At 69.1% G+C, this 104,847-nt stretch carries 95 protein-coding genes; 54 read left to right on the top strand and 41 right to left on the bottom strand.

Annotated elements, in window-relative coordinates; all coding sequences use genetic code 11:
• On the top strand, window positions 1-1,058 hold a 1,058-nt coding region (locus D7Y15_RS03620), incomplete at its 5' end, for a saccharopine dehydrogenase (protein WP_120579036.1).
• Between the two features lie 68 nt (window positions 1,059-1,126).
• A complete protein-coding gene (locus tag D7Y15_RS03615) occupies window positions 1,127-1,732 on the top strand; it encodes a TetR/AcrR family transcriptional regulator (protein ID WP_233597239.1) in 606 nt (201 codons plus the stop codon).
• On the opposite strand, the gene D7Y15_RS03610 is transcribed toward D7Y15_RS03615, so the two are convergent.
• The 4 genes from D7Y15_RS03610 to D7Y15_RS03595 all read right to left on the bottom strand — a co-directional run bounded on the left by D7Y15_RS03610 (window position 1,712) and on the right by D7Y15_RS03595 (window position 5,106).
• The gene (locus tag D7Y15_RS03610; RefSeq protein ID WP_120579034.1) at window positions 1,712-2,488 is read right to left on the bottom strand and encodes an SDR family NAD(P)-dependent oxidoreductase; all 777 of its coding nucleotides are present in this window, start codon (window positions 2,486-2,488) and stop codon (window positions 1,712-1,714) included. The two genes, D7Y15_RS03615 and D7Y15_RS03610, sit on opposite strands and share 21 nt — an antisense overlap.
• Window positions 2,488-3,159, bottom strand: coding sequence for an SDR family oxidoreductase (locus D7Y15_RS03605; RefSeq protein WP_120579033.1), 672 nt, complete (start codon window positions 3,157-3,159; stop codon window positions 2,488-2,490). The genes D7Y15_RS03610 and D7Y15_RS03605 overlap by 1 nt, the downstream gene beginning before the upstream one ends.
• Window positions 3,160-3,261: 102 nt before the next feature.
• A complete protein-coding gene (locus D7Y15_RS03600) occupies window positions 3,262-4,512 on the bottom strand; it encodes a cytochrome c (RefSeq protein WP_121751701.1) in 1,251 nt (416 codons plus the stop codon).
• Window positions 4,513-4,521: 9 nt separating this feature from the next.
• Window positions 4,522-5,106, bottom strand: a complete 585-nt coding sequence (locus D7Y15_RS03595) for a hypothetical protein (protein WP_120579031.1) — start codon at window positions 5,104-5,106, stop codon at window positions 4,522-4,524.
• A gap of 278 nt (window positions 5,107-5,384) precedes the next feature.
• Between D7Y15_RS03595 and D7Y15_RS03590 the strand changes: the two genes are divergently transcribed.
• Both D7Y15_RS03590 and D7Y15_RS03585 read left to right on the top strand, forming a co-directional pair.
• A complete protein-coding gene (locus D7Y15_RS03590) occupies window positions 5,385-6,989 on the top strand; it encodes an alpha/beta-hydrolase family protein (RefSeq protein WP_233597238.1) in 1,605 nt (534 codons plus the stop codon).
• A 227-nt stretch (window positions 6,990-7,216) separates the two neighbouring features.
• Window positions 7,217-8,581 carry a cytochrome B6 gene (locus D7Y15_RS03585; protein WP_233597237.1) on the top strand — a complete coding sequence of 455 codons (1,365 nt, stop codon included), beginning with the start codon at window positions 7,217-7,219 and terminating at the stop codon, window positions 8,579-8,581.
• 65 nt (window positions 8,582-8,646) lie between these two features.
• Here the strand turns inward: D7Y15_RS03585 and D7Y15_RS03580 are convergent, their stop codons facing one another.
• Together D7Y15_RS03580 and D7Y15_RS03575 are read right to left on the bottom strand one after the other, a co-directional pair.
• Window positions 8,647-12,159, bottom strand: coding sequence for a hypothetical protein (locus tag D7Y15_RS03580; RefSeq protein ID WP_121751700.1), 3,513 nt, complete (start codon window positions 12,157-12,159; stop codon window positions 8,647-8,649).
• 44 nt (window positions 12,160-12,203) lie between these two features.
• Window positions 12,204-13,703 (bottom strand): DUF1570 domain-containing protein, encoded by a 1,500-nt coding sequence (locus D7Y15_RS03575; protein ID WP_120579027.1) that lies wholly within the window; start codon window positions 13,701-13,703, stop codon window positions 12,204-12,206.
• A gap of 324 nt (window positions 13,704-14,027) precedes the next feature.
• On the opposite strand from D7Y15_RS03575, the gene D7Y15_RS03570 reads away from it, so the two are divergent.
• Window positions 14,028-16,106: a sodium-translocating pyrophosphatase gene (locus tag D7Y15_RS03570; RefSeq protein WP_120579026.1), complete on the top strand. Its 2,079-nt coding sequence runs from the start codon at window positions 14,028-14,030 to the stop codon at window positions 16,104-16,106.
• Window positions 16,107-16,276: 170 nt separating this feature from the next.
• Complete coding sequence (locus D7Y15_RS03565; protein WP_120579025.1) at window positions 16,277-16,474, top strand: hypothetical protein; 198 nt, start codon at window positions 16,277-16,279, stop codon at window positions 16,472-16,474.
• 55 nt (window positions 16,475-16,529) lie between these two features.
• On the opposite strand, the gene D7Y15_RS03560 is transcribed toward D7Y15_RS03565, so the two are convergent.
• Together D7Y15_RS03560 and D7Y15_RS03555 are read right to left on the bottom strand one after the other, a co-directional pair.
• A complete protein-coding gene (locus tag D7Y15_RS03560; RefSeq protein ID WP_121751699.1) occupies window positions 16,530-18,059 on the bottom strand; it encodes a M28 family metallopeptidase in 1,530 nt (509 codons plus the stop codon).
• A gap of 61 nt (window positions 18,060-18,120) precedes the next feature.
• Window positions 18,121-19,137 (bottom strand): alcohol dehydrogenase, encoded by a 1,017-nt coding sequence (locus tag D7Y15_RS03555; protein ID WP_120579023.1) that lies wholly within the window; start codon window positions 19,135-19,137, stop codon window positions 18,121-18,123.
• Between the two features lie 140 nt (window positions 19,138-19,277).
• Between D7Y15_RS03555 and D7Y15_RS03550 the strand changes: the two genes are divergently transcribed.
• Window positions 19,278-20,207 carry an NAD(P)-dependent oxidoreductase gene (locus tag D7Y15_RS03550; RefSeq protein WP_368667303.1) on the top strand — a complete coding sequence of 310 codons (930 nt, stop codon included), beginning with the start codon at window positions 19,278-19,280 and terminating at the stop codon, window positions 20,205-20,207.
• Here D7Y15_RS03550 and D7Y15_RS03545 read toward each other — a convergent pair.
• The 3 genes from D7Y15_RS03545 to D7Y15_RS03535 form a co-directional block, all read right to left on the bottom strand.
• Window positions 20,204-20,986 carry a fatty acid desaturase gene (locus D7Y15_RS03545; RefSeq protein ID WP_121751697.1) on the bottom strand — a complete coding sequence of 261 codons (783 nt, stop codon included), beginning with the start codon at window positions 20,984-20,986 and terminating at the stop codon, window positions 20,204-20,206. The two genes, D7Y15_RS03550 and D7Y15_RS03545, sit on opposite strands and share 4 nt — an antisense overlap.
• Window positions 20,987-21,177: 191 nt before the next feature.
• Entirely contained in the window at window positions 21,178-22,056 is an 879-nt protein-coding gene (locus D7Y15_RS03540) for a flagellar motor protein MotB (RefSeq protein ID WP_121751696.1), read from the bottom strand.
• A gap of 145 nt (window positions 22,057-22,201) precedes the next feature.
• Window positions 22,202-23,380: a right-handed parallel beta-helix repeat-containing protein gene (locus tag D7Y15_RS03535; protein WP_121751695.1), complete on the bottom strand. Its 1,179-nt coding sequence runs from the start codon at window positions 23,378-23,380 to the stop codon at window positions 22,202-22,204.
• Window positions 23,381-23,672: 292 nt separating this feature from the next.
• Between D7Y15_RS03535 and D7Y15_RS03530 the strand changes: the two genes are divergently transcribed.
• The 3 genes from D7Y15_RS03530 to D7Y15_RS03520 are packed head-to-tail and all read left to right on the top strand — an operon-like array spanning window position 23,673 to window position 28,127.
• On the top strand, window positions 23,673-25,517 hold the full coding sequence (locus D7Y15_RS03530) for a hypothetical protein (RefSeq protein WP_199745874.1): 1,845 nt from the start codon (window positions 23,673-23,675) through the stop codon (window positions 25,515-25,517).
• 1 nt (window position 25,518) lies between these two features.
• The gene (locus D7Y15_RS03525) at window positions 25,519-26,523 is read left to right on the top strand and encodes a hypothetical protein (RefSeq protein WP_121751694.1); all 1,005 of its coding nucleotides are present in this window, start codon (window positions 25,519-25,521) and stop codon (window positions 26,521-26,523) included.
• Between the two features lie 11 nt (window positions 26,524-26,534).
• Entirely contained in the window at window positions 26,535-28,127 is a 1,593-nt protein-coding gene (locus D7Y15_RS03520) for a DUF1501 domain-containing protein (RefSeq protein ID WP_121751693.1), read from the top strand.
• A 1-nt stretch (window position 28,128) separates the two neighbouring features.
• On the opposite strand, the gene D7Y15_RS03515 is transcribed toward D7Y15_RS03520, so the two are convergent.
• Window positions 28,129-29,172 (bottom strand): NAD(P)-dependent alcohol dehydrogenase, encoded by a 1,044-nt coding sequence (locus tag D7Y15_RS03515; RefSeq protein ID WP_120576525.1) that lies wholly within the window; start codon window positions 29,170-29,172, stop codon window positions 28,129-28,131.
• 146 nt (window positions 29,173-29,318) lie between these two features.
• On the opposite strand from D7Y15_RS03515, the gene D7Y15_RS03510 reads away from it, so the two are divergent.
• The gene (locus tag D7Y15_RS03510) at window positions 29,319-30,224 is read left to right on the top strand and encodes a LysR family transcriptional regulator (protein ID WP_120576526.1); all 906 of its coding nucleotides are present in this window, start codon (window positions 29,319-29,321) and stop codon (window positions 30,222-30,224) included.
• Between the two features lie 7 nt (window positions 30,225-30,231).
• Here the strand turns inward: D7Y15_RS03510 and D7Y15_RS03505 are convergent, their stop codons facing one another.
• Complete coding sequence (locus tag D7Y15_RS03505; protein WP_121751692.1) at window positions 30,232-31,221, bottom strand: aldo/keto reductase; 990 nt, start codon at window positions 31,219-31,221, stop codon at window positions 30,232-30,234.
• A 295-nt stretch (window positions 31,222-31,516) separates the two neighbouring features.
• Between D7Y15_RS03505 and D7Y15_RS03500 the strand changes: the two genes are divergently transcribed.
• A complete protein-coding gene (locus tag D7Y15_RS03500; protein ID WP_121751691.1) occupies window positions 31,517-31,813 on the top strand; it encodes a hypothetical protein in 297 nt (98 codons plus the stop codon).
• A 46-nt stretch (window positions 31,814-31,859) separates the two neighbouring features.
• Here D7Y15_RS03500 and D7Y15_RS03495 read toward each other — a convergent pair whose 3' ends face one another.
• The 5 genes from D7Y15_RS03495 to D7Y15_RS44030 form a co-directional block, all read right to left on the bottom strand.
• Complete coding sequence (locus tag D7Y15_RS03495; protein WP_121751690.1) at window positions 31,860-32,543, bottom strand: tyrosine-protein phosphatase; 684 nt, start codon at window positions 32,541-32,543, stop codon at window positions 31,860-31,862.
• Between the two features lie 66 nt (window positions 32,544-32,609).
• Window positions 32,610-34,154 carry a kelch repeat-containing protein gene (locus tag D7Y15_RS03490; protein WP_121751689.1) on the bottom strand — a complete coding sequence of 515 codons (1,545 nt, stop codon included), beginning with the start codon at window positions 34,152-34,154 and terminating at the stop codon, window positions 32,610-32,612.
• A gap of 137 nt (window positions 34,155-34,291) precedes the next feature.
• Window positions 34,292-34,912 (bottom strand): DUF1877 family protein, encoded by a 621-nt coding sequence (locus D7Y15_RS03485; protein ID WP_121751688.1) that lies wholly within the window; start codon window positions 34,910-34,912, stop codon window positions 34,292-34,294.
• Between the two features lie 37 nt (window positions 34,913-34,949).
• The gene (locus D7Y15_RS03480; RefSeq protein ID WP_121751687.1) at window positions 34,950-35,288 is read right to left on the bottom strand and encodes a hypothetical protein; all 339 of its coding nucleotides are present in this window, start codon (window positions 35,286-35,288) and stop codon (window positions 34,950-34,952) included.
• A gap of 108 nt (window positions 35,289-35,396) precedes the next feature.
• Window positions 35,397-35,837, bottom strand: coding sequence for a hypothetical protein (locus D7Y15_RS44030; protein ID WP_126932988.1), 441 nt, complete (start codon window positions 35,835-35,837; stop codon window positions 35,397-35,399).
• Window positions 35,838-35,973: 136 nt separating this feature from the next.
• Here D7Y15_RS44030 and D7Y15_RS03470 point away from each other — a divergent pair, with 136 nt between their 5' ends.
• The gene (locus tag D7Y15_RS03470) at window positions 35,974-37,020 is read left to right on the top strand and encodes an alpha/beta hydrolase (RefSeq protein ID WP_120576534.1); all 1,047 of its coding nucleotides are present in this window, start codon (window positions 35,974-35,976) and stop codon (window positions 37,018-37,020) included.
• Here the strand turns inward: D7Y15_RS03470 and D7Y15_RS03465 are convergent, their stop codons facing one another.
• Together D7Y15_RS03465 and D7Y15_RS03460 are read right to left on the bottom strand one after the other, a co-directional pair.
• The gene (locus tag D7Y15_RS03465; protein WP_121751685.1) at window positions 37,021-37,443 is read right to left on the bottom strand and encodes a DUF4326 domain-containing protein; all 423 of its coding nucleotides are present in this window, start codon (window positions 37,441-37,443) and stop codon (window positions 37,021-37,023) included. It abuts the gene before it with no gap.
• A gap of 71 nt (window positions 37,444-37,514) precedes the next feature.
• Window positions 37,515-37,904: a hypothetical protein gene (locus tag D7Y15_RS03460; protein WP_120576536.1), complete on the bottom strand. Its 390-nt coding sequence runs from the start codon at window positions 37,902-37,904 to the stop codon at window positions 37,515-37,517.
• Window positions 37,905-38,123: 219 nt separating this feature from the next.
• Here D7Y15_RS03460 and D7Y15_RS03455 point away from each other — a divergent pair, with 219 nt between their 5' ends.
• From D7Y15_RS03455 to D7Y15_RS03440, 4 genes are all read left to right on the top strand, one after another.
• Window positions 38,124-39,389 carry a CCA tRNA nucleotidyltransferase gene (locus D7Y15_RS03455; protein WP_121751684.1) on the top strand — a complete coding sequence of 422 codons (1,266 nt, stop codon included), beginning with the start codon at window positions 38,124-38,126 and terminating at the stop codon, window positions 39,387-39,389.
• Window positions 39,390-39,483: 94 nt separating this feature from the next.
• Window positions 39,484-40,530: a tRNA 2-thiouridine(34) synthase MnmA gene (mnmA, locus tag D7Y15_RS03450; protein WP_120566164.1), complete on the top strand. Its 1,047-nt coding sequence runs from the start codon at window positions 39,484-39,486 to the stop codon at window positions 40,528-40,530.
• Between the two features lie 186 nt (window positions 40,531-40,716).
• On the top strand, window positions 40,717-41,628 hold the full coding sequence (locus D7Y15_RS03445) for an SPOR domain-containing protein (RefSeq protein ID WP_121751683.1): 912 nt from the start codon (window positions 40,717-40,719) through the stop codon (window positions 41,626-41,628).
• Window positions 41,629-41,633: 5 nt separating this feature from the next.
• A complete protein-coding gene (locus D7Y15_RS03440; protein ID WP_223738386.1) occupies window positions 41,634-42,020 on the top strand; it encodes a cupin domain-containing protein in 387 nt (128 codons plus the stop codon).
• A gap of 57 nt (window positions 42,021-42,077) precedes the next feature.
• On the opposite strand, the gene D7Y15_RS03435 is transcribed toward D7Y15_RS03440, so the two are convergent.
• Window positions 42,078-42,677, bottom strand: coding sequence for a hypothetical protein (locus D7Y15_RS03435; RefSeq protein ID WP_121751682.1), 600 nt, complete (start codon window positions 42,675-42,677; stop codon window positions 42,078-42,080).
• A 93-nt stretch (window positions 42,678-42,770) separates the two neighbouring features.
• Here D7Y15_RS03435 and D7Y15_RS03430 point away from each other — a divergent pair, with 93 nt between their 5' ends.
• From D7Y15_RS03430 to D7Y15_RS03390, 9 genes are all read left to right on the top strand, one after another.
• Complete coding sequence (locus tag D7Y15_RS03430) at window positions 42,771-42,953, top strand: ribbon-helix-helix domain-containing protein (RefSeq protein ID WP_120576540.1); 183 nt, start codon at window positions 42,771-42,773, stop codon at window positions 42,951-42,953.
• Window positions 42,954-42,977: 24 nt separating this feature from the next.
• Window positions 42,978-43,937 (top strand): UDP-glucuronic acid decarboxylase family protein, encoded by a 960-nt coding sequence (locus D7Y15_RS03425; RefSeq protein ID WP_121751681.1) that lies wholly within the window; start codon window positions 42,978-42,980, stop codon window positions 43,935-43,937.
• 71 nt (window positions 43,938-44,008) lie between these two features.
• Entirely contained in the window at window positions 44,009-44,953 is a 945-nt protein-coding gene (locus tag D7Y15_RS03420; protein ID WP_120576541.1) for an NAD-dependent epimerase/dehydratase family protein, read from the top strand.
• Window positions 44,954-45,119: 166 nt separating this feature from the next.
• Window positions 45,120-46,931 (top strand): translation elongation factor 4, encoded by a 1,812-nt coding sequence (lepA, locus tag D7Y15_RS03415; protein WP_120576542.1) that lies wholly within the window; start codon window positions 45,120-45,122, stop codon window positions 46,929-46,931.
• Window positions 46,932-46,936: 5 nt separating this feature from the next.
• Entirely contained in the window at window positions 46,937-48,184 is a 1,248-nt protein-coding gene (gene lepB / locus D7Y15_RS03410; protein ID WP_120576543.1) for a signal peptidase I, read from the top strand.
• Between the two features lie 76 nt (window positions 48,185-48,260).
• Complete coding sequence (locus tag D7Y15_RS03405) at window positions 48,261-49,154, top strand: aspartate carbamoyltransferase catalytic subunit (protein WP_120576544.1); 894 nt, start codon at window positions 48,261-48,263, stop codon at window positions 49,152-49,154.
• Window positions 49,151-50,452 (top strand): dihydroorotase, encoded by a 1,302-nt coding sequence (locus D7Y15_RS03400; RefSeq protein ID WP_172812891.1) that lies wholly within the window; start codon window positions 49,151-49,153, stop codon window positions 50,450-50,452. Before D7Y15_RS03405 ends, D7Y15_RS03400 begins: the two co-directional genes overlap by 4 nt.
• Window positions 50,452-51,579: a glutamine-hydrolyzing carbamoyl-phosphate synthase small subunit gene (carA, locus tag D7Y15_RS03395; RefSeq protein WP_120576545.1), complete on the top strand. Its 1,128-nt coding sequence runs from the start codon at window positions 50,452-50,454 to the stop codon at window positions 51,577-51,579. The genes D7Y15_RS03400 and carA overlap by 1 nt, the downstream gene beginning before the upstream one ends.
• A gap of 19 nt (window positions 51,580-51,598) precedes the next feature.
• On the top strand, window positions 51,599-52,264 hold the full coding sequence (locus D7Y15_RS03390) for a hypothetical protein (RefSeq protein ID WP_120576546.1): 666 nt from the start codon (window positions 51,599-51,601) through the stop codon (window positions 52,262-52,264).
• Between the two features lie 34 nt (window positions 52,265-52,298).
• Here the strand turns inward: D7Y15_RS03390 and pyk are convergent, their stop codons facing one another.
• The 3 genes from pyk to D7Y15_RS03375 form a co-directional block, all read right to left on the bottom strand.
• Window positions 52,299-53,699: a pyruvate kinase gene (pyk, locus tag D7Y15_RS03385; protein WP_121751680.1), complete on the bottom strand. Its 1,401-nt coding sequence runs from the start codon at window positions 53,697-53,699 to the stop codon at window positions 52,299-52,301.
• A 216-nt stretch (window positions 53,700-53,915) separates the two neighbouring features.
• Complete coding sequence (locus D7Y15_RS03380; protein WP_169820390.1) at window positions 53,916-54,710, bottom strand: bifunctional nuclease family protein; 795 nt, start codon at window positions 54,708-54,710, stop codon at window positions 53,916-53,918.
• A 129-nt stretch (window positions 54,711-54,839) separates the two neighbouring features.
• Window positions 54,840-55,205, bottom strand: coding sequence for a hypothetical protein (locus D7Y15_RS03375; RefSeq protein ID WP_172810996.1), 366 nt, complete (start codon window positions 55,203-55,205; stop codon window positions 54,840-54,842).
• Window positions 55,206-55,300: 95 nt separating this feature from the next.
• Between D7Y15_RS03375 and D7Y15_RS03370 the strand changes: the two genes are divergently transcribed.
• Window positions 55,301-57,121, top strand: a complete 1,821-nt coding sequence (locus D7Y15_RS03370; protein WP_169820391.1) for a long-chain fatty acid--CoA ligase — start codon at window positions 55,301-55,303, stop codon at window positions 57,119-57,121.
• 80 nt (window positions 57,122-57,201) lie between these two features.
• Here the strand turns inward: D7Y15_RS03370 and D7Y15_RS03365 are convergent, their stop codons facing one another.
• The 8 genes from D7Y15_RS03365 to aroF all read right to left on the bottom strand — a co-directional run bounded on the left by D7Y15_RS03365 (window position 57,202) and on the right by aroF (window position 65,380).
• Window positions 57,202-58,509, bottom strand: a complete 1,308-nt coding sequence (locus D7Y15_RS03365) for a citrate synthase (RefSeq protein WP_120576549.1) — start codon at window positions 58,507-58,509, stop codon at window positions 57,202-57,204.
• A gap of 86 nt (window positions 58,510-58,595) precedes the next feature.
• On the bottom strand, window positions 58,596-59,891 hold the full coding sequence (locus D7Y15_RS03360) for a 3-phosphoshikimate 1-carboxyvinyltransferase (RefSeq protein ID WP_121751703.1): 1,296 nt from the start codon (window positions 59,889-59,891) through the stop codon (window positions 58,596-58,598).
• On the bottom strand, window positions 59,888-60,958 hold the full coding sequence (locus D7Y15_RS03355) for a 3-dehydroquinate synthase family protein (protein WP_121751679.1): 1,071 nt from the start codon (window positions 60,956-60,958) through the stop codon (window positions 59,888-59,890). Before D7Y15_RS03355 ends, D7Y15_RS03360 begins: the two co-directional genes overlap by 4 nt.
• The gene (aroC, locus tag D7Y15_RS03350; RefSeq protein ID WP_120576551.1) at window positions 60,955-61,974 is read right to left on the bottom strand and encodes a chorismate synthase; all 1,020 of its coding nucleotides are present in this window, start codon (window positions 61,972-61,974) and stop codon (window positions 60,955-60,957) included. Before aroC ends, D7Y15_RS03355 begins: the two co-directional genes overlap by 4 nt.
• A complete protein-coding gene (locus tag D7Y15_RS03345) occupies window positions 61,971-63,221 on the bottom strand; it encodes a shikimate dehydrogenase (RefSeq protein WP_121751678.1) in 1,251 nt (416 codons plus the stop codon). The genes aroC and D7Y15_RS03345 overlap by 4 nt, the downstream gene beginning before the upstream one ends.
• Window positions 63,218-63,739 (bottom strand): shikimate kinase, encoded by a 522-nt coding sequence (locus D7Y15_RS03340; protein ID WP_255430327.1) that lies wholly within the window; start codon window positions 63,737-63,739, stop codon window positions 63,218-63,220. The genes D7Y15_RS03345 and D7Y15_RS03340 overlap by 4 nt, the downstream gene beginning before the upstream one ends.
• 58 nt (window positions 63,740-63,797) lie before the next feature.
• Window positions 63,798-64,487 (bottom strand): bifunctional demethylmenaquinone methyltransferase/2-methoxy-6-polyprenyl-1,4-benzoquinol methylase UbiE, encoded by a 690-nt coding sequence (gene ubiE, locus D7Y15_RS03335; RefSeq protein WP_121751676.1) that lies wholly within the window; start codon window positions 64,485-64,487, stop codon window positions 63,798-63,800.
• Window positions 64,484-65,380: a 3-deoxy-7-phosphoheptulonate synthase gene (aroF, locus tag D7Y15_RS03330; RefSeq protein WP_120576555.1), complete on the bottom strand. Its 897-nt coding sequence runs from the start codon at window positions 65,378-65,380 to the stop codon at window positions 64,484-64,486. Before aroF ends, ubiE begins: the two co-directional genes overlap by 4 nt.
• Window positions 65,381-65,527: 147 nt before the next feature.
• Here aroF and D7Y15_RS03325 point away from each other — a divergent pair, with 147 nt between their 5' ends.
• From D7Y15_RS03325 to D7Y15_RS03295, 7 genes are all read left to right on the top strand, one after another.
• Entirely contained in the window at window positions 65,528-66,823 is a 1,296-nt protein-coding gene (locus D7Y15_RS03325) for an isochorismate synthase MenF (protein WP_121751675.1), read from the top strand.
• Window positions 66,820-68,592, top strand: a complete 1,773-nt coding sequence (gene menD, locus D7Y15_RS03320; RefSeq protein WP_233596968.1) for a 2-succinyl-5-enolpyruvyl-6-hydroxy-3-cyclohexene-1-carboxylic-acid synthase — start codon at window positions 66,820-66,822, stop codon at window positions 68,590-68,592. The genes D7Y15_RS03325 and menD overlap by 4 nt, the downstream gene beginning before the upstream one ends.
• Window positions 68,583-69,434: a 2-succinyl-6-hydroxy-2,4-cyclohexadiene-1-carboxylate synthase gene (gene menH, locus D7Y15_RS03315; protein ID WP_120576695.1), complete on the top strand. Its 852-nt coding sequence runs from the start codon at window positions 68,583-68,585 to the stop codon at window positions 69,432-69,434. Before menD ends, menH begins: the two co-directional genes overlap by 10 nt.
• Window positions 69,431-70,351, top strand: coding sequence for a 1,4-dihydroxy-2-naphthoate polyprenyltransferase (locus D7Y15_RS03310; protein ID WP_120576696.1), 921 nt, complete (start codon window positions 69,431-69,433; stop codon window positions 70,349-70,351). The genes menH and D7Y15_RS03310 overlap by 4 nt, the downstream gene beginning before the upstream one ends.
• 9 nt (window positions 70,352-70,360) lie before the next feature.
• Window positions 70,361-71,515 carry an o-succinylbenzoate synthase gene (menC, locus tag D7Y15_RS03305; RefSeq protein WP_121751674.1) on the top strand — a complete coding sequence of 385 codons (1,155 nt, stop codon included), beginning with the start codon at window positions 70,361-70,363 and terminating at the stop codon, window positions 71,513-71,515.
• 63 nt (window positions 71,516-71,578) lie between these two features.
• Entirely contained in the window at window positions 71,579-73,042 is a 1,464-nt protein-coding gene (menE, locus tag D7Y15_RS03300; protein WP_121751673.1) for an o-succinylbenzoate--CoA ligase, read from the top strand.
• 105 nt (window positions 73,043-73,147) lie between these two features.
• Entirely contained in the window at window positions 73,148-74,473 is a 1,326-nt protein-coding gene (locus tag D7Y15_RS03295; RefSeq protein ID WP_121751672.1) for a cytochrome P450, read from the top strand.
• Window positions 74,474-74,542: 69 nt separating this feature from the next.
• Here D7Y15_RS03295 and D7Y15_RS03290 read toward each other — a convergent pair whose 3' ends face one another.
• Together D7Y15_RS03290 and D7Y15_RS03285 are read right to left on the bottom strand one after the other, a co-directional pair.
• Complete coding sequence (locus D7Y15_RS03290) at window positions 74,543-74,743, bottom strand: hypothetical protein (RefSeq protein WP_120576700.1); 201 nt, start codon at window positions 74,741-74,743, stop codon at window positions 74,543-74,545.
• 107 nt (window positions 74,744-74,850) lie between these two features.
• Complete coding sequence (locus D7Y15_RS03285) at window positions 74,851-75,645, bottom strand: class I SAM-dependent methyltransferase (RefSeq protein ID WP_126932977.1); 795 nt, start codon at window positions 75,643-75,645, stop codon at window positions 74,851-74,853.
• 456 nt (window positions 75,646-76,101) lie between these two features.
• On the opposite strand from D7Y15_RS03285, the gene D7Y15_RS03280 reads away from it, so the two are divergent.
• Complete coding sequence (locus tag D7Y15_RS03280; protein WP_121751671.1) at window positions 76,102-77,742, top strand: bifunctional 3-(3-hydroxy-phenyl)propionate/3-hydroxycinnamic acid hydroxylase; 1,641 nt, start codon at window positions 76,102-76,104, stop codon at window positions 77,740-77,742.
• A 6-nt stretch (window positions 77,743-77,748) separates the two neighbouring features.
• Here D7Y15_RS03280 and D7Y15_RS03275 read toward each other — a convergent pair whose 3' ends face one another.
• The gene (locus D7Y15_RS03275; protein WP_120576703.1) at window positions 77,749-78,492 is read right to left on the bottom strand and encodes a hypothetical protein; all 744 of its coding nucleotides are present in this window, start codon (window positions 78,490-78,492) and stop codon (window positions 77,749-77,751) included.
• Window positions 78,493-78,503: 11 nt separating this feature from the next.
• A complete protein-coding gene (locus D7Y15_RS03270; RefSeq protein WP_169820686.1) occupies window positions 78,504-80,651 on the bottom strand; it encodes a hypothetical protein in 2,148 nt (715 codons plus the stop codon).
• Window positions 80,652-81,053: 402 nt separating this feature from the next.
• Here D7Y15_RS03270 and D7Y15_RS03265 point away from each other — a divergent pair, with 402 nt between their 5' ends.
• The 18 genes from D7Y15_RS03265 to rsmI all read left to right on the top strand — a co-directional run bounded on the left by D7Y15_RS03265 (window position 81,054) and on the right by rsmI (window position 97,800).
• Window positions 81,054-81,605 carry an ATP-binding protein gene (locus D7Y15_RS03265; RefSeq protein WP_120576705.1) on the top strand — a complete coding sequence of 184 codons (552 nt, stop codon included), beginning with the start codon at window positions 81,054-81,056 and terminating at the stop codon, window positions 81,603-81,605.
• A 181-nt stretch (window positions 81,606-81,786) separates the two neighbouring features.
• Complete coding sequence (icd, locus tag D7Y15_RS03260) at window positions 81,787-83,082, top strand: NADP-dependent isocitrate dehydrogenase (RefSeq protein ID WP_121751670.1); 1,296 nt, start codon at window positions 81,787-81,789, stop codon at window positions 83,080-83,082.
• A gap of 30 nt (window positions 83,083-83,112) precedes the next feature.
• Entirely contained in the window at window positions 83,113-84,054 is a 942-nt protein-coding gene (mdh, locus tag D7Y15_RS03255; RefSeq protein WP_120576707.1) for a malate dehydrogenase, read from the top strand.
• A gap of 229 nt (window positions 84,055-84,283) precedes the next feature.
• Window positions 84,284-86,161, top strand: coding sequence for a succinate dehydrogenase flavoprotein subunit (sdhA, locus tag D7Y15_RS03250; protein WP_120576726.1), 1,878 nt, complete (start codon window positions 84,284-84,286; stop codon window positions 86,159-86,161).
• Between the two features lie 95 nt (window positions 86,162-86,256).
• Window positions 86,257-87,063: a succinate dehydrogenase iron-sulfur subunit gene (gene sdhB, locus D7Y15_RS03245; protein WP_120576708.1), complete on the top strand. Its 807-nt coding sequence runs from the start codon at window positions 86,257-86,259 to the stop codon at window positions 87,061-87,063.
• Between the two features lie 262 nt (window positions 87,064-87,325).
• On the top strand, window positions 87,326-88,486 hold the full coding sequence (gene sucC, locus D7Y15_RS03240) for an ADP-forming succinate--CoA ligase subunit beta (protein WP_120576709.1): 1,161 nt from the start codon (window positions 87,326-87,328) through the stop codon (window positions 88,484-88,486).
• A gap of 32 nt (window positions 88,487-88,518) precedes the next feature.
• Entirely contained in the window at window positions 88,519-89,415 is an 897-nt protein-coding gene (gene sucD, locus D7Y15_RS03235) for a succinate--CoA ligase subunit alpha (protein ID WP_120576710.1), read from the top strand.
• A gap of 42 nt (window positions 89,416-89,457) precedes the next feature.
• The gene (ndk, locus tag D7Y15_RS03230) at window positions 89,458-89,883 is read left to right on the top strand and encodes a nucleoside-diphosphate kinase (RefSeq protein ID WP_120576711.1); all 426 of its coding nucleotides are present in this window, start codon (window positions 89,458-89,460) and stop codon (window positions 89,881-89,883) included.
• Between the two features lie 150 nt (window positions 89,884-90,033).
• Window positions 90,034-90,849 carry a siderophore-interacting protein gene (locus tag D7Y15_RS03225; protein WP_121751669.1) on the top strand — a complete coding sequence of 272 codons (816 nt, stop codon included), beginning with the start codon at window positions 90,034-90,036 and terminating at the stop codon, window positions 90,847-90,849.
• A gap of 88 nt (window positions 90,850-90,937) precedes the next feature.
• Window positions 90,938-92,068, top strand: a complete 1,131-nt coding sequence (rlmN, locus tag D7Y15_RS03220; RefSeq protein WP_120576713.1) for a 23S rRNA (adenine(2503)-C(2))-methyltransferase RlmN — start codon at window positions 90,938-90,940, stop codon at window positions 92,066-92,068.
• Between the two features lie 102 nt (window positions 92,069-92,170).
• Window positions 92,171-92,431: a 30S ribosomal protein S16 gene (gene rpsP, locus D7Y15_RS03215; RefSeq protein ID WP_014397299.1), complete on the top strand. Its 261-nt coding sequence runs from the start codon at window positions 92,171-92,173 to the stop codon at window positions 92,429-92,431.
• Between the two features lie 23 nt (window positions 92,432-92,454).
• Window positions 92,455-92,739: a KH domain-containing protein gene (locus tag D7Y15_RS03210; protein ID WP_120576714.1), complete on the top strand. Its 285-nt coding sequence runs from the start codon at window positions 92,455-92,457 to the stop codon at window positions 92,737-92,739.
• Window positions 92,736-93,287, top strand: a complete 552-nt coding sequence (gene rimM, locus D7Y15_RS03205) for a ribosome maturation factor RimM (protein WP_121751668.1) — start codon at window positions 92,736-92,738, stop codon at window positions 93,285-93,287. The genes D7Y15_RS03210 and rimM overlap by 4 nt, the downstream gene beginning before the upstream one ends.
• Window positions 93,284-94,021 carry a tRNA (guanosine(37)-N1)-methyltransferase TrmD gene (trmD, locus tag D7Y15_RS03200; RefSeq protein ID WP_120576716.1) on the top strand — a complete coding sequence of 246 codons (738 nt, stop codon included), beginning with the start codon at window positions 93,284-93,286 and terminating at the stop codon, window positions 94,019-94,021. The genes rimM and trmD overlap by 4 nt, the downstream gene beginning before the upstream one ends.
• 119 nt (window positions 94,022-94,140) lie before the next feature.
• Window positions 94,141-94,539, top strand: coding sequence for a 50S ribosomal protein L19 (gene rplS / locus D7Y15_RS03195; protein WP_120576717.1), 399 nt, complete (start codon window positions 94,141-94,143; stop codon window positions 94,537-94,539).
• A 101-nt stretch (window positions 94,540-94,640) separates the two neighbouring features.
• Entirely contained in the window at window positions 94,641-96,551 is a 1,911-nt protein-coding gene (locus D7Y15_RS45540) for an ATP-binding protein (protein WP_233596970.1), read from the top strand.
• A 36-nt stretch (window positions 96,552-96,587) separates the two neighbouring features.
• On the top strand, window positions 96,588-96,953 hold the full coding sequence (locus D7Y15_RS03185) for a YraN family protein (RefSeq protein ID WP_121751667.1): 366 nt from the start codon (window positions 96,588-96,590) through the stop codon (window positions 96,951-96,953).
• Window positions 96,954-96,966: 13 nt separating this feature from the next.
• Window positions 96,967-97,800 carry a 16S rRNA (cytidine(1402)-2'-O)-methyltransferase gene (gene rsmI, locus D7Y15_RS03180; RefSeq protein ID WP_121751666.1) on the top strand — a complete coding sequence of 278 codons (834 nt, stop codon included), beginning with the start codon at window positions 96,967-96,969 and terminating at the stop codon, window positions 97,798-97,800.
• Window positions 97,801-97,830: 30 nt separating this feature from the next.
• Here rsmI and D7Y15_RS03175 read toward each other — a convergent pair whose 3' ends face one another.
• The 5 genes from D7Y15_RS03175 to D7Y15_RS03155 all read right to left on the bottom strand — a co-directional run bounded on the left by D7Y15_RS03175 (window position 97,831) and on the right by D7Y15_RS03155 (window position 103,176).
• Complete coding sequence (locus D7Y15_RS03175; protein ID WP_121751665.1) at window positions 97,831-99,117, bottom strand: hypothetical protein; 1,287 nt, start codon at window positions 99,115-99,117, stop codon at window positions 97,831-97,833.
• Between the two features lie 78 nt (window positions 99,118-99,195).
• Window positions 99,196-100,227 (bottom strand): M23 family metallopeptidase, encoded by a 1,032-nt coding sequence (locus tag D7Y15_RS03170; RefSeq protein WP_120576721.1) that lies wholly within the window; start codon window positions 100,225-100,227, stop codon window positions 99,196-99,198.
• A gap of 75 nt (window positions 100,228-100,302) precedes the next feature.
• Window positions 100,303-101,727, bottom strand: coding sequence for a sigma-54 dependent transcriptional regulator (locus D7Y15_RS03165; protein WP_120576722.1), 1,425 nt, complete (start codon window positions 101,725-101,727; stop codon window positions 100,303-100,305).
• Window positions 101,728-101,751: 24 nt separating this feature from the next.
• Window positions 101,752-102,624 (bottom strand): encapsulin nanocompartment shell protein EncA, encoded by an 873-nt coding sequence (gene encA / locus D7Y15_RS03160; protein ID WP_120576723.1) that lies wholly within the window; start codon window positions 102,622-102,624, stop codon window positions 101,752-101,754.
• A 63-nt stretch (window positions 102,625-102,687) separates the two neighbouring features.
• Window positions 102,688-103,176, bottom strand: a complete 489-nt coding sequence (locus tag D7Y15_RS03155; RefSeq protein ID WP_121751664.1) for a ferritin family protein — start codon at window positions 103,174-103,176, stop codon at window positions 102,688-102,690.
• A 105-nt stretch (window positions 103,177-103,281) separates the two neighbouring features.
• Between D7Y15_RS03155 and murJ the strand changes: the two genes are divergently transcribed.
• A partial coding sequence (gene murJ / locus D7Y15_RS03150; protein WP_233604813.1) for a murein biosynthesis integral membrane protein MurJ occupies window positions 103,282-104,847 on the top strand: 1,566 nt, incomplete at its 3' end.

Below are 104,847 nucleotides of genomic sequence, written 5' to 3'. Positions count from 1 at the left end.
GCTATGGGGTGGTGGGGGCGCAGCTCGCCTTGTTGCTGAGGGAGCGTCACCCGGACCTGCCGCTGCTCATCGCGGGGCGCCGGGATGCGCCCGCCAGGGAGCTGGCCGCGCGTCTGGGACGGGCCGAGGGCGTTGCTCTGGATGTCCGCTCGCCTCAGGCGTTGGCGGCGCTGGGCGGGAAGCCCCGGGCCGTGCTGTCCCTGGTCAATGACCCGGAGGACACGCTGCTGCTGGCGGCGTCGCGTGGCGGGGTGCCCGTGTTGGACATCACCCGGTGGACTTCCCGGCTGAAGGCCACGGTGCTGCGGCTCTCCGGTGCGACGCCGGGCGCGCCGGTGTTGCTCGGGTCCGCTTGGATGGCGGGGCTGGTTCCTCGCCTCGTGGCGACGGCGGCGCGGACGGTGGGGCGCCTGGAGCGTGTGGAGGTGGCCATCCGCTTCGCGCTCGCGGATCAGGCAGGGCCGGACTCGTTGGAGTACATGGACCGCCTGGGCCTATCCTTCGAGGTGACGGAGGACGGACAAGAGCGGCAGGTGCTTCCGCTGACGGACGGTCGGCGGGTGCGGTTCTCCGACGGACGCCACACCCGCGTCTTCCGGCTCGACACGCCCGAACAAGCGACGCTGCCCCGCGTGCTGGGCGCGCGGACGGTGACGACACGGCTGGGCTTCGACTCGGGCTTCGCGACGTGGACGCTCGTCGCGCTCCAGCGGCTGGGGATCCTCCGGCTGCTCCAGCACCCCCGCTGGACGCCTCTGCGACGGACGCTGCTCACCGGCAGCAACACGGGGGGCGAAGCCGCGTGGGTGGCGGATGTGGAGGGCGAGCGGGGGCACGTCCGCATCGAAGTCGTGGATCCCCTGGGACAGGCCCACCTCACCGCCGTCGGCGCGTTGCTGGGCGCTGAGCGGCTCCTGGGACTGGATGGAGCGCCGCCGCCACCCCCGGGCGTGTGGTTCCCGGAGCATGAGTCCCGGCCCGACGAGATGCTGGCCACCCTGCGAGCCTGCGGCGTCGAGGTCCGGATCGACGAGCGGCTGGCGCGCGAGGCGGCTTGATGGCCCGCCGCTCGAGCACGAAGGCTCCTGGGACACTCCCCTCGCCGAGCCCCCGGAAGGGAACCGCGGTGCATGCCAAGGGCACCGAGCGCGTGGAGCGCATCCTCGACGCGACCATGGAGGTCCTGGCCGGCGATGGCTACGCGGGACTCAGCTTGCGCGTCGTGGCCCAGCGCGCGGGCGTGAGCCTGGGGAATCTCCAGTACTACTTCCCCACCAAGCAGGACGTGGTGCGGGCACTGCTGGCGCGCTACCTGGAGCAGGCCCTCCAGCGGGTCCGCGAGCGGATGGCGGGTGGAGGCAGCGAACCGGCGCAGCGGCTCCGGCTCGCCGTGGACGCCATCCTGGAGGACCAGGACTCACCGCACGCCTGCCAGTTCTTCGCGGAGCTGTGGGCAATGGCCGCGAGGGACACCATGGTCGCCGACACCCTCACGGTCTTCTACGCCGGCTATCGCGCGGGCGTCGTGGAGCTGCTTCGGGAGCTGTCACCCGACCTCACCCCGGCACGCAGGGACCGGAGAGCGGCGCTGCTGGTCGCCCTCTTCGAAGGCCTGTCCCTCTTCCGGGGCGGCGGGAACCTGCGCGGCGCCTCGGTGCCGGGGCTGGAGCAGGAGCTGCGCGTGCTGCTGGAGCAGGTGTTGCTTCCAGGCTCAGAACGACGGCAGGTCTGACGCCAGATGGGATGACAGCCCACCGTCCATCACCAGGGCGCTCCCGTTGACGTAGCCGCCAGCGGGTCCCGCGAGGAACGCCACCAGGCCCGCCACCTCTTCGGGCGTTCCGAAGCGCTTCGCTGGGATTCGCTCCTGCAATCGCTGGCGTGAGGCAGGGGGTGCCTTCGCCAGCATGTCCGTCTCGATGTAGCCGGGACAGACCGCGTTGCAGGTGATGCCGTAGGCTCCCCACTCCGCGGCGATGGCCTTCGAATAACCCACGAGCGCGTGCTTCGTGGCCGCGTAGGTGGACGACTGGGCGCCACCGAAGAGGCCCATGATGGATGCGACGTTCACGATGCGCCCATGGCCTTCCGCCTTCATCCGCGGCAGCGCCCACTGACACAGGTTGCGCACGCCCTCCACGTTCACGCCGAACAGCAGATCCCACTCGGCGACGCTCACCTCGTCCGCGCGATGAAACGGCCCACCCAGGCCCGCGTTGTTCACGAGCACCCGGGGCACGCCCACCTTCGCTTCGAGCCGGCCGAGCGCTGACTCCACCTCGTCCCTGTTCGCGACGTCGCAGGCCAGCGGCCACGCGCGGCCCCCGGCCTGGAGCAGCTGGTTCTGGAGTTGCTCCAGCGCGGCGACATCGCGGGACACCAGGACCACCTCGAACCCGTTCCGGGACAGCAGGGTGGCGATGGCCGCTCCAATCCCCCGGCTGGCCCCGGTGACGACGGCGACAGGTGCCTTCGGCTGCGTCTCCATCAGAGGACCCCCTGCGGCGGGACGAGCCGCATCTCGTCGATCCGCACGTTCGGGGGCTTGATCGCGATCTCCCAGATGCACTGGGCCACGTCCTCCACGGCGAGCATGTCGGCCGGACTGAACTCCGGCCGCGACTTCCAGAAGGCGGTGTACACGGCGCCGAGCGACAGCAGGGTGGCGCGGATGCCGAACGACTTGCCCTCCTCGTTCAGGACGCCAGTCAATCCACGGACGCCATGCTTCGTCGCGGCGTAGGCCCCGTTCATGGGCAGCGTGAGGTGGTCGCTCACGGACCCGATGTGGATGATCCGCCCGCCGCCTCGGGGCTTCATTCGCCGGAAGGCCTCGCGCGCGCACAGGAACGTGCCCGTGAGGTTCACGTCCATCATCCGGTTCCAGTCATCGAGGGACGTCTCGTGGAGCGGCGTGAAGACTCCGACGCCCGCGCAGTTGACGAGGACCTCGATGGGGCCCGTCTCCGCCTCCGCCCGCTTGAACAGCGCCACCACGGAGTCCTCGCGCGTGACATCCACGTGCAGGCAGTCCGGCGTCTCCGTCGTCACGTCGCTCGCGGCGCACACCACGCGCAGGCCCTCCGCGCGCAGCTTGTGGACGACGGCGCGCCCGATGTCGCCCGTGCCTCCGATGACGATGACATTCCGAATGCTCAAGCGCCGTACCTCTCCCCCGGGTTCATCCCCATGGCCAGGGTAGTCCATGGAAAGCGAGCCAAGGGGGAATACTCAGAGGCGGGGTGCGAATCCGCTCTCGGGCTATTCGGGCGCGCCCTGTTCAATCCACGTGAAGATGAGATCGATCTCCTCTTCGGGAATGGGCGGCAGGCCCAGGGGCATGCCCAGCACTCCCGGCTGGAAGTGCCCGTCCAGCTCCCCCTGGCGTGCGAGCAGTGCGGCCACCAGCCGTGGCGTCCCGTCCTCCAGTCGATCCGGGAGCCCGCGAAACTGGCCGTCGCGTTGGATGCCCCGGACGATGCCGGCCCGCGTGGCCATGTCGAGCGAGACACCGTCGTAGCCGAACCCGCCCGTGTTCCCAGGCCCCTGATCTCCGGGCCGCCGCATGTCGGAGTGGCAGTGGAAGCAGAGATGCCGTGAGAGCTTTTGCGCCACCTCCGGATAGTGGACCTCGCGATCCAGCCTCCGGGGTTGGTAGCGGGGGACTGGCGCTGCATCCACCTTCGGCAGGGGCTCGCGCAGGAAGGCCGCCAGATCCTCGACCTGCTTGGGCGTGAACGAGAAGGTAGGCATCTCCGTGTCAGGGAGGATGCGGTGCGGATCCGTCAGCCAGTTCCGCAGCTGCGCCAGGGACATGCGGTCGCGAACGTGGCGAAGATCCGGGGCCCGCCTCCGAGCCGAGGGGCTGTTGAACTCCGGCGCGCCATAGCGCAGGGACACGAGCGGGAAGTCCCCCCGGTAGTGACAGCTCGCGCATGCGTGCTCCGCGTAGAGCGCCCGGCCCGCCTCCACCTCACCTCGCGCGAGTTCCGCCGACTCCGCCTCGGTCACCGCGAAGTAGTCCGCGAGCAGCTCCGCGTCCTTCGGGCCCACCTTCATCCGGGGCATGGTGGCGCCGTAGAGCGGCCTCACCACGTGCGGTGCCTGGAGCCAGGAGACGAGCCACTCGCGCTTGACCCGCTGGCTCAGCGAGCCGAGGTCCGGGGTCCTCACCAGGTGGGTGATGTGTCCCTTCCATCGCTCGACCTCCGCCTGCTTGTACCAGAGGTCCATTCGTCCGGCGCTGATGGCCTGGTGGCACGTGACGCAGTTCTCGCTCAGTTGCGCGGACACCGGTTCGAGCCCGGGGACGACGTGACAGCGATTGCACTGGAAATGCTCCACGGCCTCCCGTGGCGTCGCCGGTGAGTGCTTCGCGGGAGCCAGCACCCGCGTTGGCAGACGCAACGCCAGCACGTCCGCGTCACGGACGAGCACGTAGCCACCACCGGCCATGGCCACGACGAGCGCGACGCCGGCCAGGGTGCCGAGGGGAGGGGCGCGCAATGCCACGAGGATCGCTCAGTAATAGGAGGCGGGGGACCAGTAGCTGAGCCGCGTGTTGTGGCAGAGGAGCTCCGGGAAGATGAGGGACTCGCGGGCCATCCCCAACCCCAGCACCAGTACGGCCGACGTGAGCACCAGGCTCATGATGGCCTTGCGTCTTGTGCCACAAAACCGCCGCCGGCCCGGTCCATGGAAGTAGAGGGCTTGCAGGACGAAGAGCGCGATGGGGCTGGCCACCAGCACCACCAGGCCGGAAGGGCTGATCGCGCAATAGCCGAGAGCCTGATCACTGACGTCCATGAAGCTCCCGCCCACCCAGGCCGCTCCCAGCAACAGGACGAGGGCGACGCCGAAGACGAGGAAGAAGTTCCGGCGCGCGGCCGTTGGCCGGGGCTGTCCCTCCGCGGTCGGTCCCCAGACGTTGTGGATGAAGACGCGGTTCATGACCACCGCGCCCGCGCTCCAGAAGAACAGCTCCGCCAAAAAGGGCAGATGGAAGTCCCTCGCCGCGGTGTCCATCGCGTTGATGCAGGCGAGCGCACGCAGCGGCCACAGGAACAGGGCACCGACCAGGATGGGAGCGAGGGCGCGGGGAAGCATCTGGTGAGGCTATCAGGCACTTCGCCGCGAGTGCGAGTGGGCCCACCTGGCGGCTGAACCCATTGGCAGTCGCGGAGCCGGCACGGCGTGCGCACGCTGCCGGGGAGCGGTCATGGGGCCTACCCTTTGGAGTGCGTTCTGGAGAGCCGGCGCACCTGCGGGGAGTTCGAATGGAGCACTTCCTCACCCACGCCGAGCAACCTGTCGCAGCGAGCCATGCCAGACGTGCCAGCAGGGCCTGGCCTCGCTGGCTCCGCTACACCTTGCCGGGGGCCTGGGTGGCGCTCCTCTTCGCTTGTCTGGCTTTCACTCCGTCCCTGCTGCCGCGCAGCGGATCGTTCCAGGGCTTCGTCAGCGGCCTCAGCGCGGCCATCGGCTATGGGCTCGGGTGCCTGGGCGCCTGGCTCTGGCGGGAGTTCGCGGACCGCCCCGCGAGGGCGCCCCAACGGCGCGCATGGGATGCATTCTTCCTGACGGCCATCGTGGCGTTGGCTGCCTCGCTGCTACTGGGCTGGCACTGGCAACAGCGCCTCCGCGAGCTCATGGGCATGCCCTCGTCTGGCCGCGCGGGGTATCTGCTCGCCCCCTTCGTCGCGGCGGTCGTCTTCTTCGTGCTCATCGCCGTGGGACGTGGCCTGCGCGCCGTGACCCGCGCGCTGGCCACCCGACTCGCAAGACACATCGGTCCTCGCGCGGCCCGGGCGACGAGTGGACTGGCCGTCGTGGTGCTCACCGCGTTGGTGGCCAGCGGCGTGCTGTGGGACGGACTCATCTCCGCGGCGGACCGCACCCTGGCGGTGCAGGACACGATGACCGACGAGGGCGTGATTCCTCCCCGCACCGCGGTGCGCTCTGGAGGCGCGGGTTCACGCATTCCCTGGGAGTCCCTCGGACGGGAAGGGCGCAACTTCATCGGGCGAGGGCCTTCGGTCGAAGAGCTCTCCCGCTTCCATGGCGCGGCGGTGAAGGAACCCATTCGCGCGTACGCCGGCTTCGCCTCCGCGCCGGATGCGGAGGCCCGCGCGGCGCTCGCGGTCGATGACCTGGAGCGGGCCGGTGGCTTCGACCGCGCATACCTGCTGGTGGTGACGACCACGGGCAGTGGCTGGGTGGTGCCGGAGGCCGTGGACGCCTTCGAGTACATGACCGGCGGTGACTCCGCGATCGTCGCCATGCAGTACTCGCATCTGTGGTCGTGGCTCTCCGTTCTGGTGGATCAGGAACGGGCCCGGGAGTCAGGCCGTGCGCTCTTCGATGAAGTCTACGAACGCTGGTCCAGGCTTCCTCCCGGCCAGCGCCCGAAGCTGCTGGTGTTCGGAGAGAGCCTGGGCTCCTACGGCGGGGAGACGGCGTTCAGCGGCGAGCGGGACCTGGCCAACCGCACCGACGGGGTCCTCTTCGTGGGGCCGCCGAACTTCAACACCCTGTATCGCGCGTTCACCGACCACCGGGATCCGGGCAGCCCCGAGGTGGAGCCCATCTACCGGCAGGGCCGCATCGTCCGCTTCAGCCGCCGGCCGGGGACGGACATCCCGCCCGCGTCCGCGCCGTGGGGAGGGTCGCGCGTGCTGTACCTGCTGCATCCCTCCGACCCCATCATCTGGTGGAGTCCCCGGCTCCTGGTACAGCGGCCGGACTGGCTGCGCGAGCCGCGAGGCGATGACGTCCTGGGCCAGATGGTGTGGATCCCCTTCGTGACGTTCTGGCAGGTGACGGCGGACCTTCCCCTGGGCATGGAGGTGCCCGCCGGCCACGGCCACGTCTACACCGCCGAGCACGTGGACGGCTGGGCCGCGCTCCTGCGGCCCGAGGGCTGGAGCGCGGAACAGACGGCACGGCTGCGGGACCTCCTCCTTGCACGGGATGCCTCGAAGAACGACTGAGCGGCGATGCGCAATCGCCAGACTCAGCCCATTCACCCAGAACATCACATTCTTGCTCCAGTATGAGTATGAACTGGCCAACGGTTCGCGCCAATGCGCGGGCGGGTGCGAACACGAATCGAATAGCTTGACCGGGAGACAGGACGTCAGCCTGGATGAAGCAAGACAGAAGGAGCGCACGCATGGAACCGTCTCTATTCGGCCGTCCGCCTATCGCAATCGCTGTCATGGGGCTGATCCTGTTGGACTCTGGAGCCGCGCAGGCTCAGGAGATATCTCCGCGCGGCGCCACCAGTTACATGCCCGTCGACCAGACGGAGCCCTTCGCCCAGGTCATGGCCCGGATGAAGGCCGAGAAGCCGAAAGTCACAGCGCGCCACCAACAGCTCCTCAACCAACGCTACGATCTGGGGAACAAACCCGCGCCGGGCGTCACCATGAGCCGCGGTAAGCCCGTGCAGGAGGGCGTGCGGGTCAAGCTCCCCCCGGGAGTCACCTGGGCGAGCCTGGCCGCCATGCCTCCGGAAGTGGTTCGCGAGAAGGGGCTCTTCCCGGGTGGCTTCATGCCGCTGCCCCATCCGAATCAACCGGAAGGCGGCATGCTCTTCCCCAAGTTCCACATCGATGAAATCAAGCGGCAGGAGGCCCGGGACCTCACGCGGTTCGACCTGGACTTCGACCTGCCCGACCACCTGCTGCCAGAGTTCCCGCCCGCCATCTTCCTCACCACGCGGCCGGACCTGGGTGACGTGTCCCAGGGCAAGCTGGTCACGATCATGAACCATCAGGACCTGTTCAACGGCATCCTGAACCCCAAGCAGTTGGAAGGCTTGCGGTTGCTCGTCACGCCCTTTCCCCAGCAGCAGTTCAATCAGACCTCGGACCGCCGCTCGGAGCTCCCCAGCCGGGGCGTGACGTGCTTCGACTGTCATGTCAATGGCCACACCAATGGCTCCACCCACCTGGTGGGAGACATCCGTCCCCAGGCGTTCCGCCACCGCATCGAGACGCCGACGCTGCGCGGGGTGAACATCCAGCGCCTGTTTGGCTCGCAGCGCGCGCTCAAGACGGTGGAGGACTTCACCGAGTTCGAACAGCGCGCGGCCTACTTCGATGGCGACCCGGTCATCGCCACGAAGAAGGGCGTCAACATCCTCGAGCGCGGCAGCCAGGTGCACTTCATGGCGGAGTTCCAGGAGATCATGGACTTCCCACCGGCGCCCAAGCTGCGCTTCGACGGGAAGCTGGACCCCAAGAAGGCCACCGAGCCGGAGATGCGCGGCCAGAACCTCTTCTTCGGCAAAGCGCAGTGCTTCGTGTGTCACACGCCGCCGTATTACACAGACAACCTGATGCACAACCTGCAAGCGGAGCGCTTCTACAAGCCCCGGCTGGTGAACGGGATGGTGATGGGCGCGGATGGTCCCATCAAGACGTTCCCCCTACGAGGTATCAAGGAGAGCCCACCCTATCTCCACGATGGACGCCTCATGACGCTGGAGGACACCGTGGAGTTCTTCAACATCGTGCTGGAGACCAGGCTCAGTGAGCAGGAGAAGAAAGACCTGGTCGCCTTCATGCGCGTGCTCTGACGGCTGCGAGCACGGAAAGCGGCAGGCCTCGAGAAACGACTGAGAGGAGGAGGCCTGCCGCGCGCTCAGGGGGCGTTGAGCCAGTCGAAGTGGTGATCCAGCGTGAAGGTGCCGTCCGGCTGGTCCATGCGCACGAGCAGCCAGGGCGGCACGACCCCGCCCAGGACCGCCGGAACGTTCATCGGCTGGCGGCGTGGATCCTGGTAGCGGTTGACGCCGCCAGCGGTGAGGGCACCCATCCGCAAGCCCGGCAGCGGCGCGCTGGACGTGTGGCACGACTGACAGAAGGCGTTGCTGCTGGAGTCCGGGCGAGGCAGCGCGGCCTCCAGATGGGGCATGGCCATCATCGACGTACGCAGACAGCGCTCGCGCCACTGCTGCACGGAATGGGGATTCTTGTGCACACGGTCGATGCACAGGTGCTCGCCCGACTGGGCCGGGTAGTCCAGCGGCTCCACGTAGGACCCCAGCCGCAGCTGCTCACACAGGGCCCGGCCCGACGAGAGCGGGTATTGGACCGAACGTGAGCGCAGCGTCTCCAGCACCGGCGAATACACCTCCGGAGGGCGGTAGGTCAGGTCCACGGTCGTTCCCAGCGCCTGGTTGCACAGCAATTCCTCCACCCAGGGCCGCACGATATCCCCGGGGGAGAGCGCGTAGATGCGCAGCTCATCCACCCAGCCATGGAATGGCAGCCGCGTCTGACCCTGGACGAAGTTGGGGCCCGGGTCGCCAACCGTCATCCACGTCCAGCCGTTCATGGAGTTGTACATCGGGTCGAAGCCCACGTCGTAGGGCGCCACGGTCAGCGACGAGTGCGCCGTGCCGTTGATGTAGAACGTGAGCTTCCGCTGCCCGGCGAGGGTGTAGACCTTCATGCCGAAGTGGAAGTATTTGCCGGGCTGCACCAGCGAACCCAGGTTGACGGTGAACGTGGAGCCCGTCTGGCCGTTGTAGCCGGTGAGCTCGTGCCACGTGTTGGAGTCGCCGTCGACGGCCTGCACCAGGCCCACCCACGAGTTGTCGGAGAAGTAGAACAGCGTGCGAGGCACCGTGCGTGAGACGCCGCCGGGCCGGGGGACGAACGGCGGATCCATCCGGGAGTCCAGCCAGATGCCGAACAGCCAGTCGCGGCGCGAGCCGTCCACCGGGTAGCCCATGTCCATGAAGTCGTTGCGGCCATCCAGCCAGACGCCCTTGCCGCTGACGCCGCCCAGGGCCACCGGTTCGATGCGCGCGCCGCCTCGCAGCCGCACGGAGGCGGGGGGCTGCGGCCCATCCGTGCCGAACAGCGGGCTGCCCGTGGCCGCGTTCTGCGCCAGCGGATTGCGCATGAATTTGAAGTCCGCGATGTCGCCTCCGCGCACGTAGGCCCACGCGTTGCGGGTGGGCATGAAGCCATCCTGCGGGAAGGTCTCCGCGCGCAGCGGGCCTTCCGGAGACACGTCCATGCGCATGGCCGCGTTCATGTGCGTCACCACGAAGGCGCGCTTGTTGAGGTAGTCGTCGAAGGCCACCTCGGAGTTGCGCTGGGTGTTGGATTGGAAGTTCCACACCACGTCGAACGGGAGCGTGGGCCGCAAGGCATTGAAGGTGTTGAGCTGGTTCTCGAACGAGAACAGCTGCGAGCTGCCCTTGGGCGACAGGGACAGGTCCGCGCCCGCGTAGAGGCGCAGGGAATAGGTGCGCTGGTAGCGGTCCTCGCTGTTGCCTCCCAGGTCAGTGATGCTCATGCCGTTGTCCAGGATGACGGCCTTGCCGTGCGTCCAGGCCCCCAGCACGCTGATGGCCTGCGCCGGCGCGCGGTCCGGGTTGAATCGGGCCCGGTCCGCGTCGGACGCGGGCTCGCTCCACAGCTCATCGAGGTAGGAGACGGGCGCGGAGCGATCCTCCCTCGCCACCTTTCGCGCGTAGTAGCCGTCATGGGGGTTGTTCTTCGCCGCGAAGAACAGGTTCTTGCCTTCGCGGTCCAGCCATGCGTACGCGCCCTGGTTGCGCACGCCGAAGGGGATGGGGTTGCCCATCGTGTCGCGGAAGTTGCGCGGCTGGCCGTTGATGACCTGCGAGCGGGCCAGCTCGTAGCGGGTGTTCACCGCGGGGTCCATGGGCATCATGCTGATGGGCTTGAAGTGACTCCAGGTCGCGGCCTGGCAGATGGCGTCCGAGGACGCGTAGAAGAGGCCGCCCATGTTCAGGATGAGCATCCGGCCATCGCCGCTGGTCGCGGGCTCGAACATCGCCAGGTGCTTCTCATCCGGCCCGTTTCCGATGACGCCGTTCCAGGTGGAGCCATTGCCGATGACGGCGTCCTCGTCGTCCTCCACCTTCAGGTCACCCGCGAAGCTCTGCCGGTCGAAGAACTGGCACCACTTGGGTGCGGTGGCGGCGGTGTTGCGGACGTAGTAGGTGAAGCCGAAGATCTTCTTGGGGACGTAGCACTGGAAGCTGGCGTTCTGCGTGAACAGCCGGATCCAGTCGATGGTGTCCGGCGCCCCGGGGACGCTGTATGTGGAGCCGGTGCTCATGTCTCCCCAGTTGGAGTCGTGGACGTTGAACGGGCGGAACGGCGGCAGGTCCCAGGTGGGCAGGGACTTGGACTCGCCTTCGGGGTTGCGCGGGTAGACCCAGAGGCCCCAGTTCTGGACGCCGCCGCCCACGGAGTCACCCGCCGTCGCGAGCTTGGGATTGCGCACGAAGACGGTGAGCGCCGTCGAGCGCAGCTCCCAGCGCTTCCCGTCGGAGGCGACCATTCCGTAGACGAGGGAGATGTCGTAGCAGTCCCCGGAAACCCACGGCGACGTGGACTCGTAGCGGGCCCGGCACGCCAGCGGGTTGCGGCCGCGGCCCCCCGCGTTCAGCGACGACACGGAGTCCTCGCACAGCGTGCTGTGGAGCATGTCCGGAAAGTCATTGTTGTTCTTCGCCGCGAGCCGGCTGTAGCCGGGCATCGGGTTGAAGGCGACGAAGGGATGGAGCCCCGGCTGCCATGTGGGCTGCACGTAGCGGGTGCCCTTCTGGGCGAAGTCGTAGCGGAAGTCCGGGCCCAGCAGCTCCGGCCGGAAGGTGTAGAGCGTGGAGCCCTCGGCGCAGCCACGGCAGCCGCCGCGCACGAAGAGCCGTCCGTCGTTGCTGCCCCGGTTGAAGGGCATCACCTGGATGGCCTGGGACGCGTCCGCGGTCTCCGGCGTGCGCGGCGCGCTCCATCCGTTGTCGTATTCGAACGGAGGGAACGGCTGCATCACACCGGTGAGCGCCGAGGGGCGCACGGACAGCGGCGTGGTGCTGGCGTCGCGATAGGGGCGCCACGCCGCCGACAGCTCGCGGAAGATGCTGGGGCGCTGGGGGTTCTCCGCGTTGTAACAGTTGTCGATGCGGCTGTAGTCGTTGGAACACGCGGCGGTGCCCACGAAGGCCACTTCGCGGAACTGCGTCGGCGGGTCCAGCCGGGCTTCGGACGTGGCGAGCGACGAGGGTGGAGGCGGCTCCGCGGCAGGCAATGAATCACATGCCACGTTGATGCAGAGCAGGGCCAGGGCGCTGGCCCGCCAGGGAATTCGAGACGCGGGGTGAGGATGCATGAGACGCGGTGTAACTGTCTCACGCAGCCTTCCGTCAACTGGGGCTAATTCGACTGCGTCGACGACGCGGTCGAGGCGGGGACGCAGTTCGCCTCTTGGGTTGCGTAGATGCGCTTGAACGTCTGGCGAATCTCATCCGAGAACCCGTCGCGGAACATGTCGAGCGTACGCCGCCCCATGGCCACGGCCTCGTTGCAGCGCCCGGTCTGGAAGAGCAGCGCCGTCTGGGTGTTGAGGATGATCGGGTCGCCCGGCATCAGCCACAGCGCGCGCCGGGCCGGGGCGAGCCCCTTCTGGGGCTGCTCGGTGAGCACGTAGTACCAGGCCAGGCCGTTCTGGGCGGAGGGGCTGTCCGGCAGCAGCTTCGCGGCACGCTGGCGGGCCTGCTCCTGGGTGGCGGACATGTCGCCTTCGGCCTGCAGCGCCGTGGCGAGCAGGTCCCACGCGCGCCCATCCTCCGGATGCTGCTCCACCAGCACGCGCGCGAGCTTCAGCCGCTCGGCCTTGTCCAACGTCTCGGCCTGCATCCGCTGGGTCTCCACGTGGGTCGGGTCCTCCTTCAGCGCCTGCTCCAGCTCCAGGGCCGCCTTGCGCTGGCGCTCCTCCCGCGGCACGTCCCCGGGCGTCTGGGTAAAGAGGAGGGCCCGGATGACGTGCACGTCCGCGGGCTCCAGGGCGCGTGTCTGGGTTTGCGTGGGCACGGGCGGCAGGGGCTGGGTGGAGATGGCATAGCGCCCCAACCGCACGTAGTTGGCGAGCGCGGCCGGGTAGGAGGTGTCGCCCTGGAAGGCCGCCGCGAAGGCGCGCTGGGGGTCCTCGCCCCGGGCCAGCTGAGCCTGGAAGGCGCTGAAACGGTCGCCGTGCTCGTTGATGAGGTAGTGCACCCACAGCCACGACGAGGCGTAGTGAAGCTGGAGCTCCGCGGTGCTCTGGTTCGTCTTGCCATCCCACTGCCACAGCTCGTCCAGCGTGAGCCAGCCGTGCGCGCGCACGTACTGGAGCAGCGCCGGGCTGGCCCGGCCCAGCACCACGTTGCGGTCGCTGGGCCGGATGGTGATGGTCTGCAGGTAGGACGCCAGGCCTTCCGATACCCAGCGGGGCTGGCGGAGCAGGGCGTAGGCGCTCAGGTAGTGCGCCAGCTCGTGGGCCTGGGTCTCCTTGTCACCCGTCGTGTCCGCCAGCAGGTAGCCGCCGCCCCCCGTCATCACCATCCGGGGGCCATCGGGCGTCTGGCCGGCGAAGCCCGCGTAGCGCGCGTCCGTGAACTCCTCCAGGTCGCGGGGATTGCTGAGCACGATGACGTCCACCGTGCCCGGCGGGTCGAAGCCCGCGCCCCAGGCCAGGAGCAGCGCCCGCCGGAACTCCTCCAACTCCACCGCGCTCTTCGCCGCCGCCTGTTCCTCCAGGTTCGTGCGCACGCGGAAGTGCGTGCTGCGCACCTCGCGCCAGGGCCGTCCACCCTCGGCCGGACACAGGGCCCGGCTCGCCGTGCAGCCTGAAAACAACGTCAACGCCAACCCGAGGAGCCCCAAGCGAATGCCCATGGCCGCGGCTTCTGGCACACCCACCGGGTGAAAGGACAGGGCCCCCCGGCATTGCGAAGGGGCGCTCCGACCCCCACGGTGGCCCCTGGATTGCGATGAATCATCAGTGAATCCGGGTACTTCGATTCACTCGACGGGCCCCGGCGGTCCCCCTGGGGGCCCGGGGGGCCCTCCCGCGTCAAGGACCCTGGTGGGGGCGACTGCTCCGAGGAGGCTCCCCGCTTGGCCTGAAATCACGTATAGGCCTCCGCACATTTCGCGCGGCATGCGAGCGATCCGCAGGGTGAGCGGTCAGGGGCCCCCGGGACTGCTCTGGAGGAACGGATGGAGTTGTCGAGTCTCGAATCTGAATTCTGGGCGATCGCACCGAGCGTCATCGGCGCCGTCGGTCTGCTCTTCGCTGCGTTCTTCTACTTCCGCGTCAAGGGTCTCCCCGACGGTGACGCGACGATGAACCGCATCGCGGGCTACATCCGCGAAGGCGCGATGGCGTTCCTCGTCCGCGAATACAAGGTGCTCGCGGTCTACTGCGTGGTCGTCGCCATCGTCATCGGTCTGGCGCTGGGCCCGGTCGCCAGCGCGAGCTTCGTGGCGGGCGCGTTCCTGTCGCTGCTCGCGGGCTACATCGGCATGAAGGCCGCGACGTTCGCGAACGTGCGCACCGCGCAGGCCGCGCGCACCGGCTCCAAGCCCAACGCGCTGCTCGTCGCCCTGGATGGCGGCGCCGTGATGGGCCTCGCCGTCGCCGGCCTGGGCCTCATCGGCATGGGGGTCGTCTACTACGCGTTCCGCTCCAGCCCGGAGCTGTCCCCCGTCCTCCACTCGTTCGCCGTGGGCGCCAGCTCGATCGCGCTCTTCGCGCGCGTGGGCGGCGGCATCTACACCAAGGCCGCGGACGTGGGCTCCGACATCGCCGGCAAGGTCATTGAGAACATCCCCGAGGACGACCCGCGCAACCCCGGCGTCATCGCCGACAACGTGGGTGACAACGTGGGCGACGTGGCCGGCATGGGCGCGGACATCTACGAGTCCATGGTGGCCGCCATCGTCGCCGCCATGGCCATCGCGCTGACCGCCAACGCGACGGAGCTCTCCCGCCTCGTGGTGGACACGAACGCGACGGGCAACGCGAAGCTGGCCGGCGTCATCCTCCCGCTGGTGCTGTCCGCCATCGGCCTGGTGGTCAGCCTGCTGAGCATCTTCATCGCCCGCGCGCTCAAGCACATGAACCCCGCGCAGGTCCTGCGCAGCGCGCTGATCATGCCCCCGGTCATCCTGGTGGGCCTGTCGTTCGTGCTGATGAACGTGTTCGGCCTGTCCCAGAACATCACCATCGCGCTGGCGGCGGGTGCCTTCGGCGGCGCCATCATCGGCCTCGTCACGGACTACTACACGTCGTCCACGCCGGTGCAGCGCATCGCGGAGGCCTCCATCACGGGCGCGGGCACCAACCTCATCCGCGGCCTCGCTGTCGGCATGGAGAGCGTGGGCATCTCCATGGCCACCATCGCCCTGGTGGCCTACATCGCGGACCGCGCGCTCGGCCTGTACGGCATCGCGCTGTCGGCGGTGGGCATGCTGGGCGGTACGGCCGTCGTGATGACGGTGGACGCGTACGGCCCCATCTCCGACAACGCGGGCGGCATCTCCGAGATGTCCGGCCTGGGCCCGGAAGTGCGCGCCATCACCGACGAGCTGGACGCGGTGGGCAACACCACGGCCGCCATCGGCAAGGGCTTCGCCATCGGCTCCGCGACCCTCACGGTCATCGCGCTGTTCTCCGCGTTCAACCTGGAGGTCAACCACACGCGCGTCGCCAACGGCCTGGCGGAGATGAGCCTGGAGCTGACCAACCCGAACGTCATCGTGGGCATGCTGCTGGGCTCCATCCTCCCGTTCCTGGTGGGCGCTTCCACCATGCTCGCGGTGGGTCGCGCCGCCGGCGCCATCGTGGAGGAGATTGGCCGCCAGTTCCGTGAGATCCCCGGCCTGATGGAGCTCAAGGCCGAGCCGGAACCCAAGAAGATCGTCGACATCGCCACCCGGAGCGCGCTGCGCGAGATGATCTTCCCGGGCCTCATCGCCATCGTCGCCCCGCCGCTGGTGGGCTACCTGCTGGGCCCTGGCGCGCTGGCGGGCCTGCTGGCCGGTGCGCTCGTCGTCGGCGCCACCATGGCCCTCTACATGGCCAACGCGGGCGGTGCGTGGGACAACGCCAAGAAGTTCATCGAGAAGGGCAAGCTGCCGGGCCACGCCAAGGGCTCGGCCGTCCACAAGGCCGCCGTCGTCGGCGACATGGTGGGCGACCCCTTCAAGGACACCTCCGGCCCGGGCGTGGCCATCCTCATCAAGGTCATGAGCGTCGTGTCGCTGCTCGTGGCCTCGCTCATCGCGCTGCGCTGAGCTGAGCCGTCCCTGGGGTGCGGCCACCCGGCTTCGGGCGCCGCACCCTGGGTGTAGGAGACCAGACACCCGGCCAGGCAATGTCGGCCGCGTCAGAGGGCGGTGGGCGAGCGCGTGCTTACACTTCGTTGTGTGTGCCGCTCGCTGTTCTCCTGACGATGAGGTGTCCCATGGTCCTGGAGTTCTCCCAGCAGCAGATTCACCTGCTCGACGCCGTGCTGGCCGAAAGCGCCGATGCGCTGCGGGACGAGATCGTCCGCACCGACAAGCTCGAGCTGCGTGAGGAGCTGAAGAGCAGGCTCGACCAGCTCCTGGTCATCCAGCGGCAGGTGGAGGCCCGGATGCATCAGGATCAGCCGGCCCTCTGAGCCTGGCCGTCACGGTCTCCAGGTGAGCGGCCTGGGGCCCGGATGGCTGCCTGCTTCAGCGCGGTGCCGGGGCGGGCTTCCCTTCGAGGGGATGCCCCCGGGTTCCGGCGGTCCATTCCTCCCAGACGTTGAACGACTTCATCTGCTGGCCCAGGTCGGTGTCGCGCACGAGCGCCTCCACCTCCGCGCGGCTCTGCCGGGGCAGCTTCTCCTCCATGGTGGCGAAACCCCACGCGAGCGCGCCCACCACGGCCGCGTTGGCGCGCAGCGTGCGCGCGTCGCACTGTTCGAACTCGTCCGAGCGCGCGTGGTAGTTGGGCCCGTACGTGGCCGGCTCCTGGTTGGCGATGAGGTTCGCCACGCCGTGCATCATGAAGTCGAAGTTGTCGGTGCCCACCACCGGCACGTCCACCTGCGTGAAGGGTCCCAGGCCCGCCGCTGGCTTCAGGGCCTGATCCACCAGCGGGACCAGGGCGGGCCGGCCGTTCGTGTAGAAGCCGGTGATGCGCCCGCAGCCGATGTCCACCGACAGCGCCAGGGTGTGCCGATCCAACTCCGCCGCGTGCGTGCGCGCATAGCCGGCCGAGCCGTACATGCCCTGCTCCTCGCCGTTCCACAGCGCGAAGCGCAGGGTGCGCGCGGGCTTCAAGCCCAGGCGCTGCATCTGCCGGGCGAGATCGATCAGCATCGAGACGTTGGCGCCGTTGTCCAGCGCGCCGCCGCCCAGGTCCCAGCTGTCCAGGTGGGCCCCCAGCACGACGACCTCGTCGGGATGCGTGGTGCCGCGAATCTCTCCGATGACGTTGCGTGTCTCGTAGGGGCCGCCCGTTCGCAGGTCCAGCGCCGCGGTGAGGTTCAGCACCTTGCCGGTGCGCAAGAGCCGCAGCGCGCGCTTCGCGCCGTCGCGCTCCATCACCATCATGGGGCGGGTGTTCCTGGGGCCCACGGAGACGCTGTGCCGGTAGAGCTGGTTGCCCGGACGGCTGCCCATGTAGACGATGCCGGCCACGCCCGCGGCGAACGCGCGGGACTCGATGCCATCCGCCATGTCGTACTCACGGAAGAGCCCGTCGACGTCCTTGAGCTCGTCCGTCTCCACCAGCAGGAATGCGGCCCGTGCCTTCGTGCCCAGGCGCTTGAAGTCCGCCTCGGTGCCTCGGCCCACGTCCAACAGCGGCGCGGTGAGGCCTCCCTTGGGCGTGGCGGTGGAGAAGGGCATCGCGGCCACGCGTGGGGCGAAGCGCACGTCCTGGCCCTGCACGGACGCGGTGGCGGAGCGCTCCAGCCACAGCGCCGGCATGCGGAAGGGCTCCGCGCGCGCCGTCACGCCAGCGGCGCGGAAGCGCTCCAACGCCCATGACACGGAGCGCTGGTTGGCTTCGGAGCCCGTGGCCCTCCCGCCCACTTCATCCACCAGCGAGCGCAGGTCCTCGAGCATGGGCGTTGCCCCCAGCACGCTCCCCATGAGCAGCGCGGCCTCGCGCTCGCGCACGGAAGGCGGTGCCTCCTCGGCCCTGGAGGGAGCCGGGAGGGCCAGGGCGAGGGACAGCGCCGCGAGGCGGATGAATGGACGGGAAGGGGACATGCGGAGGGCACCGGGGAAGAGGATGGCGCAAGCATCCCCACCCCGGCCGCTCCCCGGCAAGTCAGCGCATCTTGAGCACCACCCGGAAGCGGGCCTTGTTGCTCATCATCCGCTCGTAGGCCTCCGCGGCGCGGTCCAGGGGGAACACCTCGTTGCGCGAGCGCACGCCCGCGAGCGCGCTGAAGGCCATGGCCTCCTGCGAGTCCTGGGGCACGCCGCTGGGCCAGCCCTGGATGCGCGTGCGCTTCGTGATCAGGGACAGGCTGTTGACGGGGATGGGCTCCGAGCCCGCGCCCAGCAGCAGCAGGGTGCCGTTGCGTCCCAGTCCTCCGACCAGCTCGCCCGCGAGGCTGCTGCTCGAAGCGGTCATCATGATGACGCGCGCGCCCCCCATCTTCTGGAGGGCCTCCGCGGCAGGGCCCTTCTCCGTGTCGATGTATTCGTGCGCGCCCAGCTCCATCGCCAGGGCCTTCTTGTCCGCGCCGCGAGAGATGGCGGCGGTGCGGTAGCCGAACTTGCTGGCGTATTGGACGGCCAGGTGGCCCAGCCCGCCAATGCCTTGCACCGCCACCAGGTCCCCCGGCCGCGCGCCCATGTTGCGCAGGGAGTTGTACGTGGTGACGCCCGCGCAGAGCAGGGGCGCGGCATCCTCGGAGCTCATCCCCTCCGGGACCCGGGCCAGCGCCTCCTGGGGCGCGACCAGATACTCCGCGTAGCCGCCGTCGTAGCTGATGCCGCAGATCTGCTGCTTCTCACAGGTGACGAAGTCGCCGCTGCGGCACGCAACGCACTGGCCGCAATGGCCCCCGTGCCAGCCCACGCCGACGTGCTGTCCTTCCTTCCAGGCCGTGACACCAGGGCCCACCCGTTCGATGCGGCCCACCACCTCGTGGCCCGGCACCCGGGGGTACTGGATGGGCATCCAGCCTTCCTTGGTGATGGCATCGCTGTGGCAGACGCCACACGCCTCCACCGCGATCCGGACCTGCCCGGGACCGGGCTCGGGGATCTCACGCTCGACAATCTCGAGCGGGCCTCCACCCTTCGGCACCTGCACTGCCTTCATCTTCCTGGCCATGGCGTCTCCTCGGGGGGAGGGATGGGGATGACGCGGTGCGGGCGCACCTGGAGTGAGGGAGGACGCCGGGTTGGTGAGCGGACAGAGAAGACCTGCCCTGGCCAGGCAGGTCGTTCAGCAAGCGTCCGGGTTGACGCGGAGTGCGCGCGCTTCGAGGCTGGGCGCCTCACAACAGGAGCGTGAAGATGACGTCCATCCATTCGACGAAGCTCGCGGTGATTGGCAGTGGTCTCATGGGCAGCGCGCTGGCGCGGGCCTTCGCCTCGGTGGGGCACGACGTCGCGGTGTGGAACCGGACGCCGGGCAAGGCCAGGGCCGTGGGCGGTGGCACCGTCGCGTTCGAGAACCTGGTGGAGGCCGTCACCGGGCGCTCGCTCGTGGTCGTCTCGCTGTCCAACTACGCGGCGTGGTCGGAGTTGGTTGCCTCGCCGGCCATCGCATCGGCACTCACTGGAACGACGCTGGTCCAGCTCACCAGCGGCTCACCGGCGGACGCTCGTGGAGGCCTGGAGTGGGCGAGGGCCCACGGCGTGGACTACCTGGATGCGGCGATCCTCGCCTATCCCGCGTTCGTGGCCACCGATTACGCGACGGTCTACTACGCCGGGTCGCGAGCGGTGTTCGAGCGGCACCAGGAGACCCTCCAGGCCATCGCCAAGAACTCCGTCTACGTCGACGAGAAGATCGGCTCCGCCGCGACGCTCGACTGCGCGATCCTGGAGGCCTACTACGGAGGCTCCCTGGCGGTCCTCCACGCCGCGGCGATGTGTCAGGCCGAGGGGCTGGATCCGAAGGCCTTCTTCGCCCAGAAGAACTCCTTCCTGGGCTTGATCTCCGTCACCGCGGACGCCGCGCAGGACATGATCGAACGCAACGACTTCACCGGCCAGCAGTGCAGCCTCAACACCCACGTCGCGGCCATCGAGCACATCGTCCGGCTGAGCACGGACGCCCGAATCAGCGACCGCTTCCCCCGGGAGTTGCTGGAGAACTACCGGCGGGCCCTGGGCGCGGGGCTGGGTGAGCAGGAATTGCCCGCCGTGTTCCGCACGCTGAAGGCGGTTCCCTAGAAGGTCCCACGCTTCTGCATTTCGGGAAGCGCCCCGTCCAGGCGCTTCGCCAGTTCCGGCAGCTTGATGGTGGGGACCGCAGGGAAGAGGTGGTGCTCCAGGTGATAGAACATGCTGAACGTGAGCAGGTTCTTCCAGCCGGTGCGCTGGGTTCTTGCCATCGTGGGGTCGTCCTGCGTGTCGTGATGCACGGTCCACACGGCGAAGAAGGCCATCAGGCACTCGCCAAGGACCATCACCCCGACGTGGTAGATGAGGAAGTGAAGCCGCAGGTGGAAGACGCCGATGACGAAGACGGCGATGGAGGCCAGCTCGAAGAGGACGTTCCAGCGGTACTTCGTGTCTCCCTTCTGGAGGGTCACCTTGTGGATCAGGAACATGTGGACGGGGCCGTACAGGATGGCGCCGTACCACGACATGCCCGCTGACTTTCCTTCGTAGTCACCCTCCGCCAGGGTGTACCGGTGATGTCTCAGGTGGTTGAACTTCACCGCGTGGAGTGAGGCCATCATCAGCACGCTGTTGAGATACAGCGTGAGCCACGTCAGGAATTTGTTCGTGCCCAGGGCGCGGTGGAAGCCGTTGTGCACCTGTCTCAGGCCCGTGAGGAAGTAGAAGGCGGAGAAGGGCAGGGCGAGCGCGTAGTGCTCGAAGTACGCCAGCAGCATCGAGAACACGAACCAGGGAATGGTCAGGTTGTTCTCAATCAGCAACTCCCGCGTCGAGAGCGTCCGCAGGTCCTTCCACTTCACGCTGCGCAGCAGTTCCAGATGTGCCATGTCGAGGGCGAAACCCGACGACGAGGGAACAGCGACAGCACCACGGCCAGGTGCTCGCGGCTGTTCTAACAAGCCCTGTTCCCCCTCAGCAGGACGCGGTCCTCCGGGGCATCAGCTGGCGGATTCACCGATAGAAGACAGGACAGGGGCAGGCAGGGCCCGCCACCTCTCCGAATAACGCCCGCGCGCCTCTACCGGCCGGACGAGGATTTCTTCCCGACGGCGGGCTTCGTGGCCGCAGCCTTCGCGGGAGCACCCTTCACGGGCGTCGCCTTCGAGGGGGCCGCTGCTTTCGCGATGGCGGTGTTTCTCTTCGCGGCCAGCTCCGGAATCAACAGCAACTCGATGCGGCGGTTGCGCGCACGGCCCTGCGGCGAGGCATTGGCCCCCAGGGGCCGCGTGTCGCCGTAGCCGGCCGCGAGCATGCGCTTCGCGGGCACGCCGCCCTTCTCCTGGAGGAAGCGGACCACGTTGACGGCGCGCGCGACGGACAGTTCCCAGTTGGTGGGGAACGTGGCCTGGAGCTTCTGCGTGGGGGGCGAGTCGTCGGTGTGGCCCGACACCTGGATGAGCTTGTCATCCACCTTGGACAGCACGCCGCCCAGGCGGGTGAGGACCTCCTGGCCGCGCGTGCTGATGCTCGCATCGCCTGAATCGAAGAGGACCTTGTCGACCAGGTCCACCTGGAGGCGGCCTCCGTCCTGGGACAGGCGGATGGCGCCCTCGGCGATCTCCTTCTTCAGCTTGTCCTGGAGGTCCTCGTAGGTGGCCTTGAGCCGGCTGAGCTCCGCTTCCTGCTCCTGCACCGTCTGGCTGAGCTGTTCCTTCTCCGTGTTGAGCTGATCCTTCTCCGTGGTCAGCTTCGTGTGTTCCGCCTCCAGCGCGGCCAGCTTCGACTCCAGCTGCTGCTTCGCGGCGTCTGCTTCGTTCGCCTTGGCAGTGGCAGCAGCCGCCTCCGCGTCCGCGCGGGTCGTGCTGCGATGCGACAGATAGAGCACCAGGCCCGCGAGCACCGCCACCAGCGCCGTCACCAGCCAGGGCACCCAGGCCCTTCCGCGTTCCTCTTCCATGTCGCGACCTCCGGGGTGGAATGAACGGAGGCCACGCTAGTGAAACGACCCGGGTGCGCCTCAAGGCGACCCGGGTGCGTGCAGGTGTCTGGAGGTTCATTGTTTCAGTCAGGGCAGCCGGAGTGCTCCGCCGCAGGCAGGGACGTCAGTACAGGGCGCAGACGATGCCCACGCAGTTGCCCGCGGTGTTGTTCCGCGCGACGTTTCCGCCGCCATCGAAGGCGGTGGGCGCGTAGATGCCGAAGCCCGCGTTGCCCAGGGCCACGTTGTTGAGCACCGTGGGCGCACTGGGCGGCTCGACCCGGAGTCCATCCCCGTCGTTGCTCAGGAACTGGTTGCCGCGGACGATGCCCGTGAGCGGGACGGGGACGGGCGCAGGGAGGTCGGACAGCGTCAGCCCGCCTCCGTTGTCATAGAACGTGTTGCCATCCACGTACACCGTCAGGGCCGCGGCTTGGAGACCCAGGCCATTGTTGACAGCCGTCGTGTTGATCATCGCGAGCCTGTTCGTTTCCCAGACCGGCCGGTCGGCGGGCGCGAACGCGGCGTTGTTCGCGATGAGTGAGTTCTCGAACCGCATCTCGCCGCAGGTGTAGGGGCCGCCCAGGTCGACCTGCGTCCTTCCCACGACGTCGTTCCACGCGATCGTGCTTGCCCTGAAGCGGAAGGAAGCACCGAAGCAGTAGCTGACCAACCCATTGGACGTGAAGGTGGAGTCGATCACGTCGATGTGATGGAAGTCCGCCACAATCGCGATCCCGTTGTCGGTGAAGATCGATGAGCGCACGTCGAACATTCCCGTGGACGCATCGAACACGCTGCCCAGTCCCCGGTCATTCCCGCTCAGACGACAGTGGGTGATGAGGAAGTTCGTTTGGGACTCGCTGTAGACGCCGTAACCATTGTCGAGGAGCGCGAGTTCGTGCAGTCGCAGGTTCTGCGTGGGCGAGCTGAAGGTGGTGACGATACCGTACCCAAAACCCTGAACCGTGCCATTGCGGATCATCCTGGCGTCGACGACCAGGATGCCACTTGAACCCCCGACCTCCGGGCCGGTGCGGCGGATGGTGTATCCGCCCAGGTCGAGGAGGATGTCCGCGCCATTGAGCCAGAGCGCGTAGGGCTCGGAGCCCGAGCAGTTGAGGTCATGCGTGAGGATCGTGCTTTCGGTGAGGGTGTCACCGCACTGGACGGCGTGACCGGACTTCAAGATCACCTTGGGTTCCACATCGGATGGAGTCGTGTCCCGGGCCAGGACGTCGGGCGCTCCCGTGAGCAAGGTGGCCACGGCCATGACCATGGCGAATCCGCGTGTCTTCTGCATGCTGCCTCCCCCGGGGCCGGAGACGTCCGGTCACTGGCGGAGAGGCTAGACACTGCGCCCACTGCGTCTTCCCTCCCAGAGGTGTCACCGCACCGCTGCGAGGGCGACAGGGTGAAGGCACCGCGGGGCGACGTGGATCTCCACGACGAAGTGGGGGGAACGGGCCTCACTGTGTGGGGGAGATCCATCGCCATGCATCGCGGTTCCCTTGGCCGCGCGCGCTCTCTTGGAGCGAGAGATGGAAGCCCCGCAGTGTCGGGCATCTGGCACACGCATTGCCTTGCGGCGGCGCATGACTTCGCGCGACGCGACGGCACCTGGCACCTGGCGACGCTCCACGGGATGGGCCCTGCTCCTCGTCCTCTGGACGGCCTGCACCGGTGTGGTGGGTGGGCCGTCCGACAATGACGTGGATCCGTCAGGCTCGACGGACGCAGGGTGTGAGGACCCTGCGCCCTCCGGTGACCCCGACGCGGGCGAGAAGAACGACATGCTCGCCCCCAGCCGGCTCTTGCGGCGGGCCTCGCTCGCGCTGCGCGGGACGCCCCCGACGGACGAGGAGTTCGCCGCGCTCGAGGCCGCGGGCGACGACGCCTCGCAGCGGGCCTTCGTGGAGCACTTCGTCGACACGACGCTCGGGCAGCCCGCGTTCTACCGGACGATGTTCGAGCAGGCGCGCGACTGGTTCAACATCCCGCTCGTGCCTCGCACCGCTGACGCGCCGGAGTACGGCGTGCAGCAGCAGCGGTCCATCCAGCGCTGCCCCGCGGGCACCGCGAAGGCCGGCGCCTGGAAGTACTTCCGGGGCGAAGACACCGCCTGCAGCGGGGTGAAGGCGGATGGCACGCCCGTGGAGGAGCTCGCCGTGGAGCCGTGGTGGGCGCCGGGCACCACGGTGACACTGGTGGGGGCCGCGGCCAACACCTCCGCCACGGGCACCGGATCCGTCAACGGCACCCCCGTGCCCCTTGTCTGCGCCACCGCCGGTCCGGTGGGCACCTGCGGCTGCGGCCCCAACGCCGTGCGCTGCCACGCCGACTTCCAGCAGTACGCCGGCTGGGAGGACTACCTGCACTACGCCGAGCACGGCCAGCGGCGGCTCGTGTCCGAGGAGCCCGCGCGCCTCTTCGCCCATCTCGCGTGGCACGACCGGCCGGTGACGGACCTCATCCTCGGCACGTACTCCGTCGCGCCCACCCGGCTGCAGGCCGCGTACGTGATGCAGGGCCTGGAGGGCGGCGCGACCGGGCTGCTCGACGACGACTCCTGGTGGCGGCCGTCGCGCTTCTTGGGGGAGCCGGTGGATCCGGAACACGCACCGGGGGATCCGCTCGCCTGGCGCGAGTATCAGATCCCCGCGCGCAATCCCTTCCTCCTCGCCGAGCGCGACTATCGTTACGACCCTCGCATCCAGGCGGATCCCTCGCGGGGCATTCCGGCCGCGGGCATGCTCACCAGCATCGGGTTCCTCGCGGGCTATCCGCGCGAGCGCGTGCGCGGTGCGCGGGCCCTGGAGACGTTGGCGTGCGAGGTCCTCTCTCCGCCCCTGGGACAGAAGTTCAACGAGTACCGCCGCGACCCGGGCACGGAAGGGCCCTGCCAGCACTGCCACCGCCGGCTCGACCCCGCGGCCATCCACTTCAAGCGCTTCGCGAAGCAGGGCTCGGCGTCCGAGGGCCATGGCGCGAAGTACCTGATGCCCGGCGTGGGCACCACCTGGCATTGGCCCATCCAGTGGCGCAAGGGCGTGTACCCCTACGGCGGAGATCCGTTCAGCCACTGGAACCGCTGGTACACGGCCGACACGCTGCTCACACCCATCACCGAGGCCCAGGAGCAGGTGAACCCCGAGGCCGTCTTCCTCGACTTCCTCCCTCCGGATCAGACGCTGCTGGGGCAGGTGGGGGACGGGACGGTGGGCCCGCTCGGCTTCGCCAAGCTCATCGTCGCGGCGGGGGCGTTCGATCGCTGCGTGGTGCGGCACCTCCATGCGCAGGTGCTGGGACGCGACATCGACCCGGCGCGGGAGGCGGGCTACCTGGACGCGCAGGTGGCGCGCTTCATCGCGCAAGGCCGCAAGGTCCGCCCGTTCGTCAAATCCCTCACGCAGTCCAACCTCTTCCAGCGGGGGCGCTGACATGAACCGCTTCGCACTCCTCCTGCTTGTGCTTCCCGTGGCGCTCGCGTGCGGCAGGGACGGCACCGCGTCCAATCCCACCACCCAGGCCCAGAACGCCTGCGGCACCCCAGCCAGCTCCGAAACCGTGCGCATCATGCAGGGCCTCAATCCGCACTGTGAGGGCTGCCACGCGCAGGGCGCGCGCGGGTACTTCGCTTCCACGGACGCGTTCCAGAGCCTCCTGGTCTCCGATGCCCGGCTGGTGAAGGCGGGCAGCCCGGATGACAGCGAGCTGATCCGCCTGCTGGAAGGCCGGGGCAATGCCGCCTTCAAGCAGATGCCCATCGGGGAGAAGTCCTACGCCCAGCTCGTCTCGGAAGGCACGGCGACGCTGACCGTGGCGGAGGTCCGCGCGTGGGTGCAGGGGCTCGCCGCGCAGCAGCGCGATGAGCGCCCCGACCCCGATGCGTCGCGCATCACCCGCATGAACGCGACCCAGGTGCAGCGGGCGCTGTACCAGCAGCTGGGACTCGGCCACGACGACTTCTTCAGCTCCGCGACGGAGTTCGGCATCCCGATGGCGGAGCAGCGCAGTGACGACCTCTACCCGCTGCAGCCGCCGGACGCCGTGCCGGCCCCGCGGCAGCAGCCCCCCGCCGAGCGCTTCTATGGGCTGGGCGGAGGCTCGGTGATGAACCAGACCTCGTCGGACCGGAGCGCCTCCCCCACGTTCGCGCTCACGCTGACGCAGGTGTCCCAGCGGTGGTGCCGTCTGGCGCTGGCCAAGACGGGCAACGTGGCGCTCTTCCCGGCGGGCACGCAGCGCACCGCGGACCCCGTGGAGGTGAAGGCCACGCTGCGCCGCTGGTCCCTGCACTTCCTGGGCGAGCGCTTCTCCGACGCGCAGGTGGACGCGCTCTACGCGGATGTCTTCGTGCCGCTCTCGACACCGACGGACACCGAGCCCGCCTGGGTGGGCGTGTGCTCGTACTTCATCCGTCACCCGCACTGGATCTTCTACTGAAGGGGCACCCCATGAAGCTCTCTCGCCGCAAGCTGTTCGAGCTGGCCCTCGGGGCCACGCAACTGGGACTCATGGCGCGCTTCGGGCTGTCCACGGCCTTGGCCGCGCCCGCTTCGGGACGCCCCACCAAGCTCCTGGGCATCTGGCTGGACGGAGGTCTGCACTGGGAGAGCTTCTTCTCCCCGCTGTCCCGCGCCGGCATCAACAAGTTCATTCCCCCCGCGCAGGGCGGCGTCATTCCCGTGGGCTACCTGCCGGAGCAGGTGGAGAACTTCGACCGCTCGCCGGTGGACCTGGATGCGCCCGGGCCGGTGCGCAGGCTGCGCGGGCCCATCTACTGGAACTGGGCGAACCCCGCCGACGCGCGGGGCACGAACCCTGTCGTGAACAACCAGCAGATCTACCGGCCGTGGGGCTATGCGTGGGCGGACCCCACGTACAAGCTCTATGAGAAGGCCGCGCTGCTCGTGGGCGCGGATCAGAACACGGCCGCGCACACGAGCGGCATCGTCGCCAGCATGTGCGGCGTGGCGGGCGCGAGCTTCCGAGCCCCGGCGGTGCAAGCCGTCATCGCGAACGCCATGGCTCAGCGCTTCCCGGACCGACCCATCCCCAACGTCAGCCTGGGCGGTCAACTTCCGAGCGCGTTGGGACTGCCCGCGCTGGCGAACCCGACGGTGCTGCGCTCCGCGGCGTCGGTGGAGCCGACGCTGTCCGACAAGCGCGACAGCGCCTGGAAGGGGCTCCGCGCCCGCAGCGATATGCCGGATGTGGCCTTCGACGGTTCGGCGCTTCCGGGGACGGTGCCTGTCACGGCGGTGGATGCGGCGCTCATGAAGGCGCTGCGCGCGGAGCGGGGCGTGTCCACGAGCGGCACGGACGCGATGCTCGAGGAGCTCTATGACACCTACAAGGGCGCGAGCCGGACGATCCGCCGCGACATCCTCTCCGTGCTGGGCAACACCCTGGCGTGGGAGAAGCTCAAGGCGGACCCGAGCTACCCGGTGGATTGGACGGCGTGCATCGGCTACGCGGATGCCTGCGGCACGGGTCCGTCGATGGGGTCCTATGACTTCGCCTTGCGGCTGCTGAAGTCCGACCTGGTCACGTCGGTGAACCTGCGGGCCACGAGCTTCAGCAACAACTCCTTCGACACCCACAGTGCGAACGGCGTGCAGATGCACACCAACCACCTGCGCATCGCGCTGGAGATGGTGGGTCGGCTGTGCATCGAGATGAGCCTCACCCCCAGCAGGTCCGACCCGTCCCGGTCGCTGCTGGATGAGACGCTCGTGTATGTCTACAGCGACTTCGGGCGGACGTTCCCGAAGCAGGGGAGCGATCACCATCCGGCGACCTGCGCGCTGCTCGTCGGCGGAGGCATCCAGGGCAACCAGATGCTCGGCGGGTACGACGAGTCGATGAACGGCTCGCCCATGGGGGCGCCGGTGGCGCTGGTGGAGGAGGACGGGAGCCGCGGCTCCCGTGCGCCGCGCTCGCAGGACATCGCGGCGACGGTGATGAACGCCTTCGGCCTGGAGCCGGGGAAGGACTTCTTCATCCCCGGCGGCTACGGCGTCTTCGACGGCGTCGTGAAGTCCTGAGCTACTTCAGCGTCGACGTGTCGATGACGAACCGGTACCGGACGTCGGAGGCGAGCACGCGCTCGTAGGCGTCGTTGATCTTGCTGGCGGGGATGACCTCGATGTCCGCGCCGATGTGGTGCTGGGCGCAGAAGTCCAACATCTCCTGCGTCTGGGGGATGCCGCCGATGAGCGACCCGGTGAACACGCGGCGGGGCATGAAGAGCGAGAACGCGTTGAGGGAGAGCGGCTCCGGAGGCGCGCCCACGCTGACCAGGGCGCCGTCCAGGGCCAGCAGGGACAGGTAGGCGTCCACGTCGATCTTCGCGCTCACCGTGTTCACGATGAGGTCGAACGTGCCCGCGAGCTTCTGGAACGTCTCCGGGTCCTTGGTGGCGTAGTAGTGGTGCGCGCCCAGCCGCAGGCCGTCTTCCTTCTTGCTCAGCGACTGCGACAGGACGGTCACCTCCGCGCCCATCGCGCGAGCGAGCTTCACGCCCATGTGCCCCAGGCCGCCCAGGCCCACGATGGCCACCTTCTTGCCCGGGCCCGCGCCCCAGCGGCGCAGCGGCGAGTACGTCGTGATGCCCGCGCACAGCAGCGGCGCGGCGGCGTCGAGCGGGATGCCCTCGGGAATCTTGAGGACGAAGTCCTCGGTCACGACGATGTGGGTGGAGTAGCCGCCCTGCGTGAGCTGGCCGTCCCGCCCGGTGGCGCCGTAGGTGCCGACCATGCCCTTGAGGCAGTGCTGCTCCTCTCCCTTGCGGCAGGACGAGCAGTCGCCGCACGAGTCCACCATGCAGCCCACGCCGACGCGGTCGCCGACGGCGTGCTTCTTCACCTCGGCGCCGACGCTGGCGACGATGCCGGCGATCTCATGGCCGGGGACCAGGGGGTAGGTCGCCGCGCCCCACTCGTCGCGGACGGTGTGGATGTCGGAGTGGCAGATGCCGCAGAACTTGATCTCGATGAGCACGTCGCGAGGGCCGAGCTCCCGGCGCTGGATGGCCAGGGGACCGAGCGGTGACTTCGCGGAGGTTGCGGCATAGGCGTGGGCGGTAGGCATGAGTCTTCTCTCCAGGAGCAATAGGGCCGGTGAGCCCCGTTCACGTGCGGAGAGAGATACGCGCCAGCCCCGTGCATGACTACGCGCGAGGAGCCAATAGGCTATTAACGCGTGCTTAACAGTGGCTTCGGATACGGTCCTCGCGAATGAATACGGCGCCCTTCACCCAGCTCCAGGTGTTCCTCGTCGTGGCGCGCCTGAGCAGCTTCAGCGGCGCGGCGCGCGAGCTGGGCGTCTCCACGGCGGCTGTGAGTCATTCGGTGCGGCAGCTGGAGGAGCAGCTGCGCGTGGTGCTGCTCACCCGCACGACTCGCAGCGTGGCGCTGACGGACGCGGGCCGGCGGCTCGTGGAGACCGCGGGACCCGCGATGGGGCAGGCGATCGCCGCGCTTGGGGAGGTGGCCGCGCGGCCGGGAGAGACGGTGGGCCGGGTCCGGCTGTCCGTGCCGCGGGCGGCGGTGCCCTACATCATCACCCCGGTGGTCCCCACCTTCCGCGCGCGTCACCCGCGCATCGAGGTGGAGGTCGTCATCGAGGAGCGCTTCGTGGACATCGTGGCGGAGGGCTACGACGCGGGTGTGCGGCTGAGCGAAGCCATCGAGCGCGACATGGTCCAGGTGCGCCTCACGGGAGAGTTCCGCTTCGTGGTGGTGGGCGCCCCCAGCTACCTCGAGCGCCACGGCACGCCCCAGCGCCCGGAGGATCTGCTGAAGCATGAGTGCATCACGTTCCGCATGCGCTCCACCGGGGCGCTCTACGCATGGGAGCTGGAGCGGGGCCGCAGGAACTGGCGCGTTCCGGTGCGAGGGGGCGTGGTCAGCAATGACAGTCACCTGACGTTGGACCTTGCGGAGCAGGGCCTGGGGCTGGCGTATGCCATGGAGCCCCTGGTGGCGGAGCGGCTCCGCACGCGACGGCTCGTGCGGGTGCTGGAGGCCTACGCGCCCACCGTGCCCGGCTTCTTCCTCTACTATCCCAGCCGTGCGCAGCGCTCCGCGCCGCTGCGACTCTTCGTCGAGGCGGCGCGCGAGCTGGCGCTCAAGGCCGTGTGAAAGCGAATCAGCGGCCGGTCAGCTTCTCCAGGGCCTCGGGATAGCGGGCTCCCTGCGCCGTGAGCTTCGCGGCGGCCTCCGTGAGCTCGCGGACCTCGTCCGCCGTCAGCTCCACCCGGGCCGCGCCCAGGTTCTCCTCCAGCCGGTGCGGCTTCGTGGTTCCCGGGATGGGGACCATCCACGGCTTCCGCGCCAGCACCCAGGCGAGCGCGAGCTGCGCCGGCGTCACCTTCTTCCGGGCCGCGACGCTGCCCAGCAGATCGACGAAGACCTGGTTCGCCGTGCGTGCCTCCGGCGTGAAGCGCGGAAGGATGTTGCGGAAGTCGTTCTTGTCGAGCTGGGAGGTGTCGGGCAGCTTGCCCGTCAGGAAGCCCTTGCCCAGCGGGCTGAACGGAACGAACCCGATGCCCAGCTCTTCGAGGGTCGGGAGGATCTCCTTCTCCGGTTCACGCCACCACAGGGAGTATTCGCTCTGGAGGGCTGTCACGGGCTGGACCGCGTGCGCGCGGCGGATCGTCTTCGCGCCCGCTTCGGACAGGCCGAAGTGCCGGACCTTGCCTGCCTGGATGAGTTCCTTCACAGCGCCCGCGACGTCCTCGATGGGCACGTCCGGGTCCACGCGGTGCTGGTAGAACAGATCGATCACGTCAGTCTTGAGCCGCTTGAGGGAGGCCTCGGCGACCTGCTTGATGTGCTCGGGCCGGCTGTCCAGGCCCCCCTGCTTGCCGTCGCTGCTCAGCTTGAAGCCGAACTTCGTGGCGATGACCACCTGAGCGCGAACCGGGGCGAGGGCCTCACCGACAAGCGCCTCGTTTGTCCAGGGGCCGTAGACCTCGGCGGTGTCGAAGAAGGTGACGCCCTGGTCCACGGCCGACCGGATGAGGGCAATCATCTCCGTCTTGTCCGCGGGCGGGCCGTAGCCATGGCTCATGCCCATGCAGCCGAGCCCGATGGCCGAGACCTCCAGGTTGCTGTTTCCGAGTCTGCGCTTCTGCATCGTGTTCTCTCCGTCGTGAAGTTCGTCGCACGAAGGAGATACGGCCCGGGCCCGGATGGGACTAGACGCACTGGGGGCAACGGCCTGTTAAACCCACGTTGAAAGTGAAGGGTGGGCATGGGCATCGTGGATTGCCACGATTGACTCGCGTCAGGCATGCCTCGCTGGTGGATGTAAGCGTTTGGTTGCCGACGGTCGTGGGCGTGGATGTCTGTTATGGGTGGCAGCGGTGGCGTCTGCTGACGGGCGTGCCTGCCTTTCGCGCGGGCACATTCCCCTCACAGCAGGAGTGCTGATGAACGCGCTGAGGAAGTCCCTGATGGCCGTGTCCGCCGTCCTCGCCGTGGCCCCCGCCGCCGCGTTTGCCTACCCCCCGCAGTGCATGGACATCTGCCTGGAGCGTTGTGCCGGGCCTTGTTTCGAGGGGACCTACCGCACCACCTGTGAGGAGTCGGGCTGGTGCTTCGCGCCCGCGCCTTCCGAGGAGACCGCGTCCGTCTCCTCGGAGCAGAGCCAGCGGTCCGAGGACGCCGCGCCGGTCTGCGACTCCGCCCATCCGGGCGTGGAGCAGACTCCGTCCGCGGAGAGCTGAGCAGTCCTGAGCATCCGCGGGGCCTGCCCTGTCCAGGCCTCGCGGTTCAGGCGCTTCCGGAGCGGAGCGCCGCGGACAACGCGTCGAGCGCACGTTCCTGCAAGGCGGAGAGCCGCACCCCGGGCCGAGCCTGCCGCACCCGAGCGAGTGCCGCCTTCGCATCCGGAGCATCCCCCCGCGCCACGAGGAGCGCGGCGGCGATCATCCCGGTGCGCCCATGTCCCTGCGCGCAATGGACGTAGAGAGACCCGGGGAGGGCGGCCAGCTCGCGAAGAACCGGGACCACGTGCTCCACGGGCAACGTCGATGCGTCCAGGATGGGCAGGGACACGTACCGGCCAGCGGCGCGGATGGCTTCCGGTTCGATGAACTCGGAGGTCAGGTCCAGCACGGCCGTGACACCCGAGGGCAACTCGCCGGGGAGCAATCGGCGTCCCACCAGGACCCCAGGCACCACTTCGTCAAAGGCTCGCTCCCGCGAGGAGCGCCGCGCCAGATGCCAGGTGCCCCACGTGAGCAGCAGATAGGGCAGGAGTGCGAACACGGCCCACGGCCGCATGCGTCCATCCGGCTGCTTCCCGAAGGCCTTCGCGCCTGGTCCGGCGTAGGCGAGCGCCACGACCGCGAAGCTCAGTGCGGGCCACAGCAGCAGCCAGCCGAAGCCCTGGAGCCGCTGCGCCAGGAAGGTGAGGAGAGCCGCCGCGGTGGTGAAGACGAACGTGTACTTCATGCGCGGCGCAGCGTAGCGGAAACCCGGGTGGCCTCCATGCGGCGGAGGCCGACCCGGAGGTGACGGCTACTGACTCACGACACAGCCCGGCTGCGCGATGGCACACCAGGAGGAGGCCTCGCTGACGCAGATGCTGTCCCAGGCCGTGGTGCAGCAGTACGGGTCGCGGTTGCACACCGAAAACGTGCAGGAGTTGCAGTCCTTGTTCAGCGACGAGCCCGTCGTACAGACGTTGTGGGTGCATGCAGCGGCGGTACAGACGTTGCTGCTGGAGCAGGCCTGTCCGGCGCCGCAGGCGCCGCAGGCGAGGGTGCCACCACAGCCGTCGGAGATGGTTCCGCAGGTCTTGCCCTGAGCCGCGCACGTCGTCGGGGTGCAGGCGGCGGTACAGACGTTGTTGCTGGAGCAGACCTGTCCGGCGCCACAGGTGCCGCAGGCGAGGGTGCCACCACAGCCGTCGGAGATGGTTCCGCAGGTCTTGCCCTGGGCCGCGCACGTCGTCGGGGTGCAGGTGGCGGAGGCGTCGAAGACCTCGATGCTCGCCACCGCCTGCATGTTGCCCTGGGCGTTGTAGGTCGTCCCTCCGAGGAACAGGACGCGGCCGTTCGGCAGCGCGACCGTGGGGTGGTCCACGCGGGACTGGGTCAGCGTTCCCACCGTGCTCCAGGTGCTGGTCGTGGGGGAGAACAGCTCCACCTGCATCGTGTTGTAGGAGCCACCGGCCATCAGGATGGTGCCATCCGGCCGAGTCACCGACGGCGCGGAGAAGTGCTGGACGGCCGTGGCGCCAGTGTTCGTCCAGGTGTTGGCGGCCGGGTCATACAGCTCCGCCGCGGTGGCATAGCCCGTCAGCAGCACCTTGCCACTGGAGAGCAGCTGCAGGGTGTGGCCATTGCGGCCCGTGTTCATCGACGCGACGGTGGTCCAGGTCCCCGTGGTGGGGCTCCAGATCTCCGCGTGGTTGCTGGAGGACGTCGTGCCATTGCTTCCACCCGCCACGAGCACGCGGCCGTCCGCGAGCCGCACCGCGGCCTGGCTCATCATCCCGGCGTTGAGCGAGCCCGTGGCCGCCCAGGTGTTCGTGGACGGCGTGTAGACATAGGTCGAGGTGACGATGCTCACGCCGCCCGCCACGAGCACGCGGCCGTCCGCGAGCAGCGTGGCGGTGTGGCCATAGCTGATGCGGGGCAGGGGAGCGGCGGCGCTCCAGGTGTTCGTGGTGGGGTCGTAGCGCTCGGCGGACGAGAGCACGCTCGAGTTGATGCCGCCCACGACCAGCACGGTGCCGTCCTGCAACAGCGTGGCGGTGTGAGCGCGGCGCGCGGTGAGCATCGACGGACCGCTGACGGAAGTGGCCGTCGCCGGGTCATACAGCTCCGTGGAGGAGTACGAGCCAGAAGGCGTCCCTCCGCCCGCGACCAGCACCTTGCCGTTGGCGAGCAGCGTGGCGGTGTGCTGGTAGCGAGCGGACAGCATCGAACCACCGGGCACGACGAGCGCGGACGACTGGGAGGACACGACGTCGTCCCCGGGGAGCTCACTCTCGGGACTGCACGCGAGACACAACAGCAGGGGGACGACGGCCAAGGACATCCAAGACGAGGTGCGCATGTGGGCTCCCGGGAAATGGGCCCGCGACCATGGCACGCGGTGTCTGGATTCCTTTCATGAAACATGAACACAAATCGGGTGTCTCAAGATACCCGGACTTGTCTCAGGAGACGGTAAAAGCCGGTCCTGAGCTGGAGTCAGTCCACGCAGACGAGGACGCCGTCTCCGTGTTTCGCGGCCGTGACGTAGAAGGCGCGGAAGCGGTCGAAGCGCTCGGTGAGCCACTGCCAGGCCTCGTCGATGGACTCCTCGTGCGGGCATTTGTAGACGCCCGCCTCGCTCATGCTTGCGAAGGTGAAGTGCTCGCGAAGGGCGTCGAACCGCACGGCCTCCAGCATCCGGGCGATCCGCTCCACCGCCTCCGGCCGCGTGTAGCGCAGGGGCACGCCCTGACCCGCCACCACGTGCGGGGCGATCTTCGCCTCGCCATGGATTGCGATTCCGGCCAGGGAGTCGTCCTCGGCTCCCGGCTCGTTCCGGCGGCGGTCGGAGAGGACGAAGTGCAGATGATCCCACCTCCGGTCGAGCTCCACGTGTTGCATCACCAGGTCCGGGCGGGTGCGCAACAGCTCTTTCACGGCCCCCAGGAGCTGGAGTTCGCCGGGATCCGGGCCGCCCGGTGCCAGCCGCTCCTCTCGGGGATCCTGGAGCAACCGGGTGACGGAGCACAGCCATTCGCCCACGCCGATGTTTTGCCGCGCCAGTTCCAGAAGCGGGGAACCGCTGGGAAGGGCCTGGTAGCTCGCATCGAGTCCCATGGGCCCCGTCCTAGCAGCTCCGACGCCAGCGCAGCAGCTAGCTCGCGCGGTTCACCTGTTCGGGGGTGACAGGCGGCACCGCTGCGAGCGCTGCCTCCGCGGCCCTCCGCGTATTGGCTTCCGTGGCGACCTGACACAACGCCACCTGCGCTTGAAGCTGGAGCGCGAAGGCCCGGCCCCGGCCGAACATGACGCCGATCAACGCCGCAACCAGACCGCCGATCAGGACGAAGAGGCCTTGCGCGTTCATCGCCTTCGTCACCACCACACCCACGATGAAGGCCATGAAGCCCCACGCGAAGATGATGCCGGCGGCCCGGTCGTACAGCGCCTGGGCATGTTTCGTGATGATGCTGGGATCGTAATGCACTGCCATGGTGGCTCCGCGGTCGGGGGATGAAGGGCCCGTGGATCAGGCCCGCGCGGCTCCATCCCATTGCGCGAAGCGCCCGGGCATCCCCCATGAGAGGAATGCCCGGCGGCATCAGGCCCGTGCTACTTCGGCACCCAGACCGCGACCCAGTCGATCTGCACGTTGCCGGCGGCGCTGTTGCTCGGAGGCGTGCCGCTCAGGTCGGTCTCCGTCTGGATGACCCAGTTGCCCTTGCGGCGCGTTCGGGATGCCGCTCTGCGCGCCGTCCAACGAGTACATCGTCGCCGCCCCGCTGACCGTGACGCGCCCGACGTACTGCCCATCCGGCGCTCCGGTGCGCGCCTCCCGCGTCAGCGTTCCCTGCCAGCCGGACCAACCGCGGGTGTTCGTCTCGAAGGACGTGTTGGTGATGACGGACGCCAGGTTCGACGTGGCCTGGACCGGAGCGTCGGCTTCAGGCTCCGGGTTGCATGCGGACGCCAGGGGGAGGGCCAGCAACAGCGCCAGGGCAGTGCGGAAGCGCGGCCTGCGAAGCACAGCGGACTCACTCATGACACTCTCCGTGGTAAACTAGAAATACCTGCATAGTTGTAAATAACAGATGCGGCGCATCGGACAGGCCCACCGTGTGCCTGCGTCTCCCACTCCTGTCGTGCATGGCCATTCTCGGCCCAGGAGGAGAGACGCCATGCCCACCGACACGAAGCAGCCTTCCGACTCCGGATTGGATCCCCACGCCCGTGCCTTCCTGGAGCAGCTGAAGAAGGCGGGCGGGCCCGCGCTCGAAACCCTGCCTCCCGCGGAGGCGCGCGCCGTGCTCCGGAGCGTGCAAGCAGGAAAGAGCGCGCGGAAGCCGGCCCGCATCGAGGACCGCTCCCTGCCGGTGGGCCCTGACGGACAGGTCTCCGTCCGCATCGTGCGGCCCGCGGACGCGTCGGAGACGCTCCCGGTGGTGCTCTACCTCCACGGCGGTGGCTGGGTGCTGGGCGACAAGGACACGCACGACCGGTTGATCCGTGAGTTGGCCGTGGGCGCGCGGTGCGCGGTCGTGTTCGTCAACTACACGCCTGCTCCGGAAGGGCAGTACCCCACGCAGATCGAACAGGCCTACGCCGCGCTGCAATGGGTCGCGAAGAACGGCGGCGAAGCGGACCTGGATGGACAGCGGATCGCCGTGGTGGGAGACAGCGCTGGCGGGACCCTGGCGGCGGCGCTCACGCTGGTGGCGAAGGAACGCGGCGGTCCGCGCATCCTGCAGCAGGTGCTGTTCTATCCCGTCACGGATGCCCGCTTCGACACGGGGTCCTACGCGCGCTACGCGGACGGCTACTTCCTCACCCGCAGCGGCATGCAGTGGTTCTGGGACAACTACGTACCGGATTCCACCGTCCGCACGGAGCCCACCGTCAGCCCCCTGCGCGCGACCGACGCGCAGCTGCGAGGCCTGCCCCCGGCGCTGATCCTCAATGGCGAGTGCGACGTGCTCCGCGACGAAGGCCAGGCCTACGCGCGCAGGCTCGTGGACGCGGGCGTCCCCGCGCTGGCCCTCCAGTACGATGGGATGATCCACGACTTCGTGATGCTGGATCCGCTGGCGGACTCACTCGCCGCGCGCAACGCCATCGCCCAGGCCTGCGTGACGCTGTCGGAAGCCCTGGGCACGCGGAGGCAGGTGGACGCGACGCTCACGTCCCAGCCCGCGCAGGTTCGCGAGCGGGAGAGCGCGCGTCACTGATCAATCCCCTGAGTCCAGCCATGCGGCCAACACATCCGCGTGGCACGGGCCCGGCTTGCACCAGCAGCCCAGCCGCTTGCCGCGCAACGTCCGCACGTCGCGCAGGAAGGCCGGGTCGTGCTTCGTGCGCAGCTCCAGGTACCAGCGGAAGGACTCGAACGCGTCCGGGCCGGGCGCCATGCGCCGCTGCGCCTCGTCGCGGATCCGCTCGGCTTCGTCCGCGGGCAGCTTCGCCAGCCACGGTTCGAAGTACGTGCGGATCATCGCCTTCCAGGTCTTCACACCCCCGGGCTTGAACGGGTTGCCGAAGCGGCCCGGCACGGGGTTGAGCGGCCCGGGCTTCGCCCAGGCGCGGAAGGCACGGCCCACGTACACCTCGCAGGCGTCGTGGACGTGCACCGCGGTGGTTCGGGATTCGGACATGGCGGGTGCATCGTTAACAGATGCACCCGTCAGACGCCGTGCGTGAAGCCCGGCCCGTCAGCAGGCAGGGGTCACCAGGGGTCGATGCCCTGCTTCTCGTGCGGCGTCGGCGTGTACGTGGACTTGAACCCCGAGGCCGCGGCGTTGAGCCCGGAGCCGAGCGCCTCCACCGCGCCCTGCTTGAACTGGCCCTTGCTGAAGCTCACGAAGGCGTCGCGGCCGAAGTTCAGCGCCTCGCGCTGGTGCGCGTTGACCTCGCTGCGCGCGCCCGTCTCCACCTTCTTGACGTTGTCGATGACGCTGTTCTTGGAGCGGTCGGAGATGCCGAAATTGCCCTTGTCGAGGATCTGGTTCACGCCGCTGACCGCGTGGCTGTAGTCGCTCGTCTTGCCCTGCGTCGTCTGATCAATCTGCAGGCGGGAGGGGTTCTTGAACGTGTGGTTGCTGGTGACCTTGAACATGGTTTGCCTCGCTGGGGGCGGCGGCCCGTTGGCCCCTGCCCGCGGTAGGTGATGCGTTGAAATGATTGTCGGGGCATGTGGGGTGGAGTTTCCTGAAGACTTTCATTTGCGCACGTATACGTCATTTGTCGTATGCCGGCCTCCGCGAAGGCCATCGCAGTGGCAAGGCCCGCCGGAAGACGGCAACGTACGCGCCCGTCTCCTCCCACCCTCGCGGACATGATCGCCAACCTCCACGACGCCGACATTCCGAAGCCCGTGCTCGAAGTCATCACCCGCCTGCGCGAGCTGGGCCACCCCACGTACCTGGTGGGCGGCTGCGTGCGGGACATGGTCCGCAAGGTCCACCCGAAGGACTTCGACGTCGCCACCAGCGCGCTGCCGGAAGAGGTCCAGCGCGCCTTCCGCAAGGTCATCCCCACCGGCATCCAGCACGGCACCGTCACCGTCGTCACCGGCGGCAACCACGTGGAGGTGACGACGTTCCGTTCGGAAGGGGACTATCTGGATGGCCGGCGCCCCAGCTCCGTGTCCTTCGAGCGGGACATCGTGAAGGACCTGTCGCGGCGCGACTTCACCATCAACGCCATGGCGTACAACCCGCTGGACCGCGAGCTGGTGGATCCGTTCGGCGGCCAGGTGGACCTGCCCGCGAAGTTGATCCGTTGCGTGGGCTCCGCGCAGGAGCGCTTCTCCGAGGACGGACTGCGCCCCCTGCGCGCCGTGCGCTTCGCCGCCGTGCTGGGCTTCACGCTGGACCCCGACACCCGCGACGCCATCCCTGCGACCCTGGCCGTGTTCCGCAAGGTCGCGCTGGAGCGCGTGCGCGAGGAGTTGCTCAAGCTGCTCCTGTCCCCTCGCGCGGAGATGGGGCTGCACTTGCTGGCGGACACGGGGCTGATGGAGGTCTTCCTTCCGGAGGTGGCCCACGCGGACGAGGAGGCCGCCCGGCTCGCCCGCGCCGCCGTGCAGGCCGCGCCGCTGGACGCGGACCTGCGCGTGGCCACGCTGCTCGCGGACATCGACACCGCGACGCAGGCCCGTGAGCTGTGTCTGCGTTTGAAGTTCCCCAACAAGTCCGCGGACCTCATCGGCATGCTCGTCGAGCACGCGAAGCTGGAGACGCGCGTGGACGACGCGGACCCCGCGCTGCGCCGGCTGCTCGCCCGCGTGGGCTTGGTATACCTGCCCGCGCTCCTCTCCGTGGCGAAGGCCCGCGTCCAGGTCCGGGCCCCGGAGCGCCTGCCCGCGGTGGAGGCGTTGGCCGGAAGGCTGGAGGCGCTGGCCGCCGCGAAGCCCCCGCTGTCCGCGAAGGAGCTGGCGCTCACCGGGGGCGACATCATGAAGACGCTGGGCATCGGCCCCTCGCCGAAGGTGGGCGAGGCGACCCGGTACCTTGTCGAATCCGTGCTCGATGACCCGTCGCTGAACACCGCGGACGCGCTCCGCTCCCTGCTCACGGCCTGGGCGGCGCGCGGTTCATGACACGGGGGCCTCTTCCCGGCCGGAGGGCAGGGGAGGGGGCCCGGAGCGCCTCCGGCCGTGCGTCGCGGCCTGGGGGCGTGTAGGAAGGAGCCCCATGCGAGTCGTCGTTGCGATGAGTGGCGGAGTGGATTCCTCGGCCGCCGCCGCCCTGCTCAAGGAGCAGGGCCACGAGGTCATCGGCATCACCCTGCGCGTCTGGTCCTACGAGGGCGCCGCGAAGTGTGGCAGCTGCTGCAGTCCGGACGACATCGACGATGCCCGCGCGGTGGCCCAGACGCTGGGCATCCCGTTCTACGTGGCCAACGCCGAGGAGATCTTCCAGGACCGGGTCGTCAACCCGTTCGTCCAGTCGTACCTGGGAGGCAAGACGCCCATCCCGTGCGTGAGCTGCAACCGCGACGTGAAGTTCAACTTCCTCCTCAAGCGCGCGCGCGCCCTGGGCGCCCGGCTCGCCACGGGCCACTACGCCCAGGTGGAGGAGGTGGACGGCCGCTTCCACCTGCGCCGCGCCGTGGACGCCGCCAAGGACCAGAGCTACTTCCTCTTCACCCTGGGCCAGGAGGAGCTGAAGGACGTCCTCTTCCCCGTGGGCCACCTCACCAAGCCGGAGGTGCGCGCCGTCGCCGAGCGCCACAACCTGCCCACCACCCACAAGCCGGAGAGCATGGAGATCTGCTTCGTGCCGGACGGCGACTACGCCGGGTTCGTGGAGAAGGTCGCCGGTCCCCAGCCGTCCGGCGAGGTCGTGGATCCGGAGGGCAAGGTGCTGGGCACGCACAACGGCATCCACCGCTTCACCGTGGGGCAGCGCAAGGGCCTCAACCTGGGCGGCGGCGAAGTGCGCTACGTGCAGCGCCTGGAGCCGGAGACGAACCGCGTCGTCGTGGGCCCCGCGGAGGGCACCGGCCGCGCGCAGTTCGGCCTGCTCCAGCCGCACTGGGTGGACGGTCCGCCTCCGCCCGAACAGGCCGTGGAGGTCCGGATCCGTCACCGCCACGCGGGCGCACCGGGACGGATCCACATCTCGCAGCACGGGCTGGTGTCCGTGAAGCTCGACGAGCCCGCGCGCGCCGTCACGCCGGGGCAGGCCGCGGTGGTCTACGACCGGGATCGCGTGCTCGGCGGCGGGTGGATCGTCTGAGCCGACCTGACGCGTCCTCCGTCATCCACTGATGCAGCCGGGGCCGGACTTCCGGCCTCGCGCGCGCCGCGTGTTCCACTGCCTCCGCGAATTTGACCCGCCTGGGGGTGGGGCGTAGCTTGCGCGCACGCTGTCGCTACAGGCCGTTACACGGGCCGTGAGCGCGCGATCGAGGTCTGCCCCGCCATGCGTGACGCCCATCGGATGAAGGAGAAGTTCGACGTCTCGCTGGACAACCGGCAGATCGTCAGCCTGTTGATCGCCGGCATCGTCGTGATGGGCGCCGTGTTCGTGCTGGGCGTGGTGGTGGGCAAGAAGCTCTCCGGCGACGCGCAGACGGCCGAGGCCCCGGACCTGCTCTCCGCGCTGGACGCCAACGCGCAGGTCCTCAACGACGCGCGCCAGGATCCGCCGCTCACCTTCCCGGACGAGCTCACCCGCAAGACGGGCTCTGAGCCCCTGCCGCCGATGCCCAAGCCCGCCGCGAAGCCGGAGGCCCCCAAGGTCGCCGCCGCCGCGAAGCCCGAGGTGAAGCCGGAGCCCAAGCCCGCGGCGAAGCCCGCCGCCCTGGCCCCCACGCCGGACCCCGACACGGGCGAGCTGCCCGCGATGGACGCCGCCGAGGAGGACGCCATCGCCAACGGCAAGCCGCTCGCGAAGCCGGAGCCCAAGGTCGAAGAGCCCGCCAAGGTCGCCGCCGCGAAGCCGGAGCCCAAGGTGGTGGAGCCGGTGAAGGGAAAGGTGGAGGAGACGCCGGTCGCCACCCGCACCGCCGCGCGTGACGGAGGCATGAAGGAGGCCATCGCCCGGGCCCAGGCGCTCCCCGCGGAGCCGCCGCGTCCGTCCGAGGCCGTGAAGGGTGGGGCGTTCACGCTCCAGCTCTCCGCCTTCCAGAGCCGCCAGGACGCCGACCGTTTCGCCGCGCGGTTGCGCGACAAGGGCTATGCCCCCTATATCCTGACGGCGGAGGTGCCCGGAAAGGGCACCTGGTACCGCGTCCGGATGGGCAGCTTCGCCAGCAAGGAAGCCGCGGGTCGGTACCTGACGGACTTCAAGCGCGAGACCCAGCTCGACGCGTACGTGGCCGGCACGAACTAGCGCTGCTGGGCAAGGAAGAGACGAAGCAAATGACGACGACGAAGCGGGTGGAGAAGCCCTGGGGCCACGAGCTCATCTGGGCCCACACGGAGCGCTACGTGGGCAAGCTCCTGCACGTGAAGGCCGGCCACAAGCTGAGCCTCCAGTTCCACAACGTGAAGGACGAGACCATCCACGTCCAGAGCGGCAAGCTCCTCTTCGTCGTGGACGAGGGCCAGGGCCTCATCGAGAAGGAGATGAACCCCGGTGAGAGCTACCACATCAAGCCGCTGACCAAGCACCGCATGGTCGCCATCACCGACTGCGACATCCTCGAGGTCAGCACCCCCGAGCTGAATGACGTGGTGCGCCTGGAGGACTCCTACGGGCGCACGGGCACCAGCGCCCCGTAGTCCCCGCTGTGAAGCCCGCTGGCGCGCCTTCACGGTGCGCCGGCCGGGCCTCCGACGTCACTCCTTGGACTTCGCCGCCGCGTTCGGATTGCGGGTCCACTGGTCCACGGTGCCGTCGCCGTCCAGGTCCTCGCCAATGCGATCCACCTGGCCGTTCTCCCAGTACTCCCAGTAGTCCACCCGGCCGTCGTGGTTCGCGTCGCGCTCCTTCCTCACGAGCGTGTCGTTCTCGTAGTACAGCCACGAGTCCGAGCGGCCGTCGCCGTCCAGGTCGCGCTCGCCCTTCGTGCGCTTGCCCTCGGCGTAGTGGTACGTGGCGTCCACCTTGCCGTCGTAGTCCAGGTCCATCACCTCGCGGACCTTCGCGCCCTGCGGATCCAGGTACTGGGTGACGTCCACGCGGCCGTCCCAGTTCAGGTCCAGCTCCTTGCGCACCAGCACGTCCTTGAGCCGGTACTCCCAGACGTCCGTGCGGCCGTCGCCGTTGGCGTCCAGCTCCGTGACGGTCTCCCCCGGGTCCTGTTTCCCCCGGACGCCCTCCGCCTCGGGACGCTTGTGCGATGCGTCAATGGGCTCCGAGGCCTTCTGGGAGGCGCAGCCCGCGAGCGCACCTACAGCCAGGAAGCCCAGGAAAATCAAACGGTTGCTAGAAGCCAAGATGCCTCCCGAGCAGGTGGGGCGCCATGTTCGCGCCGCTTCACTTCCGTGCTTTCGCAGGCCACGTCATTCCATATATTTTCACGTATCGCCATGGCCCGAAAGAAAGTCAGCACCACCATCTACATCACTCCGGAGCAGAACGAACTGCTCAAGGCGCTGAACCAGAAGTCGAAGGTGCCCGTGGCCGAGTACATCCGGCAGGGCATCGACCTGGTGCTGGAGAAGTACAAAGCGCAGCTGCCGGGCCAGGCAACCTTCGACGAACTCTCCTGACGAACGAGGCGTGACGTGACGAGCATGCGTGGCAAGCGGGCGGTGGTGTTGGGTGGGGCCGGATTCGTGGGCTCGCATCTGTGTGAGCGGCTGCTGGACGACGGCGCGGAGTCCGTCCTCGCGGTGGACAACCTCATCACGGGCAATGAGGCGAACGTCCGCACGCTCAAGCCGCGCGCGGGCTTCCAGTTCGTGAACCAGGACATCACCGAGGGCCTGGAGGTGGATGGGCCGGTGGACTTCGTCCTCAACCTGGCCTCGCCCGCGTCGCCCATCGACTACGCGAACCTCCCCATCGAAACGCTGCGCGTGGGCTCCATCGGCACGGAGAACGCGCTGAAGCTGGCGGAGAAGAAGAAGGCCGTGTTCCTCATGGCCTCCACGTCGGAAGTGTACGGCGACCCGCTGGTGCACCCCCAGAAGGAGGATTACTGGGGCAACGTGAATCCCATTGGCCCGCGCTCTGTGTACGACGAGGCCAAGCGCTACTCGGAGGCCATCAGCGCCGCGTACGAGCGCAGCCGCGGCGTGAACGTCCGCATCGTGCGCATCTTCAACACGTACGGCCCGCGCATGCGCCTCAACGACGGCCGCGTGGTGCCCGCCTTCGTGGGCCAGGCGCTCAAGGGCGAGGACTTCAGCGTCTTCGGGGACGGCAGCCAGACGCGCTCGTTCTGCTACGTGAAGGACCTGGTGGACGGCCTGGTGCGGCTCGCGCTGTCGGACGTCCGGGGCCCGGTGAACATCGGCAACCCGCGCGAGATGACCATCAAGCAGTTCGCGGAGGCCGTGCGCGAAGCGGCCGGTGGGGGTAGGCAGATCGTCTACCACCCGCTGCCCAAGGATGATCCGAAGCAGCGTCAGCCGGACATCACCCGCGCGCGCACGCTGCTGGGGTGGGAGCCCAAGGTGAAGTTGGAAGATGGTCTGCGGGACACCATCGCCTACTTCCGTGAGGTTGCCGCTCGCCCCTCTGGGACTTAGGTTGGCCGCGCGCGAGTGAACGCGAGGTAGTCGGCCCGGCCCTCGTGGCGGCCGGGCCTGGGGAGAACGGCGTGAAAGTCCTGGTAACGGGCGGCGCGGGCTTCATCGGCTCGCACGTGTGCGATGAGTTCCTGCGCAATGGCCACGAGGTCATCGCGCTGGACAACCTGTCGAGCGGCAAGAAGGAGAACCTGGATCCGCGCGTACGGCTGGCCGTGCACGACATCCGGAGCCCGGAAGCCGCGGAGCTCATCCGCACGGAGAAGCCCCAGGTGCTCTGTCACCTGGCCGCCCAGATGGACGTGCGCCGCAGCGTGGAGGACCCCGGCTTCGACGCGGACGTGAACATCCGCGGCATGACGAACCTGCTGGAGGCCGCGCGCCAGTCCGGCGTGAAGAAGGTCATCTTCAGCTCCACCGGCGGCGCCATCTACGGCGAGCAGGACTACTTCCCCGCCCGGGAAGACCACCCCCAGCGGCCGGTGTCGCCCTACGGCGTCTCCAAGGCGGCGGGCGAGCTGTACCTGGGCTACTACCGCGCGCAGTACGGCCTGCCGTACGTCGCCCTGCGGTACGCCAACGTGTACGGCCCCCGGCAGAACCCGCACGGCGAGGCCGGCGTGGTGGCCATCTTCAGCCAGCGCGTCATCGCGGGGCAGGGCTGCACCATCTACGGCGAGGGCAAGCAGACGCGTGACTTCGTCTTCGGTCCGGACGTGGCCCGCGCCAACTACCTGGCCTTCCAGAGCGACTACGTGGGCGCCGCGAACATCGGCACCGGCGTGGAGACGGACATCAACCGGCTCTACGAGCTCATCGCGGAGGCCGGCGGCAGCTCGCTGAAGGCCGCGCACGCGCCGGGCAAGCCGGGCGAGCAGCTGCGCTCCTGCATCGACGCGGCGCACGCGAAGAAGGTGCTGGGCTGGGAGCCGTCCGTGCAGCTGGCGGAGGGCCTGCGCCACACGCTCCAGTTCTTCCGTGACCAGGCCGCGGGTCCCGTCCGCGTCCGGGGCTGAGTCCGGGCCGTCGTCGCGCCGCTCAAGTCCCCCCGGCCTGGATGCCGGGGGGAATGCGGGGCGTCAGGCGGGTGGAGTGCCCGGCGGGCAGGTGTGCGCCGGTCGTGGATTTTCAGGCGGTTCGGTGTTACCTACGCCCGCTTCGCGACCGACGAGCGCCCTGACCATGCCGGCTGAAAACGCGCACATCCGCAACTTCTGCATCATCGCCCACATCGACCATGGAAAGTCGACGCTGGCCGACCGCCTCCTGGAGAAGACAGGCACGCTGACCAAGCGTGAGGCGCAGGCCCAGTTCCTCGACAACATGGACATCGAGCGAGAGCGGGGCATCACCATCAAGGCCCAGTCCGTGCGGATGACGTACACCGCCAAGGACGGCCAGAACTACGTCCTCAACCTCATCGACACGCCGGGACACGTGGACTTCGCCTACGAGGTGAGCCGCAGCCTCGCCGCGTGCGAGGGCGCGCTGCTCGTCGTGGACGCGACGCAGGGCGTGGAGGCGCAGACGCTCGCCAACGTCTACATGGCGTTGGAACACGAGCTGGAGATCATCCCGGTCATCAACAAGATCGACCTGCCCTCCGCGGACGTGGAGCGCACGCGCGGGGAGATTGAAGACGTCATCGGCATCGACGCGTCCGTCGCGGTGCCGGCCTCCGCGAAGGAGGGCATCGGCATCCACGACATCCTGGAGTCGGTGGTCAAGCGCGTGCCGCCGCCCACGGGTTCGCCGTCCGCGCCGCTCAAGGCGCTCATCTTCGACTCCTGGTACGACAACTACCGGGGCGTGGTGACGCTGGTGCGCGTGCTGGAAGGCACGCTGAAGCTGAAGCAGAAGATCAAGATGTTCAGCAACAACAAGGTCTTCGAGGTGCAGGAGCTGGGCGTGTTCAGCCCCTTCTCGCGCCCGGTGACGCAGCTCATGGCGGGCGAGGTGGGTGTCCTCGTCGCCAACGTGAAGGAGCTGCAGGACGCGAAGGTCGGCGACACCGTGACGGAGGAGGCGCGGCCCACCGAGCAGCCCTTCCCGGGCTTCAAGGAAGTCAAGCCGATGGTGTTCTCCGGCATCTTCCCGGTGGACTCGTCCGACTACGAGAACCTGCGCGACGCGCTGGCGAAGCTCACGCTCAATGACTCCGCCTTCACCTACGAGCCGGAGTCGTCCACGGCGCTGGGGTTCGGCTTCCGCTGCGGCTACCTGGGCCTGCTCCACATGGAGATCGTCCAGGAGCGCCTGGAGCGCGAGTACAACCTCAACCTGATCACCACGGCGCCGTCGGTGGTCTACCGCATCACCACCACCAAGGATGAAGTGCTCCTGGTGGACAACCCGGCGAAGCTGCCGCCGACGCAGAACATCACCAAGTTCGAGGAGCCCATCCTCACCTGTCACATCCACGTGCCCAACGAGCACCTGGGCGCCATCCTGAAGCTGTGCCAGGACCGGCGTGGCGTGCAGAAGGACATGAAGTACCTGGGCTCCAGCGGCACCCGCGTGCAGGTGACGTACGAGATGCCCATGGCGGAAGTCGTCTTCGACTTCTTCGACCGGCTGAAGAGCGTGTCGCGCGGGTACGCGAGCCTGGACTACGAGCTGTCCTCCTACGCGGAAGCGGACCTCGCGAAGCTGGACATCCTCATCAACGGGGAGCCGGTGGATGCGCTCTCCGTCATCGTGCACCGCGAGCGCGCGTACCTGCGCGGCCGCGAGGTCTGCGAGAAGCTCAAGGAAGTGATTCCCAAGCAGATGTACGAGGTGGCCATCCAGGCCGCCATCGGCGCGAAGATCATCTCCCGCGAGACGATCTCCGCCATGCGCAAGAACGTCCTTGCCAAGTGCTACGGCGGCGACATCAGCCGCAAGCGCAAGCTCCTGGAGAAGCAGAAGGAGGGCAAGAAGCGCATGAAGCAGGTGGGCACGGTGGAGATTCCGCAGGAAGCCTTCCTCGCGGTCCTCAAGACGGAGCAGTAAGCCCTATGAGCACGGCCAGTCCTTCCATGAAGCTGGGAGCGGCCATGGCCGCGCGCCGCACTCCGGAGCAGCTCAAGGCCCGCCGCCAGCTGATGTGGCGCGAGCTGCTCACCAGCCTCTGGGCTCCGCTGTGCGGTGTGGGCCTGGCGTTCATCCCCTACGTCACGCTGATTGAGATGGCGCCCGGCACCGCGTCCTGGGCCCAGCCGCTGATCAAGGGCTTCGGCCTGCTGATGGTGCTGGCCTTCGTGGGCCTGCTGGTGTGGCGCAACGCCTCCCGGAAGGAATCGCTGCTGCGCACGTTGCGCCACGAGGCGCACGAGCTCATCTCCGAGGACGAGCGCATCCTCGCGCGCCTGGGGACGAAGGTGTCCCCGGCCGTGGCGGAGCGCATCACCGAGCAGGCCCTGCGCGTGGAGTCCGCGTCCGTGGCGGCCAACGCGGAGCTGCTGCGCACGGAGACGCAGGCGCTGGAGAAGCTCACCCAGGAGCACCTGGGCGCGTACCGCAAGCAGTCCGTGTGGGACTTCCTGGGCGGCTTCGGCAAGGCGCTGCTCATCGCGGTGATCATCCGCACGGTGCTGATCGAGCCGTACCGCATCCCGTCCGGCTCCATGCTGCCCACGCTGCAGATTGGCGATCAGGTCTTCGTGAACAAGTTCATCTACGGGGTGCGCATCCCGTACACGAACTTCGTCCCGTTCCGCATCGTGCGGGAGCCCATGCGCGGGGACGTCATCGTCTTCAACAACCCGGTGGACGAGTCCAAGGACTTCATCAAGCGCGTCATCGGCATCCCCGGCGACACGGTGGAGATCGTCGACGGGGTGGTGCGCATCAACGGCGAGCCGCAGCCGCGCACGCTGGTGACGCCGGACTACGTGGTGCACAACCAGGACGACCTGACGGGCCGCTGGTTCGACCAGGAAGAGGTGCTCTACCGCGAGAACCTGGGCGGCGTGGTGCACTCGTCACTCCAGCACCCCATGCGCCTGCCGGGCCGCGAGCACGAGGGCCCCTACACGGTGCCCGCCAACAGCGTCTTCGTGATGGGCGACAACCGGGACAACAGCGCGGACAGCCGCTACAACCTGGGCGGCCCGGGCGGCGCCGAGGTCGCCTACGTGCCGTACGGCCACATCAAGGGCAAGGCCATGGTCGTCTGGCTGTCGCTCGGTTGGGGTGGCCTGCTGGGCAATCTGTTCGGCGGCACGGGCCTGAGGGTCGACCGCTTCTTCGAACCGGTGCGCTGACGGACGCTGGACGGGTCGCCGCCACGCGCCGTGCTTGACGCAACGTGCGGCGCGCGGTACGCGGCGGCCCCGGCCCATGAGACATCTTCTCGGAATCGCAGGCTGGCGGCGGGACGAGCTGGAAGCACTGCTCGACCGCGCCCAGGCTCACCTGCCCGGCGGACCGGATGCCTCGCACGTTCTGCGGGGCCGCGTCGTGGCGAACCTCTTCTTCGAGGACTCCACCCGGACGCGCTCCTCCTTCGAGGTGGCCGCGCGGAAGCTGGGCGCGGACGTCCTCAACTGGAGCTACGCGGGCTCCTCCGTGTCCAAGGGGGAGACGCTCCTGGACACCGCGCGCAACATCGAAGCCATGGGGCCGGCGGTCATCGTCATCCGCCACCGCTCCTCCGGCGCGCCGGGGCTCGTGGCCCGCCACGTGAAGTGCGCGGTGGTCAACGCGGGCGACGGCGCGCATGAGCACCCGTCCCAGGCCCTGCTGGACGCCTTCACCCTGCGCCAGCGCTGGGGCCGCCTGGACGGGCGCACGGTGCTGATTGTCGGTGACGTGCTGCACAGCCGCGTGGCGCGCTCCAACCTCTTGTGCCTGAAGGCGCTGGGGGCCCGGGTCGTGCTCTGCGGACCGCCCACCCTCCTGCCGCCAGGGCTGGAGGAGATGGGCGGAGAGGTGACGCATCAGCTGGACGCCGTGCTGCCCCAGGCGGACGCGGTGATGTGCCTGAGGCTGCAGACGGAGCGCATGTCGGAAGCCTTCCTGCCGTCCCAGCGGGAGTACTCGCGGCTGTTCGGTATCACGCCCGCCCGCGCGGAGCGGATGAGGCCGGAAGCCCTCGTGCTGCACCCGGGCCCCATCAACCGCGGCGTGGAGTTGTCGCCGGTGGTGGCGGACGGGCCTCGCAGCGTCATCCTGGAGCAGGTGGCCAACGGCGTCGCGGTGCGCCGGGCCGTCCTGGAGGCGTGCGCATCATGACCACGGTGCTCTTCCAGCGGGCGCGCGTCATCGACCCGCGCAATGGCGTGGACGGCGTTCGTGACGTCCTCGTGACGGACGGCCGGGTGGCCCAGGTGTCAGAAGGCCCGCTGCCCGCGCCCAAGGACGCGCGGGTGGTGGACGCCACCGACAAGTGGCTGGTGCCGGGCTTCATCGACCTGCACGTGCACCTGCGCGAGCCGGGAGAAGAGGGCAAGGAGACGGTCCTCACCGGCTGCCGCGCGGCGGTGGCGGGCGGCTTCACCGGCGTGGTGGCCATGCCCAACACCAAGGTGGTGAACGACAGCGCGCTCGTCACGGAGCTGGTGCTGTCGCGCGCCCGGGACGCGGACCTGTGCCACGTGTATCCGGCTGGCGCCATCACCAAGGGGCTCAAGGGCGAGGAGCTGTCGGAGGCAGGCGAGCTGATTGGCGCCGGCTGCGTGGCCCTCACCGACGACGGCCGCCCGGTGATGAACGCGAGCCTGATGCGCCGGGTGCTCCAGTACGCCACCCAGTTCGACGTGCCGGTGATGGTGCACGAGGAGGACCTCACCCTGTCCGCCGGCGGCGCCATGCACGAGGGCGCCACGTCCACGCGGCTGGGCCTGCGCGGGATTCCGTCCTCCGCGGAGGTGGCCATGGTGGCGCGCGACCTGGTGCTCCTGGAGGAGACGAAGGGGCGGCTGCACGTGGCGCACGTGTCCTGTGAGGGCAGCGTGCGGCTCATCCGCGAGGCGAAGAAGCGCGGCCTGCGCGTCACCTGCGAGGTGGCGCCGCACCACTTCACCCTGGATGACCGGGCGGTGGGGGATTACGACACCCACGCGAAGATGGCGCCGCCCCTCCGGAGTGACGTGGACGTGAAGGCGCTGCGCGAGGCGCTGGTGGACGGCACGGTGGACGCCATCGCCACGGACCACGCGCCGCACGGCGTGTCCGACAAGCTGGTGGAGTTCGAGAAGGGCATCAACGGCATCGTCGGGCTGGAGACGGCCCTGGGGCTCACGCTGGCGCTGGTGCACGAGGGCGTGCTCACCCCGCGCCGGGCGGTGGAGCTCCTGTCGGACGGGCCGGCGAGGGTATTCAGCCTGCCGGGCGGTCACCTGGCGCCTGGTGCCCCGGCGGACATCACTCTTTTGTCCCCTTCGGAGGAGTGGACGGTGGATGCCCACCGGTTCTATTCCCGCAGTCGCAACACGCCCTTCCACGGGCGCACGCTGAAGGGTCGCGTGACGCAGACGTGGGTGGGCGGCCGGTGTGTGTTCGAGGACGGTCAGCTCAAGGAGTCGCGGTGATGACGAAGCGGGCGGTGCTCGCACTGGCGGATGGCACCACGTTCGAGGGACGCGCCTTTGGCGCTTCCGGCGAGACGGTGGGCGAAGTGGTCTTCAACACGTCCATGTACGGCTACCAGGAGATCCTCACGGATCCCTCGTACGTGGGGCAGATCGTCACCATGGCGTACCCGGAGATGGGCAACATCGGGGCGAACGCGGCGGACGAGGAGGCGGGACTGCCGCACGCGGTGGGCATGGTGGTGCGCTCGCTGACGAAGACGCCCTCCAACTGGCGCTCGCAGGAGACGCTGGACGCGTACCTCGCGCGCCACGGCCGCGTGGGCATTGAAGGCGTGGACACCCGCCGGCTGGTGCGCCACCTGCGCACGCACGGCGCGCAGACGGGCATCATCTCCACGGAGAACGTGACCGCCGCCGCCCTGTCCGAGCGCGCGCGCACCGCCGTGGGCATGGAGGGCCTGGACCTGGCCACGGGCGTGTCCTGCAAGGAGCCCTACCTCTTCACCACGCCGTCGCCGGACGTGTTCCTGGCCACCGGTGACAAGCGCCCGGAGCCGGAGCTGAAGTTCGACGTCGTCGCGTACGACTACGGCCTCAAGCGCTCCATGCTCCAGTACCTGGTGGACGTGGGCTGCCGCGTGACGGTGGTGCCCTCCCACTTCACGGCGGAGCAGGTGCTGGCGAAGAAGCCGCACGGCGTCTTCCTGGCCAACGGCCCGGGCGACCCGGCCGCGGTGAAGGGCGCGGACCGCACGGTGGCGGCGCTGCTGGGCAAGGTGCCGGTGTTCGGCATCTGCCTGGGGCACCAGATCATGGCGCTGGCCCTGGGCGGCCGGACGTACAAGATGAAGTTCGGCCACCGCGGCGGCAACCAGCCCGTGAAGGACCTCACGACGGGCAAGGTGGAGATCACCGCGCAGAACCACGGCTTCGCGGTGGACGACGCCAGCCTCAAGGGCAAGGCCGTCGTCACGCACATCAACCTGAATGACGGCACGGTGGAGGGCCTGGCCGTTCCGGACGCGCGGGCCTTCAGCGTGCAGTACCACCCCGAGGCTTCGCCCGGCCCTCACGACGCGCGCTACCTGTTCAGCCGCTTCGCGACGCTGATGGCGGGTTCGTAGGAAGAGGCACGCACCGGCCATGGACACCGCGCTGACCCCGATGTCGTACCAGCCCTACCTGGACCAGCTCATCGCCTTCGGCAGCTCGGAGGCGCGCAAGCCGGACCTCCTGGAGGCCAAGGCGGAGTACTTCCGTCTCACCGGAGAAGTCTTCGAGGACGACAAGCTCTTCGAGCTGCGGATGGCGTCGTTCCTGGACTACTACCTCTACGACCGCGTCTCGCCGCTCACGGGCAAGACGCCGGCCGCGGAGCTGTACGAGCAGCGCCTGCAGTCCGCGCCGCCCGAGGAGGCCAACGCCTTCCGCAGCTTCACGGAGACGGTCCACGGCCTCTTCGAGGTGCGCAAGCTGGCCAAGGGCATGGTGCGCCTGCGCGAGCTCTTCTCCGGCAAGGACTTCGACGTGACGGAGCGCCGCCACATCGCGGGCCTGGAGACGGGGGACGTGCTGGAGGCGCGACTGGTGCCCTTCGGCGGCCACCTGCTGTTCTCCTCCGCCTTCTGCTACCACCCGGCGCTGGCCCTCAAGTCCATCAAGGCCGAGGTGAAGCGCCGCAAGAAGAAGGAGCCGGAGCGCCCCGCCAAGGACCTGGTGTGGGAGTGCGCCCGCCGGGCCCTCAACGTGGAGCGCTACCGCCAGCTGTCGGTGGAGAAGATCTACGACTTCGAGCAGAAGGTCCTGTAGGCCTGCTGCCCGGAAGCCTCCACCGCGGGCTCTTTCAGATGCGGTGGATGCTCATCATGTTGGTGTTGCCCGGCACGTTGAGCGGCACGCCGGCCACCAGGATGAAGGGCGCGCCCGGTTCGCAGAAGCGCAGCTCCTGGCAGAGCCGGCGCACCTGCTTGAGCATGGCCTCCGTGGTGCTGACGCGCTTCACCAGGTGGCCCGTCACGCCCCAGTACAGCGCCATCCGGTTCACCGTGTCCGCGTTGGGCGTCAGGCCGAGGATGCGCGCGCCGGGACGGAACTCGGAGATGAGCCGCGCGGAGTGGCCGCTCTCCGTGTACGCGATGATGGTCCCGATGTTCAGCTGCCGGGACGCGGCCACCGCCGCCGCGGCGACGCCGGTGCCCAGGTCCTCGGAGCGCTCGAAGGGGGAGTGGGGCAGGGTGATGACGCCGGTGCGCTCCGTCTCCTCCACGATGCGCGCCATGGTGGCCACCGCGTCCACGGGGTAGCGGCCCGCGGCCGTTTCCCCGGAGAGCATCACCGCGTCCGCGCCGTCGAGGATGGCGTTGGCCACGTCCGACACCTCCGCGCGCGTGGGCCGGGCGTTGAGCACCATGCTCTCCAGCATCTCCGTGGCGACGATGACGATGCCGCCCATGCGGTTGACCTCCCGCACGGTGCGCTTCTGGATGGCCGGCAGCTGCTCCAGCGGCATCTCCACGCCCAGGTCGCCGCGGGCCACCATCACCCCGTCCGACTCCGCGGCGATGGACTCCAGGTTCTCCACCGCCTGGGGCTTTTCAATCTTGGAGATGATGGGCGTCTTGCCCTTCGCCACCAGCGTCCGCGCCTGGCGCACGTCCTGGGCGGAGCGCACGAAGGACAGCGCCACGTAGTCCACGCCCACCTCCTGGCCGAACGCCAGGTCCACCTTGTCCTTCTCCGTCAGCGTGGGCACCGACATGGCGGTACCGGGCAGGTTGAGCCCCTTGTGGTCCTTGAGCAGCCCGCCCACCTCCACGCGGCAGGACACATCCTGGCCGCTCACCTTCAGCACGCGCAGGCGCACCCGGCCGTCGTCCAGGAGCACCTCGTGGCCCTTCTCCACGTCCCGGGGCAGCGTGCGCACCGGGGTGGGGATGACTTTCCCCTGGCCCAGCACCGCGCGCGTCGTCACCGTCACCGTGTCGCCGGCCGCCACCATCAGCTGGCCGCCCTCGAAGCGCCCCAGGCGCACCTTGGGGCCCTGCACGTCCTGGAGGATGGCCACCGGCACGCCCAGCTTCTTCGACACCGCGCGGATGCGCTGGACGCGCTGGCGGTGCTCGTCGTGCGTTCCGTGGGAGAAGTTGAGCCGGGCCACGTTCATGCCCGCCTTCACCAGCCCCTCGATGACTTCCTTGGAGTCCGAAGCCGGACCCAGCGTGCAGATGATCTTCGCCTTGCGCATAAGGCGGCCCATCCTAGCGCCACGGGGTGGGCGTCTTGACAGGCTTGCGCCCGAAGGGCTAACTCTTCGCTTCACGCGCTGGACGGAAAGTTACCGCAGGCCGGCGTACGTCATTCGTGGCTCTCAGACGCTTGAGACGAAGAAAGCCCGGCTACCCTGGGAGGGGGGGCCGGGCTTTTTTCGTTCCAGGTTCCAGGCAGGCCTTTTCGCGGACGCCTACAGGTCGATCTCCTGGCCCTTGCCCATGGGCTCCATCAGCGGGCGCGTGGAGTGGTCCATGCCGATGTCCTCCGAGTGAGGCTTCGGGTTGCCGGCGCTGGGGCCCATGGGAGGCGGCGGGGGCAGGGGACCCATGTCCTCTTCACCCAGGCCGCCGCTGCCGCCCACGCCCAGGTCCTGCTGCTTCTGGAGGGCTTCAATCTCCGAGCGGGTGATGCCCGCCATGGTCAGCACCTTGCGCGTCACGCGGATGCGGGCCTGGCTGTGCATGGCCATGGCGATGGAGTCCGAAGGGCGCGCGTCCAGCGCCAGCTCCTTCTTGCCCTGCTGGAGGAAGACGCGGCCGGAGTAGACGTTGTCGCGCAGGTCGTCGATGCGGACCTCGGTCACCTTGCCGCCCAGCTTGTTCACCACGTCGTCCAGCAGGTCCTGCGACAAGGGCTGCGGGGGCGGACGCTCCGCGAGGCGGAAGGCGATGGAGACCGCCGCGCCCTCGTCCACGAAGAGGGGCAGCACCGTCTCCCCGTCCTTGGTGGTCAGCACGACGGCGTGCGTCTGCGCCTCCATCAAGGGCACCACGTCCTTCACTTCCAGCTCCACCAGCTCCGAGCAGGCCTTGGGGTCGCTGCCCTTCTCCGTGATGCAGGGCCTCTCTTTGCCTGCCGCCGCTGAGTCTGCGGCGGCGTTGGCGCCGGGGATCCCGAACGCGGGGAGGAACAACGCTCCCCCCAGCGCCAGCACCACAGCCGTGAACGGAGCGACGAAGAAGTTGGCGCGGTTGGACGTTTTCACATCCCTAAGCTACGCACCTCCCCCTTCACCGGGAGGGCACCGCCCCCACGCCGTCGCGAGCAGCCCCCGGGCCCTGGCCCACCCGGTTGGAGGGCGGGCGGGCAGCCGGGAACAAGGGGCGCCAGGCGACTAGCGGTCGCCGTCCTCGGGCTCTTCGTCGTCGTAGTCCTCGTCGTCCTCGGACTCTTCGTCGTCCTCGTCCTCGTCCTCGTCGTCATCCTCGTCGTCGTCGGACTCTTCCTCGTCTTCGTCCTCGTCGTCGAGTTCGTCCTCGAGCTCCTCGGCTTCGAGCGTCATCGTCACCGCGAACTTCTTGCTCAGGATGGCGATCTGCGCGCGCATCTCCGTGAGCGCGGCGACGAAGTCCTCGGAGAGGTTGGCGGGCGCCTTCGCGTCGCAGTGGGGGCAGACAATCTTCTCCGTCCCCTCGATGAGGTCCTGGGCTTCCAACTCGAAGCTGGCCTCGCACTTCTGACAGGTGAAGTCGATGCTCATGGTCGGGCGCGGCATACAAAGCTGGTGAACATGCTGTCAACGCCTGAGACGCGGGGACGTGGAACGGGCGGGGAGCTTCCACTACGTTTCGCCAGATGGACCTGCCCAAGACGATGCTGCATGCGCTCCATGACCAGGCCGCGCGGCTGGAACACCGCCCGGCGCTCTGGTCTCGCCATGGAGGCGCCTATGTCCCCACCTCGTGGTTCGACTATGCCCAGCGCGTCAAGCGCTTCGCCCTGGGGCTGCACGCGCTGGGGTTTCAGGAAGGCGACCCGCTGGGCATCCTGAGCTTCAACCGCGAGGCGTGGCACGTCGCGGACCTGGGGGCCATGTCCCTGGGCGGCATCCCGGTGGGGCTCTACACCACCAGCAGTGTGGACCAGCTCGTCTACATCCTGGGCCACTGCGAGGCGCGCTTCCTCCTGGTGGAGAACGCGAAGCACCTGGCCACCGGCCTGGAGGTCCAGAAGCGGCTGCCCGCGCTCCAGCACCTCATCGTGATGGACGCGCCCACGCCGCTGCCCGAAGGCGTGCTGCGCTACGCGGACGTGCTGGCCTCTGGCGCGAAGGCGGATGAAGCCCCCTACTGGGACGGCGTCCACGCGCTCCACCCGGACGCGTTGGCCACGCTCATCTACACGTCCGGTACCACCGGCCAACCCAAGGGCGTGGCGCTCAGCCACCGCAACCTCGCCTGGACGTCGAAGCAGCTGGGCGACACCATGGGCTTCCATGACATGGAGGACGAGCGGCTGGTGTCGTACCTGCCGCTGTCCCACATCGCGGAGCAGATCGTCTCCCTGCACAGCCCGCTGCTCATGGGCACGCAGGTGTACTTCGCGGACTCGCTGGACGCCCTGGGCAAGAACCTCACGGAGGTGCGCCCCACCGTCTTCTTCGCGGTGCCGCGCGTCTGGGAGAAGTTCAAGACGAAGGCGGAGGAGGGCCTGGCCGCGCAGCCACCCCTGAAGCGCCGGCTGGTGGAGTGGGCCCGCGCCACGGCGCTGGAGCGCAACACGCGCGTCCTGAGCCAGGAGCGCGTCCCGTCGTTCATGGAGGCCAAGTTCGCGCTGGCCCAGCGGCTGGTGTTCGAGCCGTTGAAGACGCGCATCGGCCTGGAGAAGGCGAAGCTGTTCTCCACCTCCGCGGCGCCCATTGGCCGGGACGTGCTGGACTTCTTCGCCTCCATCGACGTCGTCCTGCTGGAGGTCTGGGGCATGACGGAGGTGTCCGGTCCCGCCACGGTGAGCACCGCCGAGTGCGCCCGGATGGGCACGGTGGGCCGCCCCATGCTGGGCGTGGAGGTGCGCATCGCACAGGACGGGGAGATCCTCGTCCAGGGCGGCAACGTGTGCCTGGGCTACCACCGCAACCCGGAGGCCACGCAGGAGCTGCTGGCGGACGGGTGGCTGCACACGGGCGACGTGGGGCAGCTGGATTCCGAGGGCTTCCTGCGCATCACCGGGCGCAAGAAGGAGATCATCGTCACCTCCGGCGGCAAGAAGACGTCGCCCGCCAATATCGAAGAGCTGCTCAAGGGCGTGTCCCCCGTGGGGCACGCGCTGGTGGTGGGGGACCGGCGCAACTACCTGGTGGCGCTGGTGACGCTGGATCCGGACCGGGTGCGGAAGCTGGCGCGGGAGAAGGGCTGGCCGGAGGACGTGGCCACGCTGGTGAAGGACGCGCGCCTCCAGCAGCACCTGTACGAGGCCTTCGAGCGGGACGTGAACCCGAAGCTGTCGCGCTTCGAGACCATCAAGCGCTTCCGCGTGCTGCCGGGGGAGTTCTCCATCGACGGTGGCGAGCTCACGCCCAGCATGAAGATGCGCCGCAAGGTGGTGGAGCAGAAGTACGCGGACGCCATCGAAGCGCTCTACAACGAGCCAGGCGCGCCTGGCGTCGCCCACGGCTAGGCAAAGCGAAAGGGGCGGGGGACTCAAGCTTCGAGTCCCGCGCCCCTTCGTGCTTCAGTGGCTGCTACCGCCCGCGGTGACTACTTGCCGCCGGGGGTGCGCTTGTCCTGGGCCACGTAGTCGCGGCGCGCGGCGCCGGTGAAGACCTGACGGGGACGGGCGATCTTCTGCTCGTTGTCCGTCACCATCTCCTCCCACTGCGCGCACCAGCCCACCGTGCGGGGGATGGCGAACAGGACGGGGAACATCTCCGCCTGGAAGCCCATCGCCTCGTAGATGAGGCCCGAGTAGAAGTCGACGTTCGGGTACAGCTTGCGCTTCACGAAGTACTCGTCCTCGAGCGCGATGCGCTCCAGTTCGAGCGCGATCTCCAGCAGCGGGTTCTTGCCCGTCACGTCGAAGACCTCGTCCGCCACGCGCTTGATGACCTTCGCGCGCGGGTCGTAGGACTTGTAGACGCGGTGGCCGAAGCCCATCAGCTTCTTCTCGCCCTCGCCGCCCTTCACCTGCTTGATGAACTCCGGGATGTTGGACTTGCTGCCAATCTCGCGGAGCATGCGGAGCACCGCCTCGTTGGCGCCGCCGTGCAGCGGGCCGTAGAGCGCGCCCACGCCCGCGGCGACCGCGGAGTAGGGGTCCACCTGCGAGGAGCCCACCGTGCGCACGGACGTGGTGGAGCAGTTCTGCTCGTGGTCCGCGTGCAGGATGAAGAGCACGTCCAGCGCCTTCTCCAGCGTGGGGTGCACCTTGAAGGCGCTCGTGCCAATGCGCTTGATCATCGCCAGGAAGTTGGCGACGTAGGACAGGTCGTTGTCCGGGTAGACGAACGGCAGGCCCATGGCGTGGCGGTACGAGAACGCGGCCAGGGTGGGCATCTTCGCGATGAGGCGCGTGATCTGGATCTCACGGCTGCGCGCGTCCTTGATGTTCTTCGCGTCCGGGTAGAACGCGGACAGCGCCGCCACCGTGGAGCCCAGCATGGCCATGGGGTGCGCGTCGTAGCGGAACCCGTCGATGAAGGACTTGATGTTCTCGTGCACCAGCGTGTGGTGGGTCACGTTGAACGTGAAGTTCTCCAGCTCCTTCTGCGTGGGCAGCTCGCCCTTCAGCAGCAGGTAGGCCACCTCCAGGAAGGAGGACTTCTCCGCGAGCTGCTCGATGGGGTACCCGCGGTACTCGAGGATGCCCTTGTCGCCGTCGATGAAGGTGATGGCGCTCTTACAGTTCGCCGTGTTCAGGAACGCGGGGTCGTAACCCATCAGACCGAAGTCATCGCTGCCGGTCTTGATCTGGCGCAGGTCGGGGGTGCGGATACAGCCGTTCTCGATCGGGATCTCGTACGTCTTCCCGGTCCGATTGTCGGTGACGGTCAGCGTGTCCTTGGGCATGGGCGGAGATTTCACAGGGCGGCGGACGCTTTCAACAAAAAAGATCGATAAGTCTTAGAGGCGAAGTTTCCGGTCCGCGCGCCCGCTCAGGAATAGCGGACGCCGACCCGCGCGAGCTGCCGCCAGAATCCGGGGAAGCTCTTCTCCACGCACTCCGGCCCCGTCAGATCCAGAGGCACCCCGGACAGCACACACAGGGTGGCCGCTGACATCGCCAGGCGGTGGTCACCCCGGCTGTCCATGGCGAAGCGCGTGGGCTTCACCTTGGGCGGGAGGATTCGCAGCGTCTCACTGTCGGCTCCGGCCGACAGTTCCGTGGTGCCGCCGTAGGCCGCCACCAACGTGCGGATGCCCTCCAGCCGGTCGCTCTCCTTGACCCGCAGGATGCCCACGTCGCTGAGCGTGGTGGGCCGGGGCAGCACGCACGCGAGCGCCGCCAGCGTGGGCAGCAGGTCCGGGCACTCCTTGCCGGTCGCGCGCAGCTCGCCCGTGGCTTCACCCTCGACGCGCCAGGTGTTGGGCGCGCCCGACGGGAGCATCTTCAGACCCACTTCAGCGGCCAGCCGGAGGATCGCCTGGTCCGGGTGGGCGCTCTGGGGCTCCGCGCGCTCCACCGTGCCGCCCGTGCGCCAGGCGATGAGCACCAGGTAACCCAATGAAGACCAGTCGCCCGGCAGTGATGGGACGGATTCGGGCGCCTGATAACCCGTGACGGAATAGTGTCCTTCGGACTGTTCCACGGTGAAGCCGAAGCGGCGCAGCCACGCCACCGTGAGGTCCATGTAGCCAGCGCTGGTGAGCGCGCCTTCAATCTCCACGCTCCACGCGCGCTTCTCCCGGAGGAAGCGCTCGGCGCAGCCCAGCAGCAGGCTGGAGGCGTACTGGCTGCTCTGCGCACCCGGCACGCGGAACACCGGCGCGACCTTCGTGGTGTCCTGGGGCGCGTGCAGCTCCACCGGCCACGGGGTGCCTTCGGTGAGCGTCAGACCCGTGGGGCCCAGGGCCTGCTTCAACGACGTGAAGAGCGGGCCGTGCGGGCGCTCACCCAGGCGGGGCGTGCCGGTGAAGCGTACGCGCACGTCGGGAGTCACCGCGGCCTGCGTGACGAGGATGCGGAAGGGGGCGCCGCCGTCCGCGCAGTCCACGTCGCGCACGGGGCCTGGGGGAAGGCGCAGGGCCTCCACGCCCCGGCGCAGCACGCGCACGTCGGCGGGAAGGTCCTCGTCCGATTCCGCCTGCACCGACGGCAGCGGCCAGGCGCCGGTGAGGTGTCCCAACACCAGGGCTCGCTGGGCGTCCGACTTCGACACGGGCGGGGTGAGCGGTGAGGCGCTCAAGGCGCTCGGGTCGACGGTGAGACGGCTCGGCGAGGCGTGGCTCAAGGGCGGGCTCCACGGGTCCAGGCGGGCCACAGGGCCCGCCACGTCTTCGGCATCACATCCACGACTTCGGAGGCGCCCACGGCGGTGAGCAGCACCATGCGCAGCTCGCCGTTGGCACCGGCCTTCTTGTCTGCGTCCAGGAGCGCGACCACGTCCTTCAGCGGCGCGCGCCGGGCAATCTCCGCGGCGCGGTCGCGGCCGAGCACGCCCGGGCCTCGGGCCAGCGCGCGCTCCACCTCGTGCGCCACGGGCTCCGGGGTGATGCCCAGGTGCCGGCCCACGTCCAGGGCCCAGAGGATGCCCAGGCCCACCGCGTCGCCGTGCGACAGCTTGAAGCGGGACAGGCTCTCCAGCACGTGACCGAAGGTGTGGCCGAAGTTGAGCACGCGGCGCAGGCCCTGGTGCTCGTACGGGTCCTTCGCGCAGATGCCTTCCTTCAGGCCGCGCGCGTCCTTCACCAGCTTCTCCAGCTTCGGCGGCGTGCGCACGTAGCGCTTGAAGAGGGACGCATCCAGCGACGCGACCATCTTCCACGCCTCCATGGAGCCCTCGCGCACCTGCGCGTCGGACAGCGTGGCGTACAGCTCCGGGCACAGCCACGTCTCATCCGCGTAGTGGAAGACGCCCGCGGGGTTCTTCACCACGCGGCCGCGCACGACGAGGTCCACCGCGCCCTTGCCGCCCAGGCTGCTGTCCACCGCCGCGAGCAGCGTGGTGGGCACCTGCAACAGCCGCACGCCGCGCTTGAGCAGGTGCGCGGCCACGGTGGCCACGTCGCCCACGGTGCCACCGCCCACGGCGACGAGCGTGCCGGAGCGCGGCAGCGTGATGCCGCCCGCGAGCACCTTCTGGAGCGAGATGAGGCTCTTGGCGCGCTCACCGCCGAGCAGCTGGATGATGGCGCGCGGCTTGCGGGCCTCCAGCGCGGGGATGAGCGTGGGGTGGAAGCGCGCGACGGTGCGGTCCACCACGGCGACACTGCCCTCGGGCAGCTTCGCGGCGAGCTTGGTGAAGGAACCCCAACGGTCGTTCGGGGGGCGGTAGGAACCGGGAGGAAGCGAGCTCATGCGGAGTGGGGGCGGGCGTTGAGTTGCTGGACGAGGTCGGCGATGACGAGCGACACCATGGCCTCCAGCACCGGGACGGCGCGGGGCATGATGCACGGGTCGTGACGGCCGCCCTTGGCGTGATCCGCCAGCGTCGCGGGCGGCTTGAAGAAGGCGCGCACCTGCATGGGCTCACCGTTGGCGAGCCCACCCTGGATGCCACCGTACGCGTCCTTCACGGCGTGGAACTTCGTGCCGGGCTGGCCGAGGCGCTGGATCAGATCCGGCGGGCCCCACACGACACCGGTGACGGCGCCAATGCTGCCCAGCGCCTGCGCGATGAGCGCCTTCAGCTTGCCGAAGATGGGCTCGCCCAGACCGACGGGCAGGCCCTCCACGCGCACGTCGATGGAGCCGCCCAGGCTGTCCCCGGCCTCCTTCGCGGCGAGGATCTGGCGGGCCATCTCCTCGCGCACGGCGGCGTCAGGGCAGCGGGTGGGGTGCGCGTCCACCATGGCGCGCGTGAGTCCCGGCGACGGAACGGGGGCGACCAGCTCACCCACCTGGGAGACGTAGGCCACGGTGCTGATGGAGGGCAGGTCGCGCGCGAGGTACGCCTCCGCGATGGCGCCCCCGATGACGCGGCAGAGCGTCTCACGTCCGCTGGTGCGGCCGCCGCCCCGGTGGTCGCGGTGCTTGTAGCGCTCCCTCCACACGGCGTCCGCGTGGCCCGGCCGGTCCACGCTGGCCAGCTGGTTGTAGTCCTGCGAGCGCTGGTTCGCGTTGCGCACGATGGCCGCGATGGGCGTGCCCAGCGTCTTGTCCTCGAAGACGCCGGAGAGGATTTCGACGGTGTCGGGCTCGTTGCGCGGGGTCACCAGGGCGGACTGACCGGGACGCCGGCGGTCCAGGGCCGCCTGGATCATCTCGCGCGTGAGAGGAACGCCCGCGGGGCAGCCGTCGATGACGGAGCCCAGCGCGGGACCGTGGCTTTCGCCGAACGTGGTCAACCGGAAGAGGGTGCCAAAGGTATTCATGTCGCCGTTTCCCAGAGTTGTCGCTGCCGCCGGGCCTGGGCGACAAACCACGCCGCACCTAGCAGGAGAGGGGTGCCCCCGCGGCGAACGATCTCCGCGGCGACGCGCCGGCCGGGCGCACCGTATGCGATCACCGCCACGCGTGCCCCCTGGAATCTCAGGTTTTCGGGGGCGGCCACGCGGTCCGGCCAAGTCCAGACCCAATCCCCGGACAGCGGTGCTTGAATCTCCGCGCGCTTGACGACCCGCAGGGCGAGTCCTTGTTCAGCGGACACCAGCCGCAGGGCCTGCGTGGACCCGCCGTCACCCAGCACCGCCACGTCCTTCGTGCCCAGGCGCTCCAGCACGGCGCGCGCGCCTTCCGTGTCGGTGTTGAAGGACTCCCACCGAGAGCCCCGGCGCACCAGCGTGTTGATGGCGTCCAGCTGCGAGCCCGTGTGCTTCGCGAGCCGCATCTTGAACGGGCTCGTCACGGCGAAGCCCGCGTAGTGCGGCAAGAGCGCGTCCACCACCGCCTCCACCGGCGCGTCCTCGGCCAGGTCGATGCGGTCGAACGGCTGACGGTGGATGCGTGGCGAGCGCGAGTGCGGAATGGCCGTGCCCAGGATGCCCAGGCGCAACGAGTGCGGATCCTTCGCCTTGCGGTGCTCGCGAACCACGTCGTCCAGGAGGCGCTGTCCCGGTGCCGCCATCCACGGGCCGCCCATGGCCACGTACTCCAGGCCGTTTCTGCGCGAGAGCACCGCGCGCGCCGGGATGGCGACCGGCCCCATGCCCAGCACGGTGACGCGCTCGGCGCCGAAGCGCTGCGACAGCGCGGCCTGCGTCTTCAGCAGCACGTCCAGGTGCGCGGGCCCGTCCATGGGCTCCACGTGTTTCACCAGCGCGTCCGGCGGAATGGGACGGGACCAGCGCTTGAGCGCCTCAGTCGTCGTCAGCGGCCCTTCCGCGTGGTGCGACGCGAGCAGCTTCCCCGGCGGCGCGTCCATGTCCTGCGCGCGCTCCACGTCTCGGTCCACGCGCCACGCGGCCTGGACCCACGGCGCGGGCACCGGCTTGCCCCGCTCGGAGACGAGCAGCGGCATCACGCGGGCGAGGGCGTCCGGATCGATGTCGCCGGGCGCGTGCAGGTCGGTCCGCACCTCGATGACGTCCGCGCCACGCTTGAGGCCGTCGCGCGCGAACGCAACGGCGTCCGCGCCGGTGAGGGTGGGGGGCAGGGTGATGATGCGCCGGGTGGCCATCACGCGGGCTCCTGGGCAAGACAGCCCCGGAGGAAGTCCGCCAGGGAGATGGTGGGGACGCGGGCGTGCATCGCCTCGCGTTCATGGAACAGCGAGTGGAGCTCTTCCTCCAGCGACACATCCGTGCGCAGCCGCGGGCGCGTGGTGTCCGCCATCAGCCGCTCGCGGTACGTGTCGAAGGTGACGGGGACGACGAGCGTGAAGTGTCCCGCGAGCACTTCCGGATGGTGCGACAGGAAGCCGCCGCCCACCGCCACCACGCTGCCCGAGGGCAACAGGCCCAGCGTCTCGCGCTCGGCGGCGCGGAAGGTGGTGGGGGACTCCGCGACCCAGGAGCGGAGCGGGCGCCCATGCCGGCGCTCCAGCTCCGCGTCCAGGTCCAGGCCAGAACGCCCGAGCAGCTTCGAGACGAGCGGCAACAGTCGCGTCTTGCCGGCCGCGCGGTGTCCCGCGATGACGACGGTCTGTGCGCCCGCGGGGCGAGGGCAGGGCCCCGGGGACGAAAGGGCCCCCTGGAGCACCTGCTGGAGTCTGGGATCTACCGACGCGACGACTTGCGAGACAAGGAGGCGCCGGGCCTCAACGGACGGTTCCGACATAGACGTAGGCGGTTCCAAACAGCAGGGGGTGGGCGGCGCGCTCGGAGTAGGCGCCGGCCTGGTCCATCAGGGAGAGGAAGCGATCGCCAGCGGGGAAGGCCGCGGCGGTGCGGGGCAGGTACTGGTACGCCGCGCGGTTGCCCGTCAGCAGGCCGCCAATCGCCGGCATCACCGTCTTGCTGTAGAAGCGGAACAGCGCGCCGTACGGGCCCGTGGGCTGGCCGAACTCCAGCACCACCACGCGGCCTCCGGGGCGCACCACGCGCGCCATCTCCTGGAGGCACTTCACCGGATCATCCACGTTGCGGATGCCGAAGGAGATGGACGCCACGTCGAAGCTGTTGTCCGGAAGGGTGAGCGCCATGGCGTCCTGCACCTGGAACTCCACGTCCAGGCCCGCCTTGGCCGCCTTGGCCGGCGCGCTCTCCAGCATCTCCGGGCAGAAGTCCGTGCCCACCACGCGGCCCGTGGAGCCCACCTTGCGCTTGAACGACAGCGCCAGGTCGCCCGTGCCGGTGGCGCAGTCGAGCACCTGACTGCCTTCCTTCGCGCCACTGAGCTTCACCGCCGTGCGCCGCCACAGCCGGTGGATGCCGAAGGAGAGGACTTCGTTCGTCACGTCGTAGCGCGTGGCGATGGAGGAGAACATCTGACGGACTTCGGTGCTCATCGCGCCCCCGCGATCTGTGCCGGCCCCGCCGGCGTCCAAAGGTGACGGTCCACCGCGGCGAGCACGCCCGGCAGCCGTTGCATCAACGTAGCGAAATCCCCGGGCGACATCGCCTGCTGCCCGTCGCACAATGCCTGCTCCGGCCGGGGGTGGACTTCAATCAACAATCCATCCGCCCCGCAGGCCGCGGCAGCCAGCGACATGGGAGTGATAAGCGACGGGATGCCCGTCGCATGCGAAGGATCCACGATGACCGGCAGGTGCGTGCGCTCCTTCGCCCACGCCACCGCGGCCAGGTCCAGCGTGTTGCGCATCGCGGTCTCGAAGGTGCGGATGCCGCGCTCGCAGAGCATCACCTGTTCGTTGCCGCCCGCGAGGATGTACTCGGCGGCGTTGAGCCACTCCTGCACCGTGGCGGACAGCCCGCGCTTGAGCAGCACCGGCTTGCGCAGCTTCCCCAGCGCGCGCAGCAGCCCGAAGTTCTGCATGTTCCGCGCGCCCACCTGGAGGATGTCCGCGTGCTGCGCCATGAGGGGCAGTTGCTCGGTCTCCATCACCTCGCTGATGATGGGCAGTCCGTGGCGCCGTCCGGCGTCCACCAGCAGCTTCAGCCCCGGCTCCCCCATGCCCTGGAACGCGTACGGACTGGTGCGCGGCTTGAACACGCCTCCGCGCAGCAGGTGCGCCCCCGCCTGCGCCACCGCGCGGGCCGCCAGTTCCAGCTGCTCCGTGCCCTCCACCGCGCACGGCCCCGCCATCACCACGAAGCCGGGCCCGCCCACCTCCACGGTCCCCACCTGGACGCGCGTGCCTGCTGGACGCGCTGCGCGAAGGACGCGGTGTGCACCCGGGTCACGCCGCCCGGCTGGGTCGTCTGGTTGCTGGCCTCCCACGGCGGCTCCCTCGCTGGAGTTACTGGAATTCGGATTCCATGGAGTTCAAGCGGTTTTGAACTCCTTGGTGCATGTATAGCCGAGATCGCTTAGAAGACAATCGAAGGTGATGTCACTCGCCTCCCCCGAGGTGCAGGAGAATGGCTGATGACGCCGCTCAGTCCCGCTGAGGATCCGCGATGGGTCGCCGGGATGATGCCCCTGCCTGGAGTGGATCCATTGGCTGGGGCGGGCAGCCTCGGCGTTCCCTCCGTGTACTGGGAGCGGCCGGTGGCGCGCGAGGCGGTGGCGGGGTGGGGCGAGGCGGGCGTGCTCGAGGCGCATGCGCCCGGTGAGTTGCCCTCGGTCCTGGGCGCGCTCGGGTGCGACAGCGTGCGGTGGCTGGACGCGGTGTCCCCTCAAATGCCGGGCCCCTGGTTTGGCGGGATGCGTTTCAGTCCCACGCAGCCGGTGGAGGGCGAGTGGCGCTCGCACGGGCTGGCCCGCTGGACGCTGCCGGAGGTGCTGGTGTGGCGCGAGGGCAGCGCGCTGGCGGTCGCGGTCTTCGCTCCAGAGGGGCCGGGCGCGGAGGACGTGGTGCGCTCGCGGCTGGAGCGCGTGCGAGCGTCCTTCCCACAGTCCTACCGCCATCCGTTGGGCGCGCCGGTCGCGCTGCGCACGGCTTCGTCGCGGCCGGACTTCGAGGCGCTGGTGGACCGCGCGGTGGAGGCCATTGGCGCGGGCCAGCTGCACAAGGTGGTGCTGGCGCGGGCGCTGGAGGCGGAGGGGCCGGAGCCCTTCGACGTGGTGGACGTGCTGGCACGGCTGCGCGAGCAGAACCCAAGATGCGCGACGTTCCTCTTCCGCGCACCGGACGGCACGGGCTTTCTGGGCGCGACGCCGGAGACGCTGTGCCGGGTGGATGGGCGCAGGCTGGAGACGGAAGCGCTCGCGGGGTCCGCGGCGCCGGGCGGCGCGGATGCGCTGGATGCCAGCGACAAGGACCGGCGCGAGCATGACGCGGTGGTGCGCTACATCCTCCAGGCGCTGACGCCGGTGGCGGCGAGCGTGTCCGCGGACGCGCAGCCGTCGGTGCTCGCGCTGAAGAACGTGGTGCACCTGCGCACGGGCATCCGCGCGGAGCTGGCGGACGGCGTGGACACCGCGACGGTCGTCACGGCGCTGCACCCCACGCCCGCGGTGGGCGGCACGCCGCGCGAGCGCGCGTTGTCATTCCTGGTGGAACACGAGTCCCTGGACCGGGGCTGGTACGCGGGACCGGTGGGCTGGGTGGGCCCCGGGCGTGCGCATCTGGTGGTGGCGTTGCGCTCGGCGCTGGTGCGCGGGGCGAAGGCCCGGCTCTTCGTGGGCGCGGGCATCGTCGCGGGCTCCAGCGCGGAGTCCGAGTGGCGGGAGACGGAAATGAAGAGTCTGGCGATGTTGCGCGCGCTGGGGGGCCGGTGAAGTCCCTGGACGCCAACCTCAACGTGCTGTGGTCGCGGGCCCTCCTGGAGGAGTTGGTGCGGGGCGGCGTGCGGCACGCGGTGGTGTGTCCGGGCTCGCGCTCATCGGCGCTGGCGCTCGCATGCGCGCACACGCCGGGCCTGCGCGCCTGGTCCGTCATCGACGAGCGGAGCGCGGGCTTCTTCGCGCTGGGCATGGCGAAGCAGTCGCGTCAGCCGGTGGTGCTGATCGCGACGAGCGGCTCGGCGGGCGCGCACTTCTTCCCGGCGGTCATCGAGGCTGCCATGGCCCAGGTGCCGCTGGTCATCCTCACGGCGGACCGGCCGCTGGAGCTGCAGGGCTGGGGCGCGCCGCAGACGGTGCCCCAGGCGCGCTTCTACGGTGACTTCGCGCGGCTGTTCGCGGACGTGGGCATGCCCGAGGCGAGCAGCCCCGCCATCGCGCACCTGCGAGCTACAGCCGCCCGCGCGGTGAGCACCGCGTGCCGCGCACCCCGAGGCGCCGTGCAGATCAACGTGCCGTTCCGTGAGCCGCTGGCGCCCATCGCGCAGGACTTCGGCGCGGAGAAGCTGACGGCGCTCGCGAAAGAAGGGCGGACGGACGCGCCCCTCACCCGCATCGCGCAGTCGTCGCGGGCTCCGGATGCGGCGGTGCTGGAGGACGTGCGCGCGCGCATCGCCGCCACCGAGCGTGGCGTCATCGTGTGCGGCCCTCGCGACGAGGACGACGGCTTCGCGGAGGCCATCACCGCGCTGAGCCAGGCGACGGGCTACCCGGTGCTCGCGGAGGCCACGTCGCAGGCGCGCTACGGAGGCGGCCCGCTGACCGTGTCGCTCTACGACGCGCTCCTGCGCCATGAGCCGTTCGCGCGCAGCCACACGCCAGAGCTGGTGCTGCGCTTCGGCGGAGGCCTGACGCCCAAGTCGCCGCAGCAATGGTTGGACACCTCCGGCGCGGACATCACCGTCTTCAGCGACGAGGGCGCGCTGTACGACCCGGCGCACCGGGCCACGCGGGTGCTGGAAGGCAACGCGGTGCTCGCGTGCCGCGCGCTTACGGAAGGCCTGTCGCGAGGCCCTGGCCGTTGGGCGCAGGACTTCGTCAACGCGGAGCGGGTGGCTCGCAACGCGCTGGAGCAGGCGCTCGGAGAACAGCCCGACGTGCTGACCGAGCCCCGGCTGGCGCGCGAGGTGGTGGCGGCGCTGCCGGCGAACGCGCTCTTCTTCGTGTCCAGCAGCATGCCCATCCGCGCGGTGGATGCGTTCGCGCACGGTGGCGGTGTTCCGCTGCGCGTGCTGGCGAACCGCGGGGCCAATGGCATCGACGGCATCGTGTCCAGCGCGGCGGGCATGGCCGCGGCGGCGGGGCGGCCGGCGGTGCTCCTTTCCGGCGACCTGGCGCTGCTGCACGACGTGGGCGGGCTCGTGTCCGCGGCGCGGGCGCGCGTGCCCCTGACGGTCGTGGTGGTGAACAACGACGGCGGCGGCATCTTCTCCTTCCTGCCGCTGGCGCAGGTGGCGAAGCCGGACGAGTTCGAGGCCCTCTTCGGCACGCCACACGGCGTGGACCTGTCGCACGCGGCGGCGCTCGCGGGAGCCCGCTTCGAGCGGCCCACGACGCCCACGGCCCTGCGCGCGGCGGTGCGCACCGGGCTGGAGGGAGGCCTCCACCTGGTGGAGGTCCTGGTGGACCGGGCCACCAACGTGGATACGCACCGACACCTCTTCGCGCGGATGGCCGCCGCACTGGGAGAAGGACCATGGGCGTGACGCTCGCTTATGACAGCTGGGGTGAAGGCCCCCATACGCTCCTGGCGCTGCACGGCTTTACCGGCAGCGGCGCTACGTTCGAGCACTTGCGTCCGCTGCTCGGCCGCTCCGTGCGCGTGGTAGCGGTGGACCTGCCCGGGCACGGACGCACGCCGCTGCCGGAGAAGGCAGGCCGCGACGGCTTTCTGGAGACGGTGGACGCCGTGGTCCAACTGGCGCGCGAGCTGGGGGGCCAGGTGGATCTGCTCGGCTATTCGCAGGGCGCGCGGGTGGCGCTGGGCGCCGCGGTGCGCGCGCCGGACTGCTTCGGCCGGCTGATCATGGAGAGCGGCTCGCCCGGGCTGCACCGCCGTCAGGAGCGCTCCGAGCGGCGCGAGGCCGACGCGAAGCTCGTGGACTTCATCCGCGCGAAGGGCGTGGACGCCTTCGTGGAGCGGTGGGAAGCGCTGCCCCTCTTCGACGGGCTGCGCCGCCTGCCAGAGCCGGAGCAGGCCGCGCTGCGCGAGCGTCGCAAGGCGTGCACGGCGCAGGGACTGGCCGGAGCGTTGGAGACCCTGGGCCTGGGCGTACAGCCGGATTACTGGCCGGCGCTGCACCGCCAGCGGCTGCCCACGCTGCTGCTCACCGGTGATCAGGACGAGAAGTTCACGACCCTGGCGAGGCGCATGGCGGCGGAGCTGCCGGTGGTGTGGCGCCGCGCCTTCGCGGGGGTCACCCACGCCCCGCACCTGGAGGCGCCGGAGGAGTACGTGCGCGAAGTGCTCTCGTTCCTCCAGACGCCCTGGTACGAAGCGCCGCAGTTCGAACACGCCATCCTGGCGCGAGAGGCGACCCACTCGTGACAACCCTGGTGAGCACCCCTCCCGATGCGGCGCGTCCCCGGCCCACGCTGAAGACGTGGCTGATGGCCGTGCGTCCGAAGACGCTGACGGCGGGCGCGGTGCCGGTGCTGGTGGCCACGGCGCTCGCGTACGGCAACGGCGTGGGGCGCCTGTTACCGGCGCTCGCGGCGCTCGTGGGCGCGGTGCTGATCCAAATCGGCACCAACTTCATCAACGACTTCTATGACTACAAGAAGGGCGCGGACACCGAGGAGCGCCTGGGGCCCAAGCGCGTGACGCAGAGCGGGCTCATCGCGCCGGGCACGGTGTTGCTGGGCGGCCTCGGGTGCTTCGCGCTGGCGACGCTGGTGGGCCTGTATCTGGTGGCGGTGGGCGGCTTGCCCATCGTGTTCATCGGGGTGGCTTCGCTGCTGTGCGGCTACGCGTACACGGGAGGCCCGTTTCCACTGGCCTACCTCGGCCTGGGCGATCTGTTCGTGCTCATCTTCTTCGGCATCGTGGCGGTGACGGGCACGTACTACGTGCAGGCCGGCTTCGTGAGCCCGGCGGCATGGTGGGCGTCGCTGCCGGTGGGCGCCATCGGCACGTGCCTCATCGTGGTGAACAACCAGCGCGACGCGAGCACGGACGTGAAGGCCAACAAGCGCACGATGGTGGTGCGCTTCGGCCAGGGCTTCGGCCGCGCGGAGTACGTGCTGCTGCTGGTGGCCTCCTACGTCACGCCGTTCGTGCTGTTCGCCAAGGGCTACGCGAGCGCCTGGGTCTTCTTGCCACTCCTGAGCCTGCCGCTGGTGGTGCCGCCGCTGAAGCTGATGCTGAAGGCGGAGGGTGCGGCGCTCAACCCCGCGCTGGGCGGGACGGCGAAGCTGCAGATGCTGTTCGGGTTGCTGTTCGCGGTCGGCCTGTACCTGCGCTGAAGGAGCGTCATGCGCATCACCGAAGCGACGCTCACCCCGCTGCACCTCACTCTGGCCCAACCCCTGAGTACGGCGAGGGGCACCTACGCCACACGCGACGGGTTCATCGTGCGGCTGCGCGACGAGGAAGGTCGCGTAGGGCAGGGTGAAGCCATGCCTCTGCCCGAGTTCGGCACGGAGTCCCTGGCCACCACGCACACGGTGCTGCGCGGGTGGCTGAGCTCCCTCAAGGGCCAGACGTTGGAGGACAGCATCGAGGGGGTCGAAGCCACGCTCGTCCCGACCGCCAGTGAGGAGGTTCGCCAGCGAGGCGCGCGGATCCGCGGCATCGACCCGGAGGAGCCCGTCCCCGCCGCGCAGCACGGCCTGGAACTGGCGCTGCTGGATCTGGTGGCCCAGCGCAAGGGCATCCCCCTGTGCTGGCTGCTCGCGGAGGAGGCGCGGCAGGAGGTCCTGGTGAACGCGCTGCTGAGCGCGGAGGAACCGGGGGCCCTTGCCCAGGAAGCGCGAGAGGCGGTGGAGGAGGGCTATCAGACGCTGAAGGTGAAGGTCGCGGGCCGCTCGCTGGACGCGGACGAAGCGCGGGTCCGGGCCGTGCGCGAAGCGGTGGGGGCCCGCGTGCGCCTGCGCCTGGACGCGAACGGCGGCTGGACGGAGCCCGAAGCCAACCGCGCCCTGGATCGGCTGGGTTGGTACGACCTGGAGCTGGTGGAGCAGCCCACGCCGCCGGAGGACCTGCAGGCGCTGTGGCGGGTGCAGCGCCGAGCCCCGTGCATCATCGCCGCGGACGAGACGCTCGCCACGCCCGCAGCGGTGCGAACGCTCCTCACGATGGACCTGGGCGGTGGGCCGGCGGTGGGCGCGGTGGTGATCAAACCGATGGTGCTCGGGGGGCTGCTGCCCTCCATGGTGGTGGCGCTGCGCGCGGCCCACCTGGGCATGCACGCGTACGTCACCAGCTCCATCGACGGCGTGGTGGCCCGGGCCGGCGCCGCGCATCTGGCCTCCGCGCTGCCCTCGGGAGACCTGGCCTCTGGCCTCGCCGTGGGGCGGCTCTTCGCGGACGAGCCACGGGATCATCCGTATCAACCCCAGCGGGGACTCGTGCGGCTGCGCGACATGCCCGGTCTGGGACTGGGCCCGGACTTCAGCCGGGAACACTGAGCCATGCGCTCGGGCCTTCGTCGCGAAGGCCCGCCGGATTCAACTCTTCGGAGGAGCGAGGCCATGACCTACGACTGCCCCATCCGCGAAGGCGCGCAGCTGCATCCCCATGCGGAAGCACTGCGCTTCGCGGGACAGACCTGGACCTTCCGCGCCCTGGACGAAGAGGTGACGCGCTGGACGGAAGCCCTGGCCGCGCGAGGCTTGGACCAGGGGGACCGCGTGGCGTTGCTGTCCACGAGCCACCCGTCGGTGACCTTCCTCTTCTGGGCGCTGGGGCGTCTGGGCGCGATCTTCGCCCCGCTCAATGCCCGGCTCACGCCAGCGGAGCTGCAGCCCCTGATGGAGGACGTCGAGCCCCGGCTCACGCTGGTGCTCGGAGCCCTGCGGGACCGGCTCCCGGAAGCGGAGCTCCTGGAGTCCTTCCCTGACGGCGTGACGACCCACGCCGTGCCCGCCCGCACCTGGGACGCGGACACGTCCCGGGTCATCCTCTTCACCAGCGGAACGACGGGAAGGCCCAAGGGCGCCGTGCTCACGGAAGGTGCCTTCCGTGCCTCATGCCGCGCCTCCGCCGCGAACCTGGGCGCGCACCCCGCGCCGCGCTGGCTGGGCACGCTGCCCCTGTTCCACGTTGGCGGGCTGGCCATGCTCACGCGCACCGCGTACGAGGGCGGCTGCCTCCTCCTGCACGAGCGCTTCGACGCGGACGCCGTCAACCGCGCCATCGACACGGAGGGCGCGTCCCACGCCAGCTTCGTCGCCACCACGTTGGAGCGGGTGCTGGACGCGAGACAGGACCGCACGATGCCCGCGACCTTCCAATGCGCGCTCATCGGGGGAGGCCCCGTCCCCACGGCCCTACTCACGAGGGCACGCGCCGCGGGACTCCTGGCCCTCCAGACCTACGGACTCACCGAGGCCTGCTCCCAGGTCACCACCGAACGCCCCGGCGAAGCGGATGGCAGCACCGCGGGTCCGCCCCTGCCAGGACTGGAGGTCCGCATCGTCGGGACTGACGGTGAGACGCTCGGTGAAGGGCACGAAGGGGACGTGGAGGTCCGAGGCCCCACGCTCATGGCCCGCTATTGGCGCCAGCGCGATGCCACGCGCGACGCCTTCCATGACGGCTGGCTGCGCACCCGCGACGTGGGCGTCCTGGACGCGAAGGGGCGACTCACCCTCCTGTCGCGCCGCACGGACCTCATCGTACGGGGAGGGGAGAACCTCTATCCGGCCGAAATCGAAGCGGTCCTCGCCAACCACCCGGCCATCGCGGAGTCCGCCGTCGTCGGCGTACCGGCGCCGCACTGGGGCGAGGTCCCCGTGGCCTTCGTCGTCTTGCGCCCCGGCCACACCCTCCCCGAGGACCTGGACGCCTGGTGCCGCCAGTCCCTGGCGCGCTTCAAGGTGCCCGCACGCTTTGTTGCAGTTGAAACATTGCCCCGGAACGCCATGAGCAAGGTGGAGCGCTCCGTCCTGAGAAAACAGGCTCGGTCTCATCCCCCGTATCAGCCTGGGTCCTAGCAGCCCTGAATTCCGGATGGCTGAGGTTCGCAGGACTCGCTGAGAAGACCTGTCAGGTTGGGTTATAATATTCCGCTGTGGGGGGATCCTGAGAGGAAGCTCAAGGTGAGTACCGCAGTGGAAGCAGTGAAGGTGGAAGGGCAGTCTGAATCGATCCACATCGATGCGCACGCCAGCAAGGCCGCTGGCGCGATGAAGTGCCCCCATCTGGGCGCCCAGTACAACCCGTTCGCGGGACCGCACGTCGAGGATCCACATCCGTTCTACGCGGAGCTGAGACGGGACGCGCCCGTCAGCTACAACCCCATGCTGGGGATGTGGCTGGTGAGCCGTTACGAGGACATCTGCCACGTGCTCAAGGATCCGACGCGCTACTCGTCGGCGGACCTGGGCAACATGGGTTCGGTGCTGTCTCCGGCGACGCTCGCGGTGCTCGCCGAGGGCTATCCGCTGGCGGACAGCCTGATCAACTCGGATCCGCCCGCGCACACCCGGCTGCGCAAGCTGCTGGGCCGCGGCTTCTCCGCCCAGCGCATCGCCGCGCAGGAAGCCCCCATCCGCGCCGTCTCCGAGGAGCTCATCCAGGCCTTCGCGAGCAAGGGGCACGCGGACCTGGTGACGGAGTTCGCGTACCCGCTGCCCGTGCGGGTCATCCTGGGCATGGCGGGCGTTCCCCAGGAGGACATGGCGGACATCAAGCGCTGGTGTGACGACTTCTTCCGGATGATCTTCACCCGCGTTCCGCCTGAAGAGCAGCCGCCGCTCGCGCGCAGCTGGGTCACCTACCAGCACTACGTGGCCCGCCTCATCCGCGACCGCACGGACGACCCCCGCGACGACCTGATCAGCTACCTGGTCACCACCGACGCGGACGGCGAAGCGCTCACGCTGCCGGAGCTGATCATCGCCATCGCCGGAAGCATGCTGGCGGCAGGCCACGAAACCACCACCGCGCTGCTCGCCCAGTGCTGGAAGCAGGCCCTGCTCCAGCCCGGCCTCTGGCAGCGGCTGCGCGAGGACCGCTCGCTGGTGCCGCACCTCATCGAGGAGACGCTGCGCTTCGACTCCGTGGCGCACGGGATGATCCGCACCACCCTGGAGGATGTGGAGCTCGCGGGCGTCGCGCTGCCCAAGGGCTCGCGGCTACTCCTGCTCTACGCGTCCGGAAGCCGTGACTCCGCGCTGCTCGCGGACGGGGAGCACTTCGACATCTCCCGGCACCACCCGACGCACCTGGGCTTCGGCCGGGGCATCCACTTCTGCATCGGGGCGCCGCTCGCGCGGCTGGAGGCGCTCATCGCCACCAACCTGCTGCTGGATCAGCTCCCGGACCTGAAGCTGGAGGAGAACCCGGACTTCGGCCACACGCAGTCGCTGACCATCCGCACCATCCAGCACCTGCGCGTGAACTGGACCCCCACGGGGACCTGAACGCCACCCTGGAGGCTCCCGTCCCGCCCGTGGTGCCCCCACGGACGGGCCGGGTGCTTCATCCGCGTCTCAGCACTCCGACGCGGGGTGACCCCAGGGGTTGCTGCGCGGGTACTGGCGCAGCAGCGTGCACAGGCGGTGCGCGGCGAGCATCGTCGCGGACGGCCGCGGCGGCTCGGCGTGCATCGCCGTCTGGCCCAACCGGGCCGCCTGCAGTGCCAGCGCGTGCTGGACTTCGGGTGACCAACGCTTGAATTCGAGCCATTCCATGAGCCTGCTCCTCGTTGAAGGAGCGGCCATTGAACCCCCTTCAAACCTGGAAATCACGACGCCCCGCGTCGGCCCGGGGCGTCAGTGACCTCCTGCTAACAGGCCACTCAAGCCTTCGAGGGGGTGGCGGGTCGGCCAATGAGCATCATCAAGCCGAAGGGGTTCCCCGGGTTGGTGAGCCGGTCGATTTCCCAGATGTAGTCGTCGCTCAGGCCGTGGGTGAGCTCGCGCATCTCCTCCACGGAGTACGTGCGCAGACAGGACACCACGCCGTCGAACGCCGCCGCGATGGGGATGAGCGGCATGAGGTAGGTGAGGGCGAGCCTGTCCGCGCGAATGGGCCGGATGAACGGCGTCGTCAGCGGCACGTTGATCAGCGCCGCCGCCGTCATCGCGATGGCCGGCCCGCGCCGCTCCACCAGCTCCATGATGGCGATGCCCCGGCGCTGGGCCACGGCGTCCGCCAGCACCTTGCGCGCCATGTCCGGCGGCAGGTGGTGGAACGAATTGCACATGATGCGGAAGCCCTTGTACGTCGCGGGCACCGCGGTCGCGTCCACCGGCGTCGTCACGTAGTCGATGCGGCCCGGGTTCGCCGCCTTCGCCTTCTCGAACGCGGAGATCTCCGGGTACAGGTCCGTCAGGAGCGCCGTCGCCTGGTAGCCCTCCTGCGACTCCAGCATCTCCAGCAGCTTCGGCACCGGCCCCGCGCTGCCGGACGCCATGTCCAACAGCTGCGTCTCGCCCATCTCCGCCATCGCGCCCTTGAGCCGCTTCACGAACTCCGAATAGCGGTCATCCGACAGGCTCCACACGTACGCGAGGAAGTCCGTCACCCCCCGGCGCAGCACCTTCGGGAACCAGGGCTGATCCTCTAATTCAAAAAGTTGCAGTCTGGGCATAATCGCTGGGCGCTCCAAGGGGCTCAGTGGGGGGGACAACTCCCGCACTGTCCCGCAGTCCCGAGCGACGTACAAGGGGCGCCTTCCAGGGGCATCCGCACACATCAGGGGGCCGTGAAACACGGACAAGACCCAGAATCCCTGCCGCCTCCATGAAACTTTGAAGCCTTTCAGGAAATCACTGCGCGAAAGGCAGACAGCGGACTGTGCGTGCTGATCAGCCCTGCAAGGTTTCTGGAGGGGTGCGTTTGATTATCAGGCGGTCGGAATGACGCAGACCGGGTGTTTCTGACTCGGGGGGGCAGGCAGCCAGGATCGCGTCGAATCAGCGTATCTAGAGTGGGGTTGCCGGAGTTTATAGGTATTATTACTTACGACACTGGCGACCGAGGGGGGCTTCGGTCGTCCGGTCGCTCGGTTCAAAACGGATCAGCTCGCACACAACGGGAGGGAGTAATGGCTCCGGAATCTGTTGATGTGATCGTCGTCGGAAGCGGCCCGGTGGGGGCCATGGCGGCGAACCTGCTCGGCCAGTACGGCTTGCGCACCGTGGTCATCGAGAAGGAGACCACCGCGCACACCCAGTCCCGCGCCATCAACGCGGACGACGAAGCGCAGCGCATCTTCCAGGCCGCCGGTCTCACGGGGGAACTGGGGCCGGGTTTCCACCCTTGCCTGAAGATGACCTACGTGGACGACGAGATGCGGATGCTCGCCGAGGTGGACTTCACCAAGGTGGAGCGCCCCAACGGCCACCCCATCGGCTCGCTCTTCAACCAGCCCCGCCTGGAGGCCTCGCTGCACCGGGGCATGGAGCGCTTCGCGCACGTCAGCATGTGGCGCGGCCATGAAGTCGAATCCTTCATGCAGGACGACGAAGGCGTGTCCGTGCGCGTGAAGGACAACGTCAATGGCCGCACCATGACGGTGCGCGCGCGCTACCTGCTCGCGTGCGACGGCGCCAAGAGCGGCATCCGCCGCCGGCTGGGCCTGAAGCTGGAGGGCACCACGGCGCTGGAGCACGCGCTGGCCGTCTCCGTGGAGACGCAGTCGTCCGCGCCGGACTTCACCTACTACCCCTGCGGCCCGGAGCGCGTGGGCATCGTGACGCGCACCGCGCACGACGAGATCCGCTTCGACACGCTGGTGAAGCCGGGGCAGGACCTGGAGTACGTGAAGACGCCCGAGTACGTGCGCGGCATCATCGCGCCCTTCATCGACCCGGACACCGTGAAGGTGAAGAGCGTCAACCTCTACGCCTACCACAGCCGCATGGCGGAGAAGTGGCGCGTGGGCCGGGTGTTCCTGCTCGGGGACGCTGCGCACCTCATGCCGCCGTTCCTGGGGCAGGGCTTGTGCTCCGGCCTGCGCGACGCGGCGAACCTCACCTGGAAGCTGGCGCACGTGCTGGGCGGCGCCGCGGACGCGTCGCTCCTGGACACCTACGAGGTGGAGCGCCGGCCGCACGCCGCGGAGATGATGCGGATGTCGGACGCGCTGGGCTCGATGCTGGCGTCGGGCGGCCCGTTCATGGCCCGCGCGCGCAACGCCTTCATCAAGCTGCTGTACCACATGCCCGTCACCGGCCCGTTCATCCGCGAGTACAAGATGAAGCCGAACCTCTTCCACGCGGAGGGTTTCGTCTTCGGCGGCAAGCGCGGCAAGTCCAAGCAGGCGGCGGAAGGTGCCTACTTCCCGCAGCCGCGCGTGGAGCACGGCGAGGAAGGGGAGCGCCCGTTGGATGACGTCATCGGCCAGCGCTTCGCGGTGCTGACGCGGCCGGGTGCGCCCGCGGACGTCCAGCAGGCGGCCAAGGCGCTGGCGGAGGACATCGGCGGCGTGTGGCTGTCCGTGGCGCCGGCGGCGCGCTCCGGCGCGGGCCGCTCCGGCGAGGTGGTGGACCTGGAGGGCAAGCTGGGCGAGTGGTTCGCCCAGCACGGCTCGGACCTGGTCGTCCTGCGCCCGGACCGCTACGTCTACGCGGCCACGAACAGCGCGGGTGTCGCGCAGGTCCATGCTTCGCTGAAGCAGGCCGTCCGCGCGCTCACCCGCTGGGGCAACCGGGGTTCCCGGCGGGCGGCGCAGCTCGGGGCCTGAGGCTTCTCAGGCGGTGGCGGCCTGGAGGATCTGCCGGGCCTTCGCCATGCAGTCGCCGTAGAAGCGCAGGTAGATGTCCAGGGCACGGGCGCCCGTCTTCGCGATGGTCGCCGCGTGCTCGGGCTTCTGGCCCAGCAGCTTGTTGAGCATGACCTCGTTGAGCGCCGTGTGACCCACGTCCAGCTCCACGTGCTCCTTGATGAACGACAGCGAGTTCATCACGTCCGGGCCCAGCACGGCCTTGCACTGTTCGATGAGGCGGGGCGCGAACACCACCGACAGGTTTTCGATCTCGTACTCGATGGCGACCTGGCCGCCCGGCATGGGGCCCGCGATGGTCTCCTCGTGGATCTGCCGGTACTCCTGCATGGCCGGGGTGGGGGCCTGCGCCATCAGGGCCTCCGCGTCCAGCTTGGGAAAGCGGCGCGCGTTCCAGCTGGCCACCAGGTTCTTCGTGTCCTCCACCATCATCAGGTGGTGACCGGCCTCGTGCTTGGCGTGGGTGATGAGCTTCTCGCCCACGTCCACCATCCCCGCCTTCACACACGCCTCACCGGCGCGGCGGATCCACCCGTCCACGGGCTCCGTCATGTAGACGCCCAGGGCACACAGCTGGATGAGGAAGGCCTCCAGCAGGGCGGGCTCCACGTTGGGGTCCAGCAGCGTCGTCACGTGGGGACCGGTCGCCAGCATGTGACGGACGTCGGTGACGTGGGGGAGGTACTGCTCTTCGACGAGGGGCTTGGTCATGGGGGGAATCCTCAACGGGAGTGGGCACCACGGCGCCCGATGGTGAGTTCGCTGATGTGCTCCAGGAAGTCCGGAACGAGCTTGGCGGAGATGATCCACAGGTAGGGATCCGGCCCGTCGTGCAGGCCGCACTCCTGCACGTAGTCGCCGCCCTCGTCCTCGCGCAGATAGAGGAAGGAGGGGCGGTTGCGCGCGGCGTACCAGCGGCGCGCCGCGTCCAGGAGCGCCGAGTACGCGCGCGTTCCATCCCCCAGCAGGGAGAACAGGCGGGTGTTGTCCAGCAGGCGGAAGAGGTTCGCGCCCAGCTGGCCCAGCTCCACCACGGCGGCGGCGTGGGGGACGCCGTCGCGGCGGGCGACCAGGACGGTGCGCTCGCGCTCCATGCCGAAGCTCTTCCACTTCGCCGTGACGGGACCCATGTCCAGCCGGTCGCGGGTGAGGTCCAACGACTGCACGTAGCACTCGGGGAACTGCTGCGCGATGGTCGCCGCCAGCAGGCTCAGCTCGCTCGCGGTGGCGGGGCCCACCGTGTACGGGTGCACGCGGCCGGTCAGCTCGTTGCTGAAGGCCTTCATCTTCTGGATCTTCCGGGTGAAGGCCAGGGGCGAACCGGCCTCCATCTGGCGCTGCGCGTACTTCACGTGCGCCTTGTTGATCCACGGGTTGAGGGCCTCCACGTAGGCCACCACCCAGTGGAAGTCCGGGTCGCTCTGCGGGTGCTCGAAGGTGCGCAGGTAGAGGTCGCGCATGATGGCGCCCGCCTCCTTCAGCCCCTCCGGCGGCTTGCCGGGCCGCTTCGCCACCTGGTGGCCCAGCCACGCGTTGCGGTACGGCTTGGTGAAGGACAGCGTCGCTTCAATGCCGCGCTCGGACGGCCACACCGCGTTACAGAACAGCTGCGGCACTTCCGCGGCGCGCTTCGCCAGCGACGCGAAGTTCTGCTTCAGCTCCTCGAACTCCGCGGGGGTGCTGCCACCCAGGCTGAAGAAGCCAGAGCGGTTGAACAGGTCCCACAGCTCATCCACCAGGCCCTCGCTGGTGCGCGTGGCCGGAGACATCGTCTGGGACACGAAGCGCACCCAGCGCGCCTCGTCGGAAGAGTAGGGCAGCACGCTCAGGCCGCACAGCACGGTGCCGTCCGCGCGCATGCCGCTGACGTAGCGGATCTCCCCGCGCACGCTCACCCGCTGGCCGTCGCCCAGCTCCAGCTCGATGAGGGGCGGCAGCAGGCCCGGGAAGAGCAGGTCCTGCGGCTGGCAGCGCATGCACAGGCCGGAGAAGGACAGGTCCAGCACCTCGCGGCGCATCAGCCCCTGCTCCCGCCAGAGCGGGTGGTGGAACCGGGCGTGCACGCCCTCGGGGGCGGCGACGCGGCGGTGCCAGCGGTGGCGGATGCGGAACAGCTGCTCGGGCAGGGGGGTGAAGAGGCGGTCACCCTCGGTGCGGCCCGTCTCCACGCGCAGGCGGTACGCGGAGTTGTAGCCGATGACGTCGATGTCGTACGCCGGCTCGCCGAAGTCCGGGGTGGACTCCTCCGTACGCCACTCCAGCTGACCGGAAGAAGAGTGGAAGCGCTCCAGCACCATGCGCACCACCCGGCCCTGGCGGCGCAGCACGCCCTTGTTCCCGGACGCGCAGATGGCGGTGAAGATGGAGCGGATCCGCTCCCCGTCCGTGATGATGTCCTGCACGGGCAGCGCGGAGGCCGCCGGCACCGCCACGCCCTGGCGAAGCGCGTCCGACAGGAAGCCCAGGATCTGACGCCCCTGCTCCAGCGTCACGCCCACCAGCTGCAGCCCCACCGGCGCGTTCGGGGCGTCCATGTCCGTCCGGATGAAGGCGCCGTTGAGCGGACCAATCGTGGCGCCGTTACACGCCAGGTACACCGGGAAGGTGCGCGACTCGGTCGCTTCCGCCAGCGGCTGCCGCGGGGCCACCCACACCACCGTCGGAGACAGCCGCGTCACCTCACCCAGCACCGCGTCCGGCCGGCCCACCGCGCAGGTGATGGCCGTGGGGCCGCTGCCGTGCAGCGAGTAGCCCGAGTCATCCAGGGCGGCTTCAGCGGGGGGCAGGGGAATCACGTTGCGCAGCGCGTCGCCACTGCCGAATTCGATCGCATGCCGGAACTTCGAGGACGCTGGGATCCCTCCATCCATCGTCAGGACTCCCCTCTTGCGGGCAGCGCTACCGTTCGTGGTCGGCGATGTTGCGAGCACAACACTTCCTCCCTGATTCACTGGAGACGCTGACGGCTCTGGATTCTGGGAAGACATATTGAAGGTCTCGGCCGTAACAGTCAAATCGAATTTATATGCCTGGGCTGTTTTTTCGTCCCCGCCCCTGACTCACCCTGGGTCGCAGTTGACCGACCATATACGGGTTTTCCGAGGAGCAATCAGGACCCAGCGTGCGCATCCATATCAGCAAGATGGCGCAGGGCTGTAACCCTCCTTCACGTGAATAAGCGGTGGCGGTCCGGGGCTGACGGGCAATGGACCCTGTCAGGGGGGGCCGTTATGGTCGGTACTTCTGGGACTGGCCGGGGATGGGAGCCGCGAATGAGCGCAGCGCTGGATGTGAAGGGATCGCCGGGGGGCGCGGGAGCCTCCTTCGGTGGCCAGGGGCTCGAGTCCGTGGACCTTCCAGACGTCTTCCAGGTGGACGTGGCGGTGTGCGTGCGTGACGCGCTGGGGCTGCTCGGCGCGACGCGGCGGTTGCGCGGCATGGAGGTGGCGCTGGAGCTCCCCGAGGATCCGGTGATCGCCCGGGTCAGCCGGCGCCGCCTGGAGCAGGTGCTCCTGTTGCTCGTCGCCCACGCGGCGGACGTGGCCCCGCAGGCGGCGCCCTCCGTGCGGGTGGTGGTGGATCCGCCGGACGACTTCGGAGACGTGGGGCCTCGCTTCCAGGTGGTGATGCCGGGCGTGAGCCTCTCTGAGCGGGAGACGCGCTCGGTGGTGCTGTCGCCCCTGCGCGTGGGCAGCACCCAGCGGCGGCTCGCCCGCGCGCGGGAGCTGGTGGATGCCATGGGCGGGGAGTTCGCGGTGGAGCGCCTGGAAGAGGGGACGGCCGTGAGCGTCGTCCTGCCGGCTCCTGGGCTCGCGAGCTTCTAGGGCGCGCCCGAATTCCGGAATAACGATCCTGCTTTCCGGACCATTGGCTGCGATAAGCGCGGCACGCCCCGGGTGCATCCAACCCAGGGGGACGTGCGGCCAAACTCCTTGACGACCGGGGGCGGGTTCCCGACTATCCGCCGCCTCTCAATACCCCGGTCTCAATCAGGAGTTTGCGTTCATGGCGCCTCCCTCTGGCGAGAAGATCACCCTGCAGAACGGCAAGCTGACCGTTCCGAACAACCCGATCATCCCCTTCATCGAGGGCGACGGCACTGGCCGCGACATCTGGAAGGCCTCGCAGGCCGTGTTCGACGCGGCGGTGGAGAAGGCGTACGGCGGCAAGAAGAAGATCTCCTGGTACGAAGTGCTGGCCGGCGAGAAGTCCTTCAAGCAGGTGAACAACTGGCTGCCGGACGAGACGGTCGCCGCGTTCCGCGAGTACCTGGTGGGCATCAAGGGCCCGCTGACGACGCCGGTGGGCGGTGGCATCCGCTCCCTGAACGTGGCGCTGCGCCAGATGCTGGACCTGTACGTCTGCCTGCGCCCCGTGCGCTACTTCAAGGGCGTGCCCAGCCCGGTGAAGCAGCCGGACAAGGTGGACATGGTCATCTTCCGTGAGAACACGGAAGACATCTACGCGGGCATCGAGTTCGAGGCCGGCACCGCGCAGGCGGAGAAGTTCCTGGGCTGGCTGAAGCAGGAGTTCCCCAAGGAGGCGGGCAAGATCCGCTTCCCGGCGAACGTGGGCATCGGCATCAAGCCCGTGTCGCAGGAAGGCACGGAGCGCCTGGTGCGCGCGGCCATCCAGTACGCGGTGGACCTCAATCGCAAGAGCGTCACGCTGGTCCACAAGGGCAACATCATGAAGTTCACCGAGGGCGCGTTCCGCAAGTGGGGCTACGACCTCGCGGCGCGTGAGTTCGGTGACAAGGTCTACACCTGGGACCAGTGGGAGGCGACCAAGGCCGCCAAGGGCGAGGAGGCCGCCAACGCCGAGCAGAAGGCCGCGGTGTCCGCCGGGAAGATCATCATCAAGGACTCCATCGCGGACATCACCCTGCAGCAGGTGCTGACCCGTCCGGACGAGTTCGACGTCATCGCCACGCTGAACCTCAACGGCGACTACCTGTCGGACGCGCTCGCGGCGCAGGTGGGCGGCATCGGCATCGCGCCGGGCGGCAACATCAACTACGTCTCCGGCCACGCCGTCTTCGAGGCCACCCACGGCACCGCGCCGAAGTACGCGGACCTGGACAAGGTGAACCCGGGCTCCGTCATCCTCTCTGGCGAGATGATGCTCCGCCACATGGGCTGGAACGAGGCCGCGGACCTGATCATCAAGGGCATGGACAAGGCCATCGCGGCGCGCACCGTGACGTACGACTTCGCGCGCCTGATGAAGCTGGAGACGAAGGAGACCGTGTCCGAGGTGAAGTGCTCGGAGTTCGGTCAGGCCATCATCAAGCACATGTAGTCCCCACCCCCAAAGCAGGAGGGCGAAACCATGGCTCACAAGAAGAAGAAGATCGGCCTCATCGGTGGCGGTCAGATCGGCGGCAACCTGGCGCTGCTGGCGGTCCAGAAGAACCTTGGCGACGTGGTGCTCTACGACATCCCGGCGGCCGAGGGTCTGGTCAAGGGCAAGGCGCTGGACATCAACCAGCTGTCCGCGGTGGACGGCTACGACAGCCGCGTCACCGGCTCCACCGACTGGAAGGACGTCGCGGGCTCGGACGTGATCATCATCACGGCCGGCGTGCCCCGGAAGCCCGGCATGTCCCGCGAGGACCTGCTCGAGGTCAACCTGAAGATCATGAAGGACGTGGCGGGCAACATCAAGCAGCACGCCCCGGACGCCTTCGTCATCAACGTGGCCAACCCGCTGGACGCGATGGTGTTCGCGCTCCACAAGATCGCCGGCCTGAAGGACAACATGGTCGTGGGCATGGCGGGCGTGCTGGATACCAGCCGCTTCAAGTGCTTCGTGGCCGAGGCCCTCGGCTGCTCCATCCGTGACGTGGAGGCACTCGTCCTCGGCGGCCACGGCGACGACATGGTCCCGCTCGTGCGTCACAGCACCGTGGGCGGCGTGCCCCTGACCCAGCTCATCGCCAAGGACAAGCTGGACGCCATCATCGACCGCACCCGCAAGGGCGGTGCGGAGCTGGTGGGCCTGTACAAGACGGGCAGCGCCTACTTCGCCCCGGCGTCCTCCTCCATCGCCATGGCGGAGAGCTTCCTCTTCGACCGCAAGCGCGTGCTGCCGGCCGCCGCCCTGCTCAAGGGCCAGTACGGCATCAGCGACTTCTTCTTCGGCGTCCCCGCCCAGATCGGCGCGAACGGCGTGGAGAAGATCATCGAGGTGGAGCTGAACGAGGCGGAGAAGGCCGAGCTGAGCAAGTCCTTCACCTCCGTCAAGGGCACCGTCGACCTCGTGAAGCTGTAGTCCCCGGTCTTCGGCCGGGCCCGCTGGAATGCTGCTGGCGGGCCCCGCCTGATGCCGTGAATGATCCGGGCTTATCCCCGGGCGCACCGTCCTTGCGGCGGTATTTTTCCAAGTTAACTAGCGTGTTGGACTCGCACCTGGCACGGGAGCGGGGCAGCGTCGCGAAGCAGGACTTCAGCGGCCCCCCGTGAAGGCACCCCCCCGGCTGCCGGTGGTCAAGGAGACGATGATGGCGGCAGCAGCGCGATTCACGGTGGTGGGCGGCGGTCTCGCCGGGCTGATGACGACGATCAAGCTGGCGGAGGCGGGCCACCAGGTGGACGTGCTCTCGCTCGTCCCCGTCAAGCGTTCCCACTCCGTCTGCGCCCAGGGCGGCATCAACGGCGCGGTGAACACCAAGGGTGAAGGCGACCACCCGGACATCCACGTGAAGGACACGCTGCGCGGCGGCGACTTCCTCGCGGAGCAGGTGTCCGTGAAGGGCATGTGCTACGCGGCGCCCGGCATCATCTACCTGTTGGACCGCATGGGCGTGACGTTCAACCGCACGCCGGAAGGCCTGCTGGACTTCCGCCGCTTCGGCGGCACCCTGCACAACCGCACCGCGTTCGCGGGCGCCACCACCGGCCAGCAGCTGCTCTACGCGCTGGACGAGCAGGTCCGCCGCTACGAGGCGGAGGGCAAGGTCACCAAGTACGAGTACTGGGAGTGGCTGGGCACGGTGAAGGACGAGTCCGGCCGCTGCATCGGCAGCGTGGCCATGGACCTGCGCACCATGGAGATCCGCACCTTCCCGGCGGAGGCGGTGTGCCTGGCCACGGGTGGCCCTGGCATCGTCTTCGGGCGCTCCACCAACTCCATCATCAACACCGGCACCGCCGCGGGCCGCGCGTACATGGAAGGCGCGCTGTACGCCAACGGCGAGTTCATCCAGGTGCACCCCACCTCCATCCCGGGCGAGGACAAGCTGCGCCTGATGAGCGAGTCCGTGCGCGGCGAGGGCGGCCGCGTCTGGGTGCCCCGGAAGAAGGGCGACACTCGCAACCCCCGGGACATCGCGGAGAGCGAGCGCTGGTACTTCCTGGAAGAGAAGTACCCCAAGTACAAGAACCTGGTGCCGCGCGACGTGGCGACGCGCGAGATCTTCATGGTCTGCCGCGACCTGGGCCTGGGCCTGGGCGGGCGCGACGGCGTGTACCTGGACGTGACGCACATCCCGGCCAAGACGCTCGACGCGAAGATCAAGGGCGTGATGGAGATCTACGAGAAGTTCGTCGGAGATGATCCGCGCCACACGCCCATGGTCATCTTCCCGGGCATGCACTACTCGATGGGCGGCCTGCACGTCTCCTTCGAGGCCGACTCGCGCACGCAGACGCCGCTGGACGGCAGCCCGGTGAACCAGAGCACGCGCATCCCCGGCCTGTACGCGGCCGGCGAGGCGGACTCCGCCTTCCACGGCGCGAACCGTCTGGGCGCCAACTCGCTCCTGTCCTGCATCTACTCCGGCATGATCGGCGGCCCGGCGATGGTGTCCTTCGCCAAGAGCCAGGAGACCAGCGCCGCGGCGATGCCGGAGAAGTACTTCGCGGACGCGAAGAAGTACTGGCAGGACCGCTTCGCCACCATCAAGGCGATGAACGGGCAGGAGAACCCGTACCAGATCGCCAAGGAGCTGGGCGAGGTGATGACGGAGAACTGCACCGTCGTCCGCTACAACGACCGCCTGAAGAAGACCATCGAGCGCGTCCGCGAGCTCAAGCAGCGCTGGAACAACGTCAACGTGCTGGACACGGGCGTCGTCGCCAACCGCGCGCTGTCGTACACCAACCAGGTGTGGAACATGCTGGAGCTGGGCGAGGTCATCGCCACCAGCGCGCTCCTGCGCGACGAGAGCCGCGGCGCCCACTACAAGCCGGACTTCTCCCTGCCGGAGCCCAAGGTGAAGGACCCGACCAAGGATCCGGAGTGGATGGAGCTGTGGCGCAAGCGCCACGAGAAGTGGGCGAAGACGACCATCGCCACCTACGCCGCCCAGGGCCCGCAGATCTCCTACCAGGACCTGCCCACGCCCGTGCTGGACCCCGAGCCCCGCTGGTACGCGTAAGGCGTTCGTTTTCTTTCCGGGCTCGCGCGCGTCGTCATCCGGCGCACGCGGGCACCGCCACCTGATTTGGCAGTGAAGGGAAGGGCAGCCGCACCATGGACACCGCACAGGCCAGCGCCGTCAGCTCGAAGACCATCGCCTTCCGCATCTGGCGGCAGGATGACCCGAACAAGCCCGGGCACTTCGAAGAGTTCAAGGTTCCCTATGCGAAGGGCGCCAACGTCATCTCCTGCCTGATGGAGATCCAGCGCAACCCCGTCACCGCGGAGGGCAAGAAGGTGGCCCCCGTGGTGTGGGACTCCGCGTGCCTCGAGGAGGTGTGCGGCAGCTGCGCCATGAACATCAACGGCCGGGTGCGCATGGCGTGCTCCGCCCTGGTGGACAAGCTCCAGCAGCCCATCACCCTGGAGCCGATGAAGAAGTTCCCGGTGGTGCGCGACCTCACCGTGGACCGCGACCGCATGTTCGAGTCGCTCAAGCGCGTGAAGGGGTGGATCCCCGTCGACGGCACGTACAACCTGGGCCCCGGCCCGCGCCAGTCGCAGAAGGACCACTCCGTGATGTACGTGCTGTCCACGTGCATCACCTGCGGCAGCTGCCTGGAGGCGTGCCCCCAGGTGACGCTGGACAACGACTTCATCGGCGCCGCGCCCATCAGCCAGGCCCGCCTGTTCAACATGCACCCCACGGGCAAGCTGAACGCGGAGGAGCGCACGCGCGCCCTCATGGGCCCCGGCGGCATCCAGGACTGCGGCAAGGCGCAGAACTGCGTGAAGGTCTGCCCGAAGGAGATCCCCCTCACCACCTCCATCGCGGTGATGAACCGCGAGGTGAGCAAGCTGATCATCAAGGACATCTTCTTCAAGGAAGAGGAGCAGAAGGCCTCCGCCGGTCCGGGCTAACCCTCCCGGACGCTGACCTGGCTTCCTCGCGGCCCCGTGCCTGCGCCTCCTGTCACGGGGGCGCCGGGCGGGGCCGTTTGCGTGAAGGTCGCCTCATTCGCCCGGACACCGGGTGTTATCCCTGGAGGCACACGCCTGTGTCCCGTCGCGACGCTGGAGGCCAAACGGCCTTGCCATCCGTCGTTTTCTGCGCAATGAGGGCCCGCGTTGACGCCCCGTGTAGGGGTTGTCCTCGTCTCCCCTCGTCCCACCCGGAGATTCGATGAAGATCCACGAGTACCAGGGCAAGGAACTCTTCCGGAAGTATGGCGTGCCCACGCCGCGCGGCATCCTCGCGCTCTCTCCCGATGAGGCGGAGGCCGCGGCGAAGGAACTCGCCACGCCCGTCGTCGTCGTGAAGGCGCAGATCCACGCGGGCGGCCGCGGCAAGGGCGGCGGCGTGAAGCTGGCCAAGAGCCCCGCGGAGGCCAAGGCGCTCACCCAGCAGATCCTGGGCATGATGCTCAAGACCATCCAGACCGGCCCGGAAGGGCAGAAGGTCCACAAGGTCTACATCGAGGAAGGTCTCGACATCGGCCAGGAGCTGTACCTGGGCGTGACGCTCGACCGCGCCACCAGCCGCGTCACCTTCATGGCGTCCACCGAGGGCGGCGTGGAGATTGAAGAAGTGGCGGAGAAGCACCCGGAGAAGATCCTCCGCGCCGTCGTGGACCCCACGGTGGGCTTCGCCGACTTCCAGGGCCGCGAGCTGGCCTTCGGGCTGGGCCTGTCGGGCCCCACGGTGAACAAGTTCGTCCAGTTCTGCACCGCGCTCTACAAGATGTACATGGAGACGGACGCGTCCCTGGTGGAGATCAACCCGCTGGTCATCCGCAAGAGCGGCGGCGTGGTGGCGCTCGACGCGAAGGTGACCTTCGACGAGAACGCGCTCTACCGGCACAAGGACCTGCTGGAGTACCGCGACCTGGCGGAGGAGGAGCCCCGCGAGACGCAGGCCAAGGAGCACGACTTGGCCTACATCGCGCTGGACGGCAACATCGGCTGCATGGTGAACGGCGCGGGTCTGGCCATGGCCACCATGGACACCATCAAGCTGGTGGGCGGCGCTCCGGCCAACTTCCTGGACGTGGGCGGCGGCGCGAGCAAGGAGAAGGTGACGGCGGCCTTCAAGCTCATCCTCGCGGATCCGCAGGTCAAGGCGGTGCTCGTCAACATCTTCGGCGGCATCATGAAGTGTGACGTCATCGCGGACGGCATCATCGCGGCGGCGAAGGAAGTGCAGCTGAAGATCCCGCTCGTCGTGCGCCTGGAAGGCACCAACGTGGAGCAGGGCAAGGAACTGCTCCGCAACTCGGGCCTCGCCATCACCCCCGCGGACAACCTGCGCCAGGCGGCCGAGAAGGCCGTGGCGGCCATCAAGTAGGGCCTTCGCTCCCTCTTTCCTGAAAGAACGCCATGAGCATCCTCGTCAACGAGAACACGAAGGTCCTCGTCCAGGGCATCACCGGATCGGCGGGCTCGTTCCACGCCAAGCAGATGCTGGAGTACGGGACGAAGATTGTGGGCGGTGTCACGCCGGGCAAGGGCGGCACCTCCTTCGAGGGCAAGGTCCCCGTGTTCAACACGGTGGCCGACGCGGTGAAGCAGGCGGGCGCGAACACGTCCGTCATCTTCGTGCCGCCGCCCTTCGCCGCTGACTCCATCATGGAGGCCGCGGACGCCGGCATCTCCCTCATCATCACCATCACCGAGGGCATCCCGGTCAACGACATGGTGCGCGCCAAGCGCTACCTGCAGGGCAAGCCGGGCGTGCGCCTCATCGGGCCGAACTGCCCGGGCGTCATCACCCCCGGCGCCAAGTGCAAGATCGGCATCATGCCGGGCCACATCCACAAGCCGGGCCGCATCGGCGTGGTGTCCCGCTCCGGCACGCTGACCTACGAGGCCGTGCACCAGCTGACGCAGCTGGGCCTGGGCCAGTCCACCGCGGTGGGCATTGGCGGCGACCCCGTCAACGGCACCAACTTCGTGGACGTGCTGAAGCTCTTCCAGGCCGACCCTGAGACGGACGCCGTCATCATGATCGGTGAGATCGGCGGCAGCGCCGAGGAAGAGGGCGCCGAGTACGTCAAGCGCGAGTTCACCAAGCCCATCGCCGGCTTCATCGCCGGTCAGTCCGCGCCCCCGGGCAAGCGCATGGGCCACGCGGGCGCCATCATCTCCGGCGGCAAGGGCACGGCCGGGGAGAAGATCAAGGCGATGGAGGCCGCGGGCATCCTGATGGCCGCCAGCCCCGCCGAGCTGGGCACCACGCTGCAGGAGGCCGTCAAGCGCGGCCCCCCGAAGCGCTAAGCCGAACCTTTCACACGACACACACACGAGGAGCCAACGACCATGGCCATCGAGCGCACGCTGTCCATCATCAAGCCGGACGGGCTGAAGAACCACCACATCGGGGAGATCATCGCCCGGTTCGAGAAGGCGGGCCTGACGCCCGTCGGCATCCGTCTGCAGCAGCTGTCGCAGAAGGAAGCGGAAGGCTTCTACGCCGTCCACAGCGCCCGGGGTTTCTTCAAGGACCTGGTCTCGTTCATGACCTCCGGACCGGTGGTCGTGATGGCCCTGGAAGGCGAGAACGCCGTCCTGAAGAACCGTGACCTCATGGGCGCCACGGATCCGAAGAAGGCCGACAAGGGCACCATCCGCGCGGACTTCGCCCAGAGCATCGACGCGAACACGGTGCACGGTTCGGACAGCCTGGAGAACGCGAAGAACGAGATCGCGTACTTCTTCCGCGAGACCGAGCTCCAGAAGTACTAGGCAGCGTCCAGCCTGCTGACAGCGGCCCGGTGTCCACGCCCCACGAGGCGCGGACCCGGGCCGTCGTCTTTTCCGCGCTCCGTATCCGGTTGCCCTGCCGGGCGGTCCTTGCTACCGATAATGAAAATCACAATCGGCAAGGAAGCACGCATGAGCGGCGATTCAGAGCGCGTGGCCCGTCGTGGGCCGTTCCCGGTGAAGTTGCGGTTGCTGGAAGTCCTTCGCGTGACGCGGCTGTCGCCGCACATGGTGCGCGTGACGCTGGGCGGCCCGGAGCTGGAGGGCTTCACGTCCCCCGGCGCGGATGACCACGTGAAGTGCTTCTTCGCGAAGCCCGGCGTGAAGAAGCCGAACATGCCGGTGGTGGGGCCCCACGGCCTGTCCATGCCGGAGGGGCTGGAGAAGCCGGCGTCGCGCGACTACACGCCGCGCCGCTTCGACCCGAAGGCCGGGGAGCTGGACATCGACTTCGTGCTGCACGGCGAGGGCCCCGCGTCGCTGTGGGCGCAGCAGACTAAGCCCGGCGACTACATGGGCATTGGCGGTCCGCGCAGCACGCACGACGTGGCGGACGACTTCGACTGGTACCTGCTCGCGGGGGACCAGAGCGCTCTGCCGGCCATCGCACGGCGCCTGGAAGAGCTTCCGGCGGGCAAGCGCGCGTTCACCTTCATCGAGGTCGCGGACGCCGCGGAGGAGCAGCCCATCGCCAGCAAGGCGGACGTGAAGGTCACCTGGCTGCACCGGGGCAGCGCGGAGGCCGGCACCACGAAGCACCTGGAGGACGCGCTGCGCGCCTGGACGCAGCCCTCCGGGGACGGGTTCGTGTTCGTGGCGGGCGAGTCCACGTCGCTCAAGCCCATCCGGGAACACCTGGTGAACGAGCGCGGTCTGAACAAGAGCTGGATGCGGGTGACGGGCTACTGGAAGCGCGGCGTCGCCGAGCACCACGACTCGAAGGGGTAGGCAGGGGAGGGGGCGGGCACTCCTTTGACTTGCCGTGCCTTCTTGTGGGAAGCACGCCCCATTGCCCTCCGTTAGCCCCGACTGAACGATGTCCGAGCCTACCGCCACAGCCCTTCCTGTCACCGAGCCCCTGCCGGTGTCGGCCCCCGCGAAGCTGGTCGACGTGGCCAGCCTGTCGCGCGAGAAGCTCGCGCTGTTCCTGAGCGAGCAGCTGGGCGAGCGCCCGTTCCGCGCGGCGCAGCTCTACCGCTGGCTGCATCAGCGCGGCGCCACCTCGTTCGAGGAGATGACGGACCTGTCCAAGGTCCTGCGTGAGAAGCTCAAGGTCAAGGCGGAGATCGTCCCGCTGGTGAAGGACCTGGAGCAGCGCAGCGTCGACGGCACCATCAAGTACCGCTTCAAGACGCGCGACGGGCGCTTCATCGAGTCCGTCTACATGCCGGCGGAGGACCGCAAGACGCTCTGCGTGTCCACTCAGGTGGGCTGCGCCATGGCCTGCACGTTCTGCATGACGGGCACGCTGGGCCTCAAGCGCAACCTCACGGCGGGGGAGATTGTCGCCCAGGTGCACGCGGTGAACCGCGAGGTGCGCCGCAACGAGGGCCTGGAGACGCTCCGTCCGCTCACGAACCTGGTGTTCATGGGCATGGGCGAGCCGCTCCACAACTTCGAGAACCTCAAGACGGCGCTCGCCATCCTCCAGTCGGAGGAGGGGCCCAACTTCAGCCACCGGCACATCACCGTCTCCACCGTGGGCCTGGTGCCCATGATTGAGCGCTTCGGCCAGGAGACGGACGTCAAGCTGGCCATCTCGCTCAACGCCAGCACGGACGAGCAGCGCAGCCAGACGATGCCGGTGAACCGCAAGTGGAACATCCAGGCGCTCCTGGATGCCTGCCGCAAGTTCCCCCTGCGCCAGGGCCGCCGCATCACCTTCGAGTACGTGCTGCTCAAAGGATTCAACGACACCGACGACGACGCGCACCGGCTGAAGGAGCTCCTGCGCGACATCCCGGCGAAGGTGAACCTGATCCCGTACAACGAGAACCCCGGCCTGGGGTTCCAGACGACGGGCGAGCAGCGGGCCGAGGAATTCCGGGCCATCCTTGCCGAGGCTCACGTCGCGGCATACATCCGGAAGAACCGGGGCCGGGACATCGCCGGGGCCTGTGGTCAGCTCGCCAATCGCGACGAGACGGCCGCGGAAGCCCCGACGTGACATAAGCACCCGAGCTTCCTTGACAATCCAGTCAGCAGGGCGCTAAGAGCGCGCCCTCCGCACTGTTACCGTAGAAGTCACACGATTTCGCTGGAGCGTTCCATGGCCGTTGTCCTCCGTCTTGCCCGCGCGGGCGCCAAGAAGATGCCGTACTACCACGTGGTTGCCACCGACTCGCGCAGTCCGCGTGACGGAAAGTTCCTGGAGCAGGTCGGTTCCTACGACCCCAACCACAGCCCCGCGAAGGTGCAGTTCAACGAGGAGCGGCTGAACTACTGGCTGAAGAGCGGCGCGCTGCCCTCCGAGACGGTCGCGGACCTGATCAAGACGGCGAAGAAGCAGGCTCCGGCGACCACCGCCTGAGCACGCCCCCGTCTGGACAAGACGTGGAGCCGCTGCTCACGTATCTGGCGAAGGCCCTGGTTGATCAACCCGACCAGGTCACCTTACGCATCTCCGAGGCGGATGGCGGCCGGCTCTATGAGCTGAAGGTCGCCCCCGAGGACGTCGGCAAGGTCATCGGTCGTGATGGGCGCACCGTGAACGCCCTCCGGACGCTGATCAACGCCGCCGCCCAGAAGCAGGGCCAGAAGGTCCGCCTGGAGATACTCGACGATCGCCGCGCTCCGGGTTCTCCCCCGGCGCCGCCCGCTCCGGACGCCGCGCAGTGAGCGCGCAGGACTGTCTGGAGTTGGGCTACGTGGCCCGTGCGCACGGGCTGCGCGGCGAGGTGGCGGTCAGAAGCTTCGACCCCGCCTCGGAGACGCTCGGCACCGTCGAGCGTGTCTGGTTGCGCCTGCGCTCCGGCGAGGAGCGCGAGTACGCCCTGGAGACCTTCCGTCCCGCCAACAAGGAGGATCTGGTGTTCTTCGAGGGCGTGGCGTCCCGCACGGCCGCCGAGGCATTGGTGGGCGCGAAGGTGTTCGTCTATCGCGAGGATCTGGAGCCGCCCGAGGAGGGCGAGTTCTTCCAGGGCGACCTCGTGGGGTTGAACGCCGTGGACGAGCAGGGCGCCTCCCTGGGCACGGTGGAGGAGGTCTGGGCCACCGGTGAAGTCCCCAACCTGGTGATCCGCGCGAAGGGCCGGCCGGAGCTGGTGGTGCCTTTCGCGGATGAGTTCGTGCCGGCGGTGGACGTGCCGGCGGGGCGCATCGTGATCCGGCCTCCGGAGTACCTGGAGGCGGACGGGCCGCCGGAGGAGTCTGGAGACGGCGGGTGAGCTACCGCGTGGAGCTGCTCACGCTGTTCCCCGGGATGGTGTCCGGCTACCTGGGCGCGAGCATCCTCGGGAAGGCCCAGGAGAAGGGGCTGATCTCCGTCACGCTCACCGACGTGCGCGACTACGCCGAGGGCAAGCACCGCGTCACCGACGACGCGCCCTATGGCGGCGGCGCCGGCATGGTGATGAAGCCCGAGCCGCTGGTGGCCGCCATCGAAGCAGCCCGGGCGCGTCAGCCCGGGGCGAAGGCGCTGCTGATGAGCCCTCGGGGGCCCACGTTCACGCAAGCCACGGCGCGGGAGCTGGCGCGGCACGAGGCCGGGCTGATCCTCGTCTGCGGCCGCTATGAAGGCGTGGACGAGCGGGTGATGCCCTTCCTGGACGGCGAACTGTCCCTGGGCGATTTCGTGCTCACGGGCGGGGAGGTCGCGGCCATGGCGGTGGTGGACGCGGTGGCGCGGTTGGTGCCGGGCGTCCTGGGCAACGAAGCGTCCTCCGTGGCGGAGAGCTTCGAGGAGAATCTCCTGGAGCACCCGCACTACACCCGGCCGCCTGTCTTCCGGGGAGCCGAGGTGCCTGCCGCCCTCCAGTCCGGCGATCACGCCCGCATCGCCCGCTGGCGCCGGTGGAAGGCCATCAAGCTCACGCAGGAGCGGCGGCCTGACCTGTTCGCGCGGCTGGTGTTCAGCAAAGCGGATCAGAAACTGCTCGCCAGGGAAGAAGAAGCGTTGTAACCCTCAGTGTTCTCGCGGAACCCTTCGTTGCAGGCTTGTTCGTCCCGGCGGTCTCTGCTAGGACGGCCCGCTCTTTTCCACGCGTCCTACGCGTCAAGTTCCGCTTTCTGGAGTCCGTTATGCGCCGCAGCCTCATCGAGCACGTCGAAAACAAGTTCCTGCGCAAGGACATCACCGCGTTCCGCACGGGTGATTCCGTTCGCGTCCACTGGAAGGTCAAGGAAGGCGAGAAGGAGCGCGTGCAGGCCTTCGAGGGCGTGGTCATCCGCAAGACCAAGGGCACGAACCGCGCGACCTTCACCGTGCGCAAGATGTCCTTCGGCGTCGGCGTGGAGCGCATCTTCCCCATCCACAGCCCGCGCTACGAGAAGATCGAAGTCCTCACCCGCGGCGACGTGAACCGCAAGCGCCTGTTCTACCTCCGCGATCTGAAGGGCAAGGCCTCGCGCGTGGACGTGCTGGTGGACCCGGAGAAGCTCGCCGCCAAGGCTGCCAAGTCCGCCGTCGCTCCGGGCTAGTAGGTCCGCAGAAACCCTCTCGCGGCCTTCGCGGCCGCGTGAGACAAGGAGCGTCCTTCACTGGACGCTCCTTTTTTCGTTCGGGCTAGACTGCGCGCGCCATGCACTTCGTCGAGGTCGCCATCCAGAACGTCCGCGGGTTCTCTCCCGCCGGGCGCTTCCCGCTGAAGAGCGGGTATCTGATCCTCAAGCCGCCCACGGCGGACGTGTTGCCGCTGGCGAACGTGGCGTTGTCGCTGCTGTTCGCGGATGGCCGCGGCGGGGACTCAAGCCTGGTGGGCTCGGCGGGACGCTCCGGCAAGGCCGCGCTGACGTTCGTGGGCCAGGACGGGATGACGTACCGGATATTGCGCGAGCTGGGAGGTTCCGGATCGCTGCACCGGCTCAATCCCGCCACCAGCCAGCCAGAGCTCGTGTCCACGGACGTGTCGGAGATAAACCAGTACCTGCGCGGCCAGGCGGGCCTGCCTCCGCGCACCACCTTCGAGCAGGTGTACTGCCTCCAGCTGGTGATGCTGCCGTCGCGCCGGCCTCGCAAGAGCGTGGCCAAGGCCGCCGCTGCCGCGGGTGCGAAGGCCTCCGGGGCCACGCCGTCGCTGGCGGCCGCCTCCCAGGTGGCGCCGGCGGAGGACGTCCCGGCCGCCGAGGCGAAGGTGAAGGTGCTGCAGAAGGAGCTCGTCACCGCGAAGGAGGTGGATCAGCTCCAGTTCAAGGTGGATGAGCTGGCATCGCTCATCTTCGAGGCGGACTCGAAGCTCAAGGGTGGCGAGGGCCTCAAGGAGGCCATCTCGCGCGCGGAGGCCGCCTGGCGCGCGGCGCCCTCGCCGGAGTCGATGGGGTTGCCGCTGGACATCCTCACGCGCGTGAAGCGCTATCCGAAGGCGGTGGCGCGGCGGGACGAGGCGCTGGCGCGGCTGGAAACGGACCGCGAGCCGGAGCAGGAAGACGCGTCGCTGAAGGTGCCGCCACTCACCGAGAACCGCTTCTTCTGGGGCGGCCTGGGCGCGGGCGTGCTCTTCATGGGCCTGAGCGTGGGCCTGGGCATCGTCGCGGCGCAGCCCATGTGGCGCTACCTGGCGTTGATCAACATCCCCGCCTTCGGCACGGCCGCGTGGATGGCGCTGCGCTACGTGGACGACCTGCAGCACGCCACGCGCAAGGGCTCCAAGGACAACCGCAAGGACGCACGGCAGAAGAAGATCCTCGACGAGTTCGAGCTCGAGGATGCTCCGGTGCGCATGGCCATCAAAGCCCTGAACCTGGAGTCCCACACGGAGATCCCCGCCGCGCTGGAGCAGAAGGATCTGCTCGGCATCCGGCTGGGAGAGCTGCAGACGCAGCTGGAGGAGTACGAGTCCTCCCCCGAGTTTCAGGCCGCCATACGCGACGGACAGGAGCTGCGCGCGCAGCAGGAGACGCTCAACGCGGAGCTGACCGCGAAGGGCACCTACGTGCGCGACCTGCGCGAGGTGGAGCGGGAGCTGTCGCGGCTGAAGGAGTCCATCGCGCTGGCGAAGGCGCCCCCGGTGCAGGTGGCCGCGGCTCCTGGCCAGACGCCGGTGCCAGTGGATCCGCTGGAGGATCCGTCCCCGCTGGTGCTGTCGCAGGCCGCGGACGTGCTCACGACCGACATCCTGTCGGTGCAGGCGCTCCTGAAGGACCGCTGCGTGCAGTACCTCACCGCGCTCACGGACCGGCGCTACCAGGGCGTGGAGTGGGACCGCGAGGGCAACGCCTTCCTGCTCACCCAGAACAGCCGCATCCCGGTGGGCGAGCTGTCCCCGAAGGACATCGACCTCTACTACCTGGCGCTGCGCCTGACGGTGGTGGAGAAGACGTGCGCCCGGGTGAAGCGCCCCTTCCTCCTGGACGACGTGCTGACGGGCGTGGACGAGGCGAAGCTGCCCCTCGTCGCCCGCATGCTCAAGCACCTGGGCACGCTCACACAGGTCCTGCACGTCACCGCCCACCCGGGCTTCGGCCAGATGTCGGACGGCACCGTTAACGTCTAGCCGCCGCCGGAATCACGAGGGGCGGCGGGGACGGAAATGGGGACGCGGCGGGACGTGGGCGACGTGGCGGAGGCGGAGGGCGTGCGCCTGCTGGAGTCGCAGGGCTTCCGGGTGGTAGCGCGCAACTGGACGTGCCGCTACGGCGAGCTGGACATCGTGGCGGAGCAAGGGGAACTCGTGTGCTTCGTGGAGGTGCGCATGCGCTCCTCCGCTGCGTGGGGAGACCCGTCGCACACCGTGTCCTTCGCCAAGCAGCGCCGCGTGGTGAAGGCCGCGTTGCACTACCTCTTCCAGAACGGCATCGACGGGCGCATGGTGCGCTTCGACGTCATCTCCGTCGTGGGCCAGGGCGAGCACGCCCGGGTGGAGCACCTGCCCGCCGCCTTCGACGCTGGCATGTAAAGGAATCCGTCCCTTGGCTGGAACGCTCTACCTCGTGGCCACGCCCATCGGGAACCTGGGGGACGTCACCGCCCGGGCCCTGGAGACGCTGCGCACCGTCGGCCTCCTCGCGTGCGAGGACACCCGGCACTCGCGCATCCTGCTGGACCACTTCGGCATCACCGGGAAGGACCTGGTGAGCCTGCCCGCCTTCGCGGAGGGGCAGCGCGCCGGACGCATCCTGGACCGCATCGAGGCGGGGGAGGACTGCGCGCTCGTTACCGACGCGGGCAGTCCCGGCATCAGCGACCCGGGCGAGAAGCTGGTGGCGGAGGCGCTGGAGCGAGGCCTGAAGGTGGAGCCGGTGCCCGGCCCCACGGCGCTGGTGGCCGCCCTGAGCGCTTCGGGCCTGCCCACCGGGCGCTTCCACTTCCTGGGCTTCCTGCCGCGCAAGGGGCCGGAGCGCCGGGCCATGCTGGACGAGGTGGCCCCCTTGTCCGCCACCTGCGTCCTCTACGAGTCCCCGCGCCGTCTGGCGGAGACGCTGGTGGACCTGCAGGAGGCCTGGGGCGACCGCCGCGCGTGCGTGGCGCGGGAGCTGACCAAGCTGCACGAGGAATTCGTCCGGGGGTCACTGTCCGCGCTGGTGACGCGCTACGCGGGCGAGGAGACCCGGGGCGAGGTGGTGGTGCTGGTGGAGGGCCGCACCGGCGAGCAGCGCTGGAGCGAGGACGAGCTGCGCCGGGCGCTGGAAGCGGGACTGGCTCGCGGCGAGAAGCTCAAGCCGCTGAGCACGGAGCTGGCCCGCCGCGCGGGGTGGCCCGGCCAGGAGGTGTACCGGCTGGGCCTGGGGCTGAAGCAGCGGTAGGGGAGGCCCACCGCTGCTCCGGGCGGGACTTCAGAAGCTGAAGGTCGCGCCCAGGTCGAAGCGGAACGTGGTGCTCTGGATGGCCCGGAAGCGGCGGGACACCAGGTCGTAGCGCCAGTCGAACGTGGGGTTCAGCTCCGGCGAGCCCACGGCGGTGTCCACGGTGCCGTCGCCGTTCAGGTCCTGGCCAATGGCCTCGGTCGTGAGCAGGTGGTCCGTGTTGTAGAGGAAGTTGCCGGAGGCCCGGATGGTGAAGGCCTCCGCTGCACGCGCGGTGATGCCCACCTGGCCACCCACCTGGAGGTAGTCGTCGGAGGTGAGCAGCTTGCGCAGCGCGGAGCTCAGCTCGTTGTAGTACCGGCCGCGGCCCACGTAGTTGCCCAGCAGCCGCAGGTCCAGGGTGAACTTCTGGGACTTCGCCGCGTTCTCGAACGGCACCAGCTCCATGCCGAAGGTGAGCGCCGTCTGCGAGGGGGCCTTGATGCCCGTCTCCTGGCGGGTCCACGGCTCGCGGTAGCAGTTGTACGGGGCACCCAGGTTACCCGGGGGGGGGGCGCTGGACTGGTCGCAGTTGGAATAGGCGCCGGGGCCGCGCACCGGGATGGTGTGGGACGCCTTGAAGTACGGCTCCGCCACGCCCATCTTCCGCGAGAAGGTCGTGTAGAGCTGGTACTTGTGGACGCGGTCGCCCACGTTGCCGCGATCGCCGTCCGGGTCGGTGTTGTCCAGGCTCGGGTCGCGCTGCTTGGCGGTGGGCGCCTCGTAGTCGATGCCGACGATCCACGTGGGCTTGGTGTCGTCCTTCTCCTGGTTGAAGAAGGCGTACGCCAGTCCGAAGTGCACGTTGCCCAGGCCGCCGCGGTAGCTCTCCTGGGGCACCTGGAACAGCCGGCCCACGCAGCCCTCGTCGGAGTAGGGCGAGCCGTCCGCGTTGAAGCAGCTGTTCGTGATGGTGGAGTTGCCCTGGGTCGTTCCCGAGACGAAGTTCCACGTCTCGTTCTGCTGGAAGACGATGGGCAGCTTGAAGCTGAACTCCAGGTCCTTCCACAGACCGAAGGCCACGGCGAGATTCAGCCGCGCGTCCACGCCCTTGTACCAGAGCTCGTTGACCTCCGGGACGTTGGTGGCGTCGCCGTCGCGAAGCTGCTCGCGGACGATCTTCGCGCGCGTCTGCGTGCGCTCGAAGCCCACGTCGAGGAAGAGGTCGAACGGATCATCATCCTCGAACGAGGAAGCAATCCGAGTGATCTCCGCCGCGCTGGCGGCGAAAGGCACGCCCAGCGTCAGCGCGGCGATGACGGCACGAAACCTGTGCATCCACTACCTCCGACGACCACGGCTCAGGCCTGCCAGCTAGCCGTGCCGTCGGAGGAGTGTCAAGAAATGGGTGGGGCTTTACTTCCCCGCGACCGACGTTCCCAGCAGTCCATCCAGCCGCTGGACCTCGGTGTCGAAGGCGCCCTTCTGTGCGGCCGCCAGGGACGCGCGGAAGGTCTTGTGCTGGTCGAAGGGGTCCAGGACGCGGTTTTCGCCCAGCATGAGCTGGTAGTGCAGGTGGGGGGCGAAGGAGTGGCCCGTGTTGCCGCTCTGGGCCAGGACCTGGCCCGCGTTCACGCGCATCCCGGGCTGGACTGTGCGGGGCAGCTCCGCCAGGTGCAGGAAGAGGGCGCGGCGGCCCTTGCCCCCGGTTTCCACCAGCTCGATGCAGTTGCCGTTGCTGCCGAAGTTCCAGTTCTTGCGCTTGATGACGCCCGCGAAGGGGGCCCGGACCGTCGTGCCCACCGGGGCGCGGAAGTCCACGCCCTTGTGGCCGCGGCCGTCGCGCAGGAGCGAGGTGATCTGCTCGTAGCTGTCGATGGGCGACTTCTCCATCCGCAGCTCCAGCTCGTCGCCGCCCGGCAGGTAGTAGCGGGAGTTCACCTCACCCGCGGGCGTGAAGCGGTAGGCGCGGTGCGTCTGGCCCGTCTTGCCGCTCACGAAGCGCACCGCGTACACCAGCGGCTCCTCGTTGGGGCGGCGCTGGAAGAGCACGTCCAGCGTGTCTCCCCGGAGGATTTCGCCGGGGACTCGCACCCACCACACCAGCGTGCGCGTCACCACCTGCGCCAAGGCGGGGCCCACGGTGGAGTCGGAGGCCTGGACGAGCGCCGTCTCCAGCGGGCCCTCGATGCGGATGGACACGCGCTCCAGGCCCGCGGCCTTCACGGGGTCGGTGGGCGCGGGCGGGGCCACGGGGGCCGCGGCCACGGTGCCGGCGTCCAGCGCGGACGCGGTCTGCGAGGCGACGTCCATGGGGACATCCGCCATGCGCTGTTTCCACCACCACACGCCACCCGCGGCCGCGCCGAGGATGACGGAGACGGCAACCACCGGTCCGAAGGGATTGCGCTTCGGTGGTCCACCGAGGGTGGGAAGATTCGGCCGCATTCAGGCTCCCTGAGGGTAAGAAGGTACGCGGGGGCCGAAACCGCTGGCGAAAGGGCGATATTTCGGCCCCCCAGGCTACTCGTCCGGGCCGTCGTCCTGACCGTCCGGGGTGGTGTCGCGCAGGCCGAACTCCTTCATCTTCGTCTGGAGCGACTTGCGGCTGATCTGCAGGAGGCGCGCGGCGCGCGTGACGTTGCCGCCCGTCTCGTCCAGCTTCTTGACGATGAGGTCCCGCTCCAGCTCCGCGGCCTTCATGCGCACGATGTCCTTGAGGCCCACCTCGCCCACAGGGACGTCCAGCGTGCCCAGCGAGGCGGCGACCTGTGCCCCTGCCTGCACGCCCGCTCCCCCGCGCACCGGCTCCGGCAGGTCCTTCGCGGTGATGAGGGGACCGTCCGCGAAGAGCAGCACGCGCTCAATCAGGTTCTCCAACTCGCGGATGTTGCCCGGCCACGCATAGGCCTGGAGCAGCGCGAGCGCGTCGTCGGCGATGCCTTCGATCTTCTTGTGGAGCCGCCGGTTGTACTTGTCCACGAAGTGCGAGGCGAGCATCGGGATGTCGCCGCGGCGCTCGCGCAGCGCGGGCAGGCCAATGGGCACCACGGCCAGCCGGTAGTACAGGTCCTTGCGGAAGCGGCCCGCTTCGATCTCCGCCTGGAGGTCGCGGTTGGTGGCGGCCACCAGGCGCACGTTCACGCGCGTCGTCTTGATGCCGCCCACGCGCTCGAACTCGCCCTCCTGGAGCGCGCGCAGCAGCTTCACCTGCATCTCGACGGGGATCTCGCCAATCTCGTCCAGGAAGAGGGTGCCCTCGTCGGCCAGCTCGAAGCGGCCGGGCTTGGACGTGACGGCGCCGGTGAAGGCGCCCTTCTCGTAGCCGAACAGCTCGCTCTCCAGCAGCGTGGCGGGGATGGCGGCGCAGTTGATCTTGATGAACGGCTTGTCGCGGCGGCTGGACGCGCCGTGCAGCGCGGTGGCGATGAGCTCCTTGCCCGTGCCGCTCTCCCCGGTGATCAGCACCGTGGAGGGCGTGTCCGCGACCTTGTCGATGATCTTGTAGACGTCCTGGATCTGCGGCGACTCGCCGATGATGGCGGACCGGGCCTTGTGGTCCGCGCGCACGGAGCGCTTGGCGCTCTCGTTCGTCTTGGCGGCCTTGGACACGACGGAGGACAGCTCCGCCTGATCAAAGGGCTTGGTGATGTAGTCGAACGCGCCCGCCTTGATGGCCTCCACCGCGGAGTCCACGGTTCCGTGCGCGGTGATGATGATCACCGGCACGTCCGGGTTGGCGGTGCGAACGGCGGCGAGGACCTCCATGCCGCCCAGCTTGGGCATCACCAGGTCGGTGACGACGATGTCCGCGCCGTTCTTGTGGAACTCGGCCAGGCCCTGCTCGCCGTTTTCCGCCACGGTGACGTCGAACCCGTCGCGGCGCAGCAGGGCGGCCAGCACCTTGCGCAGGTTCGTTTCGTCATCGATGACCAGGACCTTGGCCATGAGTCTCCGCGCGGGGACCGCGACTTAACGGCGCGCCGGGGGAGCGGCCGGGATGGCGCCTTCCAGCGTGCAGATGGCGTCCGGGTGCTTGATGCGCAGCAGCAGCGACTCCAGCACGCGGAACGGGTGGTTCATCTTGCTGGCGCCCAGGTAGGCCGCGACCATGTCCATGGCCACCGCCAGGTCCATGTTCTCCCGGCCCGTGGACACCACCACGCCGGACTCACCGCGCAGGCGGTTGGACTGGTAGACGCCGTCGGACGCGAGCTGGCGGATGGTTTCAATCTCCAGCACGCCCGTCTTCTCGTAGATGCGGTGCAGCTGCGAGTACAGGCGCGGCGACAGCACCACGGCGTAGGGCCCGAAGTGGCCGGCCTCGTTGAGCTTGCGCGTGGCCTCCACGATGGTCTGGAACCCGCCGCCCGGCGCCGTCCAGTCCCCCAGCGTGGCGGTGAGGCGGCCGTTGGCCGTCATCAGGCCCTCGTAGCCCAGGCGCTGGTCGCCGTAGAAGATGAGCTCGTCTTCCTGCTGCGCGCACAGCGCGGCGGCGCCAGCGGCGGCGGACACGTCCAGCGGCATGTTGTGCGTGCGCGCCGCCTCGATGTCCCGCCAGTGCAGCAGGAAGTCCTTGTAGATGATGGGGATGGTCTTGAACTTGCGGACGTCGGTGAAGACCATCGCGGTCTCCTGCTCCCCGACGATGTCCACCGCGCCCGGGGACACGCCCTGGAACTCGTCGTAGGCCACGGTCTGCACGCCCGCGCCCAGCGGCCCGTAGATGTCCAGGATGCGGCGGCCCACCAGCGAACGGCGAGCCACCTGGATCACCGTCTCGTTGAGGCGCGCCCACTCCTCTTCGCGCAGCGGGTTCTCGGCATGTCCAAGGAAGTCAGGCATCGGTGTCTCCGTCACGAGCGGCGGCAGAGGAGGGGAGAGGAGAAGGCAGGAAACAAAAGGGTTCTAACGACCGCCACTGGAGCCACCGCTTCCACCGCCGCGGCGCAGGCTGCCGATGGTGAGCGGATGGCCGTTGGCCGAAGGCGGCGGCGCGGGGACGCCGTAGATGAGGCGTTGAGGCGGAAGGGACGTCAGGGGCTCGTTCGCCAGGCGGCCCACCGAGGGCGGCGCGCGCGTCACCAGGGGCGCGGGTTCGGCGGCGGGCACGGCGGGCTCCGCGGGGCCCCCCCCCATGGCGCCCTGGAAGTGGCCGGGGACGAAGGGCTTGGCGAAGTGCGCGTCCTGGCCCTTGTCGAGCATGCGGAGCATGTGGGTCGCCTCGGACACGTGCTCCTTCTCCTCCGCCGCCAGGTGGAGGAAGAAGGCCTTGACCTCTGGGAGGGAGGAGTCCTCGGCGAACGCCTCGTACTCGTTGATGGTCTCGAGTTCGCGTGCCAGGACGGCGCGGATGCGCGCGACGTCGGACCGCTCGGTGTCGGACTTTCCGGCCATTGGGGGCGGACCCTCGCAACCTGTGAGGTGAGCGTCAAGTGAAACAGCGGTCGAAGGGTTTCCTGCTGCATGCCGAAGAACGGGGGACATAGAGTTCGCCTCTTCGTGACCGCCCCCGCACCTGTCCCGCAGTCCCAGCCCGACTCTCCGGCCGCCCCTCTTCCGTCCAGCCCTGAACGCAGCGCGGGAGGCCGGGGCGCGACGCTGGTGGCCATTGGAATCCTGGCGTCGCGGTTGATGGGCCTGGTGCGCGAGCGGGTCTTCGCGCACTACCTGGGCAACGCGGAGGCCGCCGCCGTCTTCAAGGCCGCGCTGCGCATCCCCAACTTCCTCCAGAACCTCTTCGGCGAAGGCGTGCTGTCGGGCTCCTTCATCCCCGTCTACGCCCAGCTGCTGGGCAAGAAGGACGCGGACGAGGCCGACCGGGTCGCGGGCGCGGTGTTCGGCCTGCTGGCCATGGCCACCGCTGTGATGGTGGCGCTGGGCATGCTGGCCACGCCGCTGTTCGTGGACCTCATCGCGCCGGGGTTCGACGGCGGCGAGCGCGACCTGGCCGTGCGGCTGGTGCGCATCCTCTTCCCGGGCACGGGCTTCCTGGTGCTGAGCGCGTGGTGCCTGGGCATCCTCAACAGCCACCGGCGCTTCCTCCTGTCCTATCTGGCGCCCGTGGTGTGGAACGTCGTCATCATCGCCACACTGCTGGTGGTGGGCAGCCTGCACGGCACGTCCGGGGGCCGCGCCGCGGAAGAAGCCGTGACGGAGTGGCTGGCCTACGGCGTGGTGCTGGGCAGCTTCCTCCAGTTCGCGGTGCAGGTGCCCACGGTGATGCGCCTGCTGGGCCACTTCCGCCCGGTGGTGTCGCTGGCGAGCGCCTCCGTGCGCCAGGTGCTGAAGAACTTCGGCCCGGTGGTGCTGGGGCGCGGCGTGGTGCAGTTCAGCGCGTGGGTGGACACCGCCTTCGCGTCGCTCATCTCCAACCGCGCGCTGTCCTCGCTCCTCTACGCGCAGACCATCTACCTCATCCCGGTGAGCCTCTTCGGCATGGCGGTGTCCGCCGCGGAGCTGCCGGAGATGGCGCGCGCCACGGCGGAAGGGGATGCCCAGGCGCACTCGAAGCTGCGAAGCCGCGTCGACGCGGGCTCGCGGCGCATCGCCTTCTGGGTGGTGCCCTCCGCCGTCGCGCTCTTCTTCCTCGGGGACCTGGTGAGCGGCGCGCTCCTTCAGACGGGCCGCTTCGGTGCCTCGGACTCGCGCTACCTCTGGTACCTGCTGATGGGCGCGGCGGTGGGCCTGGTGGCGTCCACCGTGGGCCGGCTCTACGCCTCCGCCTTCTACGCGCTGAAGGATCCGAAGACGCCGCTGCGCTACGCAATCGTGCGCGTGGCCCTGGGGACCGTGAAGGCCTGGTTCCTGGCGCTGTGGCTGCCGGAGCGGCTGGGCCTGCCCCGGGAGCTGGGCGCGGCGTTCCTCACCCTGTCCAGCGGCATCGTCGCCTGGGTGGAGACCACGCTCCTGCGCCGCAAACTGCGCTCCATCGTAGGGCCCGTGGGCCCGCCTTCGGGGCTGCTGCCCCGGCTGTACGTCGCGGCGGTGGTGGGCGGGCTCGTGGCCCTGGCCGTCAAGCAGGGCCTCACCAGCCTCCTGGGCCCCATGCCCGGGGTGGGGGCGGAG

The sequence above is a fragment of the Corallococcus sp. AB030 genome (assembly GCF_003668965.1).
Lineage (GTDB): Bacteria > Myxococcota > Myxococcia > Myxococcales > Myxococcaceae > Corallococcus > Corallococcus exiguus.
This window is presented reverse-complemented; position numbering and strand designations above follow the sequence as displayed.

Coding starts and splice junctions, on each gene's coding strand:
- D7Y15_RS03610 (WP_120579034.1), bottom strand. CDS start 2,488: ATGGAGACGCAGCCGAAGGCACCTGTCGCCGTCGTCACCGGGGCCAGC.
- D7Y15_RS03595 (WP_120579031.1), bottom strand. CDS start 5,106: ATGCTTCCCCGCGCCCTCGCTCCCATCCTGGTCGGTGCCCTGTTCCTG.
- D7Y15_RS03585 (WP_233597237.1), top strand. CDS start 7,217: ATGGGGCTGATCCTGTTGGACTCTGGAGCCGCGCAGGCTCAGGAGATA.
- D7Y15_RS03580 (WP_121751700.1), bottom strand. CDS start 12,159: ATGCATCCTCACCCCGCGTCTCGAATTCCCTGGCGGGCCAGCGCCCTG.
- D7Y15_RS03575 (WP_120579027.1), bottom strand. CDS start 13,703: ATGGGCATTCGCTTGGGGCTCCTCGGGTTGGCGTTGACGTTGTTTTCA.
- D7Y15_RS03570 (WP_120579026.1), top strand. CDS start 14,028: ATGGAGTTGTCGAGTCTCGAATCTGAATTCTGGGCGATCGCACCGAGC.
- D7Y15_RS03565 (WP_120579025.1), top strand. CDS start 16,277: ATGGTCCTGGAGTTCTCCCAGCAGCAGATTCACCTGCTCGACGCCGTG.
- D7Y15_RS03560 (WP_121751699.1), bottom strand. CDS start 18,059: ATGTCCCCTTCCCGTCCATTCATCCGCCTCGCGGCGCTGTCCCTCGCC.
- D7Y15_RS03555 (WP_120579023.1), bottom strand. CDS start 19,137: ATGGCCAGGAAGATGAAGGCAGTGCAGGTGCCGAAGGGTGGAGGCCCG.
- D7Y15_RS03545 (WP_121751697.1), bottom strand. CDS start 20,986: ATGGCACATCTGGAACTGCTGCGCAGCGTGAAGTGGAAGGACCTGCGG.
- D7Y15_RS03540 (WP_121751696.1), bottom strand. CDS start 22,056: ATGGAAGAGGAACGCGGAAGGGCCTGGGTGCCCTGGCTGGTGACGGCG.
- D7Y15_RS03535 (WP_121751695.1), bottom strand. CDS start 23,380: ATGCAGAAGACACGCGGATTCGCCATGGTCATGGCCGTGGCCACCTTG.
- D7Y15_RS03530 (WP_199745874.1), top strand. CDS start 23,673: ATGACTTCGCGCGACGCGACGGCACCTGGCACCTGGCGACGCTCCACG.
- D7Y15_RS03525 (WP_121751694.1), top strand. CDS start 25,519: ATGAACCGCTTCGCACTCCTCCTGCTTGTGCTTCCCGTGGCGCTCGCG.
- D7Y15_RS03520 (WP_121751693.1), top strand. CDS start 26,535: ATGAAGCTCTCTCGCCGCAAGCTGTTCGAGCTGGCCCTCGGGGCCACG.
- D7Y15_RS03515 (WP_120576525.1), bottom strand. CDS start 29,172: ATGCCTACCGCCCACGCCTATGCCGCAACCTCCGCGAAGTCACCGCTC.
- D7Y15_RS03510 (WP_120576526.1), top strand. CDS start 29,319: ATGAATACGGCGCCCTTCACCCAGCTCCAGGTGTTCCTCGTCGTGGCG.
- D7Y15_RS03505 (WP_121751692.1), bottom strand. CDS start 31,221: ATGCAGAAGCGCAGACTCGGAAACAGCAACCTGGAGGTCTCGGCCATC.
- D7Y15_RS03500 (WP_121751691.1), top strand. CDS start 31,517: ATGAACGCGCTGAGGAAGTCCCTGATGGCCGTGTCCGCCGTCCTCGCC.
- D7Y15_RS03495 (WP_121751690.1), bottom strand. CDS start 32,543: ATGAAGTACACGTTCGTCTTCACCACCGCGGCGGCTCTCCTCACCTTC.
- D7Y15_RS03490 (WP_121751689.1), bottom strand. CDS start 34,154: ATGCGCACCTCGTCTTGGATGTCCTTGGCCGTCGTCCCCCTGCTGTTG.
- D7Y15_RS03485 (WP_121751688.1), bottom strand. CDS start 34,912: ATGGGACTCGATGCGAGCTACCAGGCCCTTCCCAGCGGTTCCCCGCTT.
- D7Y15_RS03480 (WP_121751687.1), bottom strand. CDS start 35,288: ATGGCAGTGCATTACGATCCCAGCATCATCACGAAACATGCCCAGGCG.
- D7Y15_RS44030 (WP_126932988.1), bottom strand. CDS start 35,837: ATGAGTGAGTCCGCTGTGCTTCGCAGGCCGCGCTTCCGCACTGCCCTG.
- D7Y15_RS03470 (WP_120576534.1), top strand. CDS start 35,974: ATGCCCACCGACACGAAGCAGCCTTCCGACTCCGGATTGGATCCCCAC.
- D7Y15_RS03465 (WP_121751685.1), bottom strand. CDS start 37,443: ATGTCCGAATCCCGAACCACCGCGGTGCACGTCCACGACGCCTGCGAG.
- D7Y15_RS03460 (WP_120576536.1), bottom strand. CDS start 37,904: ATGTTCAAGGTCACCAGCAACCACACGTTCAAGAACCCCTCCCGCCTG.
- D7Y15_RS03455 (WP_121751684.1), top strand. CDS start 38,124: ATGATCGCCAACCTCCACGACGCCGACATTCCGAAGCCCGTGCTCGAA.
- mnmA (WP_120566164.1), top strand. CDS start 39,484: ATGCGAGTCGTCGTTGCGATGAGTGGCGGAGTGGATTCCTCGGCCGCC.
- D7Y15_RS03445 (WP_121751683.1), top strand. CDS start 40,717: ATGCGTGACGCCCATCGGATGAAGGAGAAGTTCGACGTCTCGCTGGAC.
- D7Y15_RS03430 (WP_120576540.1), top strand. CDS start 42,771: ATGGCCCGAAAGAAAGTCAGCACCACCATCTACATCACTCCGGAGCAG.
- D7Y15_RS03425 (WP_121751681.1), top strand. CDS start 42,978: ATGCGTGGCAAGCGGGCGGTGGTGTTGGGTGGGGCCGGATTCGTGGGC.
- lepA (WP_120576542.1), top strand. CDS start 45,120: ATGCCGGCTGAAAACGCGCACATCCGCAACTTCTGCATCATCGCCCAC.
- lepB (WP_120576543.1), top strand. CDS start 46,937: ATGAGCACGGCCAGTCCTTCCATGAAGCTGGGAGCGGCCATGGCCGCG.
- D7Y15_RS03405 (WP_120576544.1), top strand. CDS start 48,261: ATGAGACATCTTCTCGGAATCGCAGGCTGGCGGCGGGACGAGCTGGAA.
- D7Y15_RS03400 (WP_172812891.1), top strand. CDS start 49,151: ATGACCACGGTGCTCTTCCAGCGGGCGCGCGTCATCGACCCGCGCAAT.
- carA (WP_120576545.1), top strand. CDS start 50,452: ATGACGAAGCGGGCGGTGCTCGCACTGGCGGATGGCACCACGTTCGAG.
- D7Y15_RS03390 (WP_120576546.1), top strand. CDS start 51,599: ATGGACACCGCGCTGACCCCGATGTCGTACCAGCCCTACCTGGACCAG.
- pyk (WP_121751680.1), bottom strand. CDS start 53,699: ATGCGCAAGGCGAAGATCATCTGCACGCTGGGTCCGGCTTCGGACTCC.
- D7Y15_RS03375 (WP_172810996.1), bottom strand. CDS start 55,205: ATGAGCATCGACTTCACCTGTCAGAAGTGCGAGGCCAGCTTCGAGTTG.
- D7Y15_RS03370 (WP_169820391.1), top strand. CDS start 55,301: ATGGACCTGCCCAAGACGATGCTGCATGCGCTCCATGACCAGGCCGCG.
- D7Y15_RS03365 (WP_120576549.1), bottom strand. CDS start 58,509: ATGCCCAAGGACACGCTGACCGTCACCGACAATCGGACCGGGAAGACG.
- D7Y15_RS03355 (WP_121751679.1), bottom strand. CDS start 60,958: ATGAGCTCGCTTCCTCCCGGTTCCTACCGCCCCCCGAACGACCGTTGG.
- aroC (WP_120576551.1), bottom strand. CDS start 61,974: ATGAATACCTTTGGCACCCTCTTCCGGTTGACCACGTTCGGCGAAAGC.
- ubiE (WP_121751676.1), bottom strand. CDS start 64,487: ATGAGCACCGAAGTCCGTCAGATGTTCTCCTCCATCGCCACGCGCTAC.
- D7Y15_RS03325 (WP_121751675.1), top strand. CDS start 65,528: ATGACGCCGCTCAGTCCCGCTGAGGATCCGCGATGGGTCGCCGGGATG.
- menH (WP_120576695.1), top strand. CDS start 68,583: ATGGGCGTGACGCTCGCTTATGACAGCTGGGGTGAAGGCCCCCATACG.
- menC (WP_121751674.1), top strand. CDS start 70,361: ATGCGCATCACCGAAGCGACGCTCACCCCGCTGCACCTCACTCTGGCC.
- menE (WP_121751673.1), top strand. CDS start 71,579: ATGACCTACGACTGCCCCATCCGCGAAGGCGCGCAGCTGCATCCCCAT.
- D7Y15_RS03290 (WP_120576700.1), bottom strand. CDS start 74,743: ATGGAATGGCTCGAATTCAAGCGTTGGTCACCCGAAGTCCAGCACGCG.
- D7Y15_RS03285 (WP_126932977.1), bottom strand. CDS start 75,645: ATGCCCAGACTGCAACTTTTTGAATTAGAGGATCAGCCCTGGTTCCCG.
- D7Y15_RS03280 (WP_121751671.1), top strand. CDS start 76,102: ATGGCTCCGGAATCTGTTGATGTGATCGTCGTCGGAAGCGGCCCGGTG.
- D7Y15_RS03275 (WP_120576703.1), bottom strand. CDS start 78,492: ATGACCAAGCCCCTCGTCGAAGAGCAGTACCTCCCCCACGTCACCGAC.
- D7Y15_RS03270 (WP_169820686.1), bottom strand. CDS start 80,651: ATGGATGGAGGGATCCCAGCGTCCTCGAAGTTCCGGCATGCGATCGAA.
- D7Y15_RS03265 (WP_120576705.1), top strand. CDS start 81,054: ATGAGCGCAGCGCTGGATGTGAAGGGATCGCCGGGGGGCGCGGGAGCC.
- icd (WP_121751670.1), top strand. CDS start 81,787: ATGGCGCCTCCCTCTGGCGAGAAGATCACCCTGCAGAACGGCAAGCTG.
- mdh (WP_120576707.1), top strand. CDS start 83,113: ATGGCTCACAAGAAGAAGAAGATCGGCCTCATCGGTGGCGGTCAGATC.
- sdhA (WP_120576726.1), top strand. CDS start 84,284: ATGGCGGCAGCAGCGCGATTCACGGTGGTGGGCGGCGGTCTCGCCGGG.
- sdhB (WP_120576708.1), top strand. CDS start 86,257: ATGGACACCGCACAGGCCAGCGCCGTCAGCTCGAAGACCATCGCCTTC.
- sucC (WP_120576709.1), top strand. CDS start 87,326: ATGAAGATCCACGAGTACCAGGGCAAGGAACTCTTCCGGAAGTATGGC.
- sucD (WP_120576710.1), top strand. CDS start 88,519: ATGAGCATCCTCGTCAACGAGAACACGAAGGTCCTCGTCCAGGGCATC.
- ndk (WP_120576711.1), top strand. CDS start 89,458: ATGGCCATCGAGCGCACGCTGTCCATCATCAAGCCGGACGGGCTGAAG.
- D7Y15_RS03225 (WP_121751669.1), top strand. CDS start 90,034: ATGAGCGGCGATTCAGAGCGCGTGGCCCGTCGTGGGCCGTTCCCGGTG.
- rlmN (WP_120576713.1), top strand. CDS start 90,938: ATGTCCGAGCCTACCGCCACAGCCCTTCCTGTCACCGAGCCCCTGCCG.
- rpsP (WP_014397299.1), top strand. CDS start 92,171: ATGGCCGTTGTCCTCCGTCTTGCCCGCGCGGGCGCCAAGAAGATGCCG.
- rplS (WP_120576717.1), top strand. CDS start 94,141: ATGCGCCGCAGCCTCATCGAGCACGTCGAAAACAAGTTCCTGCGCAAG.
- D7Y15_RS45540 (WP_233596970.1), top strand. CDS start 94,641: ATGCACTTCGTCGAGGTCGCCATCCAGAACGTCCGCGGGTTCTCTCCC.
- D7Y15_RS03185 (WP_121751667.1), top strand. CDS start 96,588: ATGGGGACGCGGCGGGACGTGGGCGACGTGGCGGAGGCGGAGGGCGTG.
- D7Y15_RS03175 (WP_121751665.1), bottom strand. CDS start 99,117: ATGCACAGGTTTCGTGCCGTCATCGCCGCGCTGACGCTGGGCGTGCCT.
- D7Y15_RS03170 (WP_120576721.1), bottom strand. CDS start 100,227: ATGCGGCCGAATCTTCCCACCCTCGGTGGACCACCGAAGCGCAATCCC.
- D7Y15_RS03165 (WP_120576722.1), bottom strand. CDS start 101,727: ATGGCCAAGGTCCTGGTCATCGATGACGAAACGAACCTGCGCAAGGTG.
- encA (WP_120576723.1), bottom strand. CDS start 102,624: ATGCCTGACTTCCTTGGACATGCCGAGAACCCGCTGCGCGAAGAGGAG.
- D7Y15_RS03155 (WP_121751664.1), bottom strand. CDS start 103,176: ATGGCCGGAAAGTCCGACACCGAGCGGTCCGACGTCGCGCGCATCCGC.